At 37.2% G+C, this 115,343-nt stretch carries 104 protein-coding genes, 2 tRNA genes, 3 rRNA genes and 1 other RNA gene (2 of these 110 only partly in view); 88 read left to right on the forward strand and 22 right to left on the reverse strand.

The features are described from left to right. The 7 genes from ACVWM0_RS02580 to ACVWM0_RS02610 form a co-directional block, all read left to right on the forward strand. Positions 1 to 2,308, forward strand: the 3' portion of a protein-coding gene (locus tag ACVWM0_RS02580) for a sigma-54-dependent transcriptional regulator (RefSeq protein ID WP_476473091.1). It extends 527 nt beyond the left edge of the window; the window shows 2,308 of its 2,835 coding nt (coding positions 528-2,835); its start codon lies beyond the left edge, outside the window; it ends in the stop codon at positions 2,306 to 2,308. Between the two features lie 154 nt (positions 2,309 to 2,462). Then, positions 2,463 to 2,957, forward strand: coding sequence for a PTS sugar transporter subunit IIB (locus ACVWM0_RS02585; RefSeq protein ID WP_476473092.1), 495 nt, complete (start codon positions 2,463 to 2,465; stop codon positions 2,955 to 2,957). 35 nt (positions 2,958 to 2,992) lie between these two features. Next, positions 2,993 to 3,952, forward strand: a complete 960-nt coding sequence (locus ACVWM0_RS02590) for a mannose/fructose/sorbose PTS transporter subunit IIA (RefSeq protein ID WP_476473093.1) — start codon at positions 2,993 to 2,995, stop codon at positions 3,950 to 3,952. A gap of 22 nt (positions 3,953 to 3,974) precedes the next feature. Further along, entirely contained in the window at positions 3,975 to 4,772 is a 798-nt protein-coding gene (locus ACVWM0_RS02595) for a PTS mannose/fructose/sorbose transporter subunit IIC (protein ID WP_476473094.1), read from the forward strand. Positions 4,773 to 4,791: 19 nt separating this feature from the next. Continuing rightward, positions 4,792 to 5,739, forward strand: a complete 948-nt coding sequence (locus ACVWM0_RS02600; RefSeq protein ID WP_476473095.1) for a PTS system mannose/fructose/sorbose family transporter subunit IID — start codon at positions 4,792 to 4,794, stop codon at positions 5,737 to 5,739. A 58-nt stretch (positions 5,740 to 5,797) separates the two neighbouring features. Continuing rightward, positions 5,798 to 6,157, forward strand: coding sequence for a DUF956 family protein (locus ACVWM0_RS02605; RefSeq protein ID WP_476473096.1), 360 nt, complete (start codon positions 5,798 to 5,800; stop codon positions 6,155 to 6,157). 183 nt (positions 6,158 to 6,340) lie between these two features. Then, a complete protein-coding gene (locus tag ACVWM0_RS02610; protein ID WP_476473097.1) occupies positions 6,341 to 8,011 on the forward strand; it encodes a peptide ABC transporter substrate-binding protein in 1,671 nt (556 codons plus the stop codon). Positions 8,012 to 8,128: 117 nt separating this feature from the next. On the opposite strand, the gene ACVWM0_RS02615 is transcribed toward ACVWM0_RS02610, so the two are convergent. Then, positions 8,129 to 8,476 carry a DUF3899 domain-containing protein gene (locus ACVWM0_RS02615; protein ID WP_476473098.1) on the reverse strand — a complete coding sequence of 116 codons (348 nt, stop codon included), beginning with the start codon at positions 8,474 to 8,476 and terminating at the stop codon, positions 8,129 to 8,131. 87 nt (positions 8,477 to 8,563) lie between these two features. Between ACVWM0_RS02615 and opp3b the strand changes: the two genes are divergently transcribed. The 4 genes from opp3b to ACVWM0_RS02635 are packed head-to-tail and all read left to right on the forward strand — an operon-like array spanning position 8,564 to position 12,552. Continuing rightward, on the forward strand, positions 8,564 to 9,505 hold the full coding sequence (opp3b, locus tag ACVWM0_RS02620) for an oligopeptide ABC transporter permease (RefSeq protein WP_476473099.1): 942 nt from the start codon (positions 8,564 to 8,566) through the stop codon (positions 9,503 to 9,505). Between the two features lie 2 nt (positions 9,506 to 9,507). Beyond that, positions 9,508 to 10,536 (forward strand): oligopeptide ABC transporter permease, encoded by a 1,029-nt coding sequence (gene opp3C / locus ACVWM0_RS02625; RefSeq protein WP_476473100.1) that lies wholly within the window; start codon positions 9,508 to 9,510, stop codon positions 10,534 to 10,536. 14 nt (positions 10,537 to 10,550) lie between these two features. After that, a complete protein-coding gene (locus ACVWM0_RS02630) occupies positions 10,551 to 11,588 on the forward strand; it encodes an ABC transporter ATP-binding protein (RefSeq protein WP_476473101.1) in 1,038 nt (345 codons plus the stop codon). A 19-nt stretch (positions 11,589 to 11,607) separates the two neighbouring features. Further along, entirely contained in the window at positions 11,608 to 12,552 is a 945-nt protein-coding gene (locus ACVWM0_RS02635) for an ABC transporter ATP-binding protein (protein ID WP_476473102.1), read from the forward strand. A gap of 70 nt (positions 12,553 to 12,622) precedes the next feature. Here the strand turns inward: ACVWM0_RS02635 and ACVWM0_RS02640 are convergent, their stop codons facing one another. From ACVWM0_RS02640 to ACVWM0_RS02650, 3 genes are read right to left on the reverse strand one after another with little or no spacing between them, the layout of a single operon-like run. After that, entirely contained in the window at positions 12,623 to 13,576 is a 954-nt protein-coding gene (locus ACVWM0_RS02640; RefSeq protein ID WP_476473103.1) for a glycosylasparaginase, read from the reverse strand. Between the two features lie 34 nt (positions 13,577 to 13,610). Continuing rightward, on the reverse strand, positions 13,611 to 14,324 hold the full coding sequence (locus ACVWM0_RS02645; RefSeq protein ID WP_476473104.1) for a GntR family transcriptional regulator, LSA1692 subfamily: 714 nt from the start codon (positions 14,322 to 14,324) through the stop codon (positions 13,611 to 13,613). 39 nt (positions 14,325 to 14,363) lie between these two features. Further along, on the reverse strand, positions 14,364 to 15,677 hold the full coding sequence (locus ACVWM0_RS02650) for a Sapep family Mn(2+)-dependent dipeptidase (RefSeq protein ID WP_476473105.1): 1,314 nt from the start codon (positions 15,675 to 15,677) through the stop codon (positions 14,364 to 14,366). 309 nt (positions 15,678 to 15,986) lie between these two features. Here ACVWM0_RS02650 and ACVWM0_RS02655 point away from each other — a divergent pair, with 309 nt between their 5' ends. Then, the gene (locus tag ACVWM0_RS02655; protein WP_476473106.1) at positions 15,987 to 16,547 is read left to right on the forward strand and encodes a recombinase family protein; all 561 of its coding nucleotides are present in this window, start codon (positions 15,987 to 15,989) and stop codon (positions 16,545 to 16,547) included. Positions 16,548 to 16,640: 93 nt separating this feature from the next. Here the strand turns inward: ACVWM0_RS02655 and ACVWM0_RS02660 are convergent, their stop codons facing one another. Together ACVWM0_RS02660 and ACVWM0_RS02665 are read right to left on the reverse strand one after the other, a co-directional pair. Continuing rightward, complete coding sequence (locus ACVWM0_RS02660) at positions 16,641 to 17,399, reverse strand: ABC transporter permease (RefSeq protein WP_476473107.1); 759 nt, start codon at positions 17,397 to 17,399, stop codon at positions 16,641 to 16,643. Continuing rightward, positions 17,392 to 18,051, reverse strand: coding sequence for an ABC transporter ATP-binding protein (locus tag ACVWM0_RS02665; RefSeq protein ID WP_476473108.1), 660 nt, complete (start codon positions 18,049 to 18,051; stop codon positions 17,392 to 17,394). Before ACVWM0_RS02665 ends, ACVWM0_RS02660 begins: the two co-directional genes overlap by 8 nt. Before the next feature lie 192 nt (positions 18,052 to 18,243). Here ACVWM0_RS02665 and udk point away from each other — a divergent pair, with 192 nt between their 5' ends. From udk to ACVWM0_RS02710, 9 genes are all read left to right on the forward strand, one after another. Next, entirely contained in the window at positions 18,244 to 18,879 is a 636-nt protein-coding gene (udk, locus tag ACVWM0_RS02670) for a uridine kinase (protein ID WP_476473109.1), read from the forward strand. Between the two features lie 10 nt (positions 18,880 to 18,889). After that, positions 18,890 to 19,474, forward strand: coding sequence for a peptidylprolyl isomerase (locus tag ACVWM0_RS02675; RefSeq protein ID WP_476473644.1), 585 nt, complete (start codon positions 18,890 to 18,892; stop codon positions 19,472 to 19,474). 94 nt (positions 19,475 to 19,568) lie between these two features. Continuing rightward, the gene (locus tag ACVWM0_RS02680; RefSeq protein WP_476473110.1) at positions 19,569 to 19,940 is read left to right on the forward strand and encodes a CvfD/Ygs/GSP13 family RNA-binding post-transcriptional regulator; all 372 of its coding nucleotides are present in this window, start codon (positions 19,569 to 19,571) and stop codon (positions 19,938 to 19,940) included. A 72-nt stretch (positions 19,941 to 20,012) separates the two neighbouring features. Then, a complete protein-coding gene (locus tag ACVWM0_RS02685) occupies positions 20,013 to 20,378 on the forward strand; it encodes a hypothetical protein (RefSeq protein ID WP_476473111.1) in 366 nt (121 codons plus the stop codon). A 347-nt stretch (positions 20,379 to 20,725) separates the two neighbouring features. Next, positions 20,726 to 22,283: ribosomal RNA gene (locus tag ACVWM0_RS02690) — 16S ribosomal RNA — on the forward strand. Positions 22,284 to 22,364: 81 nt separating this feature from the next. Continuing rightward, positions 22,365 to 22,437, forward strand: a tRNA-Ala gene (locus tag ACVWM0_RS02695). A 197-nt stretch (positions 22,438 to 22,634) separates the two neighbouring features. Next, positions 22,635 to 25,547, forward strand: a 23S ribosomal RNA gene (locus tag ACVWM0_RS02700). An 80-nt stretch (positions 25,548 to 25,627) separates the two neighbouring features. Further along, positions 25,628 to 25,743: ribosomal RNA gene (gene rrf, locus ACVWM0_RS02705) — 5S ribosomal RNA — on the forward strand. The 16S, 23S and 5S rRNA genes sit together here with 2 tRNA genes alongside, the layout of an rRNA operon. A gap of 14 nt (positions 25,744 to 25,757) precedes the next feature. Further along, a tRNA-Asn gene (locus ACVWM0_RS02710) sits at positions 25,758 to 25,831 on the forward strand. 105 nt (positions 25,832 to 25,936) lie between these two features. Here the strand turns inward: ACVWM0_RS02710 and gloA are convergent. Continuing rightward, positions 25,937 to 26,311 (reverse strand): lactoylglutathione lyase, encoded by a 375-nt coding sequence (gene gloA / locus ACVWM0_RS02715; RefSeq protein ID WP_476473112.1) that lies wholly within the window; start codon positions 26,309 to 26,311, stop codon positions 25,937 to 25,939. 125 nt (positions 26,312 to 26,436) lie between these two features. On the opposite strand from gloA, the gene ACVWM0_RS02720 reads away from it, so the two are divergent. Beyond that, entirely contained in the window at positions 26,437 to 26,901 is a 465-nt protein-coding gene (locus ACVWM0_RS02720; protein WP_476473645.1) for a GtrA family protein, read from the forward strand. Positions 26,902 to 26,918: 17 nt separating this feature from the next. On the opposite strand, the gene ACVWM0_RS02725 is transcribed toward ACVWM0_RS02720, so the two are convergent. Continuing rightward, positions 26,919 to 27,830 (reverse strand): hypothetical protein, encoded by a 912-nt coding sequence (locus ACVWM0_RS02725; RefSeq protein ID WP_476473113.1) that lies wholly within the window; start codon positions 27,828 to 27,830, stop codon positions 26,919 to 26,921. Positions 27,831 to 27,992: 162 nt separating this feature from the next. Here ACVWM0_RS02725 and ACVWM0_RS02730 point away from each other — a divergent pair, with 162 nt between their 5' ends. From ACVWM0_RS02730 to copZ, 5 genes are all read left to right on the forward strand, one after another. Continuing rightward, positions 27,993 to 30,767 carry a helicase C-terminal domain-containing protein gene (locus ACVWM0_RS02730; RefSeq protein ID WP_476473114.1) on the forward strand — a complete coding sequence of 925 codons (2,775 nt, stop codon included), beginning with the start codon at positions 27,993 to 27,995 and terminating at the stop codon, positions 30,765 to 30,767. A 48-nt stretch (positions 30,768 to 30,815) separates the two neighbouring features. Then, a complete protein-coding gene (locus ACVWM0_RS02735) occupies positions 30,816 to 31,292 on the forward strand; it encodes a cell wall elongation regulator TseB-like domain-containing protein (RefSeq protein WP_476473115.1) in 477 nt (158 codons plus the stop codon). Between the two features lie 14 nt (positions 31,293 to 31,306). Continuing rightward, positions 31,307 to 32,497, forward strand: a complete 1,191-nt coding sequence (locus tag ACVWM0_RS02740; protein WP_476473116.1) for a pyridoxal phosphate-dependent aminotransferase — start codon at positions 31,307 to 31,309, stop codon at positions 32,495 to 32,497. 22 nt (positions 32,498 to 32,519) lie between these two features. Beyond that, positions 32,520 to 33,818, forward strand: coding sequence for an asparagine--tRNA ligase (gene asnS / locus ACVWM0_RS02745; protein WP_476473117.1), 1,299 nt, complete (start codon positions 32,520 to 32,522; stop codon positions 33,816 to 33,818). 115 nt (positions 33,819 to 33,933) lie between these two features. After that, the gene (gene copZ, locus ACVWM0_RS02750) at positions 33,934 to 34,140 is read left to right on the forward strand and encodes a copper chaperone CopZ (RefSeq protein WP_476473118.1); all 207 of its coding nucleotides are present in this window, start codon (positions 33,934 to 33,936) and stop codon (positions 34,138 to 34,140) included. 37 nt (positions 34,141 to 34,177) lie between these two features. On the opposite strand, the gene feoB is transcribed toward copZ, so the two are convergent. Both feoB and ACVWM0_RS02760 read right to left on the reverse strand, forming a co-directional pair. After that, positions 34,178 to 36,082 carry a ferrous iron transport protein B gene (gene feoB, locus ACVWM0_RS02755; RefSeq protein WP_476473119.1) on the reverse strand — a complete coding sequence of 635 codons (1,905 nt, stop codon included), beginning with the start codon at positions 36,080 to 36,082 and terminating at the stop codon, positions 34,178 to 34,180. Then, positions 36,072 to 36,311: a FeoA family protein gene (locus tag ACVWM0_RS02760; protein WP_476473120.1), complete on the reverse strand. Its 240-nt coding sequence runs from the start codon at positions 36,309 to 36,311 to the stop codon at positions 36,072 to 36,074. The genes feoB and ACVWM0_RS02760 overlap by 11 nt, the downstream gene beginning before the upstream one ends. Before the next feature lie 148 nt (positions 36,312 to 36,459). On the opposite strand from ACVWM0_RS02760, the gene ACVWM0_RS02765 reads away from it, so the two are divergent. The 7 genes from ACVWM0_RS02765 (at position 36,460) to ACVWM0_RS02795 (ending at position 47,935) form a co-directional block, all read left to right on the forward strand. Then, positions 36,460 to 37,644 (forward strand): MalY/PatB family protein, encoded by a 1,185-nt coding sequence (locus tag ACVWM0_RS02765; RefSeq protein ID WP_476473121.1) that lies wholly within the window; start codon positions 36,460 to 36,462, stop codon positions 37,642 to 37,644. A gap of 104 nt (positions 37,645 to 37,748) precedes the next feature. Continuing rightward, positions 37,749 to 38,699, forward strand: coding sequence for an LCP family glycopolymer transferase (locus tag ACVWM0_RS02770; RefSeq protein ID WP_476473122.1), 951 nt, complete (start codon positions 37,749 to 37,751; stop codon positions 38,697 to 38,699). 117 nt (positions 38,700 to 38,816) lie between these two features. Then, positions 38,817 to 41,423, forward strand: coding sequence for a serine hydrolase (locus ACVWM0_RS02775; RefSeq protein ID WP_476473123.1), 2,607 nt, complete (start codon positions 38,817 to 38,819; stop codon positions 41,421 to 41,423). 78 nt (positions 41,424 to 41,501) lie between these two features. Further along, a complete protein-coding gene (locus ACVWM0_RS02780; RefSeq protein ID WP_476473124.1) occupies positions 41,502 to 43,022 on the forward strand; it encodes a helix-turn-helix domain-containing protein in 1,521 nt (506 codons plus the stop codon). Between the two features lie 100 nt (positions 43,023 to 43,122). Continuing rightward, on the forward strand, positions 43,123 to 43,845 hold the full coding sequence (locus ACVWM0_RS02785) for an aspartate/glutamate racemase family protein (RefSeq protein WP_476473125.1): 723 nt from the start codon (positions 43,123 to 43,125) through the stop codon (positions 43,843 to 43,845). 240 nt (positions 43,846 to 44,085) lie between these two features. Continuing rightward, entirely contained in the window at positions 44,086 to 45,567 is a 1,482-nt protein-coding gene (locus tag ACVWM0_RS02790; RefSeq protein WP_476473126.1) for a GH25 family lysozyme, read from the forward strand. A gap of 112 nt (positions 45,568 to 45,679) precedes the next feature. Then, positions 45,680 to 47,935 carry an NlpC/P60 family protein gene (locus ACVWM0_RS02795; protein WP_476473127.1) on the forward strand — a complete coding sequence of 752 codons (2,256 nt, stop codon included), beginning with the start codon at positions 45,680 to 45,682 and terminating at the stop codon, positions 47,933 to 47,935. 45 nt (positions 47,936 to 47,980) lie between these two features. Here the strand turns inward: ACVWM0_RS02795 and ACVWM0_RS02800 are convergent, their stop codons facing one another. Next, positions 47,981 to 49,009: a lactonase family protein gene (locus ACVWM0_RS02800; RefSeq protein ID WP_476473128.1), complete on the reverse strand. Its 1,029-nt coding sequence runs from the start codon at positions 49,007 to 49,009 to the stop codon at positions 47,981 to 47,983. Between the two features lie 159 nt (positions 49,010 to 49,168). Here ACVWM0_RS02800 and ACVWM0_RS02805 point away from each other — a divergent pair, with 159 nt between their 5' ends. Next, positions 49,169 to 49,522: a PTS glucitol/sorbitol transporter subunit IIA gene (locus ACVWM0_RS02805; protein ID WP_476473129.1), complete on the forward strand. Its 354-nt coding sequence runs from the start codon at positions 49,169 to 49,171 to the stop codon at positions 49,520 to 49,522. 30 nt (positions 49,523 to 49,552) lie between these two features. Next, positions 49,553 to 50,734, forward strand: a complete 1,182-nt coding sequence (locus ACVWM0_RS02810; RefSeq protein WP_476473130.1) for an AI-2E family transporter — start codon at positions 49,553 to 49,555, stop codon at positions 50,732 to 50,734. A 14-nt stretch (positions 50,735 to 50,748) separates the two neighbouring features. Here the strand turns inward: ACVWM0_RS02810 and ACVWM0_RS02815 are convergent, their stop codons facing one another. Next, positions 50,749 to 51,360, reverse strand: a complete 612-nt coding sequence (locus tag ACVWM0_RS02815) for an FMN-dependent NADH-azoreductase (RefSeq protein WP_476473131.1) — start codon at positions 51,358 to 51,360, stop codon at positions 50,749 to 50,751. Positions 51,361 to 51,574: 214 nt separating this feature from the next. On the opposite strand from ACVWM0_RS02815, the gene ACVWM0_RS02820 reads away from it, so the two are divergent. The 8 genes from ACVWM0_RS02820 to nth all read left to right on the forward strand — a co-directional run bounded on the left by ACVWM0_RS02820 (position 51,575) and on the right by nth (position 58,659). Then, positions 51,575 to 52,144 (forward strand): thymidine kinase, encoded by a 570-nt coding sequence (locus tag ACVWM0_RS02820; RefSeq protein ID WP_476473132.1) that lies wholly within the window; start codon positions 51,575 to 51,577, stop codon positions 52,142 to 52,144. A gap of 63 nt (positions 52,145 to 52,207) precedes the next feature. Continuing rightward, complete coding sequence (gene prfA, locus ACVWM0_RS02825; RefSeq protein WP_476473133.1) at positions 52,208 to 53,278, forward strand: peptide chain release factor 1; 1,071 nt, start codon at positions 52,208 to 52,210, stop codon at positions 53,276 to 53,278. After that, positions 53,271 to 54,122, forward strand: a complete 852-nt coding sequence (gene prmC, locus ACVWM0_RS02830; RefSeq protein WP_476473134.1) for a peptide chain release factor N(5)-glutamine methyltransferase — start codon at positions 53,271 to 53,273, stop codon at positions 54,120 to 54,122. Before prfA ends, prmC begins: the two co-directional genes overlap by 8 nt. A 20-nt stretch (positions 54,123 to 54,142) precedes the next feature. Continuing rightward, complete coding sequence (locus ACVWM0_RS02835) at positions 54,143 to 55,171, forward strand: L-threonylcarbamoyladenylate synthase (RefSeq protein ID WP_476473135.1); 1,029 nt, start codon at positions 54,143 to 54,145, stop codon at positions 55,169 to 55,171. Between the two features lie 46 nt (positions 55,172 to 55,217). Next, a complete protein-coding gene (glyA, locus tag ACVWM0_RS02840) occupies positions 55,218 to 56,456 on the forward strand; it encodes a serine hydroxymethyltransferase (RefSeq protein WP_476473136.1) in 1,239 nt (412 codons plus the stop codon). A gap of 82 nt (positions 56,457 to 56,538) precedes the next feature. Next, positions 56,539 to 57,168: a uracil phosphoribosyltransferase gene (gene upp, locus ACVWM0_RS02845; protein WP_476473137.1), complete on the forward strand. Its 630-nt coding sequence runs from the start codon at positions 56,539 to 56,541 to the stop codon at positions 57,166 to 57,168. A 110-nt stretch (positions 57,169 to 57,278) separates the two neighbouring features. Further along, positions 57,279 to 57,983: a DnaD domain protein gene (locus ACVWM0_RS02850; protein ID WP_476473646.1), complete on the forward strand. Its 705-nt coding sequence runs from the start codon at positions 57,279 to 57,281 to the stop codon at positions 57,981 to 57,983. A 16-nt stretch (positions 57,984 to 57,999) separates the two neighbouring features. Continuing rightward, positions 58,000 to 58,659, forward strand: a complete 660-nt coding sequence (gene nth, locus ACVWM0_RS02855; RefSeq protein ID WP_476473138.1) for an endonuclease III — start codon at positions 58,000 to 58,002, stop codon at positions 58,657 to 58,659. A gap of 16 nt (positions 58,660 to 58,675) precedes the next feature. Here nth and ACVWM0_RS02860 read toward each other — a convergent pair whose 3' ends face one another. Continuing rightward, a complete protein-coding gene (locus ACVWM0_RS02860; protein ID WP_476473139.1) occupies positions 58,676 to 59,185 on the reverse strand; it encodes a thioredoxin domain-containing protein in 510 nt (169 codons plus the stop codon). A gap of 13 nt (positions 59,186 to 59,198) precedes the next feature. Further along, complete coding sequence (gene clpP / locus ACVWM0_RS02865; protein ID WP_476473140.1) at positions 59,199 to 59,792, reverse strand: ATP-dependent Clp endopeptidase proteolytic subunit ClpP; 594 nt, start codon at positions 59,790 to 59,792, stop codon at positions 59,199 to 59,201. Positions 59,793 to 60,093: 301 nt separating this feature from the next. Here clpP and ACVWM0_RS02870 point away from each other — a divergent pair, with 301 nt between their 5' ends. From ACVWM0_RS02870 to ACVWM0_RS02940, 15 genes are all read left to right on the forward strand, one after another. Then, the gene (locus ACVWM0_RS02870) at positions 60,094 to 60,663 is read left to right on the forward strand and encodes a LemA family protein (protein ID WP_476473141.1); all 570 of its coding nucleotides are present in this window, start codon (positions 60,094 to 60,096) and stop codon (positions 60,661 to 60,663) included. A gap of 33 nt (positions 60,664 to 60,696) precedes the next feature. Next, positions 60,697 to 62,196 carry a TPM domain-containing protein gene (locus ACVWM0_RS02875; protein WP_476473142.1) on the forward strand — a complete coding sequence of 500 codons (1,500 nt, stop codon included), beginning with the start codon at positions 60,697 to 60,699 and terminating at the stop codon, positions 62,194 to 62,196. A gap of 149 nt (positions 62,197 to 62,345) precedes the next feature. Beyond that, positions 62,346 to 63,746, forward strand: a complete 1,401-nt coding sequence (locus ACVWM0_RS02880; protein WP_476473143.1) for a PTS mannitol transporter subunit IIBC — start codon at positions 62,346 to 62,348, stop codon at positions 63,744 to 63,746. A gap of 27 nt (positions 63,747 to 63,773) precedes the next feature. Beyond that, positions 63,774 to 65,819, forward strand: a complete 2,046-nt coding sequence (locus ACVWM0_RS02885; protein WP_476473144.1) for a BglG family transcription antiterminator — start codon at positions 63,774 to 63,776, stop codon at positions 65,817 to 65,819. Between the two features lie 3 nt (positions 65,820 to 65,822). Beyond that, complete coding sequence (locus ACVWM0_RS02890; RefSeq protein ID WP_476473145.1) at positions 65,823 to 66,257, forward strand: PTS mannitol transporter subunit IIA; 435 nt, start codon at positions 65,823 to 65,825, stop codon at positions 66,255 to 66,257. A 1-nt stretch (position 66,258) separates the two neighbouring features. Beyond that, positions 66,259 to 67,392, forward strand: coding sequence for a mannitol-1-phosphate 5-dehydrogenase (locus tag ACVWM0_RS02895; RefSeq protein WP_476473146.1), 1,134 nt, complete (start codon positions 66,259 to 66,261; stop codon positions 67,390 to 67,392). Positions 67,393 to 67,615: 223 nt separating this feature from the next. Further along, positions 67,616 to 68,416, forward strand: a complete 801-nt coding sequence (locus ACVWM0_RS02900) for an SDR family oxidoreductase (RefSeq protein WP_476473147.1) — start codon at positions 67,616 to 67,618, stop codon at positions 68,414 to 68,416. A 17-nt stretch (positions 68,417 to 68,433) separates the two neighbouring features. Further along, on the forward strand, positions 68,434 to 70,284 hold the full coding sequence (locus ACVWM0_RS02905; RefSeq protein ID WP_476473148.1) for a BglG family transcription antiterminator: 1,851 nt from the start codon (positions 68,434 to 68,436) through the stop codon (positions 70,282 to 70,284). Further along, positions 70,285 to 70,770, forward strand: a complete 486-nt coding sequence (locus ACVWM0_RS02910; RefSeq protein ID WP_476473149.1) for a transcriptional regulator GutM — start codon at positions 70,285 to 70,287, stop codon at positions 70,768 to 70,770. It abuts the gene before it with no gap. Continuing rightward, positions 70,770 to 71,321: a PTS glucitol/sorbitol transporter subunit IIC gene (srlA, locus tag ACVWM0_RS02915; protein WP_476473150.1), complete on the forward strand. Its 552-nt coding sequence runs from the start codon at positions 70,770 to 70,772 to the stop codon at positions 71,319 to 71,321. Before ACVWM0_RS02910 ends, srlA begins: the two co-directional genes overlap by 1 nt. Before the next feature lie 17 nt (positions 71,322 to 71,338). Further along, entirely contained in the window at positions 71,339 to 72,343 is a 1,005-nt protein-coding gene (gene srlE / locus ACVWM0_RS02920) for a PTS glucitol/sorbitol transporter subunit IIB (protein ID WP_476473151.1), read from the forward strand. Positions 72,344 to 72,378: 35 nt separating this feature from the next. Continuing rightward, complete coding sequence (locus ACVWM0_RS02925; protein ID WP_476473152.1) at positions 72,379 to 72,732, forward strand: PTS glucitol/sorbitol transporter subunit IIA; 354 nt, start codon at positions 72,379 to 72,381, stop codon at positions 72,730 to 72,732. A gap of 15 nt (positions 72,733 to 72,747) precedes the next feature. Further along, positions 72,748 to 73,416 (forward strand): fructose-6-phosphate aldolase, encoded by a 669-nt coding sequence (locus tag ACVWM0_RS02930; protein ID WP_476473153.1) that lies wholly within the window; start codon positions 72,748 to 72,750, stop codon positions 73,414 to 73,416. Between the two features lie 22 nt (positions 73,417 to 73,438). Beyond that, positions 73,439 to 74,110 (forward strand): HAD family hydrolase, encoded by a 672-nt coding sequence (locus ACVWM0_RS02935; protein WP_476473154.1) that lies wholly within the window; start codon positions 73,439 to 73,441, stop codon positions 74,108 to 74,110. A gap of 158 nt (positions 74,111 to 74,268) precedes the next feature. After that, a complete protein-coding gene (locus ACVWM0_RS02940; protein WP_476473155.1) occupies positions 74,269 to 76,401 on the forward strand; it encodes a leucine-rich repeat protein in 2,133 nt (710 codons plus the stop codon). Positions 76,402 to 76,494: 93 nt separating this feature from the next. On the opposite strand, the gene ACVWM0_RS02945 is transcribed toward ACVWM0_RS02940, so the two are convergent. After that, positions 76,495 to 77,829 carry a C1 family peptidase gene (locus tag ACVWM0_RS02945; protein ID WP_476473156.1) on the reverse strand — a complete coding sequence of 445 codons (1,335 nt, stop codon included), beginning with the start codon at positions 77,827 to 77,829 and terminating at the stop codon, positions 76,495 to 76,497. Positions 77,830 to 78,018: 189 nt separating this feature from the next. Here ACVWM0_RS02945 and uvrB point away from each other — a divergent pair, with 189 nt between their 5' ends. The 5 genes from uvrB to whiA all read left to right on the forward strand — a co-directional run bounded on the left by uvrB (position 78,019) and on the right by whiA (position 85,792). Continuing rightward, entirely contained in the window at positions 78,019 to 80,016 is a 1,998-nt protein-coding gene (uvrB, locus tag ACVWM0_RS02950) for an excinuclease ABC subunit UvrB (RefSeq protein ID WP_476473157.1), read from the forward strand. 9 nt (positions 80,017 to 80,025) lie between these two features. Further along, a complete protein-coding gene (gene uvrA / locus ACVWM0_RS02955; RefSeq protein WP_476473158.1) occupies positions 80,026 to 82,869 on the forward strand; it encodes an excinuclease ABC subunit UvrA in 2,844 nt (947 codons plus the stop codon). 78 nt (positions 82,870 to 82,947) lie between these two features. After that, positions 82,948 to 83,844 carry an RNase adapter RapZ gene (gene rapZ / locus ACVWM0_RS02960; protein ID WP_476473159.1) on the forward strand — a complete coding sequence of 299 codons (897 nt, stop codon included), beginning with the start codon at positions 82,948 to 82,950 and terminating at the stop codon, positions 83,842 to 83,844. Positions 83,845 to 83,849: 5 nt separating this feature from the next. Next, positions 83,850 to 84,842: a gluconeogenesis factor YvcK family protein gene (locus tag ACVWM0_RS02965; RefSeq protein WP_476473647.1), complete on the forward strand. Its 993-nt coding sequence runs from the start codon at positions 83,850 to 83,852 to the stop codon at positions 84,840 to 84,842. A gap of 23 nt (positions 84,843 to 84,865) precedes the next feature. Beyond that, on the forward strand, positions 84,866 to 85,792 hold the full coding sequence (gene whiA, locus ACVWM0_RS02970; RefSeq protein ID WP_476473160.1) for a DNA-binding protein WhiA: 927 nt from the start codon (positions 84,866 to 84,868) through the stop codon (positions 85,790 to 85,792). 35 nt (positions 85,793 to 85,827) lie between these two features. Here whiA and ACVWM0_RS02975 read toward each other — a convergent pair whose 3' ends face one another. Then, complete coding sequence (locus ACVWM0_RS02975) at positions 85,828 to 88,020, reverse strand: PBP1A family penicillin-binding protein (protein ID WP_476473161.1); 2,193 nt, start codon at positions 88,018 to 88,020, stop codon at positions 85,828 to 85,830. Further along, positions 88,017 to 88,646: a Holliday junction resolvase RecU gene (gene recU / locus ACVWM0_RS02980; protein WP_476473648.1), complete on the reverse strand. Its 630-nt coding sequence runs from the start codon at positions 88,644 to 88,646 to the stop codon at positions 88,017 to 88,019. The genes ACVWM0_RS02975 and recU overlap by 4 nt, the downstream gene beginning before the upstream one ends. A 209-nt stretch (positions 88,647 to 88,855) precedes the next feature. Between recU and gpsB the strand changes: the two genes are divergently transcribed. The 14 genes from gpsB to ACVWM0_RS03050 all read left to right on the forward strand — a co-directional run bounded on the left by gpsB (position 88,856) and on the right by ACVWM0_RS03050 (position 100,987). Further along, positions 88,856 to 89,278, forward strand: a complete 423-nt coding sequence (gene gpsB, locus ACVWM0_RS02985; RefSeq protein ID WP_476473162.1) for a cell division regulator GpsB — start codon at positions 88,856 to 88,858, stop codon at positions 89,276 to 89,278. A gap of 18 nt (positions 89,279 to 89,296) precedes the next feature. Beyond that, an RNA gene (gene rnpB, locus ACVWM0_RS02990) (RNase P RNA component class B) lies at positions 89,297 to 89,666 on the forward strand. A 96-nt stretch (positions 89,667 to 89,762) separates the two neighbouring features. Continuing rightward, the gene (locus ACVWM0_RS02995; protein ID WP_476473163.1) at positions 89,763 to 90,914 is read left to right on the forward strand and encodes a THUMP domain-containing class I SAM-dependent RNA methyltransferase; all 1,152 of its coding nucleotides are present in this window, start codon (positions 89,763 to 89,765) and stop codon (positions 90,912 to 90,914) included. A 9-nt stretch (positions 90,915 to 90,923) separates the two neighbouring features. Further along, positions 90,924 to 92,429, forward strand: coding sequence for a carboxypeptidase M32 (locus ACVWM0_RS03000; protein WP_476473164.1), 1,506 nt, complete (start codon positions 90,924 to 90,926; stop codon positions 92,427 to 92,429). Between the two features lie 114 nt (positions 92,430 to 92,543). Further along, positions 92,544 to 93,413, forward strand: a complete 870-nt coding sequence (locus ACVWM0_RS03005) for an ROK family protein (RefSeq protein WP_476473165.1) — start codon at positions 92,544 to 92,546, stop codon at positions 93,411 to 93,413. 112 nt (positions 93,414 to 93,525) lie between these two features. Then, positions 93,526 to 94,875 (forward strand): TrkH family potassium uptake protein, encoded by a 1,350-nt coding sequence (locus ACVWM0_RS03010; protein WP_476473166.1) that lies wholly within the window; start codon positions 93,526 to 93,528, stop codon positions 94,873 to 94,875. A gap of 81 nt (positions 94,876 to 94,956) precedes the next feature. Further along, positions 94,957 to 95,847: a fructose bisphosphate aldolase gene (locus ACVWM0_RS03015; RefSeq protein ID WP_476473167.1), complete on the forward strand. Its 891-nt coding sequence runs from the start codon at positions 94,957 to 94,959 to the stop codon at positions 95,845 to 95,847. 120 nt (positions 95,848 to 95,967) lie between these two features. After that, positions 95,968 to 96,894 carry an aldo/keto reductase gene (locus tag ACVWM0_RS03020; RefSeq protein WP_476473168.1) on the forward strand — a complete coding sequence of 309 codons (927 nt, stop codon included), beginning with the start codon at positions 95,968 to 95,970 and terminating at the stop codon, positions 96,892 to 96,894. Positions 96,895 to 96,903: 9 nt separating this feature from the next. Then, positions 96,904 to 97,560, forward strand: coding sequence for an NAD(P)H-dependent oxidoreductase (locus ACVWM0_RS03025; RefSeq protein ID WP_476473169.1), 657 nt, complete (start codon positions 96,904 to 96,906; stop codon positions 97,558 to 97,560). Further along, positions 97,560 to 97,739, forward strand: coding sequence for a hypothetical protein (locus ACVWM0_RS03030; protein WP_476473170.1), 180 nt, complete (start codon positions 97,560 to 97,562; stop codon positions 97,737 to 97,739). Before ACVWM0_RS03025 ends, ACVWM0_RS03030 begins: the two co-directional genes overlap by 1 nt. Before the next feature lie 77 nt (positions 97,740 to 97,816). Then, complete coding sequence (locus tag ACVWM0_RS03035; RefSeq protein ID WP_476473171.1) at positions 97,817 to 98,404, forward strand: hypothetical protein; 588 nt, start codon at positions 97,817 to 97,819, stop codon at positions 98,402 to 98,404. Positions 98,405 to 98,531: 127 nt separating this feature from the next. Beyond that, a complete protein-coding gene (locus ACVWM0_RS03040; RefSeq protein WP_476473172.1) occupies positions 98,532 to 99,425 on the forward strand; it encodes an ATP-binding cassette domain-containing protein in 894 nt (297 codons plus the stop codon). After that, complete coding sequence (locus ACVWM0_RS03045) at positions 99,403 to 100,149, forward strand: hypothetical protein (protein ID WP_476473173.1); 747 nt, start codon at positions 99,403 to 99,405, stop codon at positions 100,147 to 100,149. The genes ACVWM0_RS03040 and ACVWM0_RS03045 overlap by 23 nt, the downstream gene beginning before the upstream one ends. An 88-nt stretch (positions 100,150 to 100,237) precedes the next feature. Continuing rightward, positions 100,238 to 100,987 carry a tyrosine-protein phosphatase gene (locus ACVWM0_RS03050; RefSeq protein ID WP_476473174.1) on the forward strand — a complete coding sequence of 250 codons (750 nt, stop codon included), beginning with the start codon at positions 100,238 to 100,240 and terminating at the stop codon, positions 100,985 to 100,987. 14 nt (positions 100,988 to 101,001) lie between these two features. Here ACVWM0_RS03050 and ACVWM0_RS03055 read toward each other — a convergent pair whose 3' ends face one another. Then, positions 101,002 to 101,493: a methylated-DNA--[protein]-cysteine S-methyltransferase gene (locus ACVWM0_RS03055; protein WP_476473175.1), complete on the reverse strand. Its 492-nt coding sequence runs from the start codon at positions 101,491 to 101,493 to the stop codon at positions 101,002 to 101,004. A gap of 88 nt (positions 101,494 to 101,581) precedes the next feature. Between ACVWM0_RS03055 and ACVWM0_RS03060 the strand changes: the two genes are divergently transcribed. From ACVWM0_RS03060 to ACVWM0_RS03075, 4 genes are read left to right on the forward strand one after another with little or no spacing between them, the layout of a single operon-like run. Next, on the forward strand, positions 101,582 to 102,949 hold the full coding sequence (locus ACVWM0_RS03060; protein WP_476473176.1) for a bifunctional metallophosphatase/5'-nucleotidase: 1,368 nt from the start codon (positions 101,582 to 101,584) through the stop codon (positions 102,947 to 102,949). Between the two features lie 21 nt (positions 102,950 to 102,970). Further along, on the forward strand, positions 102,971 to 103,636 hold the full coding sequence (locus tag ACVWM0_RS03065; RefSeq protein ID WP_476473177.1) for a YutD family protein: 666 nt from the start codon (positions 102,971 to 102,973) through the stop codon (positions 103,634 to 103,636). A 9-nt stretch (positions 103,637 to 103,645) separates the two neighbouring features. Then, complete coding sequence (locus ACVWM0_RS03070) at positions 103,646 to 104,413, forward strand: TIGR01457 family HAD-type hydrolase (protein WP_476473178.1); 768 nt, start codon at positions 103,646 to 103,648, stop codon at positions 104,411 to 104,413. Continuing rightward, positions 104,413 to 105,060: a TIGR01906 family membrane protein gene (locus tag ACVWM0_RS03075; RefSeq protein WP_476473179.1), complete on the forward strand. Its 648-nt coding sequence runs from the start codon at positions 104,413 to 104,415 to the stop codon at positions 105,058 to 105,060. The genes ACVWM0_RS03070 and ACVWM0_RS03075 overlap by 1 nt, the downstream gene beginning before the upstream one ends. 20 nt (positions 105,061 to 105,080) lie before the next feature. Here ACVWM0_RS03075 and ACVWM0_RS03080 read toward each other — a convergent pair whose 3' ends face one another. After that, on the reverse strand, positions 105,081 to 105,569 hold the full coding sequence (locus ACVWM0_RS03080; RefSeq protein WP_476473180.1) for a phosphatidylglycerophosphatase A family protein: 489 nt from the start codon (positions 105,567 to 105,569) through the stop codon (positions 105,081 to 105,083). A 59-nt stretch (positions 105,570 to 105,628) separates the two neighbouring features. Then, positions 105,629 to 106,615 carry an NAD(P)/FAD-dependent oxidoreductase gene (locus tag ACVWM0_RS03085; RefSeq protein WP_476473181.1) on the reverse strand — a complete coding sequence of 329 codons (987 nt, stop codon included), beginning with the start codon at positions 106,613 to 106,615 and terminating at the stop codon, positions 105,629 to 105,631. A gap of 156 nt (positions 106,616 to 106,771) precedes the next feature. Between ACVWM0_RS03085 and ACVWM0_RS03090 the strand changes: the two genes are divergently transcribed. From ACVWM0_RS03090 to manA, 6 genes are all read left to right on the forward strand, one after another. Continuing rightward, positions 106,772 to 107,464 (forward strand): TetR/AcrR family transcriptional regulator, encoded by a 693-nt coding sequence (locus ACVWM0_RS03090; protein ID WP_476473182.1) that lies wholly within the window; start codon positions 106,772 to 106,774, stop codon positions 107,462 to 107,464. After that, positions 107,448 to 109,166, forward strand: coding sequence for an ABC transporter ATP-binding protein (locus ACVWM0_RS03095; protein ID WP_476473183.1), 1,719 nt, complete (start codon positions 107,448 to 107,450; stop codon positions 109,164 to 109,166). The genes ACVWM0_RS03090 and ACVWM0_RS03095 overlap by 17 nt, the downstream gene beginning before the upstream one ends. Beyond that, positions 109,163 to 111,001 carry an ABC transporter ATP-binding protein gene (locus tag ACVWM0_RS03100; protein ID WP_476473184.1) on the forward strand — a complete coding sequence of 613 codons (1,839 nt, stop codon included), beginning with the start codon at positions 109,163 to 109,165 and terminating at the stop codon, positions 110,999 to 111,001. The genes ACVWM0_RS03095 and ACVWM0_RS03100 overlap by 4 nt, the downstream gene beginning before the upstream one ends. A 124-nt stretch (positions 111,002 to 111,125) precedes the next feature. Beyond that, positions 111,126 to 111,992, forward strand: coding sequence for a VOC family protein (locus ACVWM0_RS03105; RefSeq protein ID WP_476473185.1), 867 nt, complete (start codon positions 111,126 to 111,128; stop codon positions 111,990 to 111,992). 64 nt (positions 111,993 to 112,056) lie between these two features. After that, complete coding sequence (locus tag ACVWM0_RS03110; protein ID WP_476473186.1) at positions 112,057 to 113,070, forward strand: serine hydrolase domain-containing protein; 1,014 nt, start codon at positions 112,057 to 112,059, stop codon at positions 113,068 to 113,070. 50 nt (positions 113,071 to 113,120) lie between these two features. Further along, positions 113,121 to 114,089, forward strand: a complete 969-nt coding sequence (gene manA / locus ACVWM0_RS03115; RefSeq protein ID WP_476473187.1) for a mannose-6-phosphate isomerase, class I — start codon at positions 113,121 to 113,123, stop codon at positions 114,087 to 114,089. Between the two features lie 27 nt (positions 114,090 to 114,116). On the opposite strand, the gene ald is transcribed toward manA, so the two are convergent. Both ald and ACVWM0_RS03125 read right to left on the reverse strand, forming a co-directional pair. Beyond that, positions 114,117 to 115,229: an alanine dehydrogenase gene (ald, locus tag ACVWM0_RS03120; protein ID WP_476473188.1), complete on the reverse strand. Its 1,113-nt coding sequence runs from the start codon at positions 115,227 to 115,229 to the stop codon at positions 114,117 to 114,119. A 112-nt stretch (positions 115,230 to 115,341) separates the two neighbouring features. Next, positions 115,342 to 115,343, reverse strand: a 2-nt sliver of a protein-coding gene (locus ACVWM0_RS03125) for a type 1 glutamine amidotransferase (protein ID WP_476473189.1). It continues 685 nt past the right edge of the window; just 2 of its 687 coding nucleotides fall inside the window; its start codon lies off the right edge, out of view; only part of the stop codon is in view: it crosses the right edge, with 2 bases visible at positions 115,342 to 115,343.

The raw sequence follows: 115,343 nt of genomic DNA on the forward strand, positions 1-115,343 counted from the left end.
GATGATTGTCTTTAACTGTGCAGATTATGCCAGCAACCCGGAACTGTTGATGAGCCATTTGTTTGGGCATGCTAAGGGGGCTTTTACAGGAGCTGACGAAGAAAAAGAAGGATTAATCAGCTTAGCAAATGATAGTTTTTTATTCTTAGATGAGGTTCATCGGTTGCCACCAGAAGGTCAAGAGATGGTGTTTTACTTTATGGATAACGGCACGTATGCAAAACTTGGCGAGACAACTAAGAGTCATAAAGCCAATGTCCGGATTATTTGTGCCACCACAGAGGATACCTCCTCTAGTTTGCTTAACACTTTTATGCGCCGTATTCCTATTACGATTCAATTGCCTAATTTTGAAACCCGGACAGCGAAGGAAAAAATAGATTTGCTACGTCTAATGATGACCATGGAATCCAAACGCATTCAACGAAAAATCATCTTATCTGAAGATGTTGTCAAAGCGTTGATAGGTAGTGTGTCTTATGGAAATGTTGGGCAACTTAAATCCAACGTTCAACTAGTGACGGCACAGTCCTTTTTGAATTTTATGGACCAAGAAGAATTACATATTGGTTTAGAAGATCTAAATCCTTCTATTAAAGAAGGGCTAATCCATTTGGCTAATAATCGGGACGTGTTAACGGAGTTGTCCCAACAACTCTCTCCGCAAATGGTGATTTCACCGAATGATACCTTTGTAACCTTTGAACAAGATTCCTATGAGTTACCCTATAATTTATATGAAATTATTGGGGATAAGGCGGCTGTGCTAAAAGAAGATGGGTTGAGTCAAGAAGCGATTAATCACTTCATATTGACAGATATCAACGTTCATTTGAAATCTTTTTATCGTAATCATGGCTTTACATTTGATACGGAAAGTAAGTTGTCAGAAATTATTGACAGTCACACACTAGCCACGACACGGTTAATGTATGATCAAGCCAAAGAATTATTGGGGTATGAGTTTCAGTCTAATTTCTTGTATGCGATTGGGTTACATTTAAGCTCTTTTTTATCTCGTGTGGCTGAAGGGAAATTAACGTATCAAGATGACAATGATAATATTAAACGCATGGTAGAGCATTACGGGGCAGAGCTCAGAGTAGCAGAATCCTTTAAGGCTTTGATAGAAGAGCGACATAGCATTCAAGTGCCGGAAGAAGAAGTGCATTATCTAGCAGTCTTATTGATATCTCTCCGAGAAAATAAAGCGGAGGGACGGATAGGTATAGTGGTTGCCGCTCATGGTAATAGTACGGCCACAAGTATGGTGCAAGTGGCCACCCATTTACTTCAAGTAGACAACATAAAAGCAGTAGATATGCCTTTAGATATGGAGCCTAAAGAGGCGTTTAAATTGATTCAAGACGAGGTTGTATCCGTTAATGAAGGTAGTGGGGTGATGCTTTTAGTCGATATGGGCTCTCTTGGCACGGTAGCAGATGATATTGAGAAAAACACGCGAATCCCTATTAAAGTACTGGATATGGTTACCACTGCCACGGTATTAGAAGCAGCTAGAAAATCCAGCTCTTTAGAAGCGAACCTAACGGATTTATACGAATCCATGATGAGTTTTAGAGGGTATACATTTGTTAAGGAAACGCCTAAGGAAGTCCTACCTTCTAACCATCTACCTAAGGCTATTGTGGCTATTTGTGCCTCAGGAAAAGGAACAGCACAACGAATGAAAGAGTTGATAGATCAGTATTTAAGTCTTCATTTTGAAACAGATATTACGGTATTTCCTGTATCGATTATTGAATTATCTAAAGACATTAAAGCGATCCAAGAGCAGTATTCTTTAATTGCTACAACGGGAATTAAAGACCCGGAGTTAGAGGTGCCTTTTATTCCGATGGATGTCTTGTTTTCTAATGACGGGGACCGAGTAATTGAGCAGCTAATTACCCATCAATACGAAGCGTCTTCTAAAGAGTTTACGATGGATAATGGCCGAGAGATGTGTCAAAAGTATATGACGGATAGTTTTACCTTTATTAATCCTCACAAAGTCTTAGCGCCTTTATGGTTGTTTGCTGAAAAAGTAACAAGACACTTTAAGCTAGAGACCAATCCGTTGTTTTTTGTGAACCTTACCATGCATATGGCAGGTGCTATTGAACGGGAATTAAAGGGAGATAGCTTAGACGTTATAGCATCCGAATTAAAAGAAAAACAAGGAACACAGGCGTTTATAGAATTAGAAGAGTTAGTGAATCAATTGAATCAAACCTTGCAATTATGCTTATCTTCGAATGAAGTATTTTACATACTGAGTATCATAGAAAATGAGAAATTAAAATAATACAGTAAGTTGTCCAAAAAGATACACTAAATGAGTGTATCTTTTTTTGCTTATAAAGCGTAGTATTACAAGCTTTATAAAAGTTGGCACGGTAATTGCTTATAATAAAGTGTTGCTATGTCGGTGGATTCGTTATGAGAGGAGGAACGCCAATATGGACATTCGCCTAGTTCGAATAGATGATCGATTAATTCATGGTCAAGTAGCCACTGTTTGGACGAAGCATGCAAAAATTAATCGTATCTTAGTTGTCAGTGATGAGGTAGCCAAAGATGAGATGAGAAAATTATTACTCACACAAGCAGCCCCACCAGAGGTTAAAGTGAATGTTATCCCAGTGTCAAAGATGATTGCTATTTTACAAGACCCACGGTTTACGGATGATTTTAGAACCATGCTATTATTTACTAATCCAAAAGACGTAAAACGCGTGGTAATGAGTGGAATGAAGATTCCTTCTATTAATGTAGGTAGTATGAGTTATTGCATGGGTAAAAAAATGATAACCAATGCAGTCGCTGTGAATGAAGAGGATATTTGTGATTTTGTCTTTTTACATCAACAAGGCATCGATATTGAGATCAGGAAAGTCATTGCTGATACTCCCGTTGACTTGATGCAACTGTTAAAAAAAGAGCGACTAATTTAAAAAATTAGTTACGGAAGATATAGGAGGAAAACAAAATGGTAGGTATTGTACTAGCTAGCCATGGCCAATTCGCTGAAGGAATTCTTCAGTCAGGAGCCATGATTTTTGGCGAACAAGAAAATGTCGCTGCAGTAACATTAATGCCGAGCGAAGGCCCGGATGATGTGAAACGAAAATTAGAAGAGGCTGTTCAATCATTTGAAGGAACAGAAGAAGTGCTATTTTTAGTTGATTTGTGGGGAGGAACACCTTTCAATCAAGCGAACACATTATTTGAAGCAAACAAAGATAAATGGGCCATTGTCAGTGGTTTAAATTTACCTATGTTGATTGAAGCATATGCTGCTCGTTTATCAGTGGAGTCATCTCATAAAATTGCAGAACAAATTCTAACAACGGGTCGTGATGGAATCAAGGTTCGTCCTGAAGCGTTAGAGCCTGTGGTATCTGTAGCAAAACAAGAAACAAAAGAAGAGTTACCATTAACAGGAGACGGTCGTATTTCTGTTGTCCTAGCTCGTGTGGATTCACGTTTATTACACGGACAAGTGGCGACGGCTTGGACTAAATCAACATCACCTAACAGAATCATTGTGGTCAGTGATGGTGTGGCGAATGATGATTTGCGTAAAACATTAATCACACAAGCCGCTCCTCCAGGAGTAAAAGCCAATGTTATCCCAGTTCAAAAATTAATTGATATTTGGGAAGACCCAAGATTTGGAAAAACCAAAGCCCTACTATTATTTGAAAACCCACAAGATGTTGTGAGAGCAATCGAAGGTGGCGTAGAATTACCTGAAGTGAACGTTGGTTCAATGGCTCACTCAGAAGGTAAAATAATGGTAAACAATGTATTATCTGTGAATGAAGCCGACGTTCGTGCTTTTGAAGCATTAAGAGATGCGGGAGTAACATTTGATGTCCGCAAAGTGCCAAGTGATTCTTCTAAGAATTTATGGGAATTATTGGCAAAAACAAACATGACAAAATAATGAGATAAAAGGAGGAAGAATCATGTCAGTTCTTTCATTAGTTTTAATAGTAATTGTAGCCTTTATTGCGGGTATGGAAGGTGTGTTGGATCAATTCCAATTCCACCAACCGATTATCGCGTGTACATTGATTGGTTTAGTAACAGGTAACGTCACAGAAGGTATTATTTTAGGTGGTAGTTTACAAATGATCGCCCTAGGTTGGATGAACATTGGGGCAGCAGTGGCACCTGATGCGGCATTAGCATCTGTTGCAGCGGCTATTTTAGTAACCGTTAACGGTGCAAGCATTGAAGAAGGTATTGCTTTAGCGATTCCTTTAGCAGTAGCTGGACAAGTGTTAACCATTTTCGTTCGTTCTTTAACAGTTGGTTTGGCACATGGTGCTGACAAAAAAGCGGAAGAAGGCTCTTTCCGTGGCGTTGAAATGTATCATTTAATTGCGTTATCATTACAAGGTTTACGTATAGCGATTCCTGCAGCACTTATTTTATCTGTACCAACAGAAGTTGTAACAAACTCTTTAAACAGTATTCCAGACTGGATTACAGGTGGTTTATCAGTAGCGGGTGGCTTTATCGTAGCAGTAGGTTATGCTATGGTTATTAACATGATGGCTACACCAAAATTATGGCCATTCTTCTTCTTAGGTTTTGCTTTAGCAGCCGTTTCTGAATTAAACTTAATCGCAATGGGTATTATTGGTACCGTCTTAGCATTAGTTTACATTCAATTAGCTCCTGAATTTAATGCAGGTTCAGGCAATGGTGGCGGTACATCAGGTGGCGACCCATTAGACGATATTTTGAATGACTATTAATTGAGGAGGACATAAGACAATGGAAAATCAAACAAAAGATATGGTTAAATTAACCAAAAAAGATAGAACAGCAGTATTTATGAGAAGTCAATTACTTCAAGCGTCATGGAACTATGAGAGAATGCAAAACGTTGGTTGGGCATATTCAATGATTCCTGCTTTGAAAAAATTATATAAAACAGAAGAAGACCGTTCTCAAGCATTGAAACGTCACTTAGAATTCTTCAATACACATCCTTATGTAGCAGCACCTATTTTAGGGGTTACTTTATCTCTAGAAGAAGAAAAAGCTGCAGGAGCTGATATCGATAATGCCGCGATTCAAGGGGTTAAGATTGGTATGATGGGTCCTTTAGCTGGTGTGGGTGATCCGATTTTCTGGGGAACATTACGTCCAGTATTAGGAGCCTTTGCTGCTTCTCTTGCTTTAAGCGGAAGCATGATGGGGCCGTTATTCTTCTTTATCGTATGGAACGCGATTCGTATGATCTTCTTATGGAGAACACAAGAATTGGGTTACCGTCAAGGATCAAACATTACACAAGATTTATCAGGCGGTATTATGCAAAAAATTACCCAAGGAGCGTCTATTTTAGGGATGTTCATTATGGGGGTACTTGTGCCACGTTGGACAACCATGAATTTCCCAATGGTGTTATCTAAAGTGGATGTGGATCCTAAGAGCTTAGTTGATTTTAGTACAATCGTAGAATCTGCTAATAATGGTGGGATGAATGAAAATCAAATTCGCGATGTTATTAATCAAATTGCAAGTGGTAGCAACGTGAACCCAGAGCAAGTGACAACACTGGGTGATGTGTTCAACCAATTGATTCCAGGTTTAATGCCTTTAGCGTTAACATTCCTTTGTATCTGGTTATTACGTAAAAAAGTTAGCCCAATTACCATTATCTTCGGATTATTTGTTGTTGGTATCTTAGGCTATGTTATCGGCATTTTTGGTTAAATATGAGATGATTAGGGTGGATAAAACCACCCTATCTTTTTATTAGGAGGACATAGAAATGGTTGAATCATTGAATAAAGAAGTCGATGTGGCAATAAAAGTAAATTCATTTTTAAACCCAATGTCACCAAAACCAGGTGTCTTAGCTGTAGGAGAGGTCGGTATTGAGTATCGCGCCAGCAGTGGAGTAGGCTTTATTCAAATCCCTTGGGAAAACGTCACATTGGTTAAAGCGGATGTTTACCTCAAAGGTAAGTACATTAGAGGCTTTGATATTATCACAACAGAGAACCAAGAGCTTAGCTTTGTTACCTCAAATGCGATAGAAGCATTAAAAGCGATGAGAAAGCATTTAACTAAGGAACAAATGGTTCAATCTCCAAGTAATTTTAGACGCTTATTTAAACGAAAAAAGTAACCTTACTCATGGAAGTAGGGTTACTTTTTTTGTTTTAAATGAGAAGAATGTTCGTGTTTGTTAAGTTTGTGCAACTGTTTACTCATTCTTTTTTAATAATTCTCTTGCTTTATTCTTACTTTTCGTATATTATATTCTTTATAATCAAATTCTAATTGATATCTAATTTTAGGGGGATGCTTTATGAAGACAAAAAAATGGTTGTATGTTGGTTTGCTATCCACAGTAGCATTGACAGTTGCAGCATGTGGCAACAATGACAAAGCTGACAAGGATGCCGGTAAAGATGGCGGAGATTCTGGTGCGGTTGAGCAAGTATTTAATGTAAGTGTGAAGCAAGAGATGCCTTCTGCAGATTTATCGCTGAATACAGATGTGATTGGTTCTGTTGCACTGAACAATGTGTATGAGGGAATCTATCGTCTAGGTGAAAGCCAAGAGCCAGAGCCTGCAGGAGCCACTGAAAAAGCAGAAATTAGTGAAGATGGTCTAGTATACAAAGTAAAATTACGTGAAGATGCCAAATGGTCAGATGGAGAACCTGTAACAGCTAAAGATTATGTTTACGGTTGGCAACGTACGGTGGACCCAGAAACAGCTTCTGAGTATGCCTACCTACATGAACCAGTAAAAAATGCAGCTGAAATTACAGCGGGGGATAAAAAAGTAGAAGAGTTAGGAATTAAAGCAATCAGTGATTATGAGCTAGAGATTACGCTAGAAAAACCAACCCCTTACTTTGACTACTTATTATCATTTACAACTTTTATGCCACAAAGACAAGACATTGTTGAAAAATACGGCAAAGAGTACACAACGGCAAGTGATAAAGCCGTTTATAATGGTCCTTTCGTTTTAGCAGACTTTGATGGACCAGGAACAGATACTGAATGGGCGTACGTTAAGAATGATGAGTACTGGGACAAAGAGACTGTTCAGTTAGAACGTATTAACGTGAGTGTTGTTAAAGAAGATTCTACAGCTCTTAACCTGTACGAAGATGGGAAGTTAGAAGACGTTCAATTAACAGGAGAGTTAGCACAACAAAAAGCGGATGATCCAGAGTTCATTGTTGAGAAAAAAGCATCGTCTCGTTACTTAGAGTTGAATCAATTCGACGAAGATTCACCATTCAAAAACGAAGACATCCGTCAAGCGATTTCTTATGCTATTGATCGTGATTCTTTAGTGAATCAAATTCTTGCAGATGGTTCTCTTGCATCAGGTGGGTTAGTTCCGGCTGATATGAACAAAGGACCAGCAAGCGGTAAAGACTTCTCTGAAGAAGCAGGAAATGATGTTTCTTATGACAGTAAAAAAGCCAAAGAACATTGGGAAAAAGGTAAAAAAGCCTTAGGTAAAGATAAAATTGAACTTGATATTTTAGCGTCAGATAATGATGATACGAAAAAAATGATTGAGTATTTACAAGGGTCATTAGAAGAAGAGTTGGATGGATTAAAAGTTAACTTAAGTCCTGTACCATTCTCTGTGCGTCTAGAACGTTCTAATAAAGGAGATTTCAGTACAGTATTAAGCGGATGGATTGCGGATTATCCAGATCCAAGTTCATTCATTGATTTGTTCGAAACAGGAAACTCTTATAACCGAGGACAATACTCTAATCCTGAATACGATAAAAATGCCAAAGCAGCAAGAACAGAAAATTCTAACGATCCAGAAAAACGTTGGGATAACATGATTGCCGCTGAGAAAATTATCATTGAAGAAAAAGGGATTATCCCATTGATTCAATCGACAGAAGCTCATTTAAGAACGGCTGATATTGAAGGCGTGGTAACACATGCTGCAGGAGCACAATACGATTACAAGTGGGCTTACAAAGTTAAATAGTTAAACAAGTTGGAAGAGAGATTAAAACAACCTTGTATTTGAAACAGAAGGTTTTTAATCTCTTCTTTAAAAGAAGGGTATGAAAAAACCTATAACAAACGTTATAGGTTTTTTATATCAGGGAATGAAAGAAGTAATAAAGCTAATGATAACAAGGGTAATCCCAACAATAAACCAGTAAGTTGGATGCTTTTGGAATACTTGTGATAGTGGTATAAAGTCTCTAGGTTCATTGTTTCTTCTTAATCGAATTAATTTTTTCATGTTCTTTTGAAATAAATCAAAGAAGCCTGAGGATAAGACCAAAATGGTCGTTCCTATGATTAAAAAAAGTAACCCGATTAAGAAAGAATGATCAGATAGTAAGGTCCATGACACCTGTTTTGTTGAGATGAGTTGGCCTAAGCTTGAAAAGCCAAGGGCTACTAGTACTGTTGCAGCGGAGTATGTTAGTTGTTTTTTCATTATTCAAACGTTCCAATCTTTATTTGATGTCATAACTGTAAAACAAATAAACAAAGAAGTCAAAACTATTTAAAAGGGGGAAAGAAAATGAGTAATTTTTTGAAATACTTTATTAAACGTGTTGGATTTATGCTCATTACTTTGTGGTTGATTTCAACAATTACTTTTTTCTTAATGAAATTGTTACCAGGTTCGCCATATGCTAACCAAGAGAAATTATCACCAGAACAAATTGAGATTTTAAACAAGCAAGCAGGATTAGACAAGCCAGTAATTCAACAATATGGTATCTACATTGGTAATTTAGCTAAAGGGGATTTTGGAACATCTTTCCAATTTAAAAATCAACCTGTTTCTAAATTATTGAAAGACCGTATTGGACCATCTGTCCAGTTAGGGGTTCAAGCGATTATCTTTGGTACATTGGTAGGTATTGTGCTTGGAGCTATTGCAGCAATGAAACAAAATACATGGGTGGACACAGTGGCCACACTCGTCGCGATTCTCGGTAGGTCCATACCTAACTTCGTTTTCGCTGTATTGTTACAATACATCTTTGCGATTAAATTAGGTGTCTTACCGATAGCAAAATGGGATCAAGGGTTTATTTCTACCATTCTTCCAACCTTGGCTTTGGCCATGTCGCCTTTAGCTGACTCTGCTCGTTTCATTCGAACAGAGATGGTAGAAGTATTAAGTAGTGACTACATCGAACTCGCTCGCTCTAAAGGATTGAGCCGATTACAAGTTGTGTTCCGTCATGGGTTAAGAAACAGTTTAATCCCATTAGTCACACTTTTAGGGCCTTTAGCTGTTGCTTTGATGACAGGGTCATTGGTTGTAGAAAACATTTTTGCTATTCCTGGTATTGGGGAGCAGTTTGTTAAGTCTATTATGACGAATGATTACCCAACTATCATGGCAGTAACCATTATGTTCTCAACCATGTTAGTTGTGGTTATCTTAGTCGTTGACTTATTATACGGATTAATTGATCCACGTATTCGCGTTTCAGGAGGTGGCAAATAATTATGGAACAATTAGATATTAATAACATACCTAAAGAAAGTTTTGAACCTATTTCGATCGATAGTAATTTAGATCGTGAAAAAATTAGTGCCCCGTCACTGAACTTTATGCAAGATTCATGGCGTCGATTGAAAAAGAATAAGGGAGCCGTTATTTCTCTTGTTTTATTAATTTTGATTACTTTAGTGGCTTTTGGTTCTATTTGGATCACACCACATGATCCAACGAAACAAAATCCTAAATACATTAACTTACCGCCACGTATTCCTGGTGTTAGTCTGAACGGCTTTAACGGGACAGCAATGGTAGGTGGGACACGTATTGATAAGTATGAACAAGCCAAAGTACCAGAAGATGTCAATTATTTTCTTGGGACAGACGGTTTAGGTCGTGATGAATTGTCTCGGTTATTAATGGGAACAAGAATGTCTCTTATCATTGCCTTTGTAGCAGCCTTTTTAGATTTAACCTTCGGGGTAATCTACGGTATGATATCGGGAATGAAAGGTGGACGAGTCGACAACGTCATGCAGCGGATTTTGGAAGTTCTTTCTGGAATCCCGAACTTAGTTGTGATGATTTTAATGTTAATGATTTTCAAACCAGGGATGTTATCAATTATCTTAGCGATGATTATAACCGGTTGGATTACCATGGCACGTATCGTCCGAGCGCAGACTTTAAAAATTAAAGACCAAGAGTATGTGCTAGCCGCGACAACTTTAGGAGAATCACAAAGTAAAATTGCTATGAAACACGTCTTACCTAATATTTCAGGTGTCATCATTGTTCAAATGATGTTTAGTATTCCATCAGCTATTTTCTTTGAGGCATTTTTAAGCTTTATCGGGTTAGGCTTAACGCCACCAACAGCCTCTCTTGGAACGTTACTAAACGAAGGATACAAAACATTCCGTTTCTTACCTCATCTAATGTGGGCACCGGCGATAACATTATCTGTTATCATGGTGTGTTTCAACTTATTAGCTGACGGATTACGTGATGCCTTTGATCCGAAAATGAATGATTAGGATGGTGTGAAAAAATGGAAAAAGTATTAGAAGTAAAAGACCTAAATATCTCGTTTGATACTTTTGCGGGAAAAGTTCACGCCATTCGTGGTGTTAACTTTGACTTACATAAAGGTGAAACCTTAGCAATTGTAGGAGAGTCGGGTTCAGGTAAATCTGTAACGACCCGTGCAATTATGCAGTTACTAGCAAACAATGCCAATGTAGACAGTGGTGAGATCTTATTTAAAGGTGAAGATTTAAATAAGAAAACAGAGAAAGAGATGCAATCGATTCGAGGAAAAGACATTGCGATGATTTTCCAAGATCCGATGACGTCCCTTGATCCAACCATGAATATTGGGAATCAAGTAGCAGAATCTCTTAGAAAACATCGTAAGATATCTAAGAAGGATGCCCTTGATAGAGCGCTGGATTTACTTAATCTTGTAGGGATACCTGATGCAGAGAAACGTTTGAAAAATTACCCTCACCAGTTTTCTGGAGGACAGCGACAACGGATTGTTATTGCGATTGCTTTAATCTGTTACCCAGAAGTCTTGATTGCTGATGAGCCAACAACCGCTCTTGATGTAACCATTCAAGCGCAAATCATTGATTTAATGAAAGACATTCAAAAGAAAATTCATACATCGATTATTTTTATTACCCATGATTTAGGTGTGGTAGCTAACGTAGCTGATAGAGTAGCTGTTATGTATGGTGGACGAATTGTAGAAGTGGGAACGGCGGATGAAATCTTTTATAACCCTCAACATCCTTATACTTGGGGCTTATTAAGTTCAATGCCAACGCTTGAAACTGGGGAAGAAAAATTATACGCAATTCCAGGTTCGCCACCGGATTTATTAGACCCACCAACAGGGGATGCTTTTTATCCTCGGAATGAATTTGCGATGAAAATTGATACAGAACATGTACCTCCGTACTTTGATGTATCACCTACACATAAAGCGGCGACATGGTTATTAGCACCAGGCGCGCCAGAAGTGGTACCACCTTATGAAATTGTTCGTCGACGTGAACAACACAAAGAAAGATTTGCTAATTAAGAAAGGAGTTGTGTCACTTATGGAAACAGTTACGAAAGAAAAATTACTGGAAGTGAACCATTTAAAACAACATTTTAATGTTGGACGACCAGATGAAGTGAAGGCTGTAGATGACATCAGCTTCCATATTTACGAAGGTGAAACCTTTGGCTTAGTTGGTGAATCAGGATGTGGTAAATCAACAACGGGACGAAGTATTATTCGCTTATATAATCCAACAAGTGGAGAAATTAAATTCAGAGGGGAAGACGTAGCTAAGATCAAGGGTCGTGTGAACATGAGTCAATTTAGACGTGATGTTCAAATGATTTATCAAGATCCTTATGCGTCACTTAACCCAAGAATGAAAGTCAAAGATATTATCGCTGAAGGCATTGATGTTCATGGCTTGGCTAAAAACGAAGAAGAGCGTACAAACCGCGTGAATGATTTACTTAAAACAGTAGGATTAGATCCTTCTCACGGGACGCGTTATCCTCATGAATTTTCAGGTGGACAACGTCAACGTATCGGTATTGCTAGAGCATTAGCAGTAGAGCCTAAATTCATTATTTGTGATGAACCTATTTCGGCTTTGGATGTGTCTATCCAGGCCCAAGTGGTTAACTTATTGCAAGAATTACAAGAAACACAGAACTTAACGTATCTGTTTATCGCCCATGATTTATCAATGGTTAAATACATTAGCGATCGTATCGGTGTAATGTATTTTGGTAAATTAGTAGAAATTGGAACGGCGGAGGAAATTTATAAGTATGGGTTACATCCTTATACAGAAAGTTTACTTTCTGCCATTCCGTTACCTGATCCAGATTATGAACGTAGTCGTCAACGGATTGTTTATGAGCCTCAAAAAGATGGAAAAGTCCGTGAATTACGTCAAATTTCAGGTGATCATTATGTGCATTGTAGCGAAGATGAGCTAGAAATGTACCGCAACAAACTAAAGGAGAAAAAACAGTAGATATCCCCCTTCTACTGTTTTAATAAATACAAAAAAGCGAACTGACTTGTCAGTTCGTTTTTTTGATGTCTCAGTTAATAGGCGCTTTGATTCGTTTTTCGTAAGCTTCTAGCCACTCTTGTGTAATAGGGGTAATCGTAGTGGTATCGTTGTCTGCCATAGTAGCAATGAAGATACTTGGTTTTAATGTATCTGTTGTAACAGAGAATGTAAATTCTACAGTCGTCGCCACTCCCCAATTGCCTTGGTTATCCATGGCCACAAGGGACATAGCCCCGCACTTACCGTATCGTTGTGTTAACTTATGATGAAAGGCATAAACGGTTGCATCACAGGCCTCTTGCGGGGATAACCCTTCTTCCATTTTACGGACAATTTCATAAGAGAGTATTCCTTTCATCAAGTCTTCTCCAAGACCCGTTGCAGCTGCGCCTCCAATGGCACTATCCACATAAAAACCTGATCCAGATAGGGGAGAATCTCCTACTCGTCCTGGTTGTTTCATAAAAAGCCCAGAACTCGATGTACCAGCGGCCATACTTCCTTGATTGTCTAAAGCAACGACACCGATTGTATCATGACCATCGTAAGGATTGAGGTGGTATTTTTCGATGTCGGCTAATCGGTTTTGCCAAATTTTTTTAGCTCGAGGCGTTAACATCTTTTTAACTTGAAACCCTTCTTTTACTGCAAACTCTGTGGCACCTTGTCCAACTAAAAAGCTGTTAAATTTGTGTTGACTTAAATGCTTTGCCACAGAAATAGGGTGCGCAATATCAACAATTCCAGCGACAGCCCCTATTTGCAAGGTATCTCCATTCATAAAGGCTGCATCCATTTCTAGTAACCCCTTATAATTTGGAAGTCCCCCGTATCCGACTGATTTATAGTAAGGGTATGCTTCAACTTTTTTTATGATTTCTTCTACAGTGGTGTTGGCAGAGGCATTGTTAGCTAAGTGTTCTTTAGCTAGAACAATACCGTCGTGAGCCATTCGCCATGTTGCAATGGATCCATAGGTCATACTGTTTATTCCTTTCTGAGTGCCATCTGTCACATTAATGTCTGATTAAAGTGTTGTTAAAGGTATACTTATCAGCTCGGTAATAAGATAAATCAAATAGAATTGGTAGACCTGAAGGGGAATAGGTAATCGTGTGAACCAGTAAAACAGGATCTCCAACAGCTCCTTCTAAAAGGGTTGCTAATTCTTCAGTCATCACAATAGCTTCGATTTCTTGGTGGGAATAAGAAATGTCGATGGTTTGTTCAATTTTTTCAAAAAGAGAGGCTTCTAAATCTTCTTTTGATAAATTAGGAAGCAGTGCTTCTTTAATATAGATTTCCTCCACTGTCATTGGGTCATTATCGAATGAGCGAAGCCGCTTAATATGATAGGTTGTTTCAGTGGACTGATCGAGTGCTTGAGAAATATTTTTAGGTAATTGAGACATCACTTCAAATGAAATGACTTGAGTATTGGGGTGTTTACCATGTAATTTGGCACTTTCTGTAAAGCCAACTAACCCAGAACGCCCACTTTGAATTTTATTGTGTGGTGTCATGACATACGTGCCACGACGTTTTTCTTTAATCAAGATGTTTTGTTTGATAAGTAAGTCAATTGCTTTTCTTACGGTTAATCGGCTGACATTAAAATCATCTGCCAGCTCATATTCTGAGGGTAATTTAGTACCTGTTGGGTAGTGGTTGTTGTTGATATTTTCTAGAATGAATTGGGCGACTTCTTCGTATCGTTTATTGGTAGTCATGGTACGCTCCTTTATTTTTTGATAGAATGACATCCTTAATCATAGTGTTTGAAGTTCAGCTAAAAGGCAGGTGTAAATCTCTAGGTTTTTAATTAAATCGTTTTTATCCATGTATTCATTTTTGTTATGGGCAATTCCTTTTTGACCTGGGAAAGACGGGCCAAAAGCAAGAATGTTTGGCATGACCCTTGCATAAGTAGCCCCTGTTGTTGTAACGGGTGTTCCGTCTAATCCCGTAGCAGATTCATACACACGAGTCATGGCCTCAATCATAGGATGATGGGTGTCAAAACAAGTGGAGGGCATGCTTCTTGTGATATTTAAAACGGTTTGTTTGGGTAGTTGCTTGGTTAATAGTGCTACCAACTCTTCTTCTTTGATTGAGATAGGATAACGAATGCTTAGAGAAAGGGTACTACTTTTCTCTTTTTGATGAAAGGTTAGTGTGTGTGGCGTGAGGGATAAAGTACCTGAAGCATCATCTTTTAACGCCATGTTTAACCCTTCTCCGTGATGTTGTTCATGGAAGGCTTGATAGACCCAATGAAGGTAATCATCTAACTCTCCGTGACAGTTTTTTTGTGTTGTGGCATGTTGGGCAAATAAAGTAATCACATTGTCCCCTAATTCGGGAGCATTACTAGGAGAACGTTCCCCTTTTATTTGAAACGACATGCCTTCTACCCCGTAAGTTAGGGAGTCGGGTACCCAACTCTTATCAAAATTTCCTTTGAAAAAGTGTAGGTCTGCTAGAGAATCATCAGTAAAGTAGGTAGTCATATCCACGCCTAATATGCCCCGTTCTCCATAAACTGCTGGATACTTACAGTCAGGTGTATAACCAAACAGAGGAGGTTTTTCGTGTTTTAAATACATAGGAATATCTTTTGAACCGGATTCTTCATCTGTTCCAAAAATAATTCGGATGGGATATTTAAGAGGAATGTTGCTTTTTTTTAAGGCATAGAGCGCATAAAGGTTCGCAATGATTGGCCCTTTATTATCGAGAACGCCTCGACCATAAAAAACGTTGTCATCTAACGTTAAGTCAAAAGGTGGGTAATCCCAACCATCACCCGCAGGGACAACATCTAAATGACCAATGACCCCGATATATTCCTCTCCTTCACCTAATTGGGCATAGCCAATGGCCGAATTAACTAAATGAGTGTGAAAACCTAAGTCTTTGGCTAACGCGAGCGTTGCTAAGAGAGCTTTTTTAGGCCCTGGACCAAAAGGGGCTGTAGGTTCTGGTTCCGACTTAACACTATTAATCTGCATGATTGTTCGTAGTCCGTGAAAAAATTCTTCTTGAATCCCTTTTATTTCTTGTAAAAGAGCACTATTTATCATAAATCCTCCTTATTTTTCTCTTTTTCACTAGTATATACTAAAATAATAGAGAAATAAATTAAGAAATACGCAAAAGTTCATTTATGTTCATTTTGATTATTAGATTGTTTCTATATATATTTATCGTACTTTTATTAACTAAAGGTTTTATACAAAAATGAGGATTTAATTAAATATCCCTATATTATCAAATGTTACGTAACGTTATGAAAAGTTTGATAAGGTAAGGTTTTTCAAATAAAGGTATAGTATGAACATAACCAATCATAATAAATGGGTGTTTAAATAAACAAACAATAGGGAGGAAATATGATGAAACAAATCGGTTATGTCTACGCATCAAGCGAAGATAACTACATGAAAGAACAAATTGACGGTTTGAACGAAGCAAGTGTGAAAACAGTCTCTGTAGAGAAAGAAAAAAGTGGGGAAGTTGTACAAAATGATACAACGCTAACAAGTGTGGTAGAAACACTTGAATCTGGAGACGAGTTAGTCGTATATGAACTACGTTGCCTAGGAAAATCAATCATTCAATTAGCCGAATTTTTGACTGAATTAAAAGGTAAAGGTGTTCAATTAGTCGTATTAAAAAAAGGATCTGCTTACAGTGCCATCGATGATTCTGCCTATGTAGAAATGGTATTAAGAATTGCTGAAATGGAAAAATCAATTATTCGTGAAAGAACAACTAAAGGACTACAAGAAGCTCGACGCAAAGGTCGTGTGGGTGGACGTCCAAAAATTTCACAAGAAACAATTGATCAAATTAGATTCTTATATAACAATAATAGATATACACTTCGCCAAATTGCTGAAGAATGTAACATTTCTTTAGGAACGGCTTATAAATACGTACAAGAAAAATAAGCATGAAAAAAGCGCCTGACCTCATTTCCATGAGGCGGGCGCTTTTTTTTCTTCTATTATATGTTGCATTATTTAGCATTCAGATAAGACGAATTAAAGGAGTTGATCTTGTTTATTGAAATAAGTCTTATAGGTCATATAGCTGGCAATCATTGTTGAAAAACCAGTCGTAGCGATAAGCATGAACATAACGACGATTTGATATTTAATCGCTGTAGAAGGATCAATTCCTGCAAACATTAAACCAGACATCATACCAGGTAAACTAACTAGGCCAACTGTTTTAGCACGGTCGACACTTGGTGCCATAGCAGATTTGATGCTTTCTCTAATAATAGGGAGAGAGGCTTGTTTAACCGTGGCACCTAGAGCTAACTTTTCTTGAATTTGTTGACGTTGGTCTTTGTATTTTGAATCCATGACTCGGTAGCCAACACCTACAGCTGTCATGGCATTACTAGCAATCATTCCTGTAATAGGAACAATTTGAGACGGCGTCCAAGTCAACGCCCCTGAAACAAATAACACTAAAAGGGAAACAATGGAACCAAAGCCAATAGATATTAATGAGATGTTAAACCCATTTGGGATATGTTTGGCTCTTTTGCCCGCATTATAGGCAGCATTAAAAATAATAAAGGCAACCATAGCAAGTGTGACAAAGAGATTATCCAATTTAAAAATGGAACTTAATACGTAACCAATAATAAATAATTGCACAACGGTTCTAAAGGCAGCGATAAAAATATCTTTACCCAAGCCTAGTTTTTCTTTGTAATCAATTATTAAAGCAATAAGGATAAGACTGCTTGTTAAGAGAAGAGATGCGTTTGATATATCTAAATTAGTCATTGTGAGCCTCCTGAATGCGTCCTTCGTTTATATAAAGGCGTTTGTTAGAAGAAAGATATTCTTCTTGGTTATGGGTAACCCATAAAATAGTACAGTGATGTGTTGTGTTTAAATCATTTATCAAGGTATGAATAATTTCGCGATTGTCATCATCTAAAGCACTAGTAATTTCATCGAGTAATAGAATATTTGGTAGGTACATAAGGTTTCTGATAAATGCGATACGCTGTTTTTCACCACCAGATAAGCTATGAATGTCCTTCGTCAAATAATCCTTAGAGAGTTTAACTTCTGATAGTAATTCCGTTGCTCTGTTCTCATCGAAGGTCTCTTCTCTAATTTCGGAAGGGAAGGCTAGATTATCTTTTACAGTTTCACCAAATAAGACAGGACTTTGAAAGAAGTAGGAAACGTCTTTTCGGTACTGTGTTGTTGGATAATCTGTAATGTTTTTTCCTTTATAAGTGATAGCTCCAGAGGTTTGAGAAACCATACCACTAATAATTTTAAGCAAAGTACTTTTACCACTACCAGAGGGGCCAGAGATGGTAATTAAATCACCTTTAGTTATGTCTAAAGTAATACCTGAAAGAATCTCTTGTTGGTTAACAGAGAAACCAAGATCTTTCATTTCTAGAATTGTTTGTGTCATTATTCAATCTCCTTTTTATTATCTTACCACTAGCATAGCATAGGAATAATGTTACAGATAATAATAAGTATTAAGTGAGAACGTTTATCAGTTATAAAGATAGGGTTAATTTGATAGATAATTTGTTGCAAGTAGGGCTTGAATAGAGTAGGATATCAAAGAAGGATAAAAAGAGATAAGCGAGGGATCTAAATGGCGAAAGAAAAAGACAGACCTGTTGTGATTGGGGTTACCGGTGGATCAGGCAGTGGTAAAACAAGTGTAAGCCGAGCTATTTTAAACGCATTGCCGACACATTCGATTTTATTATTTGAGCAAGACTCATATTACAAAGATCAAAGTCATCTATCTTTTGAAGAGAGACTATCAACCAACTATGACCATCCATTTGCGTTTGATACTGATTTGTTGATCGAACAACTTGAGCAATTAATTAGATATGAAGCGATTGATATGCCAATATATGATTATGAAGCCCATACGAGAAGCCAAGATGTTTTTCATATGGAACCAAAAGAAGTCATTATTATTGAAGGTATTTTAATCTTAGAGGATGAACGTCTAAGAGACTTAATGGATATTAAAGTCTATGTTGACACAGAAGATGATATTCGCATTATCAGAAGAATCAAACGCGACATGGAAACAAGAGGTCGTTCATTAGATTCAGTGATTGGTCAATATTTAAGTGTGGTTAAACCCATGCATCAACAATTTATTGAGCCTACTAAGAGACATGCGGATATCATTGTTCCAGAAGGTGGTAAAAATCAAGTTGCCATTGATCTATTAACAACTAAAATTAGATCTATTTTAGAAGACAATTAGGAGGAGTATTATTATGACATTTCCACAATTAGCATTATCAGAACAAACAACGTTTGCAACAATTAACACGAACAGAGGAAGCATTAAAATTGCTTTATTTACAGAGCAAGCACCTAAAACAGTTAAAAACTTTATTGAGTTATCTAAAAAAGGGTATTACGATGGCGTTATTTTTCACCGTGTTATTCCTGATTTTATGATTCAAGGTGGCGATCCAACAGGTACTGGAATGGGCGGCGAAAGTATTTATGGCGCTAAATTTGAAGATGAGTTTTCAGAAGAAGTCTTTAACTTAAGAGGCGCATTATCAATGGCTAACGCTGGACCTAATACTAACGGAAGCCAATTCTTTATCGTTCAAAACAAAAACGTACCAGCTAACATGGTTAGTCAATTAGAAGGGGCAGGGTTCCCTAAAGAAATCATCGAAGCTTACAAACAAGGTGGAACACCATGGTTAGACTTCCGTCATACTGTCTTTGGGCATGTGGTAGAAGGAATGGATGTTGTAGATGATATCGGTGCTGTAAAAAGAGATAGTCAAGACCGTCCACTATATGATGTAACAATCGATAGTGTTTCTATAGAAGAATAAAAAAATAAAAGAAAAAGGTAGCAACGTTAACGTTGCTACCTTTTTTTTATGTTAGAATATAAGATGAGTAAAAAAGTGAGAGAAGGTGAATCAATTGTCATACAAAATAGGAACCATCTTAACAGGAAAAATTACAGGTATACAACCCTATGGGGCGTTTGTTTCATTAGATGATAAGCATCAGGGCTTGATACATGTATCGGAAGTTAAGCACGGCTTTATTAAAAACATAGAAGACGAACTAGAGGTAGATCAATTAGTGACCGTCCAAATTATTGACATCGACGAGTACACTCAGAAGATAAGTTTGTCACTGAGAGTCTTGCAACAAAGTTTACAACCAACAACTTTTACAAGAAAAAGATATTTTACAAATAAATACAAAAAAATTGGTTTTAAAACGATTGATGATCAATTAGATGATTGGATAGACGATGCTTTAGAAGATGCAATGAAAAATAACTGATTTATTTCAGAAAATATGCTATACTTGTTACCATGTTGAAATTCTTATAAAAATAGTAAGAGGTGGAGCATATTGCAACAAACTAAAGTAGCTGGAACAGTAATATTGAATATGGAAGACGGACACAAGAAATTTCTTGTGGAGCATAGTGATGAGACTATTAGATTTGTAAAGACTGATATTAATGATCAGTTTACAAGCTTAGCTTGTATCTTGAAAGAACTAAAAGAAACAGTTCATTTGAATACTAATGAGTTAGAACTTGTTGAGTTGACAAATGTTCAAGTTGAAGATTATAAGATGCCATTATTTGTTTTTAGTATAGATGAATCCCAAAGTGTTAACTTAACAGATACTAAATTTGTATGGGAAGAGCCTGCTATTTTGAGAGAAGTGTTGCAAGGAATCCAGTTTGAAGGGGTTCCGTATCTTTGCTAGCATAGTGTTTTGAAAAAAATCAAAAAAAATTAAAGTTCTAGGTTAAAACCTATTGACTTAGAACTTTAATGTGATATAATTTTTTATGTTGCTGATTACGAGATGTAAACATCAAACGAAAAACTTTTAAAAAATATTTTAAAAAAGGGTTGACGAAACGTTGATTACTTGTTATGATATAAAAGTTGTTACGGCAACGAATTAGATCTTTGAAAACTGAACAAAGTAAGACGAACCAAATGTGTAGGTGTTTTTACGAAAGTAAAAATAACCAGAATTATTATAGTGAAGAAATATCGCTAGCAAGTTTTAAAATGAGCTAAACATCTTCGGATGTTATCATAACTTTTATTGAGAGTTTGATCCTGGCTCAGGACGAACGCTGGCGGCGTGCCTAATACATGCAAGTCGAACGCAACTATTTTCACCGGAGCTTGCTCCACCGAAAATAGTTGAGTGGCGGACGGGTGAGTAACACGTGGGCAACCTGCCCATCAGAGGGGGATAACACTTGGAAACAGGTGCTAATACCGCATAATTCGTTTTCTCGCATGAGAAGATGATAAAAGACGCTTCGGTGTCACTGATGGATGGGCCCGCGCTGCATTAGTTAGTTGGTGGGGTAATGGCCTACCAAGACCGTGATGCATAGCCGACCTGAGAGGGTGATCGGCCACACTGGGACTGAGACACGGCCCAGACTCCTACGGGAGGCAGCAGTAGGGAATCTTCGGCAATGGACGAAAGTCTGACCGAGCAACGCCGCGTGAGTGAAGAAGGTTTTCGGATCGTAAAACTCTGTTGTTAGAGAAGAACAAGTGGGAGAGTAACTGTTCCCACCTTGACGGTATCTAACCAGAAAGCCACGGCTAACTACGTGCCAGCAGCCGCGGTAATACGTAGGTGGCAAGCGTTGTCCGGATTTATTGGGCGTAAAGCGAGCGCAGGCGGTCTTTTAAGTCTGATGTGAAAGCCCTCGGCTCAACCGAGGAAGGTCATTGGAAACTGGGAGACTTGAGTGCAGAAGAGGAGAGTGGAATTCCATGTGTAGCGGTGAAATGCGTAGATATATGGAGGAACACCAGTGGCGAAGGCGACTCTCTGGTCTGTAACTGACGCTGAGGCTCGAAAGCGTGGGGAGCAAACAGGATTAGATACCCTGGTAGTCCACGCCGTAAACGATGAGTGCTAAGTGTTGGAGGGTTTCCGCCCTTCAGTGCTGCAGTTAACGCATTAAGCACTCCGCCTGGGGAGTACGACCGCAAGGTTGAAACTCAAAGGAATTGACGGGGGCCCGCACAAGCGGTGGAGCATGTGGTTTAATTCGAAGCAACGCGAAGAACCTTACCAGGTCTTGACATCCTTTGACCACTCTAGAGATAGAGCTTTCCCTTCGGGGACAAAGTGACAGGTGGTGCATGGTTGTCGTCAGCTCGTGTCGTGAGATGTTGGGTTAAGTCCCGCAACGAGCGCAACCCTTATTGTTAGTTGCCATCATTTAGTTGGGCACTCTAGCGAGACTGCCGGTGATAAACCGGAGGAAGGTGGGGATGACGTCAAATCATCATGCCCCTTATGACCTGGGCTACACACGTGCTACAATGGACAGTACAATGAGTTGCGAGACCGCGAGGTTTAGCTAATCTCTTAAAGCTGTTCTCAGTTCGGATTGTAGGCTGCAACTCGCCTACATGAAGCCGGAATCGCTAGTAATCGTGGATCAGCATGCCACGGTGAATACGTTCCCGGGCCTTGTACACACCGCCCGTCACACCACGAGAGTTTGTAACACCCAAAGTCGGTGAGGTAACCTTCGGGAGCCAGCCGCCTAAGGTGGGATAGATGATTGGGGTGAAGTCGTAACAAGGTAGCCGTATCGGAAGGTGCGGCTGGATCACCTCCTTTCTAAGGAATATTACGGAAACACATTGGCCGTTACTTACTTTGTTCAGTTTTGAGAGGTCTACTCTCATTATTATTCATCCCGGGGCCTTAGCTCAGCTGGGAGAGCGCCTGCCTTGCACGCAGGAGGTCAGCGGTTCGATCCCGCTAGGCTCCATTGATGATTTTTTTGTGTCATCAATTTGATTTGTTCATTGAAAACTGGATAGTTGAAGTTAGACATCAACATAAACCGAGAACACCGCGTTGAACAGTTGTTTTTTAAAAACTACTGTGAAATGTGTCGATAGATTAGATATCGCTATCTAACTATTGATAAAAATTAGTAATACAATCTAACCGTAGGTTAGAAAAGGTTAAGTGAATAAGGGCGCACGGTGGATGCCTTGGCACTAGAAGCCGATGAAGGACGGGACTAACACCGATATGCTTTGGGGAGCTGTAAGTAAGCTATGATCCAGAGATTTCCGAATGGGGGAACCCAGCATCTTTAATAGGATGTTACTTTCAAGTGAATACATAGCTTGTTAGAGGTAGACGCAGAGAACTGAAACATCTAAGTACCTGCAGGAAGAGAAAGAAAAATCGATTTCCTTAGTAGCGGCGAGCGAAACGGAAACAGCCCAAACCAACAAGCTTGCTTGTTGGGGTTGTAGGACTCAGCTGTGGTAGCTGTTGTGAATAGTCGAATCGACCTGGAAAGGTCAGCCGAAGAGGGTAAAAGCCCTGTAGACGAAATTGACAACACACCTATGAGTATCCTGAGTACGGCGGAACACGAGAAATTCCGTCGGAATCCGGGAGGACCATCTCCCAAGGCTAAATACTCTCTAGTGACCGATAGTGAACCAGTACCGTGAGGGAAAGGTGAAAAGCACCCCGGAAGGGGAGTGAAATAGAACCTGAAACCGTGTGCCTACAAGAAGTCAAAGCCCGTTAATGGGTGATGGCGTGCCTTTTGCAGAATGAACCGGCGAGTTACGATTGCATGCGAGGTTAAGCTGAAGAAGCGGAGCCGTAGCGAAAGCGAGTCTGAATAGGGCGAATTAGTATGTAGTCGTAGACCCGAAACCATGTGACCTACCCATGTCCAGGTTGAAGGTGTGGTAAAACACACTGGAGGACCGAACCCACGTACGTTGAAAAGTGCGGGGATGAGGTGTGGGTAGCGGAGAAATTCCAAACGAACTTGGAGATAGCTGGTTCTCTCCGAAATAGCTTTAGGGCTAGCCTCGGAATTAAGAATGATGGAGGTAGAGCACTGTTTGGACTAGGGGCCCATCTAGGGTTACCGAATTCAGATAAACTCCGAATGCCATTCATTTATATCCGGGAGTCAGACAGTGAGTGATAAGATCCATTGTCGAAAGGGAAACAGCCCAGACCACCAGCTAAGGTCCCAAAATATATGTTAAGTGGAAAAGGATGTGAGGGTGCACAAACAACTAGGATGTTGGCTCAGAAGCAGCCACCATTTAAAGAGTGCGTAATAGCTCACTAGTCGAGTGCCCTTGCGCCGAAAATGTACCGGGGCTAAACATATTACCGAAGCTGTGGATAGAACCATTAGGTTCTATGGTAGGAGAGCGTTCTAAGGGCGTTGAAGCCAGATCGTGAGGACTGGTGGAGCGCTTAGAAGTGAGAATGCCGGTATGAGTAGCGAAAGACAGGTGAGAATCCTGTCCACCGAATGACTAAGGTTTCCTGGGGAAGGCTCGTCCTCCCAGGGTTAGTCGGGACCTAAGCTGAGGCCGACAGGCGTAGGCGATGGACAACAGGTTGAGATTCCTGTACCCGTTTGATTTGTTTGAACAATGGAGGGACGCAGGAGGTTAAAGGATCGCACTGTTGGATATGTGCGTTCAAGCAACAAGTCTTAGTAAGAGTCAAATGCTTTTACTTTTAAGGACAAGTTGTGATGAGTAGGGAAATATAGTACCGAAGTCCTGATATCACACTGCCAAGAAAATCTTCTAGTTAGAATTAAACGGCCCGTACCGCAAACCGACACAGGTAGTCGAGGAGAGAATCCTAAGGTGAGCGAGAGAACTCTCGTTAAGGAACTCGGCAAAATGACCCCGTAACTTCGGGAGAAGGGGTGCTAAACGCAAGTTTAGCCGCAGTGAATAGGCCCAAGCGACTGTTTATCAAAAACACAGGTCTCTGCAAAATCGAAAGATGACGTATAGGGGCTGACGCCTGCCCGGTGCTGGAAGGTTAAGAGGATGGGTTAGCAATAGCGAAGCTCAGAATTGAAGCCCCAGTAAACGGCGGCCGTAACTATAACGGTCCTAAGGTAGCGAAATTCCTTGTCGGGTAAGTTCCGACCCGCACGAAAGGCGTAACGATTTGGGCACTGTCTCAACGAGAGACTCGGTGAAATTTTAGTACCTGTGAAGATGCAGGTTACCCGCGACAGGACGGAAAGACCCCATGGAGCTTTACTGTAGTTTGATATTGAATGTTTGTGACACATGTACAGGATAGGTAGGAGCCGTAGAGCTCGGAACGCTAGTTTCGAAGGAGGCAATGGTGGGATACTACCCTTGTGTTATGACCATTCTAACCCGCGCCACTTATCGTGGCGGGAGACAGTGTCAGATGGACAGTTTGACTGGGGCGGTCGCCTCCTAAAGAGTAACGGAGGCGCCCAAAGGTTCCCTCAGAATGGTTGGAAATCATTCGTAGAGTGCAAAGGCAGAAGGGAGCTTGACTGCGAGAGCTACAACTCGAGCAGGGACGAAAGTCGGGCTTAGTGATCCGGTGGTTCCGCATGGAAGGGCCATCGCTCAACGGATAAAAGCTACCCTGGGGATAACAGGCTTATCTCCCCCAAGAGTTCACATCGACGGGGAGGTTTGGCACCTCGATGTCGGCTCGTCGCATCCTGGGGCTGTAGTCGGTCCCAAGGGTTGGGCTGTTCGCCCATTAAAGCGGCACGCGAGCTGGGTTCAGAACGTCGTGAGACAGTTCGGTCCCTATCCGTCGCGGGCGTTGGAAATTTGAGAGGAGCTGTCCTTAGTACGAGAGGACCGGGATGGACACACCTCTGGTGTACCAGTTGTTCTGCCAAGGGCATTGCTGGGTAGCTATGTGTGGAAGGGATAAACGCTGAAAGCATCTAAGCGTGAAGCCCCCCTCAAGATGAGATTTCCCATTTCTTTAAGAAAGTAAGACCCCTGAGAGATGATCAGGTAGATAGGCTAGAAGTGGAAGTGCAGTGATGTACGGAGCGGACTAGTACTAATCGGTCGAGGACTTAACCAAGATTTAAGCGGTGGACAATTATGTTGAAAGATAACTTCAAATCCAGTTTTGAGTGAATAATCACTCAGTTATAAAATAAGTGTGGTGTCGATGGCAAGAAGGACACACCTGTAACCATGTCGAACACAGAAGTTAAGCTTCTTAGCGCCGAGGGTAGTGAAGGGTTTCCCTTTGTGAGAGTAGGACGACGCCATGCATATTTTATAATTATCCGGCATAGCTCAGTTGGTAGTAGCGCATGACTGTTAATCATGATGTCGTAGGTTCGAGTCCTACTGCCGGAGTAACTTACTCAAGTCTAATGACTTGAGTTTTTTTATTTGCATAGACAAACAATGCCTTGTTATAAAGAAAAAACCAATAGAATGAGTCTATTGGTTTTTTATCATTTATTTTTCGCGAATGACTTCAATTTTGTAGCCATCTGGATCGATGATAAAGTAGTAAGAAGGTGGAACACCAGGTAAGTGTTTTAAGTCAGTCACATTAAAACCCGCCTCAGAGTGTTTCTTATGTAGACCTTCAAGATCATCTGTTGCTATAGCAATATGACCATAACCATTCCCTAAATCATACCCTTCTGAATCATAATTATAAGTTAATTCCAATTCGTAAGGATCGTTTGGTAAAGTTAAATAAACTAGTGTAAATTTGTTATCTGGAAAATCACGACGACGACTTTCTTTAAAATCAAAGGCTTTCGTGTAGAATTCCAATGAAGCATTTAAATCTTTTACTCTCACACAAGTATGTGCCATTTTCATAGATAAAACATCCTCTCTAATGATATACTTAATACTAACATTTAAAAGTAGGATACTCTAGTTTTTTTGCTTGTTATGAATCGAACATAGGAAAGGATAATAGAATGAAGCATAAAGAAATAATGATGTATGGTATTGTTGGTCTACTCACGACTTTAGTTTACTTTATTGTGAGATTTAGCATACTTCATGTAATAGGTAGTTCGCTGATAGCTGTTATACTAGCACAAATAAGTTCGATTATGTTTGCCTTTTTAGGAAATAAAATTCTCGTTTTTCTGGATGGAAATTGGGAGATGAAGCGGGTTATCACGCAATTTTTTCTCTTTTTTTTGGCTAGACTTGCGGTATTCTTTTTAGATATTAGTATCACTTATCTTGCGATTGATAAGTACGGGGATTACTTTATTTCATTACTAGGGTTTGATCAGATTAACTATAATCAAGGCTTGTTCCATTCACCTTTATTAGTTGGGTTTATAGGTTCTGCTCCTGTATTAAATGAATTTTTCTTTGTTATTATTATTCAATTACTGGCAGTATTATTGAACTATATTATGTCAAAAAAATGGGTATTTAAAAAGAGCTAACACATTGTTAGCTCTTTTTAGTTATTATAAAAGGCAAGAGAAATGGTTAAATCATAATTGATGAAATCTTTAATTATTTTAATAGAACCTTCCTCATTTTTGTACACTCTTTTATAGGTCCCACCTAGTATGGTTGGGAAGACTTGAATGTTATTATATTTATTCAGTAATAATTCCGCTTTGTAACTGTCTCTAATATCAATAAAACCAAGCATATTTTCCGTAAGATTGTTCTCTTCAGCATCCTCTATCACGGGTTGTTTGCCTAAAAAAATACCAATCCTATTACTAACAGATTCAGGATCATACAGCACTTTAGCAAAAGTATTAGGAATTGTATTGTCATACAATTCAAAAATATTTCGTTCTTGATACTCAGAAAAATGAGTAATTAAATCCTCATTTGTCACCCCGGCATAATAACTGGTAAAAAAATCTTGTTCTTTTAACTGTTGAATGGTGTTAAAAAGAAGTTCTTGTTGATCACCGTTGTAAAGCAAAGGGATTTTTGTGTGTAAATATTCTTTGTTACGAATAGAAGAGGCTTTATGTAATGATTTATTAGAAGCATATTGCTGATTGGTTTTCTTACGTTCTCTACTACCAGTTTCCATCAAAGCATATTTTTTCTTCCGTTTCCTTTTTCTTTTTTGACGCGTTCTTTCGATGGTTATATCATCGTAGTCTTCATCGTCCTGATAGGAAATAGTTTGTTTGGGTTCTGATTTAAGCGTGTGTTGTTTGGAAAAAGTATTAGTATAGAGCTGTTTCACTTCCGAATGATACAATAAAATACCCGCAAGAAAAAAAGCTGAGGCAGATATTATTAAGTAAGCGTACCAATACCAAGTGTTGTTGTAGGTAAGGATTATAGCAATTAGCCAAAATACTAATATAACCCATCCTGCCATTTTAAGTTTTTTTATCATTCTTTTTTTCCACCTATTAAAATATAGTATAAATCTATTTAACCATAGTTTGTTTATTAAAACAATCTATCTTAAACAAGTGAAGAAAAAAAGAGAGAGAATAGTGAAAAAAGATGAAATAACTTGTATAATGATGGGAGGCAGTTGAGAGGAGAATGGACTATGAAAAGAACATCTACGTTTGCAGTGGTAGATTTAGAAACGACAGGGGCGGATTTAGAAAAGGATAAAATAATCCAGTTTGCCTGTGTGTTCATTGAAAACGGGGAAGTTGTACATTCTTTTTCAACAGATATTAATCCAGGAAAAAAAATATCAAAACACATAGAAAATCTAACAAGCATATCAAACAAGCAGGTCAGCAAAGCACCTTATTTTGAAGAAGTAGGTTTCATTATTAAGCAAATGTTAGAAACCTGTGTCTTTGTTGCTCATAATGTTTATTTTGATTATTCTTTTTTAAATAGTGAATTAGAGAGGATGGGCTTACCAGGTTTAACTATTGAAGCAGTAGATACAGTTGAACTAGCCCAAATTGTGTATCCAAAGTCTCCAGGTTTTAGAGTAGGGGACTTAGCAGATTATTTACAGTTATCTCATAATAATCCTCATCAAGCATACAGTGACGCACTTGTAACGTCTCAAATGTTTGTAGCGATTGTAGATAAATTATCTTCTTTACCTATTATGACTTTAGAGCGATTAGCCGAACTATCATCAGAATTAGGGGTTAACAATCAGGAGCTGATTCAGATGATTTTATCGGAACAAGTAAATCATCGAAAGGATGACAGATTAGATCCTATGTATAAGGGCATCAATCAAGTAGTGATACGGAAGAAAGATACAGATTATTTACCGGTTGAATCAGATATCTTAACTACCCCTTATCTTGAAATGAATAAGAAAGAGTTATTCGCTAGAGGATTGCTTCATAGAAAAGAACAAGTTGATATGATGGATGCTATTTATGCGTTTCATCAGCAAAAGGACCTTAAAAACTTTTTTATACAAGGTGATACAGGTATTGGTAAAACATTAGGCTATTTGCTGCCTATGTCATTTATTAGTGATGCTTACCATCCTACGGTGATATCTACGTCAACCATGATTCTTCAAGAACAATTGATCGATAAAGAAATCAATAAGTTAAGTCAAATATTGGGCCATCCTGTAAGAAGTATCTTGCTGAAGAGTAGTCGACATTACTTACATTTAGAGGCTTTTTACAAAACATTAGAATCACCGGTGAAACAAAAACAATATGCGATTTATCAAATGGCTGTTTTGGTTTGGCTATTAGAAACTAAGACAGGTGACTTGGATGAATTGACAATGAATAAACAGCATTTATTTTATGATCATGTCAGCCATATTGGGATCAAATATCTCAATCCTTCTTCTCCTTTTTATGACGACGATTTTTTAGTTTATCAACAGGAGCAAAAGAAGTATGCCACCTTTATTATTACGAACCATGCCTATCTTATAGAAGAGAATAAGCGGGATGAATCAGCGTTACCAAAGCATTATTCATTGGTTATTGATGAGGCGCATAAATTAGTTGAGACAATGGAGCAAAAACAGACCATTCATATCTCCTTTAATCAGTCTGTTTATTTAATGAAGCAATTGAATGATTTATCTAAACTACATGAAACGCTTATTAATGAGGGTGTTCATCCTCAATTAATTAAGATTAGTGCATTACTTCTTGCGTTGTTTGGAGAAATTGAGCATAACTTAAAAGAAATGGAGCAATTTATTCTGAGCGCCTACCGTTTAAAAAAGAAGGAGCAAGACCTTGCTTTTTCAGAACATGATTTTATGCATAAATGGCCGACTCAAACGAAAAAAACCTTAAAGCAATTAAGAGTATTGTTCCGAGAGACAACGATTTTATGTGCGGAATTGGATGCGTACTTAATTGCACATCTTGATGAGTTACTAAGCAAAGACATCTTAAAATTAAAGGAATTTATTTTTTCTATTAGAAAATTAAATGACTGGGGTACTGAGTTCAATGCTTATTTTTCAAATTTTGATGAGGAACGCCAAATTAAATGGTTCAATTATAGCAAGCAACGCTTAACTCTAAATGCTTCAAGGTTTGTTCCTATTCATGTTACAGAAGACCAATGGTACACGCAGTCAGATAAAATAATTTACACTACTGGAACATTACAAACCAATAATCCGTCGTATTTGGAAGATGAGTTGGGCATTCCTAGTAAAGAGAGTAAGCACTGGAAGATGGCATCAGTGTATGATTATAAGAAACAAACAAGGTTCTACACGCCTTTTTCAGATGAACCTATTGCTGACCTACCAGTCAGTAAACAGAGCAGGTACATTGCAAATGTGGTGAAAAAAATTCATGGGCAAGAAAAGAAATCAATGTTGGTATTATTTACTTCTCATGATTTATTGTCAGTAACATATGAGAAGCTAACAGAATATTGTAGCGACAATGGGGTTGATTTATTGGCCCAAAATATTTCTGGTTCAAGAGACAAGATCATGCGACGATTCAATAAAAGTGATCAAAGCATTATATTAGGTGCGACGAGTTTTTGGGAGGGGGTTGACTTTCCTGGAGACAAATTGGAGATTGTTATCATGACTAAGTTACCTTTTGACCCACCACATCGTCCCATGATTCGCGCTAAATATGATTACATTCAGAGTCAAGGGAAAAACCCATTCTACGCAGATGCAGTCCCAAAAGCTGGGATGAGATTGAGACAGGGCTTAGGTCGATTATTGCGTTCTGAAACGGATAGAGGGATTGTTGTCATGCTGGACGATCGTTTTATCACAGCGAGTTATGGCGGACAGATTCAAAGCTATCTACCAGAAGAGTTAGAATTCAAACAATTAACATTAAATGACATGTTGCAGGATATTAATTCTTTTTTTCATGAAAAAGGTGACTAATCTTGTTATAATGAATTATTATAGAAAAAGTAATGAGGTGATAAATAAATGAGACGTGGAAATGGTATTAAAGTATTAGCCATAGGATTAATGTTAGCACTCATCTTTATAACAACAGTCTTAGTTCAATCAATATCACCTGTAACAAAAGCTAAAAAACAGGCCAAAGAAGTGGCTAACAGCATTGCTGGAGTTGAGCGAGTGGATGATTTTTATTGGTTCATTCGTGAAAAAACATATTTCACGATTGTAGGACGCACTGCAGACAATGAGAGCAAAATTGTACTGATACCTGAGGATGGTAGTGAAGCCGTAGTGATGGCTAATAATGAAGGAATCAATGAAAAAGAAGCCATTGCTAAGGTGATTGAAACGAAAGAAGTAAAACGAATTAAAAAGATAAATTTAGGCATGGTCAAGGGTCAACCTGTGTGGGAAGTGACGGCTGTTGGAAAATCTGACCCGTTAAGTTATTATTTAGTTGACTTTGCATCAGGTGATATAATAGAAACCATTCATTATTAATGAGGAGGATACAAATGAACCTATCAAAACGCGTATTAGAATTGAACGATTCCCCGACACTTGCGGCAGCGAATAAAGCTAAGGCTTTAAAAGCAGAAGGCAAAGATGTGTTAAGTTTAACCTTAGGCGAACCAGATTTTGTGACACCTGAACATGTGCAAAAAGCTGGGATAGCTTCTATTGCATCAGGTAAAGCTAGTTTTTATACGGCTGTATCCGGTCTACCAGAACTAAAAGCAGCGATTCAAGAAAGAACCAAATCTGACTATGGCATAACCTATGAGCCTTCAGAAATTATTGTAGGAACTGGGGCTAAATTTTTATTATATGCAGTGTTTCAAGCAGTTCTAGACAAAGGGGATGAAGTGATTATTCCCACACCTTATTGGGTAAGCTATGAGGAACAAGTGAAGCTTGCTGAAGGTGTATCGGTTTTTGTTATGGGAGATAAGAACAATCAGTATAAAATGACAGTATCAGACTTAGAAGCGGTGAGAACAGATAAAACAAAAGTATTGATGATTAACTCCCCTTCTAATCCAACAGGAGCCGTGTATACTAGAGAAGAATTGACAGCCATTGGTGAGTGGGCCGTGAGTCACGATATTTTGATCATTGCCGATGATATTTATGGTAAACTAGTATATAATGGTAATGTCTTTACATCTATTGCTACAATATCTGATGACATAAGAAAACAAACCATAGTAATTAATGGGGTATCAAAAGCGTATTCTATGACCGGTTGGCGTATTGGTTATGCCATGGGAGAAGCAAGCATTATTTCTCAAATGACCAAAATTGCGTCACAAGTCACAAGTAACCCATCAGCGGTGAGTCAATATGCTGCTATTGAGGCTTTAATAGGGGATCAAGCACCTGTAGAAGCCATGAGGGTTGCATTTGAGGAACGGTTGAACGCTATCTATCCTAAGCTGATAGCCATACCGGGTATGCGTTTAGATAAGCCGAATGGGGCGTTTTATTTTTACCCAGATATTTCTGAGACATTATCATTATGTGGGTACGACAAGGTATCTGATTTTGTTAATGATTTGTTGGAAGAATCCCTTGTAGCAGTTATTTCTGGAGAAGGCTTTGGTACGGAACATCATATCCGTTTAAGCTATGCATCAGATTTAGATACACTTAATCAGGCTATGGAAAGAATGACTGATTTTGTTAATAAAAAAATGACGAACTAATTTAATTGGACGGAGCGGTAAAATGAAAAGAATACATATTATTGATTCAAAAAATCATGTTGGAGAAACAGTACAAATTGGCGCTTGGGTAGCTAACAAACGTTCAAGCGGAAAAATCGCTTTCTTACAACTAAGAGATGGTACAGCCTTTTTCCAAGGTGTGGTTGTAAAAAGTGAAGTAGGGGACGAGTTATTTGATATAGCTAAAGGCCTAAATCAAGAAACATCAGTGATTATTACTGGTGAAATTAGAGAAGATTCTCGCTCTAAATTTGGTTATGAAATTGGTGTAAGTAATGTGGAAGTTGTTGGTGAAAGTCATGATTACCCAATTACACCAAAAGAGCACGGCACAGATTTCTTGATGGACCACCGTCATTTATGGTTACGTTCATCAAAACAACATGCTGTTATGCAAGTACGTAATGAACTGATTCGTGCAACGTATGAGTTCTTTAATGATCGTGGTTTCATTAAAATTGATCCACCAATCTTAACAAGTAGTGCACCTGAAGGCACAACTGAGTTGTTTGAAACAGATTACTTTGGTGATCCTGCTTATCTATCACAAACAGGTCAATTATACTTAGAAGCTGCAGCAATGGCTTTTGGTAAAGTATTCTCATTTGGCCCAACGTTTAGAGCTGAAAAATCTAAAACACGTCGTCACTTAACAGAATTCTGGATGATGGAACCTGAGATGGCGTTTGTTTCTCAAGAAGAAAGTTTAGAGATTCAAGAGCAATACGTTGCTTTCATGATTGAAAAAGTATTAGAAAATTGTGATTATGCCTTAGACGTTCTTGAACGTGACACAGAATTACTTAAAAAATACACACAATTACCATTCCCTCGTATTTCATACGATGAAGCGGTAGAATTGTTACAAAAAAATGGTTTCGAAGATATTACTTGGGGAGATGACTTTGGTTCTCCACATGAAACATTTATCGCGAACCATTATGAAAAACCAGTCTTTATCTTGAACTATCCAAAATCAATGAGTCCGTTCTATATGAAACCACATCCAACAAGAGATGATGTTGTGATTCGTGCCGATTTAATCGCTCCAGAAGGTTATGGAGAAATTATTGGAGGTAGTGAGCGTGCGATTGGCTTTGACTACTTGTTAGAACAAATTGAAAAAGATGGTCTAGATCGTAAGGACTATGAATGGTACTTAGATTTACAAAAATATGGGGCAGTTCCTCATTCTGGCTTTGGATTAGGTCTAGAAAGAACGGTTACATGGATTTCAGGGATTGATCACGTTCGTGAAGCAAGCCCATTCCCACGTTTATTACACCGTATTTACCCATAAAGATTTTAGAAGACACCTGTTAAAGGTGTCTTTTTTTAGTTGTTTGACAAATAAAGGGTTAAGATTTACACTGATTGTTATAGATGACAAATGTAGATTGAAAGAAGGAGACAACATGAAACAAAAGATTAGCATTACGGGAATGAATTGTGAGCACTGTGTGAAAAGGATAGAAGAAGGTTTGGATGAAGTGGAAGGCATTGAGAAAGTGAAAGTTAAATTGAAAAAAGGAGAAGCAAAGGTAGTTTTTGATGAAAGTAAGTTAACCCCTGAAGAGATTGTTTCTCATATTAAAGAGATTGGTTTTGAAGCAAATCTATAAAAAAAGAATGAGCATAAAGGCTCATTCTTTTTTTGTTTTAAACTAAGTGAAAGAGATGGGCAATAAAGGTTGTTAGCATACAAACTATAATTCCCATTAATGTGGGAACAATAAACGAGATGAAGGTCCATTTCTTACTTTTAGTTTCTTTATAGATTGTTAATAAAGTAGTTGAACAAGGCCAGTGGTATAAAGTGAATAATAACACATTCATCGCTGTTAACCACGTCCAACCGTTGCTAATTAAAAGCTGTCTAAATTCAACTAAGGAACTAAAATCAGTTAATGTACTAGTTGCCATATAGCCCATAATCATAATAGGAATTACAATTTCATTAGCAGGTAACCCTAAAATAAAAGCCATTAAAATCGTACCATCTAATCCCATTAATTGGGCAAAAGGATCAATAAAGCCTGTTGTGGCTTGTAGAACAGATTGATCCCCTAAAGGTATCGTTGCCATGGCCCAAATGACTAAACCAGCAGGAGCAGCCACAACAATGGCACGCCATAAAACAAATAGTGTTCGGTCAAAGATAGAGCGCACAATGACTTGACCAACTTGAGGCTGTCTATAAGGAGGGAGTTCTAAGGTAAAGGAAGAGGGTAACCCTTTTAAGACAGTCTTAGAAAGGAGGCGTGAAATCCATACAGTACTAATGACACCTAATAAAATAATCCCTGTTAGAAAGGCAGCAGAAGTAAGAGAACCAGTGAGTCCTGCGGCTGTTCCTGTAAAGAACATAGTAATGACCGCAATCAGAATTGGAAACCGGCCGTTACATGGTACGAAGTTATTGGTTATAATAGCTATTAAACGCTCTCTAGGAGAATCAATGATACGAGTTCCAACGACACCAGCCGCATTACAACCAAATCCCATACACATGGTTAAGGCTTGTTTACCACAAGCACCAGCTTTTTGGAAATATTTATCTAAGTTAAATGCCACTCGGGGCAAATAGCCGAAGTCTTCTAATAACGTAAAAATAGGAAAGAAGATTGCCATAGGAGGTAACATGACAGCCACAACGGTTGATAATACTTTATAAATACCATTAATTAACATGTCCTGTAATAAAGGTGGCATGTTATAGTGAGTGGCAACTTGAGTGAGCCAGTTCCCAAACTGATTAAATTGATCGGCTAAAAAGTCAGAAGGATAATCTGCTCCCACAATGGTAAACCAAAAGACAGCCATTAAGAGGAGGATCATAATGGGGATCCCTGTGCTTTTTTGAGTCAATATTTTATCTAATTTTCTATCAAAGGCATCAAAATTCTCATTTTCGTAGGTAATAACTTGACTGGCAATGACTGTTGCTCTATCAAGAATGGCTAATATTTCTTGATCAGGCTCGTCTTCTAAAGAATGCAAGGCATCAATCATAAAGGGATTGGCTTCTTTGTTCCCCGATGCGACTTCTTCTACTTGCTTCATTAAGTCATCTAACCCTTGTTTTTTGACTGCAGAGGTACCAACAACAGGGACACCAAGGAGTTCTTGTAGTTTAGGTAGATTAATGTTAATTTTTTTCTTTTTGGCTTCGTCTAGTAGATTGACACAGACAATCACTTTTGGTGTTATTTGCATGATTTGTAGAACGAGATTTAAATTACGCTCTAAACTCGTCGCATCGCATACCACTATTGTTGCTTCAGCATCTTTTGATTCAATAAAATCTCTAGCGACTTCTTCTTCTGTGGAATGTGCTTTTAGTGAATAAGTTCCTGGTAAATCTACCAAAATATAATCTTTGTTTTTGTAGCGAGTGGTACCCTGAGCAAGATCAACGGTTTTCCCAGGCCAATTGCCTGTATGTTGACGCATCCCTGTCAACTCATTGAAGACAGAACTTTTCCCCACATTGGGATTACCAGCTAAGGCAATGACTCGATCTGATGGTGTTTTTTTGTTAATAATAAAAGTCTCAGTTTCCATTTGATTTTTTCACCTCTACGTATTTGGCGTCGTTGTTTCGTAAGGCAATCGTGGTGCCTCGTATTCTATATGCAATGGGATCTCCTTTAGGACTAGTTAGTATTTTTTTCACAAGTGTGTCTTGATAAAACCCAAGGTCAAGTAAACGTCGCCTCATTTCTTCGTCAGGATGATGAATGTGTTGGATAACGCCTTCTTCATTGTCTTCTAAATGTAATAATGATATCATGATTAACCCTCTCTTTTAGGTTTGCCTAATTTTAATTTTATAATACACCTAATCTAAATATCTTTCAATAGTTTTTAAAGGATTAATTCAAAGCTACTAAAGAGAAGATACTTAACATATAATAGAATAATATAAAGGAGGTTATTGTATGACGAATGTAGAGACATTTTTTCAGACGTATTATGAAGAGCGTATCAACACAGATTCAGTGAAGTGGGACGGTATGTTAGAGCCTTTTGGAGAGACTGATTTACTTCCATTGTGGGTAGCGGATATGGATTTTAGGTTACCTGATGAGGTATTGACACGATTACAAGACAGAGTGAGTCATGGTATTTTTGGTTATTCACAGCCATCTTCTACTTATTATGATGCCTTCACACAGTGGCAAAAAAGGAGACATAATCTAGAGATAAAAAAAGAATGGGTACGATTTACAACAGGAGTGGTAGCTAGTTTTAATTATTTAATACAAGCCTTTACAAAGGAACAGGAGTCAGTCATGATTTTAGCTCCAGTTTATTATCCTTTTTATGATGCGATTAAAGCGAACAATAGACACTTAGTGGCTCCATTACTAAACAAAGAAAATAAGACGTATACTATTGATTTTGCTGACTTTGAAGCGCAATTAGTGGCGCAGAATGTCAAATTATTTTTACATTGTTCTCCCCATAATCCTGTGGGTAGAGTATGGTCTAGGGAAGAAACTGAACAATTAATGGAAATATGTTATAGAAATGATATACTAGTAATATCTGATGAAATTCATCAAGACTTTATTCGTAAAGACAAAGTATTTACGAGTATGCTCCATTTAGATAAGAAGTATCATAGTCATTTATTCGTCGTCACGGCTGCCTCAAAAACGTTTAATATTGCAGGATTACTCCATTCTCATATCATCATTCCAGATGAAAAGAATAGAAAATATTATGATACCTTTGCAGAATATGGTGTCAATAACGTCCCTAGTTTAATGGGAATGGTAACAACAGAAGCGTGTTACACGTACGGTGAAGAATGGTTTGAAAGTTTACTTGAGGTTATTGATTATAATTATAATGAAGCAAAGAAACAATTCAATCAAGAACTACCTCATGCTCGCGTGATGGAAAAGGAAGGGACGTATTTGATGTGGGTTGATTTAAGTGCCTATTTAAATAACGAAGAGATGGTCGGAATTATTCAGAAAAGAGCAAAGGTTGCAGTGGATTATGGTAAGTGGTTTGGTGAAGATTCTAGTAGTTATATAAGGATTAACTTAGCAACAACTTTTGAAAATATTCGCACAGCGATCGATAGAATGAGTCAAGAAATACATAATAAATAACAGAAGTCATAGTTGTTGAGAAAAGTTTAAGGAATTTAAAATGAATAGTGTTTTTAATTTTTCTATGCTAGAATGAAAAAAACCGTTGTTATAGGAGATGTCATATGAAACGATCTAAGAGAAAAAAATCAACTAGTACTTTAAAGAAAATTGTTTTAACTTTAGTAGGAATATTAGCTGTTATTTTAATAGGGAGTGCCGCATTTTTAGGTAAAACTTATTACGATGTGAAAAACGTTGCAAATAAAGTAAGTCAACCATTACCAGAAGGATTACCAGATGATACTAATATTATGGATGGTGAACCTTTCTCAGTTTTATTATTAGGACTGGATACAGGTGAATTTGGCCGTAGCGATTTAGGTAGATCTGATACGATGATGGTAGCAACTGTCAATCCAAAAGAAAAGAAAACAACCTTGGTGAGTATCCCTCGTGATACAAGAACTGAGATTGTTGGAAATGATAGTGTCGAAAAAATAGCCCATGCTTACGCTTATGGTCAAGAAAAAATGGCCATTGAGACGACTCAAAAATTATTAGATATTCCTATTAACCATTATGTATGGATTAATATGGAAGGCTTCGAAGATTTAGTTAATGCGGTAGATGGTGTTGAAATAGACAATGATTTTGAATTTGAGCAAGATGGTTATACGTTTAAACCAGGTAAACAACATTTAAATGGTAAAGAATCACTCGCTTACACACGTATGAGATACGAAGATCCAAAGGGAGACTATGGTCGACAAGATCGCCAACGTGAAGTAGTAGAAGCGATTGTAGACAAAGGCTTAACATTTACTGGTTTTACACGTTACCAAAAAATATTAAAAGCAATAGAAGAAAACATGAGAACCGATTTAGAATGGAAAGAAATGAAAGCTATTCTTATGGGATATAGAGAATGTTTCTATAACATTGAAGAAGAGACTTTACAAGGGTACGGTGAAATGATTGATGATGGAGACGGTAATGGTCCTATCTCATACCAAATCATTCCAGACGATGAATTAGAACGCGTTCAAAAAATGTTACAAGACCAATTAAAATAAGAGCAAAGCGAGCTATCTGCCAAGGTAGCTCGCTTTTTTATTCTAATAATTGCTTCCTTTAAAGAGTCCTTTACGTGGTATAATAATAAATGAAAATGAACAAGGGGGAGCGTTTGTATGAAAAAAATATGGAGCATTATGTTGGTTAGTTTATCACTCTTGGTTGGCGTGACTGTTTATGGAGAACCGTCACAAGATAGCAGCAGTCCAATGGAAACTCATTCAGAAGAAATGATAGAGGATACATCGAGTGAGCCACCCTTAGAAGATGTGTTAATAGAAGAGGTACCGTCATCTCGTGACATCACTTCCCACAACAAAATTAGTGACAAGATAGATAAGGTAGCTGACACAAAGGCTTACCTTGTTTTACCACGTGAGATAGAGACTCTTTGGAATGAGGACTTAACGGACATGGTAGCTGTGCCAGATATGGTTAACACGAGAATTGTCATGACAAAGGATAAGGTAGTAAAGGAAGAGAAACGTTATCTTTCTATCTATACTTTGGAAGATGTTTTTATAGGTTATCTGTTAGATGATGGCATAAAGACCTCTCAAGAAATAGTAGAAAAAAGAGAAGTCATTGCAACTATTATGAGTATTACAGATGCTAAGCCACAGCTTTATAAGGACCTCCTGACTGATATTAGGGAAGACTCTTCAACTTTTGTGGATAAAACGATGAGAGGTACCAGTAAAATACAATTAATTGATGGAAGCAGCTACTATCAACTAGCTGATGGCAAGGGTGTTTTTCAAGGCTATATAAGCGTTGATGCTGTTGCGATTGTACCGAATGAACAAGGTAAATACCGCGGGTTAGGTGATTATGTGACGGTTAGCAGTCAAAAGGGTAATCTTTGGCAAAATTTTCAATGGAAGAAAAAGAAAGCCACTAAGGATGTTTATAGCCAAACGTTTATAGCCAAGGGTAAGTATGAACATCTTAACGGCTCGACTTACTATAGTTTATATAATAGTCAAGACGTATGGCAAGGGTATATTAATGCGTCTTCTGTCACAACTTCTAAAGGAAAGAAAGGGGTCCCATCACGTTACAATCAGTATGTGACAATAAAAAAAGATACATATCAGATTTATGAAAACTTTAATTGGGTGCGAATAGGAACATCTAAAAATCAGTTAAATAAAACTTTTTTAGGAACAGAAAGATACCAACATTTTAACGGTCAAAGCTATATTGGATTAAATGATAACGAAGGTCATTTCCAAGGTTATGTGAATCAAAAGGCTGTTAGTGAAGCGTCAGGACCGCAAGGGAAGTATCAAAGTTTTGGTAAGTATGTAACGGTGAGAGGTAAAAAAACTGTTACTACAAGTGATTTTAAGGGCACCCTGAAAGAAAAGAATAACAAAATTATTAATAAAACGTTCTTAGCTAAAGGAAAATATCAGCACGTAGATGGTACGATTTATTATAGTTTGTATAACCATAAAAATCAGTGGCAAGGCTATGTTAAGAGCACAGAAGTGAGTCTAGCTAAGGGGGCAGAAGGGACTTACCGAACATATAATAAGTACGTTACTTTAACTGACAGCAAAGGCAGTTTGTGGACTAATTTTAGATGGAGCAATAAGCGGAACATGGCTTCTTATAAAGAGAAAACCTATCTAGCAAAGGGTGTTTATAATCATTATAACGGTTCGACCTATTTGTCACTTTATGATCAAAAAAACAATTGGATTGGTTATATCAATCAATCGTTTCTGACAGTAGCAGAAGGTGCGCAAGGGAAGTATCTAAGTTACGGGAAAGACGTCATTGTCTCGAGTAAAAATTATTTAATTTGGAATAATTTCAATTGGGAGGAGCGTGGGCCAGGCAGTCAGTACGTTAATAAAACGTTCAAAGCACGAGGAAAATACAATCATTTTAATGGAAACAGCTATTATAGTTTGTATGATAACAAAGGGAAATGGCAAGGGTATATTAATGCAAAAGGGACAAAATTAGCCAGTACGCACCCTGAAAAAATGAAAAAAGTACAACAACTATTGAATAGAAAATACAATTCACCTAACTATGGTATTTATGTGACGAGTTTAGTTGATTCTAAGTCAACCGCATCAATGAATGGCAATAGACGTATGACCGCGGCTAGTACAGGGAAATTACCTGCGATGTACTATACTCAAAAAATGATTAACGAGAAGAAAATGAAACCTACGGACAAGTTTCTTTATACTGATGCTATTAATCAGATGCCAATGTACTCTTATATGCGAGGAGGGGCTGGTATTTTGCAAGGGCGTCCTTACGGAGGTTACTATAGTATTGATCAGATATTAAATTGGACGGCGAAGTATTCAGATAATCAGGGGGCTAACTTCTTAGGATACTACGGGGCCAATCGTTACAGCCCTGCAATGAGAAGTGACGTGTCTTCTGTTATCGGTCGAACGTGGGACTCGCCATTTTCTATTTCACCAAAAGAAAATGCTTTATTGATAAGTGCCATGTATCATCAAGGGGGAGCTGTTCTTGGGTATATGTCTAATACGATCTTTGATGATCAGCGTATCCCTAAATATCTTCCTGTCAGAGTCGCTCATAAAATTGGCGATGTCTTTAGTTACCAACATGATATTGCGATTATCTATACGAAAGAGCCTTACGTTTTGTCAATTATGACGCAAAATGGTGTGGGTTACGAAACGATTTCTCGAATGTCCAAAGATATTTATGATATTATGAAGTAACCTATAGAAGGATTATTAAGTAGATAATGACTTAATAATCCTTTTGTCACAATGAAAAGTAAAGGTGTGGTGATAGTATTGGAAGAGGATGTTTTAAATTTACTTGATAATCAGAACCGGTTGATACTAGACATGGTAAGTCTCATTTCTAAGAACAAGCGGTGGTACACCGTATCAGAAATCAGTGCCTCCCTAAACGTTGTAGAACGGACGGTTCAGCGTTATATTCACCAATTAGAAGATACGATTGCACAGTTTAATGCGTCCCAACGGATTCAAAATCAAACCATTGATATTACCTATGAAAAATACAAAGGCGTCTACTTGACGCTTAATAAAGGCAGTAATTATGCAGAATTTAAAGATTTTGTTCTAGAGAATGATTTAACTTTAACTATTTTGAAACAGGTGATGTTTGAAGAATTTAAGTCAATTAAAAAATACGCTATTGATTATTATGTGAGTGAATCAGCTATCCGAAAAAGCCTGAAAAAAATTGAGCGATTTTTGGATTTGTATCAATTGAGCCTCTCTAAAAAAGAATTTCAAGTATTAGGTGAAGAAAAACGAATACGTCTAGTGATGTATATTTTGGGCTGGACTATTTACCGCGGTAAATCTTGGCCATTCCATATGATTGATGAAAATAAAATACTTACGACAGTCGATAATTTTTCTGAGCAAGTTGGTTTAAGTTATTCTGTTATCCAACGAAAACAATTTGCTAACTTTTTAGGAGTGATTGTTTTTAGGGTTCGTAAAAAACACTACGTCACATATGAAGAGAACTGGAAAGATTATGTGGATTTAGATGTCTTACGCTCTGAATTAACCATTGTGGATCATTTTATGAAAGAGTACAATATCCCTATGGAAGCGGAGATTTATTATATGGTCTTACTACTTCAGACAAAATTAAAAACCTACGAATCTCAAAGTGTCTCGGAAAAAATAATTGCTCGTCATAAAACGAATCATTCTGATGTGTACCAAGCGACACAAAGCTTCATAAAAGAATTTGAGGAATGCTTTATTTCGATACCTGAAGAGCTTGAGGAACGATTTTTTATCACAAGTTTTTGTGCGCATCTTTATGGCCGATTATTTCCAAACATGTATGTCGATGTTGATGGTTATCAAGTATTAGGTGAGCGCAATGCTTATTATCCCACGTTACAACATAAAATGATTGATTTTTTGGACAAGCTCTATGAACAGACACAGTTTGATTTATTTTTAGAAGATGGTTTTTTATTGCCAAAATACATGTTACTTTTTTCTTCTATTGTGCCTGTTACTTATTATGAGCCTACTATCCGAATGTGTTTGGATTCAGACTTACCTTATTTGGTGAAACGTAATATGAAAGAACGTATTAGAGATCGTTATAAGTATGATTTTAATTTGCAATTTGTTGAGTTGTCAGAAGCAGTGACTGCTGATATTGTGTTGACGAACATACCTAACACGATGGAAGAGGAATTAAGAGATACTCATAAGGTTCATCTCTTTGATTTTCCGATTAAACTAAGAGATTTTACAGAAATTGAACGAAAGCTAATGAGTATTTCTAAAGAAATGACAGAGGCCCCTATCTAAATTGATTTTGACCTTTAATTTATGTCTTTTTTACAGTATACTTGTAAATTGAGATATGCGAAGAAACGAAAGTGTTACACACTACATTGGAGGTCATTAAATGGAACATTTTTTCACGATTATTGGTGGTATGGGAACCATAGCAACAGAGCTCTATATCAGAATGATCAATAGAAAAACCCATGCGTCGCGAGACCAAGATTATTTAAATTATATACTGATTAATTATGCGACCATTCCAGATAGAAGTTCTTATATTATGGATAAGGAACACAATGATAACCCATTGCCGTATCTATTAGATATTATCGAAAAACAAAATAAACTAGAACCTGATTTTTTCACCTTAACATGTAATACAGCTCATTATTTTTATAAAGACTTAGTCAAAGCCACAGATAAACCTATTTTACATATGCCCCAACTAGCAGTAGATGAGGTAAGTCATAATTATTCAGCAGGAGCAAGGGTTGGAATCATAGGCACAGAAGGAACGATTAAGAATAAAATATACGATCCCTTTATTGAAGAGGCTGGTTTTGAAGTGGTTCATCCGACAAAAGAAATTCAAGAGATGGTTAGTTATTTGATTTTTACAAAAGTCAAAGAACAAAATGAGATGGATACCGTATTGTATGATCGGATATTAGATAAAATGCTTCATCAACTAGGTTGCGATGTTGTGATGCTAGGGTGTACAGAATTATCCTTGTTAGAAGATGCTGAAGGGTTTAAAAACAAAAAAGTGGTAGACCCACAAAATATTTTAGCAGAAAAAACAGTAGAATTAGCACTATCTTATAGAGAAAAGGACTTAAAATAATTATTTTAAGTTCTTTTTTTGTCTAAAAATAACGAGATACATGATGAAAAATCCATTTTTTATAAAAAATAAATAGCTAAGAAGATATTTTTTTAGATGCTTGGCTAGCATCTACTTGATACCTTAAAAGTGTGATAAGGGAGATAATTAGGAGGAATTAGAATAAAAAACTAATGTATTGATTAAAAAAAGAGTGAATTGTGGTAGAATACATATAATTACTAAAAAGGGGGAATAAAGATGAAAATAAAAAAACATCGAGGCTATCTTTCGATGTGTGTGTTGGTATCAAGCGTTGTATTGTTTGGTATGAGTCAAACAAACTATGCAGCAGATGATGAACAGATCATATTGCAAGAATCAATGTCGGAACCACTATCAGAACCACTGAATGACAAAGACAGAGAAGATATGTCTATTGAATTAGAGGATGCTTTTGACGAAGAATTTATGTATCCTAATGGAAAATCTGATTTAGAGCCCGTACGTTTTGCTACTCGTGATATGGATAGAGCAACAGGGGTTTCAATCACAGATAAGAATAGACCGACTTCTAATTTTATCGACGTGTCTTCTCATAATGGTTTGTTAACGGTTGAACATTATCGTACTATGAAGAGTTACGGGGTAACAGGGGTTGTTGTTAAATTAACAGAGGGGTTAAGTTATCGTAATCCATACGCTGCGTCACAAATCAAAAATGCACAGGCGGCTGGGCTAATAGTATCTGCATACCATTACACATGGTTTACATCAGAAGAACAAGCAGGGCAAGAAGCGAATTATTTTGTCAGGTTTGCGAACGAATTAGGTTTACCAAAATCAACCTTAATGGTCAATGATATTGAAGACCCAAAAATTAAATATGAAAAAGTCGATCATACCGCTAATTCATTAGCTTTCCAAACGAAATTAAACCAATCAGGATATAACAATGTGAATCATTATATTGGGTTACATTGGATGAATGAAGGTCGAATTGACGTTAATAAGTTAGGCAAACAAAGTGTGTGGGTTGCAGCATATCCGTATAACCCAACGGCAGTACAATTGCATACGGATTTAGGGGCTTGGCAATGGACCTCTAGTATGACTTTTCCTAAAGTACCAGGAGTCTTTGATGTGTCCAACGACTATCAAGGACGTTACTCACTGCCATCTGAAGGCTCACCTGGAAACTATATTCCTGGTGATCGTTATATGACGATTAATCAGAAGGGCTATGATATTTATTCAAACTTTAAATGGAAGAAAAAGGACAGTACGGACAGATTATACGGAAAAACCTACTTGGCTAAAGGGCATTACGACCATAGCAATGGATTAACTTATTATTCACTGTACGATAGCAAAGATAATTGGATAGGATACTTTTATGATGGAGCAACCAAGGTGTCTTCTAAAGAAGGCGGCTATATTGCAGATGGAAGGTATGCTTTTATCAATAAAAAAGGCTACACCACTTGGCAAAATTTCAATTGGAGGCAAAAAGGAAAAACAACAGACTGGTATCAAAATACTTATAAGGTGAAAGGGAGATATCACCATTTTAACGGATTAACGTATCTTTCTTTTTATGATGGTAAAGATAATTGGCAAGGTTATATCGAAGAAACAGCAACGAAACGCACTACGTCTCGTCGAGGTAGTTTTATAAAGGCTGGGCGTTATGTGACGATTATTAAAAGAGGATATAGTACTTGGTCAAATATTTATTGCTAAAGGAGAGTATCATCACTACAATGGTTCTATTTATTACTCATTATATGACAATAAAGGAAATTGGTATGGATATGTTAATAAAAAGGCAACTAAATAAAAAGGTGGAGAGTAAATGAAAAAATCAAAATGGTTATTAACTATTTTATTGTTAATTATGTTTAGTAGCAAAGTAGCAGCTGAAGATTTAAAAGGTTTTCAATCTGAAATGGAGGGAGCTAGTTCTGAATTAGTTGTTGATGAGAACTTGTTAAAAGAAGAATTGATAGACGACACAACGATATCGTCTGTTATTGATGAAGATAATACTGAAGAGACAATAGAGATAAAAGACAAAGATACAACAGATTCAAATGTTATTGAGAAACCTCTTATTGATAAAGAAACGGAGGGATTTCAGCTAAAAGAACAGATTGTCACTGAAAAGATAACAGGCTACGTGACACTTGTAAATACTAAGCTAGAAGTGATATCAGATTTAGATGAAGAAGGAGTTGTATTAGAGTCTTCTCAGTTTTTAAACCAAACATTTGCATCGAAAGAAAAATACTATTTAACTGATGGTTTAGTTTACTATTCATTATATGATAATGGTAATAAGTTATTAGGTTATGTGGAAGAAAAATTTGTTAGATATGATAGAAAACCACAAGGTACTTGGCAAAAATATGAAAAATATATCCAAGTAAATGAGAAGTCAGCTGTTTTTTATCGGGATTTTGATTGGAATAAAAAAAATAATAAAGGGAATACTTACCAACAAACATATAAAACAAAGGGGATTTATTATCATGTGAACGGTAAAAAATATTATTCTGTTTACAATAATAAAGATAATTGGTTAGGATATTTAGACTCCACTAAGGGAAATGAAGTCACTTCAACTGAAGGAGAAGCTATTCCTGGTAATGGTTATGCCACATTTACTAGTCCTAATTATGCTATTTGGTCAGATTTGTCATGGACAAAAGATGGAGTAAGTAAACAATATTTAGGTAAAACCTATCGTATTGGAGATTATTATAATCATTATAATGGTTCAGTGTACTATTCACTATATGACAATGAAAATAAAAGGATAGGTTATGTAAATGCTAAAGCAACACAAAAAAATGAGGGAGCCCAAGGTAAATTTTTTAAAGGGAGTGGTTATGCAACCCTTACAAAACCATCATACGCGGTGTGGAAGAATTTCGATTGGTCCAAGAAAAATAACAGTAAGCAGTTGTTAAATAAAACGTACCGTATTGCTGGTTACTATAATCATCGTAATGGAGCTACTTATTACTCTTTATATGATAATAAAGGTAACTGGCAAGGGTATATTAATGCGAAGGGAGTGACAAACAGTTCTAATAAACAGGGGGCTTTTATTAAAGATAATAGCTACATGACTGTATCGAAATCTGGTTATAATGTATTTCAGAATTTTGATTGGAAACAAAAATCAACAAGCCGTACTCATTTGAATAAAACATATAAAATCAAAGGTCGCTACTACCACTATAATGGTTCAACATATTATTCATTTTATAATAATAAAGATAATTGGCAAGGTTATATTAATAAGAATGCTGTAATCCTAACAAAGGGAGCAGAAGGTAAATGGCAAAAATATACTAAAGATGTTGTTGTTGTTAAAAGTAACTACAAAGTATTTAAAAATTTCCAATGGGAAGAAAAAAATCATTCAAATAAGATGTTAAATAAATCTTATAAAGCCAATGGTCAATACAAACATTTTAATGGCTCTACATATTATTCCCTTTATAACAATAAAGGTGGCTGGGAAGGCTATATCAATGCTAAAGCTGTGAATAGTAGTCGAACAGTTGGGACGTACCTTGGTACGACTCGCGAAGATATATTAGCCAACCTACAGCGTCATCAAAATGATAACTATTACTTAGGTACTCCTTTTAGAGGGTTAGGTGCTGGAACATACGAGGACCGAGTGTTAAGTCCAAATGGTCGACCAAATCACTTCGGACCTGGTATGAACTGTGCCGGATTTGTTGCTGTAGCTTACAGAGATGCAGGTGCTAACATTTACCGATTGAAACAAGATTCTAATTTATATGGTGGTGTTGGTAATGCTTATAACTGGAAAACAGCATTTGTTCGTCAGAACTTAGAGCATTATAAATTTAACTCAGTTCAAGAATTACTAAACAGTAACAAAGCTAAAAAAGGTGATATTTTCTATTTTGAACCAGATTTTAGTAAACCTGGTTATGACTCTCACATTGGTATTTTCTGGGGAAATAATGGCATGCACAATTTAGGATGGCATTCGACATACAACAACAATATGTCACGTATTGCTTCAGGCGCACCATTCACTCAAGTTTATTTATTCCCAGTAGATTAAAAATAAAAAGTTAACAAAGAGTTGTCTTTGTTAACTTTTTTTTGTTTATTTAAAGGTCACACACACAATTTCAGGTGCGTAGATGTCTTTTTGTGCTAAGGTTAATATTCCCGTTTCCATGTTTCTACTGAAAAGGGTCAGGTTATCTGTGTTTTGGTTGGCAACAATTAACCAATGACCGTCAGGGGTTATATCAAAGTCACGAGGAAAATCACCTTCAACAGAAATCAGTTGAATCAGCTCAAGATGAGTGCCATCCATAGAGGTTTTGTAAACAGCAATGGAGTTGTGTCCTCTATTAGAGACATAGAGAAAATCACCGTCTTGGGACAAACGAATAGCAGCTCCACCATTAAAATCTGTATACTCAACAGGTAATGTAGAAATCACCTGTTTTTCAGTGAAGCTACCAGAAGCAGCGTCATAACTTAAAACAACCACGTCACTTGATAGCTCACCAAAGAGATAAGCAGTAGAGTTGTTTGGATGAAAGACTAAGTGTCTTGGTCCTGTTCCGGGTTGTGCTTTAAAGGTGGCAACTTCCCTTAAGTACCCTTCTTCTGATACATCATAAGTATAAACCGTATCTGTGCCTAAATCGCAAGCGACTAGACGATTATCTGGTGTTAGATCAGCATAATGTGCATGAGGGACTGTTTGGTTGTCATGAGGCCCACTTCCGTTATGTTGTACAGTATCAACAAGGGACAAAGAACCGTCAGCCTGTATCCTATAAGTTGAAATGGTACCTTTATGGTAATTAGCATCGAACACTAGTTGACGTTTATTATCTACTGCGACATAACAAGGAGGGGCTCCTTCTGAGGTGACTCTATTAATGAGTTGATAAGTCCCATCACCCATTAATTTGTAGCTAGCCAGTCCACCTTTTCCTTCTTCTTTTGTGACGCTGTATAAGGTCTCTTTTTCTGAATGAGCCAAGTAGGTAGGATTGTCTTCTTTAATTAATTCTTCTAGAGTAGAAAAGGAACCTTCGGCTGAATCAAATAAAATACGATAAATTCCTTTGCTATCTTTTTTTGTATATGAACCCAGTATTAATGTGTCTGTCACTGTATACACTCCTTCATATCATAATAATAAAAGTATAACACAGAAGGTTTATAAAAAAGAAGGGAGACTCTACTGGATTGAGATTCAAGGAAAACGTCTGTATTTTATGCTATAATTAGTAGGTATAAGTAACAAAATAAATGACAAGGTAGTGAGAGTATGAACGTAGCAAGCGTAAAAGAAATAGGACAAAAAGCACTTCATCCAGATGATAAGTTAATTATTTTGTTTGGTGAAGAAGCCACCAAGGAATTGAAACAATTTTCAGTGATTCAAAAAGTAATCAAAGAAAAAGACTTTGATTTAAAAGAAGGGGATACGATTCTTTTTGATGATGCTTCATATACGATCAAAAAAGTAGGACCTCATGCTAACAAACATCTTAATGAAATGAGTCATGTGAGCCTAGTATTTAGTGAAGTAGAAGAGGATCATAACATGGCTAATGCTCTTTATTTAGAGCCATATCACTTACCAAATATCCAAGTAGATACAGTTATTAAGTACCAATAAAACATAGAAAAAGGCAAAGGAGGAGTGAAAATGCCGGGAGAAAATCGAGAAAAATCAACGTGGTTTAACCAACGATTTTTAAATAATCAAATGGTGACGAGTCTATTGGTTGTGTTACTTTGTTTACTCATTATTTTAATCTTTACAAAGGTATCACATCTATTTGCTCCTATTGCACAATTCATGGGAATTGTTGGATTGCCCATTGTTATATCTGGGTTACTATTTTATATCTTCAATCCAATCGTCAATTTCTTCGAAAAAAAAGGAATGACACGAAATTTAGCGATCACCTTATTATTTATTATCATCTTTGGTTTAATCGCTTGGGGAATCGTCATTTTAATTCCAAAAATTGAAATGCAAACAAAAAGTTTAATCAATGAATGGCCGAGTTACTGGGCAGCTATCGAAGAAAAGGTGACTGAATTTTTTAACATTCCATTGTTTGATAAGATTCAAGAACCTCTTGAAAAATCAGTCACCGAATTTTTTAATTCCATCTCAACAATTGCTAAATCTATATCAACCAATGCCTTTAAAGGAATTGGTAATGTTGTAGGGGCAGTGGCGAGTATTGTGGTATCTGTGGTGATGGTGCCATTTTTCTTATTTTATTTATTGAAGGATGGGCACAAATTAGCGCCAAATATTTTAAAAGTGTTACCAACAAAAGCAAGAAAACCGACGATGAATGTGTTAACAGACATCAACAAACAGTTGTCTTCTTATGTTAGAGGACAAGTCACAGTAGCTGTTACGGTAGCTATCATGTTTATGACGGGCTTTTCAATCGTTGGTTTAAACTACAGTGTCACGTTAGGTGTCTTAGCAGGATTTTTAAATTTGATTCCTTACATAGGTTCAGCTATGGCAACAATACCGGCGATTCTTTTAGCTATGGCAGCAGGACCTAAGATGCTGATTGCTGTTATTTTGGTTTTTGTTATAGAGCAATTAATTGAAGGGAAATTTGTTTCTCCTCTGGTATTAGGAAGTCAAATGAAGATTCATCCTTTAACCATTATTATTGTGTTATTAACAGCAGGAAAACTATTTGGTGTACTAGGTGTTATTTTAGGAATACCAGGTTATGCCGTGATTAAAGTAATTTTTACGCATCTTTTTTCTTGGTACAAAGAAGTATCTGGCTTATATACCTCAGATATAAAGACAATAAACTTAATAGAAAAAGAAAAAACATCGGAATAATATCCGATGTTTTTTTAGAATGATTGAGCGATGTCTGTCGCTTGTTGAGCCAATGATTCCATGATCTCTTCTGATTTAGAAGGGTCATGATCAATACCTTCAATGTAAATTCCAGCGTGATCTGATACGCCCACAAAAGCTAAAGCTGTTTTTACAAAGGTTGAAGCAAAATCTTCCCCATTGTAAATACCGCCGCTTGATTGAATATGTAATACTTTTTTATCTTCTGTTAAACCAACAGGTCCTGTGGCTGTATATTTAAAAGTAGTACCTGATACCATAATTGTATCAACCCAAGCTTTCAAACGTGTGGGAACATTTAAGTTCCATAATGGGTTAGCAATGACAATTTTGTCTGTTGCTAAAAATTGTTCGGTTAGTTCTTTAAAACGGCTAACTTTCTTTTGTTGCGCTTCTGTCAGCTCTAATCCACTAGCTGCGTTTGTCCAACCTTGTAACATCTCTTCGTCGATTTCTGGAATAAAACTGTTGTACAAATCTAACACAGTGACTTCATCTGTCGGATTTTCTTTTGTATACGCGTCTAAAAACGTATCTAGAATAGTCACTGTACGAGAGCCTTCTGCGTTTGATGGATGGGATTTGATTACTAAAACATTTGACATTTTTCTTCACCTTTTTTCTACATAATCTACTTATAAATGATAAGTAGATATCTAATATATCTTAAAGATTCAATAAAAGTAAAGGGGTAAAACGTAAAAAGAAGAATATTCCTAGTGAACACTGAAAAAAATTACCTATAACTGGTTGTTCTGGATGATTTTTTTGTCGGTTTACAGTATACTATCATAGGACAATTAAAGGAGAGATTCAGACATGGCACAATTATTTTTTAAGTACGGGGCAATGAATAGCGGGAAAACCATTGAAATATTAAAAGTCGCTCATAATTATGAAGAGCAAGATAAACCAGTGGTACTGATGACCAGTGGCTTAGACACAAGAGATGAAGTGGGGACAGTTTCAAGTCGCATCGGATTAAAGCGTCCAGCTATTCCTATCTATTCTGACACAGATGTCTACCAAACCATACAAGCTATTAGACCGAAGCCTTACTGTGTGTTAATTGATGAGTCTCAATTCTTAGAAAAGCATCATGTCATTGCGTTAGCTAAAGTGGTGGATGAACTGGACGTTCCTGTGATGGCTTTTGGCTTAAAAAATGATTTTAAGAATGATTTATTTGAAGGATCTAAATATTTGCTACTTTATGCAGATAAGCTAGAGGAACTTAAAACCATTTGTTGGTTTTGTCATAAAAAAGCGACCATGAATTTAAGAGTATCTGATAATGAGCCTATCTACACAGGGGAACAAATTCAAATAGGCGGAAATGAAGCTTACTTTCCAGTTTGTCGAAAACATTATGTCAATCCACCTTTATAAAAAAGAAAAAGCAATAATTAGAAAAACATGCTAAAATATATGAGATGAGAAAGGATGAAGAACATGTTTGATCAACTACAATCCATAGAAGATCGTTACGAAGAGTTGGGAGAACTTTTAAGTGATCCAGAAGTCGTAAATGATACGAAGCGTTTTATGGAATTATCAAAAGAAGAAGCTAGTACCCGAGAAACTGTTGCGGTGTACCGTAGATATAAAGAAGTCTTAGAAGGTATTAAAGAAACCGAAGAATTACTAGGTGAAAAATTAGACGATGAGATGCAAGAATTAGCCAAAGAAGAATTATCTGAATTAAAAAATGAAAAAGAAGAATTAGAAGAACAAATCAAGATTCTTTTATTACCAAAAGATCCAAATGATGATAAAAACATTATTATGGAGATTCGTGGTGCTGCTGGTGGGGATGAAGCGGCATTATTTGCAGGAAGCCTCTTTGAAATGTATCAAAGTTATGCTACGTCTCAAGGTTGGAAGTTTGAAGTAATGGAAGCCAATATCACTGATATCGGTGGTTACAAAGAAGTAACTATCATGATTACAGGAGATAGTGTGTTCTCTAAACTTAAATACGAGAGTGGGGCTCACCGTGTTCAACGTGTGCCATCGACTGAATCACAAGGTCGTGTTCATACATCAACTGCTACAGTAGTCGTATTACCAGAAGCGGAAGAGGTTGAATTAGAGTTAAATGACAATGATATCCGTGTGGACATTTATCATGCCAGTGGAGCTGGTGGACAACATGTTAATAAGACAGCTTCTGCGGTTCGTTTGACCCATATACCAACAGGCGTTGTTGTTGCGATGCAAGATCAGCGTTCACAACTTCAAAACCGTGAAAAAGCGATGAAGATTCTTCGTGCCCGTGTGTATGATCAATTACAAACAGCTAACCAAAGCGAATACGATGCTAACCGTAAATCCGCAGTAGGAACAGGAGATCGTTCTGAACGAATTAGAACGTACAACTTCCCTCAAAACCGCGTAACGGATCACCGTATTGGTTTGACTATCCAAAAATTAGACCAAATTTTGTCAGGAAAATTAGATGAAATTGTGGATGCGTTGATTATTTATGATCAAACCGCTGAATTGGAAAAATTAAATGGATAATTTAAATACCTATTTTGAAGTCCTTAACTGGGCTTCTTCTTTTTTAGAGAAGGCAGGAAAAGAAGCTAGTATTGCGGAATATTTATTGATGGAGAGACAACAGTTTAGTCGAACAGACCTATTGCTTCATTTAAGAAAGCCGATTCCTAGTGAGGTTAAGCAGCAATTACAAGCAGATTTAGAGTTAATATTGGCAGATATACCACCTCAATATATTATTGGTTTTTGTGATTTTTATGAGCACCGTTTTAAAGTGAGCACCGCTACTTTAATCCCTAGACCTGAAACAGAAGAGTTGGTGGCACTCTGTCTATCTGATAATCTAGAGGTAAGGGAATCGTTAAAGGTCATAGATGTTGGCACAGGAACCGGGGCAATAGGCTTGTCATTAAAGAGTGCGAGACCGAATTGGGAGGTCATCATCACAGATATTTCTCATGAGGCACTGCTTATTGCAAAGGAGAATGCTGAACAGTTACAAGCTAGAGTGAGAGTGGAACAAGGTAGCACCCTAGAACCTTTAATAGAGAAGAAGGAGTGGGTGGATATCATTGTGTCTAATCCTCCCTACATTGATTTAGATGAATGGGATGTTATGGATGACTCTGTTCGCAAACATGAGCCTAAAACAGCACTGTTTGCTGATAATAAGGGGTTAGCCATCTATGAAAAAATAGCACAAGAAGCCCCTCTTGTTTTAAAAGAGGATGGACGTATGTATTTAGAGATTGGGTACCGTCAAGGAACAGCCGTTCAAGCATTATTTCAAGAGGCATTCCCAAACAAACAAGTACATATTATAAAAGACCTTTCTGGTTTAGATAGAATAGTTAAAGTCAGCTAAGTTAAGGGAAGTGTAAATAAATGGAGACAAAGAGACTAACAACGACTGAAATAGACGAAGCAGCAAAATTACTTCAAGAGGGAGAGCTTGTCGCTTTTCCAACTGAAACAGTATACGGTTTAGGTGCCGATGCTAGGCAAAGTGAAGCGGTTGGCAAGGTTTACGCCGCTAAAGGACGCCCAAGCGATAACCCATTAATTATTCATGTGTCAGACCCAACACAAATTGAAGAATTTGTAACGGAGATTAGTGACACAGCACAACAATTAATGACTCGTTTTTGGCCAGGACCGTTGACGATTATTTTAACATTAAAAGAAGAAAGTGGTTTACCTAGTAATGTAACAGGTGGTTTAGGGACAGCGGCTTTTCGTATGCCAAACAATGCGGCTACTTTGGCTCTCATTAATGCATCTGGTACAGTACTTGTTGGACCCAGTGCGAACACATCAGGCAAACCAAGCCCAACAACAGCTGAGCATGTCTACCATGATTTACATGGCCGCATATCTGGTATATTAGATGATGGTGCGTGTGAAGTAGGCATTGAATCTACGGTGATTGACTTGTCTGATAAGGATAAAACGCCACTTATTTTACGACCAGGAGCTGTGACACAGGAGGAATTGGCTGATGAGATTGGGGAAGTATCTGTGGATCAACACATCTTATCTGAATCCGAAGCACCTAAGGCACCAGGCATGAAGTACAAACACTATTCTCCTGAAACGCCTGTTGAGATGGTGGATTATCATTTGAACAATTGGGAATTAGCCATCCAACATCCTGAGCGACAAAAAATTGGTATTTTAGCCAATGATAGTATCATAACAGCGTTTGGTGAGGGACTAAGTTGTTACTCGTTAACAAAAAATAATGTAGTAGAAGAAGCCATGACGCATCTCTTCTCAGGTTTGCGTTATCTTGATACGTTAGACTTGGATGTCATTCTTGTACAAACCTTTCCAGAAGAAGACAGAGGGATAGCTTATATGAACCGCTTAAAAAAAGCAGCCAATCAAACCTATGTGGACGTCGATTTTAAATAAACTATGGTACAATGAATAAAAAGAAGAATATGAGGTGTTTTTTTATATGGGATATAAACAAGAAGATGCAGTATTATGGGATGCGATTGAGAATGAAAAGAAACGTCAAGAAAATAATATTGAATTAATTGCCTCAGAGAATTTTGTTTCAGAAGCAGTAATGGCAGCACAAGGCAGTGTGTTAACCAATAAATACGCAGAAGGTTACCCAGGTCGTCGTTACTACGGTGGGTGTGAATTTGTGGATGTGGTAGAAAATTTAGCGATTGATCGTGCGAAGGATTTATTTGGTGCAGGATTTGCTAACGTACAGGCCCATTCTGGTTCACAAGCTAATACTGCGGCTTATTTGGCTTTAGTAGAACCTGGTGACACAATTATGGGGATGGATTTATCAGCTGGTGGCCATTTAACACATGGTTCTCCTGTTAACTTTAGTGGCAAGACCTATCATTTTGTATCGTATGGTGTGGACCCTATTACAGAAGTGATTGATTATGACGTGGTTAAAATTTTAGCTCGTAAGCATCAACCCCAACTAATTGTTGCTGGAGCGAGTGCTTACTCTCGTGAGATTGATTTTGCTAAATTTAAAGAGATTGCTGATAGTGTTGGCGCAAAATTAATGGTAGATATGGCTCATATTGCGGGACTCGTAGCGACGGGATTACACCCAAGCCCAATGCCTTACGCTGATATTGTAACTTCTACAACGCATAAAACATTAAGAGGACCTCGTGGTGGATTGATTTTAACGAATGATGCTACCTTAGCTAAAAAAGTAAATAGCAACATTTTCCCAGGTATTCAAGGTGGCCCATTAGAGCACGTTATCGCGGCAAAAGCGGCAGCGTTTAGAGAAGCTTTATTACCAGAATTCAAAGAGTATTCTGAACAAGTGATAAAAAATGCGAAAGCTATGGCTCGTGTTATCAATCAAACACCAGGTATTCGGTTAATTAGTGGTGATACTGATAACCATTTATTATTGATAGATGTAAGTGATCTAGGTGTTACAGGTAAACAAGCAGAAGCTATTCTTGATACTGTTAATATTACAGTGAACAAGAATTCGATTCCGTTTGAAAGTTTAAGTCCATTTGAAACAAGTGGTATTCGTATTGGTACACCAGCGATTACAAGTCGTGGTTTCAAAGAAGAAGACTCTGTCAAAGTAGCTGAGTTGATTATTAATTCTATTATAAATCGTGACAATGATGAACAATTAGAAGCAATAAGAGGCGAAGTAGCGACATTAATAGAAAAACATCCTCTTTATAAATAATAATTTAGGCGATTGACTAGTCAATCGTCTCTTTTTCCGTTACAATAGATTGGAAATAAAATTAATAAAGGAGAATCACGATATGGGAAAATTTCAAGTAATTGATCATCCATTGATCCAACACAAGCTTACTATTATCCGCGACAAAAATTGTGGAACAAAAGTATTCCGTGAAGTTGTTGATGAGATCGCAATGTTAATGGCGTATGAGGTATCAAGAGATATGCCGTTGGAGGACGTTGAAATAGAAACACCAATGGGTAAATCTATTCAAAAATCACTTACTGGTAAAAAAGTAGCGATTGTTCCAATTTTAAGAGCAGGAATTGGTATGGTTGACGGAATGTTAGAATTAATTCCAGCTGCAAAAGTAGGACATGTCGGTTTATATCGTGATGAAACCACGTTAGAACCTGTGGAGTATTTCGTTAAGTTACCAGCGGATATCGCTGAACGTCAATTGTTAGTGGTTGACCCAATGTTAGCAACGGGTGGATCGGCTATTATGGCTATCGACTTATTGAAAAAACGTGGCGCAACAAACATTAAATTTGTTTGTTTAGTTGCTGCACCTGAAGGAATTAAAGCTTTACAGGACGCTCATCCAGACATTGATATCTACACAGCAGGTCTAGATGAAAAATTAAATGAAGAAGGATACATCGTACCAGGTCTTGGAGATGCTGGAGATCGTTTATTCGGAACAAAATAATTTTAAAGTATCTTAGTAGGTTCGCTTACTAAGAGCTTTTTTTATTGTCTCAAAGATTAGTCTTTGAGAGAGAAAGTTTGTTATACTAGTTAGGAAAGTGAGTGAACGGTATGATAGGATTCAAAACATTACTAAACCATCAATTTACAACAATTTCCAATTTATTATTGGACTATTACCATAAAATAGACATGAATGAGAGAGAAATTTTATTTTATTTTCAATTATTGAAATACGAGCAACGAGGCATTGATTTCCCTAATATGGAAGATATTTCAAAAGAAATGGGTTTACCTTTAGATGTCTTGTATGGTTTGCTTGAGCAATTAATAAAAAAAGGCTGTATCCAGATTGAAACCATCAAGAATGGAAAAGGTCAGACAGAAGATCGCTATGACTTAACTCCTGTGTACGATAAAATTAATTGGTGCATTGAAAGTGAAGAGAAGCAAGAGGTAGTAAAAAAAGAAGTGAATCAAATTGGTGAATTGTATCAACGTTTTGAGAGAGAATTTGGTAGACCGTTGTCACCTATGGAAATAGAAAATATTCAACTTTGGGTTAGTCAAGATAACTACGCTGTTGACATCATTGAGTTAGCTTTAAGAGAAGCGGTATTAAATCAAGCTTATAGTTTTAAATACATTGATCGTATCTTACTTAGTTGGGAGCGTAAAAATTTACGTTCTAAAGCCGCGATTCAAGCGAGTCAGAAGAAACGGGCAGAAGAAGTAGGTCGACAAGTAACACAAGAGAATGAAGAAGAAGAGTTACCACATATTCCTCTATACAATTGGTTAGAGAACGATCATTAAAGAAAGGTAGAATGTGATGCTGTCAAAAAAAAGAACAATAGAAGCCATTGACCGAATGAAAGAGATGTATCCAGATGCCCAGGGAGAGCTGGATCACGAGACACCTTTTCAGTATCTTATAGCGGTTATGTTAAGTGCTCAAGCAACAGATGTTTCAGTAAATAAGGCAACCCCTCGATTATTCGAAGCTTATCCAACGGCCGAGTTACTAGCGAAAGCGCCTCTAGAAGATGTATCAGACCGGATTAGAACGATTGGTTTATATAAGACCAAAGCAAAGAATATTATTAAAACCTCTCAGATTTTGGCGACACATAATAATGGACAAGTACCAGAAACGATTAAGGATTTGGTAAAATTACCTGGGGTTGGTATTAAGACAGCCAATGTCGTAGCAGGGGATATGTTTGGTGTGCCGGCCATTGCTGTGGACACGCACGTGGAAAGAGTCTCAAAACGATTACGTATTTGTAAACAGTCTGCTTCAGTTGGGGAAGTAGAAGACATGCTAATGAAAAAAATTCCTGAAGAAAGATGGGTAGACACTCACCACACGATGATTTTATTCGGTAGGTATCATTGTGTCGCAAGAAGTCCTAAATGTGAAGGGTGCCCCTTACTTGACTTATGCCAGGAAGGACAAAAAATAATGAAAAAGAAAGAGCTGGAAGCTTAATTCCAACTCTTTCTTTTTATTTTTCGATTAAAGCGATTAGCGCGTCATCGGTAATTTTTTGATCGAACACAGTATCGTTAATAATCATGGTTGGGATGAAGAACACATTAGATTCTTTTGTTTCCTCAACAATGGCTTGTAATACTTTAGTATCTGTTTGTAATGTTAGACCTAATTCTTCTTGAGCAAACCGAGCAATGTCTTCATCAGAAGCCATATTTCCCCAGATATCCTGAGTCTCGAAAATCGCAGAAATCGCGTCAATCGCAGTGTCGTCATTGGGAACATGATGATGCATAATATTCCCTTTAGCGAGTGCTGGACTTTCTTTATCAAATAATTTAATGGTGTGTTTGATTCGACCAGAAGTGACATAGTCATTCAGTAAACCATGACGTTCATCCCACCATTGTTTACAGAAAGGGCAACGTAGATTAGTGAATTCAACGACCGTAATAGGTGCGTCTTCGTTTCCTAGGGTAATGCCTAAATCTGTCTTAATTTTACTTGTATCGATAGCTTCCATAAAGTAACCCTCTTTATTTTAGATTTGAACTGTTTGTCATAACTTCATCAATTAAGCCATATTCTTTAGCTTGTTCAGCTGACATAAAGTTATCTCTATCTGTATCTTTTTCGATAACTTCAATAGGTTGACCTGTATTTTCAGATAAAATACGGTTTAAGCGTTCACGGGTATTTAAGATGTGACGTGCAGCAATCTCAATTTCAGTTGCTTGACCTTGAGCGCCTCCTAGAGGTTGGTGGATCATGATTTCTGCATTAGGTAAAGCAAAACGTTTCCCTTTTGCTCCAGCCGTTAATAAGAAACTTCCCATAGAAGCTGCCATACCTAAAACGATGGTTTGAACGTCTGCTTTGACGAAGTTCATTGTGTCGTAAATAGCCAAACCAGCTGAAACACTACCTCCTGGTGAGTTGATATATAAGAAAATATCTTTCTCAGGGTCCTGTGCATCTAAGAATAGTAATTGTGCAATCACTGCATTGGATACATTATCGTCAATGGGACCACTTAGCATAATAATGCGGTCTTTCAAAAGTCTAGAATAGATATCGTAAGCACGTTCTCCACGAGACGATTGCTCGATAACTGTAGGTATTAAATTCATATAAAGTTCCTCCTAAATTAATCATTCGCATCCTTATTTTAACATACTTCAAAAGGGTGACCTAGATAAAAGTTTAATACAAAGGTCAATAAAGGTCAAAGGATTCATCTTTCTACATATATTATGATTAAAAATAAAGGAAATTAATTGTATAATAAGTCGTATTTTTATATAGTATAATAAATAGAACAAGGGACATCTCTAGGTCTTAGGTCTGATGTGAGGTCAAATATGATAGACTATACTTGTCATATAAAAGATTTAATTGTCATTGTTTTGTAACAATAAGGAGGTCATAGGAATGAACAAAGGAAATAAAACAGGATTAATTATTGGTGGGATTGTGGTACTAATTATTGGCTGGGGTATTATGTCTTACAATAGTTTGGTATCACGTGAAGCAGAAGTAGACAGTCAGTGGGCTAATGTTGAATCTAAGTTACAACGACGTTATGATTTAGTCCCTAATTTAGTGAACTCTGTTAAAGGTAGTATGAAACAAGAACAAGAAGTATTTGGTAACATTGCAGATGCTCGAGCTAAAATGTCAGGTGCTAAATCAGTAAAAGAAGTGTCTGAAGCAAGTGGTGAAATGGAATCAGCCTTGTCTCGGTTATTGGTAGTCATGGAAAATTATCCAGAACTTAAATCAAACGAGAATGTTAATACATTGATGACACAACTGGAAGGAACAGAAAATCGTATTTCTGTTGAGCGTGATCGCTACAACAAATCGGTTAAAAGCTACAATGTTTCGATTAAACGATTCCCGAAATCAATCATCGCTAACATGTCAGGATTTGACCAAAAAGAGTACTTTGAAGCAGAAAAAGGTGCTGAAAAAGCTCCCACTGTTGATTTTGATGAGTAAAAAGTGAGTCTCTTTATATAAGGAGGTGGATGTATGCGTCACATAGAACGTGTTAAAAAAAGCATGATGAGTGGTCTTTTAATCGTCCTCTTTTTCTTTGGCTGGATGACAGGTGTTTCTGCAGATAGTATTTTTGTGGAAGATAAAGCAGGTATTTTAACAACAGAAGATAAACGTTATATAGAAGAAATAAATGAAGTGAGATTTAAAGAGTTATCAGGAAGTCCACAATTGGTCGTTGTCACATTACCAAGTCTAGATGGGGATTCGATTGAAAATTATGCAGAACAGAAATTCAAAGCCTTAGGTATCGGTGATCAAAAGCTAGACAATGGTTTTCTTTTTGTCATCTCAATTGAGGATAGAGCGTATCGTTTGGAAACAGGGTATGGGGTAGAAGATGTTATCACAGATGGTATGAAAAATGATGTGGTGACGGAGGATATCACAGAATTACTACAAGATGAAAACTATGAAGCGGCAACAATGGCAATTACGAAAAACATTGAGTCCTTAGTATTGGCAAGATATGGTGATTACGAAGCGTCTAAAGAAGCGATTATTGCTAAACAAGAGAGAGAAGATAAAATAGGTCACATGATTCTAATGGTTATCTTTGGTATATTAGCATTGGTTTTATTAGCGGTAATATGGTATTTCTTAAAACTTAATCGTTTAAAACGTCACATTCATCGAGATTACATTGATTCTAAAGTAAGAGCATTTGTCTATGATGAAGGAAACATTGGTTTAGTCAGTCATTCACCTGTGTTAGAGGAGGTAGCATTAGGGGCATTTTTAGCGAAACGCTTAATGTTTTTACCTAGTAAAAAATCCCTCTTGAATGATAAGGAAAGAATGACGGATTGGATTGAGTCTTATTTATTGAAAGACAGTGTGATTCAGTACTGGCAACATTCTAAAAAGTTGAATCCGTATTCTCTAGATATTTACTTGGATACTAAATACCGTAAGGAACTTCTAGAAACGCAGCAACAATGGCGCGATGTTCCTCGATATCCTTTAATGTCTAATCCTTATTTAACCAAGGATAAAATGGCAGATATCGGTTATTATTTGTCAGGTATTACTGAAGACCACAGACAAGCTTTGGCTGTAACAGAAAAGAATAAAGCAGTGATGTCAGAATTATGTAATGCTTATCTTGTTAAGAGAGGAGTTTCCTTTAGAAGCAACATCGACCATAATTTAGTGGTTGCTCTAATGGGATATTACTTCTTTAAAGGCAAAGACTTATCAAGAACAGATGTGTTAAATAATCTATTATTAGATGATCAAAACATGAACAGTGCGTATCGTTTTGCTGAAAAACAACGCCGTCAAATTGACCGCAATAAACGCCAACAAGCGTTGAATGATTTAACGAATATGACATTAGGTAGTTATTATATGCAAACACTCATTTGGTCTAGTTACCGTAGCAATCAAAGCGGCGGTGGCGGAGGCTTTGGAGGAGGATCAAGCTTTGGAGGAGGCTCATCTGGTGGTGGTGGGTTCTCTGGAGGTTGGTAAGAAAGAGTAAGGAGCTAACGCTTCTTGCTTTTTTTTATGCAAAGAAAGACATGGCACAACTTTGTGACAAACTCGACTCTGACTAATCTTGTAAGCGAAACCAATAGGAGATATGCTTAAGATACAATAAAAATTAAGGAGTGATTTTAATGGGGACAACATCACAAGGTTCTAAAGCGAAGGTCCAAAAATTTGGTAGTTTCCTAAGTGGAATGGTAATGCCAAATATTGCTGCATTTATTGCATGGGGGCTATTAACGGCATTATTTATTGAGACGGGTTGGTTGCCAAATGAACAGTTAGCAGAGATTGTAGGACCAATGATTACCTACTTATTACCAATCTTGATAGCCATTTCCGGTGGTAAACAAGTCTATGGTGATCGTGGAGGCGTTATTGCTGCAATAGCAACCATTGGTGTTATTGTAGGTTCTGATGTTACGATGTTTATAGGAGCAATGGCAATGGGGCCATTTGCAGCATGGGTATTGAAAAAATTCGATAGTCTATTTCAAGACAAAGTTAAATCAGGTTTTGAAATGTTATACAACAATTTTTCAAGTGGAATTATTGGCTTCTTATTAGGTATCTTAGGCTTCTTTATCGTCGGACCTTTTGTTAGTATGTTTACAGATTTAATGGGAAATGGGGTTCAATGGATTTTAGATAATGGTTTATTACCGTTCTCAAATATCTTGATTGAACCTGCCAAAATTTTATTCTTAAATAATGCTATTAATCATGGAATCTTGACACCATTAGGAACCGAGCAAGCCATTGAAGGTGGTAAGTCTATTCTATTCTTACTAGAAGCTAACCCTGGACCAGGTCTAGGTATCTTACTGGCTTACGTTATGTTTGGTAAAGGTAGTGCAAAATCATCTGCCATTGGTGCTTCTGTGATTCATTTCTTAGGTGGGATTCATGAAATTTACTTCCCTTATGTATTAATGAACCCATTATTATTCTTAGCAGTTATTGGTGGTGGGGTTGCAGGAACCTTCGTTAACTCTATTTTAGGATCTGGACTAGTTGCAGCTGCGTCACCAGGATCTATCTTTGCCATCCTAGCAATGGCACCAAAAGGTGGAATGTTATCGGTTATTTTAGGGGTATTAGCAGGAGCGGTTGTTTCATTCTTAATTGCTGCGGTTATTTTAAAGGCTTCTAAAAATGAAGAAGATACATTTGAAGAAAAAGTATCTGAAGTAAAACAAAGCAAAGCTGAAGCAAAAGGCCAACAAGTTGAAGCAGTAACACCAGTTCAAAACGACACAGTTAACAGAGTTATCTTTGCTTGTGATGCTGGAATGGGATCAAGTGCTATGGGTGCCTCTCTTCTTAGAAAGAAATTTAAAGAAGCGGGTATAGAGATTGATGTGACAAATAGTGCTATCAACAATTTACAAGAAGAACCTAACTTATTAGTGATTACTCAAATGGAATTAGCCGAACGAGCACGCGTCAAAGTGCCAAATGCTGAAATTATTCCAGTGGAAAATTTCTTGAATAGTCCAAAGTATGAAGAATTAATTCAACGATTAAAATAGTAGATAAAAAAGAATGGAGGTGTCGATATGTACTTATCCCCTAGAGAAAAAGAATTACTGACATTATTAATTAATAAGTCTGTTGGTCTGACCTTAGAGGAGTTAAGTGAAGCGTTAGGTGTTAGTAGCCGAACGTTGTATCGTACCATCCATTCTTTGAATTCTACCTTGAAGAAAATGGCTGTTATGGTTGAAAAAAACCAATCTGGACTGTGGCACGTTACAGGTACAGTATCTCAGTTACAAATATTAGAAGATTATTTATTGGAGAGTCATTCAGGATTATCTAATCAAGAACGGGAAAAATTGGTGACGGTGGCCTTATTATCCGAAGAGGATTATGTTCCAAAAGATTACTTTATGGCGAAGTTTAAAATAAGTCGAACGGTGTTAGAACAAGATTTAAAAACGATTGAGATTACGTATCGTGAATTTGGTTTGATCTTAGAGGCGCAAAAAGGCTTAGGATTAAAAGTAGTCATTGATGAACTAGAGCGGCGTATACTCATTTCTCATTTACTGTCTAATGGTATTAATGATTTTGAGTTTTTTTCCATTGTTAATGAAACGGCAACGAGTGAGAACCCCTTTTTTGATTATGTTTCAATAGAGACCTTGACTCAGTTATATCAAATGATGTTAGAAAAAGAGTTACTTCAAGAACTCAATAGTAGTGACGAACGGATTAAAGAATTTTTGATTTACATGACGGTATCATTAGATAGGATGGAGCAGCACGGCTTAAAGGAAGAGGATATTACTAGTGGGAGCTATACGGAATCCTTGTCTTTTGATTTGAAAGAATTGCTTTATCCTTTTATGCCATTGCATGTTTCACAAGAAAGTCGGTGTCTGGAATTAAAAGTAGTTCAACGTAAATTTGAAGGGATTAGGAACAAAGAAGTTATGTCTAGTATGGACTTAATTGAAACCTCTTTAGGTTTTAATATTCGTGAACTTATTTCAGGAGTATCAAAACGAATGACGATTAATTACTTTTTAGATAATACTTTATACGAAGATTTGTATAAGCATATGAGAAGTGCTTTATGGCGTATTAAAGGCAAAAAGTATGATGACATACCAGATAGTTACTATTCCCTAAAAAAAAGATACGAAGAGTTATTTGAAGCAGTGACGGAAGAATTACAACTCGTATTTGCGGGATTAGAATTCAACGATGTAGAGATCATGTATATCGTTCTTCATTTTGCTTCAGTGGGTGAGCAGTTATCTGAAACCATTTCAGCGAGAGTATTATTAGTGTGTTCTTCTGGCATGGGGACGTCAAAGATGTTAAAAAATAGAATTCAAAAATTTTTCCCTAAAATTTCTGAGCTCCGCACAACAAACGTTAGTGGGCTACAAGAAATAGAGGCACAGACATATGATTTGATTCTATCTACTTCTTATCTCAAAGGATTTAGTCATCCGTACAAAGTGGTGAGTACTTTATTGGTGCAAGAAGAGATTGATGTTATACGAGAATCATTAATGGCATTGAATCAGAACGCGCATCAGCCGGTATCTGAGATACAAGTAAAATCAATGGTGGAGGCCTTACCTCCGGTTGATTTTAGTTTATTTACCAAGAAAGTGAACGTGGCAAATCAGATTTTAAATCAATTTAAACTAGAGTTTTTCGAGAATGAGCACTTAACCTTAGATGATGTTTTATTTATCATTTCTAATAATTTTTTGCAAGACGATGACAAGAGTCATTATCTCACCAAAAAGTTAATGGACCGGGCTCAAGAATCGCCGGTTGGTTTCCCGAATACGCAGATGGGATTTTTTCACGCTACTTCAGAGGTTGTGGACACGCCAAGACTACAAATTATTGATTTAGATAAGGGCTATCCAATCCAGGATTTCAATCATGAAACGATTGAGATGAAGCGCATGCTATTTATGGTGGCCAATACGAATAAGATAGAAACAGAAGTCAATGTAATGGGATGGTTTTCTGAGATTATTGTGGAATATTTGGATGAATTTGCCACATCAGATAATGATACCTTACTTAACATTCTACAAATAAATTTAATGAATAAAGTAAAGGAAGAGGTATAAGAGATGGACTTACAAAATAAAGCAATTAAATTAAACCAAGTAGTAACAACAAAAGAGGAAGCGATTAAATTAGCCGGTCAAACCTTAGTTGATGCAGGATTTGTTCAACCTGACTACATCAATAGTATGCTAAAAAGAGAAGACGTCTTAAGTACCTATATGGGAAACTTTATTGCTATTCCTCATGGGGTAGATGGCTCACAAGATCAAATCATTGAATCAGGTATCTCTATTATCCAATTAAGCCAAAGTGTTAATTTTGGTGAACCGGGTAGTGACAAAGATGTATTAATCGTTTTTGGTATTGCCGGAAAAGGCAATGAGCACTTGGATTTGTTATCAGAAATCGCTGTGTTCTGTTCAGAAATTGAAAATGTTCAAAAGTTAGCGGAAGCAAGTACAGTAGAAGACGTTAAAGCACTCTTAGGAGGAAACTAACATGAAAGCTATTCATTTTGGAGCAGGGAATATTGGTCGTGGTTTTATTGGACAAGTCTATTCCGATAATGGTTTTGATGTGACTTTTGTGGATGTGAATGAAACGATTATCAATGCGTTGAACGACAAAAAACAATATGATATTAAGATTGTTGACACGAATGACTTAGTCAGAATTGATAAAGTTCAGGGAATCAACAGTAAGGAGCATCCTGAAGAAGTCATAAAAGCTATCACAGAGGCAGACATGATAACAACCGCTATTGGACCAAACATATTGCCTTTTATAGCCCCACTTCTAGCGGAAGGATTAATGGCTCGTCTTGAAGCAGGAAAAGAAGGGATTGACGTTATTGCATGTGAAAACATGATAGGTGGCTCATCCTTCTTAAAGGCAGAAGTTATGAAGCACGTACCAGAAGAGAAACAAGTTCAACTGGAAGAGCTCGTTGGTTTTCCAAATGCAGCCGTAGACCGTATTGTGCCACAACAACAGCACGAAGATCCTTTATTTGTTGAAGTAGAAGCTTATAAAGAATGGGTTATTGATCAAAGTGGTGTAAAAAATACTCAGATTAAATTACAAGGAGTGGATTATGCTGCATCCTTAGAACCTTTTATTGAGCGTAAATTATTTACGGTAAACACAGGACACGCAACGGTTGCGTATGAAGGGGCTAAAAAAGGCTATACAACCATTCTCGAAGCAATATCTGATAAAGATATTGAAGAGCATTTGAGACATGTTTTAAGTGAAACAGGGGAACTAATGGTAACAAAATGGGGCTTTGATGCACAAGAGCATCAACAATACATTGACAAAATCATTGGTCGTTTTAAGAACCCTAAAATTGATGATGATATTAAACGTGTGGCTCGTACACCAATCAGAAAATTAGGAAACCAAGAACGGTTTATCAAACCAACGTTAGAATTAGCCGAAAAAGAATTAAATAATCGCGCGTTAGTATCCACCATTGCGACAGTTCTTGCTTACACAGAACCCACGGATGAAGAAGCCGTTAAGTTGCAAGAAAAAATAGCAAACGAGCCTTTAAACACAGTGATAGAAGAAATAACTGGTCTGACAAATCAACCCATTATTGAGCAAATCATTCGTGATTATCAGGCTTAACCAATAAAAAACCATTCTTTCTAGTAATGATTGCTAGAAGGAATGGTTTTTTTATTATTGTAATTGTGAAATCAATGAGTAGGCGTTATAATCAAAACAAATTCAGAAACGTTGATGCAACAGTTAGTAACACTTTTTTTTCGCTATCAAAAAAATGATGATATTAATTATCTTCACATTCCGTAGCATAATGAAGACATCAAATGATGTAGGAGTGAAGAGAATGACAGATTGGTTAGGGATTAAAAACAAAGTTGCGATTGTAACAGGTGGCTCTTCAGGTATTGGAGCAAGTATCGTCGAAGAATTATTAGCAGAAGGCGTTAAGGTAGCTAACTTTGACTTAAGTGAAGGTCAATTGACACATGATAATTTATTATTTGCATCAGTAGATGTGTCAAATAGAGAGAGCGTTGAAGCAGGTTTAGCTAAAGTATTAGAAACATTTGGAACAGTGGATGCGTTAGTCAACAATGCTGGTATTAATATTCCACGATTATTAGTGGATAGCAAAGAAGCAAAAAGTGAGTTTGAATTATCAGACGCTATTTTTGACAAAATGATTGCTGTGAATCAAAAAGGTGTGTATTTAATGAGTCAAGCCGTGGGAAGAGTGTTAGCCGAAAAACAGTCTGGTGTGATCATTAATATGTCATCTGAAAGTGGTCTCGAAGGTTCTGAAGGACAAAGTTGTTACGCTGCGACGAAAGCGGCAGTTAATAGTTTCACTCGTTCTTGGGCTAAAGAATTAGGCAAACAAGGGGTTCGCGTTGTGGGAATCGCACCTGGAATCATGGAAGAGACAGGATTAAGAACCATTCAATATGAAACAGCCTTAGCCTATACTCGTAACATTACAGTGGAAGAATTGAGAGCTGGATATAGTAAAACAAGTACAATTCCATTGGGAAGAAGTGGAAAATTATCAGAAGTTGCCGACTTGGTATGCTACTTCATGTCGGACCGTGCAAGCTATATCACAGGCGTGACAACCAACGTTGCAGGAGGCAAAACAAGGGGATAAAGAAGTGAGGGATTTCATTGTCACAAATTGATAAGTGGTATGACATATTAAAGGTGTTTGTTGCATATGGCAAAATTGAAGAGACGGAACTAAAAGACATTGTTCAGATTAGTACGCCGACGTTAAGAAAAAATATTAATCAATTGAATGAACAGTTAGTTGACATTGCTTGGATTCATAAAGAAGGAGCGGTTTATACTCTAGATATTCAAGACTTTGATTCATTTTCTATTATTTTAGATGGGCAATTAAAGCAAGCGGTAGACTTTAATTCCTCTACCAAGCGTACTGCTTATATATTAAAGGAATTAATAGAGACAAATGACTATTTATTAATTGATGACTTAGCAGAAGAGCTAGGAGTGAGTCGGGGAACCGCTTCTAGAGATTTAAAGGAAGTCAAAGAAATTGTCGAGACGTTTGGTGTCGGAATGATAGGAACACCAAATAAGGGGATGAAAATTGAAGGAGAAGAATTTGAACTTAGGTTGATTTATTTATACTACGTGCATGATTATTTTCCAACAACCTTTTACATCGGTGATATTAATCCTTACATTGAAGCCTATGCTTTAGAAAAAAACATTCCTGAAGGCAGTGTGAATACGTGGAAAAAAGTATTAGAGATCACGTTAAAACGTATTTTATCTAAACGTCATCTATTAAAAGCCATTCCGCATTATACCAATTATCAACTAGATGACGATAAATTTGATCAACTGATTTATGAAATAGAATCTCTGTATCATATTACATTAAGTCAGTATGACATTGATTTTATTAGTTTTCCTTTAAACATAAGTAACACAGGAGCAGTAGAAAAAATGTATATGAATGAAGCATTTGTTAGAGATATCTTTGATAGGATGCTTCATCATATTTACCAAGTGACAAGTGTTGAATTTGACGGAGATGAGTTATACGACGAGATGCGGTTTCATCTGTTGTATTTACTGAATCGACTCATTTTTCGGATGGAGAATTATGATTATTTTTACGGAGAAATTGAGAATAAATACCCTTTAGCTTATGAAATTGCTAAAGTGGGTATTGATGAAATTGAGCGACTAGTCGGTCGAACATCATCGGAAGCCGAAATTAGTTATTTAGCCGTTTATTTTGAATTAATGATGAAGAAAAAAGACAAAACGTCTCGTGAAATTGCGATTGTGTGTAACACAGGAAAAGGAACAGCAGCATTGATCAAGCAACAGATCAAGCAAGTGCTAGGAGATAATATTAGGTTAGCAACCTATACAGAAGATGAGTATCATGAAACAGACTTATCTGATTATTTTGCCGTGTTTACCACTATTCCGTTGGAAAATGTAAACGCTAAAACACCTCTCATTCGTATTACTAATTTATTTAACGATGAGTGGTTGCACTCTGAATGGCAGCGGGTCAAAAAAGTGAATGAGCTTAATTTCCATCATGTGGATTTTCACTTCAGTAAAGTTGTTCCAGATGTCTCCTATAAATCTCAATTGACACGTATGATTGAGCCGATGGTTGACAAGCAAGTTGTTGATGGTGATTTTTTAAAACGCATTTTTAATAGAGAAGAGCAACAAACCACTGTTTTTAGTAATGGGATAGCTTTTCCTCATGCGATTAATTTACAAAGTCACCGAATCATTTTCCATTTAGGTGTGTTAGAAGATGTGATTTCATTAAATCAATCAGATATTACCTACATTTTTATGGTAGGGATTCCTCAAAATATGAACGATGTCGTTGAAGCTGAGTTATTGCAATTGTATGATTATATGTTAAAAATTTTATCAGATGATACTAAGAAACAGGAGTTGAGTCGACTGACTGACTCAGAGCAATTTTATCAATGGTTATGGAAAGAGGTGTTTTAAATGAGTTTTATGGTTGTATTGGGAATCTTTGCAGTGAGTGCGTATTTATTACAAATCTTATTTGGGATGAAACAAATTAAGCATTTCAATCAAACGTATCAACGGTTAAGACGACAAGGTAAGGTAGCAATTGGTCGTAGAGCAGGTAAATTCAAAGCTGGAACCATAGTGATGTTTGCCGTTGATGGGAAAGGAAATGTCTTAGAATCAGTGAAAATGCAAGGGGTTACGGTTATGGCACAATTTAAAGACTTACCTCATTTCAAAGGACATAACATTCATGATTTCACGTTAGAAAATGATTTGGTTCAACAAGAAAATAAACTAATGAGACAAGCCATTGTCAATGGTCGCGAGATCTATATGCGTGTAGAGGCAGGTAATTATGTAGAAGAGACGCCGATGTCTCCATACATGAATGCTAAAGTGCATGCAGGTTTATTAAAAGATTCAGTTCAAAATAAATTTAGAAGAGGTGTTGAATAATGCAACATATAACAAATTTTGCAGAAGGATTTATGGGATTATTTCAGACAGGGGCAGAGACATTCATTAGTTGGATGACAGGAATTGTTCCCGTTGTTTTGATGTTAATGGTATTAATGAATACATTGATTGCCTTTTTAGGGGAAGAAAGAGTAGAACGTGTTGCTAAAGTATCAGCTAAAAACCCAGTCACTCGTTATTTAGTGCTACCATTCTTATCTGCTTTTATGCTAGGTAACCCTATGTCATTTACAATGGCTCGTTTTTTACCTGAGTATTACAAACCAAGTTACTATGCAGCACAAGCACAATTTTGTCACACTAGTAATGGGGTATTTCCACATATCAACCCAGGTGAGTTGTTTGTATGGTTAGGTATTGCTTCAGGAATTGAGCAATTAGGGTTAAACACAATGGATTTAGCGATTCGTTACATGTTAGTTGGTATGTTGATGAACTTTATCGGAGGTTGGGTAACAGATTATACAACCGCTTTTGTGTGTAAACAACAAGGCATTACATTAAGTAAAACAGTAGACGTAGCTAACTAAAAAGGAGAGAGAAACTCATGACTTATAGAAGCATAAAAGTAGTTAAAGGAAATGGTGGTTACGGTGGGCCGTTAATCATTACACCAACAGAAGCCAAACATAAATTTATTTACATTACTGGTGGGGGAGAAAAACCTGCTATCGTTGATAAAATTGCTGATTTAACAGGAATGGAGCCGGTAAATGGTTTCAAAACATCGATTCCAGATGAAGAGATTGCCTTAGCGATTATTGACTGTGGTGGTACATTACGTTGTGGGATTTATCCTAAAAAAGATATCCCGACGATTAACATTGTACCAACAGGTAAGAGTGGTCCTTTAGCACAATATATTAATGAAACGATTTATGTATCAGCCGTTGGCGTGAAACAAATTGAGTTGTTAGAAGAATCAGAAGCAGGAGCAACAGTATCTATTTCAGAAGAAGCAGCACCTGAAAAACAATACAAATACAGTACTGACAAAAAAATCACAGAGCAACGTGCGGAACAACAAAGTTTTATCGCGAAAATTGGAATGGGTGCAGGAAAAGTTGTCGCTACCTTCAATCAATCAGCTCGTGAAGGCGTACAAACCATGATTAACACGGTTATTCCGTTCATGGCATTTGTTTCGTTATTAATTGGTATTATTCAAGGGTCAGGTATTGGTGATTGGTTCGCTAAGATCATGTCTCCCTTAGCAGGAAATGTCATTGGGTTAATGGTCATCGGATTTATTTGTTCTTTACCGTTCTTATCACCATTATTAGGGCCTGGGGCTGTTATCAGTCAAGTAATTGGTACCTTAATCGGGGTAGAAATTGGTCGTGGTAATATTCCACCACAACTAGCATTACCTGCATTATTTGCCATCAATACGCAAAACGCGTGTGACTTTATCCCAGTTGGATTAGGTCTTGAAGAAGCAGAAGCTGAAACGGTTGAAGTTGGGGTTCCTTCTGTGTTGTATTCTCGTTTCTTAAACGGAGTACCACGTGTCGTTGTTGCTTGGTTAGCAAGTTTTGGTTTATATCAATAAAATAAAGAAAGTATCACATTAGGGGAGAGAGACACATGACTATTTTTAATACAACAATAACAAACATCGGAGCAGAGGCCGAAATGTTCCAGGCTGAAAATATGATCATTCTTTTTGGGGAAAACGCACCCGAAAGTTTAGCTGATTATTGCTATAACATTCAATTAAATAAAGCAAGTGAAGACATTACAACAGATATGACAATAACAATTGCTGATACAGCTTACCGCATTACAGCAGTAGGTGCTGTTGTTACAAAAAACTTGAATGAGTTAGGACATATCACGATTAAATTTGATGGCAGTACAGAAGCTGAATTACCGGGTACATTATATGTAGAAGCAAAAGAGATGCCAAAAATGACAGTAGGAAGTACGATTACCATATAAAAGGAGATAAGCCAAATGGAGTTAATGTTAGACACTGTTAATATTGAAAGAATTCGTCACTATAACGAGCATTTAAATATTCAAGGGGTGACAAGCAATCCTTCTATTATAAAAAAAGAAGGACACATTGACTTTATTAAGCATATGAAAGAGATTCGTCACCTCATAGGAGATGACAAGAGTCTGCATATTCAAGTAATTGGTGACACCTATGAGGCCATGATGCAAGATGCGGAAAGCATTTTGCATCATATAGATGATAAGGTTTATATCAAGGTCCCAACAACAGATGCAGGACTTCGGGTGATGAAAGAATTAAAAGCACGTGGTATCAATGTCACAGCTACTGCGATTTATTCTGTGTTGCAAGGCTTATTAGCGATTAATGTTGGGGCAGATTATATCGCACCATACTATAACCGAATGGCTGATATTGGACTGGATGCTAATGATGTGATTAGTCATCTAGCTCAACGAATAGAACAAACCGGTTCATCAACTAAAATACTAGCAGCTAGCTTTAAAAATAGCTATCAAATGGTAGATGCGCTTGCTTTTGGTGCTCAAAGTGTTACCATTGGCCCAGATATTTTAGAAGCTAATCTTGATACTGTAGCGGTTCAAAAAGCAGTCAATGATTTTAAATCAGATTGGGAAAGTGTGTACCAAAAGGATCATATTTAAGGATAAGACAAAGAGGTGTAGCATGTCAGAATTAAAGTTAGTTATATTTGATATGGACGGTGTTTTAATCGATTCAGAAAATTTCTATATGAGATCAGAGCAACAAGTGGTCAATGACTGTGGAAAAGAGGCTGAATTGTCCTATTTCAGAAAATATTGTGGGACGACACAAGATTATATTTGGTCACACATCAAAGAGGATTTCGAATTATCTGCTTCTGTGGATGAACTAAAAAAACGAGGAAAAGAAGCATTAGACTCATTATTTCGTAAGGAGCAAGTACAGTTGATTTCTCACGTGAACGAGTTATTTTCTCCTTTAAAAGACGCAGGATTCAAAATAGCTGTTGCCTCATCCACAGGGAAAGAACTCATTATCGAACATTTGACTGAGTTAGGTATCTATTCTTATTTTGATTTAGTGAAGTCTGGGGAAGAAGTGGCTCAGTCTAAACCGAATCCAGATGTTTTCTTAGCTGCGGCAAAAGAATTAGGTATTCCAAAAGAGAATTGTTTAGTGGTGGAAGACTCCACCAATGGCATATTAGCAGCTAAGAGGGCAGGGATGGTTTGTATAGGTTACAATAATTTAGATTATCCACCTGTTAATCAAGAAGAAGCAAATTGGATAATTACGGATATGTCTGAATTAACCCCTTATTTTGTTAAAAAAGTCTATCAATTGAATCGTTAGTGACAAGCAATCATTTTAAATAAATGATTGCTTTTTTTCGTTTTAAAAGGGATCTATTAGTTGAACAAATGAAAAGGATGGATTGACACTTCTTTTATTTCTTATATAATTAGGATTACTTTAATAAATATTTAGGTTAACCTAAAAGGAGAGAGAAGATGAAAAAATTAGCATTTGTTTGTGGTGCGGTTTTAGTAACCATGGCACCGACTTTTTATGAGGTACAAGCTGAAGAGCTTTATTCAATAGATTATTCAGAAGTAGAAGTAGCAAAGGAAGAGGGAGCTATTTTTAAAGACGCACAAGGAGTGGTGTATAAAATTATCATGAACCAAGAGGGACAACGGGAAGTCCAAATTGGTGACGGAGAAAAACCTATTCCAGGATTAGGTGTGGATATTGTGATACCAGAAGAAGTGGAACATGAAGGGAATCAGTACAAGGTAACAAAGGTGGCTAGCTTTGCCTTTACAACTTACGAAGATGAGGCAGGTAACATTGCAGAAGGTGGATCGAATGTAGAGGACATTCAGTTACCTAAAACGATACGCTCTATTGACGACAAAGCCTTTTACAGTTCGATTTATTTAAGAAACGTTCGCATTGAACCTGGTAGCGAGTTGTCATACATTGGTGACCATGCGTTTGCGTTTTCTAGTTTGACCGGTTTTTCTTTACCGGATAGGGTAGAAACAATTGGTAAAAGTGCTTTTACGTTTAACAATCAACTGGTTTATTTTGATATTAGTGACACTTCTCAACTAAAAACCATTGGGGAGGGAGCCTTTAGAACGAATCCTAAGTTGAAGAAACTTTATCTACCTAAGGAAGTAACAGATATTGGTGATTATCCATTTTCTGGGGCGATTGGTTTAAGAGAACTTCAAGTATCTGAGGAGAATGGAACCTATTCTTCTTTAAATGGAGTTCTATTTAACAAAGACCAAAGCACTTTGATTGCTTACCCTGCTGATAAAGATGGCGGAAGTTATGTGTTTCCAGATACTGTAAAAGTGATTGGAAAGAATGCCTTTGAGTACAATGTCAATTTAAGAGACATTGTTTTGAATGATGGTGTTGTCGAAATTGGTGATTTGGTTTTCAAAAACATGCTACGGGCAGAAAAGATTACACTGGGTAGTCAGATTGAGAGTATTGGGCGCCTTGCTTTTTATAACATCGAAAACTTAGAAGAATTGGTTGTACCAGATTCTGTTCATAGCTATGGTAAAAATCCATTTTATGAGTTAAACGGGTTAAAGAAAATCAGTCTAGGTGCCAAAACAACAGACATAAAATATGGTTTTCTAGGAGGATCGTTTGGTAGCATACAAGAAATTGAATTTAAAAATAAAGAGGTCGTCATTGGAGAGTCTGCTTTCATGTTCTTCTCAAACACCAACACGGAAAAAATTACTTATCTTGTTGCCTCAGAAGCAGCGAAAGTACAACTTATAAATGAATTAGGTGTGAGTGAAGAGATGATCCATCTAGTGGACGAACCCGTAGTGGATGAGCCAGTGGTAGACGAACCTGTAGTGGACGAGCCCGTAATAGACGAGCCAGTGGTAGATGAACCCGTAGTGGATGAGCCAGTAATAGACGAGCCAGTGGTAGACGAACCTGTAGTGGATGAGCCAGTGGTAGACGAACCCGTAGTGGATGAGCCAGTGGTAGACGAACCTGTAGTGGACGAGCCCGTAATAGACGAGCCAGTGGTAGACGAACCTGTAGTGGACGAGCCCGTAATAGACGAGCCCGTAGTGGATGAGCCCGTAATAGACGAGCCGGTGGTAGACGAACCCGTAGTAGACGAACCTGTAGTGGATGAGCCAGTGGTAGACGAACCTGTAGTGGATGAGCCCGTGGTAGACGAACCCGTAGTAGACGAACCTGTAGTGGATGAGCCAGTAGTAGAGGAACCTGTAGTAGACGAGCCCGTAATAGACGAGCCGGTGGTAGATGAGCCAGTGGTAGACGAACCTGTAGTGGATGAGCCGGTAGTAGATGAACCTGTAGTAGATGCCCCCGTAGTAGACGAGCTTGAGGTGGAGAATACAGAAGATACTCAAGTAACAGACAAAGAGGAGACAGATAAGGTGACGAAAAATGATGCAAAAGATAGTCAACCATCCGTATCTCTAGTAAGTAAAAAGGGAAGTAAAGACGGGATAGTAGAGAATACTTCCGCTAAACTTCCTCAAACAAATGATAAGAAACGCCCTCTATTATCTTACCTAGGAGGCATTGTTTTATCTGGGACTTACTTGGTTTTTAGACGTAAAAGGTAAGTAAGTATTCTCCTAATTCCCCCTGAAATAGGAAAAATATAAATAAAAAAGAAGCCAAACTCATCGATTAACATTGAGTTTGGCTTCTTTTTATTATGCTAAGGCACCCATTGGATCCCAAGGTGCTAACGTTGTGACGTTATCAGCTGCTACAATTTGTCTTAGCTCATCAGATAGGTATTTTTTATCCACCACGATTTGGTAAGTATATTCTTCTAACCACTCATCGCTCATGACAAAATAACCTTTTGAACCGACTTTGTTTCCCCAGCTGTTTTCAACCTTCCATTTAGTAGGTTTGTCATCAACTAAGTCAACGCCAGTTAATACCATAGCATGGGTCATTAAGCTCTCACCATAGTCTAGACGCTCCGCTTTACTCATAGAATAGTCAATATCCAATGTATCAGCGACGCTATAAATATCTGTGGCCATAATACCAGTATCTCGAGTAGAAGATTGACCCACATCACAGCCATACCATACGGCTTCACCGTGTTTAAGTTGGTCAATAGCTAGCTCTTTGAAGGTATCAATGTCAACGTTTAAATGGCGAACTTCTTTTCCTCCAACGACACTTCCTAACATCTCCACTGTATATAATTGGTTATATGGTTTGTCTTTTGTAGGTGCGTTAATCACACTAACATAATCAGACAAGTCACGCCCAATAAATTGATCATAGAAGCTTTGAGGTGTTAGGTCACGAACCAAATGATACGCTTCTTCTTTATCGTAATAAGAAAAATCGAATGTTGTGGGAGGTGTTCCTAAACTTGTACATAATAGAGTGTAAATTTCTTGTAGCATGCTTTCTTTTTCTAAGGTAATGGTTTCTTCTGTAGCGCCTTCTGCGACTAAGTTTCTTAATACCATGGCGTCACGGCGTAGTTTTTTATTCAAATAAGTATTTAACTCACTACTTTTAGAACTGCTGTATGATTCTGGCATGACACTTTTCGGTACGATACCATATTTTTGAATGATGGCAACTAGCATGTCCCATTGGCCGCCATCTTGTTGTGGTGTTTGAAGTAAAAAGCTTACTTTACGGCTTGTTAACTCTTCTTCAGATGTTGCTAAAATATTTTCATAGAAATAGTTAGCTTTTTCAAATTTATCCCAGAAAAAAGTATAACTTTGAGATAATTCGAATTGCTTAATATTAAACGCATCTTGGATGTGATGACGGAATGTATTGAGTGCGGCGAACATCCAGCATCGTCCACTTTGTTTTTGGTTGGTTACATTACCAGTATCTAAGTCGATTGAAAAAATGGGTGTGTTTAACACAGCCGAAGACTGATTTTCAGATGAAGCTAGGATCCCATTTTTCACTACCGCACGCTGACTCATTAAGTGTTTATCGTCCTTTAAATAGTTGGCATTAAATTGTTCAATGTGAGAAAAAGAAATTTCTTTAGACATTGTATCATCCTTCCATATTTATGATTAATAACTTACTCTATATTGTACTCTTCTTTCGAATATATACAAATAGAAAAGACTACTAATGACAAAATAGTTCTTCCATCTAAGAGGAGTTCCCGTATTGGCGAAAATATGTTCGCTATGGTAAAATATGAAGGTCAGATTAAGTCTAAAGGAGTAGGTAAAATGATAGATAGAGACACGTCGAGAACCTTTGATTTAGTATCTAAATACGAGCCAGCAGGAGATCAACCAGCGGCAATTAAAGAAATTGTTACTAATATAAATAATAAAGAAAAAGAACAAATTTTGTTAGGTGTTACAGGGTCTGGTAAGACATTTACCATGTCTAATGTCATTAAAGAAGTGAATAAACCAACCCTTATTATTGCGCATAATAAAACATTGGCTGGACAGTTATACAGTGAATTCAAGGAATTCTTTCCAAACAATGCTGTGGAATATTTTGTGAGTTACTATGATTATTATCAACCAGAAGCCTATGTCCCATCTAGTGATACTTTCATTGAAAAGGATGCTAGTATCAATGATGAAATTGATAAGTTACGACATTCAGCAACCAGTGCCTTACTTGAGCGCAATGATGTGATTGTGGTGGCATCAGTGTCGTGTATTTATGGTTTGGGTGACCCAAACGAATACAGCAAACAAGTCCTCTCTTTAAGAGAAGGAATGGAAATGGACCGTAATGAATTGTTACGTCAACTTGTGGATATTCAATTTGATCGTAATGACATCGATTTTCAACGTGGCCGATTTAGAGTTCGTGGAGACGTGGTTGAAATTTTTCCGGCATCACGAGACGAGCATGCGCTTCGTGTGGAATTTTTTGGCGATGAGATCGAGCGAATTAGAGAATTTGATGCTTTAACAGGTGAGATACTCATAGACCGGGAACATGTGGCTATTTTCCCTGCGACGCACTTTGTGACCGATGAGAATCATATGGAACAAGCCATTCTTCAGATTCAAGAAGAGTTAGAAGATAGATTAAAGGAACTCCGAAGGGATGATAAGTTATTAGAGGCACAACGACTAGAGCAACGGACCAATTACGATATCGAAATGATGCGAGAAATGGGTTATTGTTCAGGCATTGAAAACTATTCCCGTCACATGGATGGCCGTAATGAAGGGGATGCTCCTTATACATTAATTGATTTTTTTCCTGAAGATTCCTTAATTATGGTTGATGAATCTCACGTGACAATGCCTCAGATTAGAGGGATGTATAACGGAGATAGGGCGCGTAAGCAAATGCTTGTGGATTATGGGTTTAGACTTCCTAGTGCGCTAGACAATCGCCCTATGAAGCTAGAAGAATTTGAAGAACATGTTAACCAAATTCTATATGTTTCGGCGACACCAGGACCATATGAGTTAGATAGGACACAGCTTGTGACAGAACAAATCATTCGTCCAACAGGATTACTCGATCCAATCATTGAAGTGCGTCCAATTATGGGACAAATTGATGACTTGGTGGGAGAAATAAATGAACGCATAGAGAAAAATGAGCGGGTGTTTATTACCACCTTAACCAAAAAAATGTCAGAAGATTTAACGGATTACTTCAAAGAGCTAGGACTCAAAGTCAAATACTTGCATAGTGACATTAAAACACTTGAACGAACGGAAATCATTAGAGATTTACGTTTGGGTGTGTTTGATGTTCTGATAGGTATCAACTTACTGAGGGAAGGAATTGATGTACCAGAAGTATCACTCGTGGCTATTTTGGACGCGGATAAAGAAGGCTTCCTTAGAAGTGAACGTTCTCTTGTTCAGACAGTTGGTAGAGCGGCACGTAACTCTGAAGGGAAAGTCATCATGTACGCGGATAAAATGACAGACTCTATGACCAAAGCCATTGATGAAACGGCTCGAAGAAGAGGTATTCAGGAAGCATATAATACAGAACACGGCATCACTCCAACCACAATCATTAAAGAAGTTCGTAATTTAATCAGTATTACAAAAGAAGCAGAAGAAGAAAATACAGGTCATTCGGTACTAGAAGAATACAGAAGTTTAGACCGAAAAGAAAAAGAAAATGTCTTGTTAGACATAGAATTACAAATGAAAGAAGCGGCCAAAGCATTAGACTTTGAACGTGCCGCGACATTGAGAGATACTTTGTTGGAACTAAAAGCTGAGAAATAGGAGAAGACGATGGCGAACGATAAAATAGTAATAAAAGGAGCGAGAGCTCATAATTTAAAAAACATAGACGTTACGATACCTAGAGATAAAATGGTTGTTGTGACTGGTTTATCGGGCTCAGGCAAGAGCTCTCTTGCTTTTGATACCCTTTATGCTGAAGGTCAAAGACGATATGTGGAGAGTCTATCCGCATACGCTCGTCAATTTTTAGGTCAAATGGACAAACCTGATGTGGATAGTATTGATGGATTGAGTCCGGCCATTTCTATTGATCAAAAGACAACGAGTAAGAACCCACGGTCTACTGTGGGAACTGTAACAGAAATCAACGATTATTTGCGCTTGCTTTATGCTCGCGTGGGTCATCCCATTTGTCCAAATGATGGCACTGAGATAAGTAGTCAATCCCCAGAAGAGATGACAGATAAGGTGTTAGAACTAGAGGAGCGCACACGCATTCAGATTCTTGCACCTATTGTGAGAGGGAAAAAAGGCCAACATAAAAAAGTGTTTGAACAAATCAAAAAAGAAGGATTTGTGAGGGTACGTGTAGACGGTGAATTATTTGATTTAGAAGAAGTACCAGAATTATCTAAAACAAAAAAACATGATATTGAAGTTGTGGTTGACCGAATAGTAGTTAAAGAAGGCATTCGGTCACGTCTGTTTGACTCCTTTGAAGTGGCTCTTAGATTATCTGAAGGATACGCTATTGTAGATATTATTGGTGGGGAGGATTTAGTGTTCAGTGAACATCACTCTTGTCCTTACTGTGGGTTTACTGTGGGGGACATTGAACCCCGACTCTTTTCTTTTAACACACCCTTTGGGGCTTGTCCTGAATGTGATGGGTTAAGCGTTAAGTTAGAAGTGGATGCTGATTTAGTAGTGCCAGATAAAACGAAAACCTTAAGAGAAGGAGCGATTACACCGTGGAACCCTATTAGTTCTAATTATTATCCTCAAATGTTAGAACAAGCATGTCTGGCTTTTGATATTGATTTTGACGTGCCTTTTGATTCATTAACAACAGAGCAGCAAGAGATATTACTGAGAGGATCCGATGGGAAAGAATTCCATTTTCATTATGAAAATGAATTTGGTGGTGTCAGAGATGTTGACATGCCTTTTGAAGGGATATTGACTAATATTAAGCGTCGTTATCACGAGACTAACAGTGATTATACGAGAGAACAAATGAAGTTATATATGACAGAGCTTACGTGTGAAGCATGTCACGGTTACCGATTAAATAGAGAGGCTTTATCTGTTAAGGTGAAAGGGAAACACATTGGTGAAATTAGTCAATTGTCTGTAGTGGATTCTGTTAATTACTTCAAAGAGTTGTCTTTTGGTGAACAGGAGCAGACCATTGCAAGTCCCATTCTTAAAGAAATTCATGATCGATTGAGTTTTCTGAACAATGTGGGATTAAGTTATTTAACTTTAAGTCGATCATCGGGTACTTTATCAGGTGGAGAGGCACAACGGATTCGTTTAGCGACTCAAATTGGTTCTAATTTGTCAGGTGTTTTATATATCTTAGATGAGCCTTCAATAGGTCTTCATCAACGAGATAATAATCGGTTGATTGACTCTTTAAAGAAAATGAGAGATTTAGGAAATACTTTGGTAGTCGTGGAACACGATGAAGACACGATGCGTGCCGCAGACTATTTAATCGATATAGGTCCTGGAGCTGGTGAATTAGGTGGTAATATTGTATCGGCTGGAACCCCTGAAGAGGTGGAGAACGATCCGAACTCATTAACAGGGCAGTACTTGTCTGGAAAAAAACAGATTCCTGTGCCAACAACACGTCGCAAAGGAAACGGCCAAAAAATTACGATTAAAGGTGCCACAGAAAATAATCTTAAGAATATAGATGTCACAATACCTTTAGGGAAGTTTGTTGCTGTAACAGGCGTCTCAGGTTCGGGGAAAAGCACATTGGTGAACAATATTTTGAAGAAAGCATTGGCTCAAAAAATCAATCGCAATTCTGAGAAACCGGGTAAACATCGTTCATTGACTGGCTATGAAGGACTAGAGAAAATTGTTGATATTGACCAAAGTCCAATTGGTAGAACCCCACGAAGTAACCCAGCAACTTATACAAGTGTGTTTGATGACATTAGAGATTTGTTTGCTAAAACGAATGAAGCGAAAATTCGTGGCTATAAAAAGGGGCGTTTTAGTTTTAATGTGAAGGGTGGTCGTTGTGAAACCTGTCGAGGAGATGGCATCTTAAAAATCGAGATGCATTTCTTACCTGATGTGTATGTTCCTTGTGAGACATGTGGTGGCAAACGATACAATTCAGAAACATTAGAAGTTAAATATAAAGGCAAAAACATTGCTGAGATACTGGAAATGAGGGTGGAGGAAGCGGTTCTCTTTTTCCAAGCCATTCCTAAGATTCACAGAAAACTTCAAACCATCGTTGATGTAGGTTTAGGCTATGTTCAGTTAGGACAGTCTGCGACAACGTTGTCTGGTGGAGAGGCTCAAAGAATGAAATTAGCTAGCGAGCTCCATAAACGGTCCACAGGTAAAAATATTTATATCTTAGATGAACCGACAACAGGTTTACATGCGGATGATATTAGTCGATTGCTTGTGGTATTAAATCGGTTAGTGGATGCAGGTAATACGGTTCTTGTGATTGAACATAATTTAGACGTCATTAAAACATCTGATCATATCATTGATTTAGGACCAGAAGGTGGCGATGGTGGTGGTACGATTGTAACAACTGGAACCCCTGAAGAAGTGTGTGAGGTAGTGGAAAGTTACACAGGACAATACTTAAAAGAAGTTATGGAACGATTTAACCAAAACGAGTCACTTTAAAGTGACTCGTTTTTTTCTCTAACAAAGACACGCCCGGGTGTGTTATAATGGTGAAACTGAGTAGAAGGAGTGATAAATATGGAAGAAAAACAAATAGATAGCCTACAATTAGTCGTGATTACAGGAATGAGCGGTGCTGGTAAAACAGTTGCCATACAAAGTTTTGAAGACATGGGCTTTTTCTGTGTAGATAATTTACCTCCAAGTTTAATCCCTAAGTTTTGGGAATTAATTAAAGAATCTGGAAAAATATCAAAAATTGCTTTAGTGATTGACTTACGTTCACGTGCTTTTTTCCAAGAAATTCAAAGCATGTTAGTGGAATTAGAAAATACAAAATTAGTCGACACAACGATTATGTTCTTAGATGCATCGGATAAAGAGTTGGTGTCCCGTTATAAAGAAACAAGAAGAACTCACCCCTTAGCCATGGACGGATTAGTAACAGAAGGCATTGCTAAAGAGCGTGGCTTGTTAGAAGAATTAAAGGCGGAAGCCCAGTTAGTGATTGATACAACAACATTAGCACCTCGTGAATTACGTGAAAAAATCATTGGTCATTTTAAAACACAAGACACCTCAACGTTTAGAGTAGAGATGGTATCTTTTGGTTTTAAATATGGTTTACCGATTGATGCAGATGTGGTGATGGATGTCCGCTTCTTACCTAATCCACATTATATTGATGAGCTAAGACCTAATACAGGTCTAGATCAAGCCGTATATGACTATGTTATGGCCTCTGAAATGACGGAAGATTTTTATACAAAATACGAAGACTTGATGTTAACCATTTTACCAGGTTATAAAAAGGAAGGTAAAATGAGTGTCACAATTGCGATTGGCTGTACTGGCGGTCAACATCGTTCTGTTGCATTGACAGAGCGATTGGGCAAACGATTGGCACAAGATTACAATACTAATATTACCCATCGCGATATTAACAAACGAAAAGAAACGGTTAATCGCTCATGAGCACCATGAAAACCTACCGAATTCGGCGACCTAAAATTGTTATTATTGGCGGTGGGACAGGTCTACCCGTTATCTTAAAAGGATTACGTGACCAAAGTGCTGATATAACAGCGATTGTAACAGTGGCTGATGATGGTGGGAGTAGTGGTGTTTTAAGAAGCAGTTCGCACATGAGTCCTCCAGGGGATTTAAGAAATGTCTTGGTAGCTTTATCAGACATGCCAGAGGATTATTCTGATGTGTTTCAATATCGGTTTGGGAAAGAACATGATTTATTAGCGAATCACACCATTGGGAATATTGTGATTGCAGCTATTTCAGAGATGAAGGAAAGCACGTACGAAGCAGTACAGATGCTGAGTCATTTCATGCATGTAGATGGAAGAATCTATCCTGCGTCTGAAAAAGCGTTGACCCTACATGCTGTATATGAGGATGGGACAAAAGCGGTGGGCGAGTCTCATATAGTGAAGGAACGTAAACCGATTGATTATGTTTATGTTCGTGAAACTGAAACGGACAGAGAAGCAAAACCCGCAAGAAATGTTATTCAGGCTATTGAAGAAGCTGATATGATTGTTTTAGGACCAGGAAGTATGTATACTAGCATTCTGCCTAATTTGATGATTTCAGAAGTAGGACAAGCGATTGCTAAATCTAAAGGTGAGGTTGTTTATATTTGTAATATCATGACGCAAAAAGGTGAGACCGAAAACTTTACGGATGCGGATCATGTCAGAGTATTACACCACCATTTAAAAGAAAAATTTGTGGACACGGTATTAGTGAATACTGAGATCATTCCAGATGATTATATGGATGAAGAAACGTATGATGAGTATTTGGTTCAAGTCAGACACGATTTTCAAGGGTTAAGAGATGAAGAGTGTCGTGTCATTTCTGCCGATTTTTTAGAATTAAGAGATGGTGGCGTCTTCCATGACGGTAATAAGGTAGTAGAAGAGTTATTTCGTTTAGTATTCGGAGCGAAATATTAGAAGAAAGATAGGAGTGAGTCAGTATGTCATATGCTTCAGATGTCAAAAAAGAATTGACTACATTAGAAGTTCATAGAGAACATGCAAAAGCTGAGTTGGCTGCTCTGATCAGAATGAATGGGGCGGTAACGTTGGTTAATAAGCAGTTCGTACTGAATGTACAAACTGAAAATGCCGCCATTGCCCGTCGGATTTATACATTGTTAAAAGATCACTATGAAGTGAATAGTGAGCTATTAGTGAGACGAAAAATGAAACTAAAAAAGAACAATGTTTACATTGTTAGATTGAAACAAGAAACACAAATGGTACTAACAGACTTAGAAATTATGGATGATTTAATGTTTAATACAAGAGTATCCAAAACAATCATGGGTAACGAGCAAAAAATGCGTTCTTACCTAAGAGGAGCTTTCCTAGCAGGAGGTTCAGTTAATAATCCAGAAACAAGTCGGTATCATTTAGAGATTTATTCAATGTATGAAGATCAATGTTATGACATTTGCGAAATGATGTCGTATTATCATTTGAATGGACGAGTATTAGAGCGTCGAAACGGTTACATTGCTTACTTAAAAGGGGCAGAGGAAATAGCGGACTTTTTAGTATTAATAGGTGCAACCAATGCCATGTTAAAATTTGAAGATGTTAGGATTGTCAGGGATCTTAGAAACTCTGTGAATCGCCTGATGAACTGTGAGAATGCTAATATGAATAAAACCGCTGATGCAGCCAAACGTCAAATTGAGAATATCCGTTTGATTGATGATATGGTAGGATTAGATAAGTTGCCTGATAAGTTGAAAGAGGTAGCAGAAATGCGAGTAGAATACCCAGAGATAAGTTTGAAAGAACTTGGGGAAGTTTTGCCTTCTGGAGCTATTAGTAAGTCAGGAATTAACCACCGTATTCGAAAACTAAATGAATATGCAGACAAACTAAGAGGATAAAAAAAGCGTAACAACTAAATGTTGTTACGCTTTTTTTATTCTGTTTTACTCTTCGGCTTTTCTGGTGTGGATTGTGAATTCGTTGTGGGTTGTTCTTCTGGTGTTTCAGTAGGTTGCTCTTCTGTTTTTTCTTCCTCTACTTCTTCTTCAGTCACTTCAACGTCTTCTTTAGGTTGTTCTTCTTTTTTGTCTTTAGATTCTTTCGGACTGCTTTCTTCGACATACTCATAAGTATATTGGGTTTGCTTAGCAGGTTGTGTGTTGTAATACTTATAGGTAGGATTTTGAATCCCGATAAAATCATTTAAATAAATATCTGTTCCGATACGAGTGACGCCATCAGGTTGTTTCCAATCTGTTGGTTCTAATCCTTGGTAAAGATAGGTCATATAGTTACGATAGATATCAATAGCTAACCCTTGATTATATAATGGGATAGCACGGAAATAATCTTTATATCCTGTCCAAACGGCTAAAGAATATTTAGGTGTATAACCAACGAAAGAGATATCAGGGCTTCCTTCACCAATAACTTTATCTAGAGCATCATCTGAATAGTTAGATGTTCCTGTTTTACCAGCTTGAATTAAGCCAGGAATTTGAGCATTGACAGCAGTCCCGCGGTTGATAACGTCTTTCAACATATCAGTGATGATATAGGCGGTTGTATCTTTCATCGCTCTTGTTCCATCTGGTTCAAAGACTTCTTCTGTACCATCAGGATAGATCACTTTACTGATATAGGTAGGCTTGTAATAAACACCACCGTTGGCAAAAGCGGCATAAGCAGACGCCAATTGTAAGGTAGACGCGTCCATTGTAATCGCACTCGATTGATGAACCGTGTTATCAAAACCTAAGGTATGAATGAACTCTTGAGAAGTTTCATTCCCAACTTGTTCTAAAGCTTTTAAAGCAGGAACATTACGAGAGTCTACAAGAGATTCTCTCATAGTTAACGTCCCGCGATAAGAATTATCATAGTTATAAACTTGTGTACCGTCAGGGTATCTGTATGGCTCATCCACAAATAGTTCACCTGTTCCGTAATTTAAGTTTTCAATGGCAGGAGCATAGGCTACTAAAGGTTTAATCGTTGACCCAATGTCCCGTTTACTTTGAGTCGCTAAGTTCATGTTACCTTGTGTATCTTCTCCCACTTTACGACCACCAACTTGGGCTTTTACTTGACCTGTTTTAACGTCCATCAAGGTTGCGGCAGCTTGGAAATCATCATCTGGGAAGTTTATAGATGAGTTGTCATCATTTAGTAAATTGTATAAATATTCTTGTGCTTCTAAATCAATGTTAGTGTAGACGGTTAACCCATCTGTTAATGGGTCTTTTTTGGTTAATCGTTGTGTTTCTTTTATAACCTCAGTGACATAGTTATCCGTAATTGCTTTCATACGGTCGTCTTCTTTTAACGGTTGTAAACCTTCATCAATAGGCGTTGCGATAGCTTCATTGTATTCTTTTTCAGTGATTGCATTGTCTTTTTTCATTTCACCAAGAACTAAATCACGTCGTTGTTTAGCTGCATCCTTATTAACGTAAGGGTCATAGTTTGTTGGTGCTTGTGGAATACCAGCTAACAGTGCATATTGAGCAAGACTTAAGTCTTCTAATTCTAATCCATAATAAGCTAATGCCGCTGTTTTCATCCCGTAGACACCGTTAGACATGTACACACGATTGATGTAGTAGGTTAGAATCTCATCCTTGGATTTCTTTTTCTCTAACTCTACCGATAACCAAGCTTCTTGGGCTTTTCGTTTGATGGTTTGGTCTTCTTGTTTCGTTGAAAAATAAGATAGCTTGATAAGTTGTTGGGTTAGAGTACTACCACCTTGTTTACTGTTACCTTTAAAATTCGATACAGCCGCACCGGCAATACGAATAGGATCAACACCCACATGTTCTTCAAAACGTTTATCTTCAATAGAGATAATCGCTTGTTTTAAGCTTGGTGGGATTTCGTTTGGTTTAATAATTTCTCTTTTTTTCTCACCGTATTCAGAATAGACTTTACCGTGAGGGTCTAATAATTTAGAAGACATGGTGTCTTCTAATTGTTTGTAACTTAATTCTGGGGCATCTTTTACGTAGTAAAAAAATAGTCCCGTCCCTGCTACAAGAGGGATACAGATTAATGATAACAGAACGATTAAAGTGATTAATATCGCTTTTGATCGATTCTGTTTGGGTTTATTCTTTTTGTTGGTCATTTTAAATGATCTCCTTCTAAAATGTACTGATCTAAAGCGTCAAGATAAGGAATGCTTGGAGCAAACCCTAAAGGAACATCAAAACCATCTTGTCGAATGCAATTGATAGGAATTGATTTACGGTTCGTTTCTTTTTGTTTCCAATAATCAATAAGAGGTTTTGCTGGAAATAGATAGCACTCTTTCAATGTGGAAAACCAGATGAGAACGAAAATAATCCCACCCTGCTCTAAGCAATGTTCCATGTGATCGATTTGATGTTGATGAAAATTGGCTAAGGGAAAAGAGGTCTTATTCTTAGTCGCTTTTGCTTCAAAATCAATGTAAAATCCGTTGTAGATACCATTATAATCCGTCGTTGAAGCCTCTTTGAAATACGCTTCTTTTATGACCGCAGCACTTCTTTTAGGATAGTGGACATCAACAATTTGAATGGGCGTAGGCTTTTTGTGAATCACAGCTCGGCCTTTGGTTAAATAATAGTGGTTACTTTTGTTGATTTCTTCTTCAAAGGACATCCCACGATTAGCAAATGTTCCTTTACTATTTAAGGAAATCGGTGTCTGAGGCTGTCGATTATTAGGCCTTTGAAATGATGGTTGCCCGTTAGGATAATTTATTTTCAGATGAATCACGCTCCTAGACCGTATTATAACAAATCTTGAATTACAATGAAAAGAAAATAAATGGAATATCGCTTAAATAAGTATTTTGTAATATTTATTTAAAAAAAGGGAGCTCAGATTTGATTTATGTGCGATAATTAGATACAATGAAAATTATTATGAAATGATTATGTATACGCGTGTATAGCAAATTAAAAGAGGTGTAATAATTGACGAAATTAGTTTATTCCGCAAGAGACATTTTACAAAAAGAATTTAAAACTAAAGTAAGAGGCTATGACCCGATTGAAGTGGATGAGTTTTTAGATAATATTATTAAAGATTACGAAGCTTACAATCAAGAATTATTAACATTAAAAGAAGAAAACAAACGCTTAGTTAACAAGGTAGATCAATTATCTCAAAATCAAGCGACGCTTTCAAGAATGAAACAAGAAGCACCTAAGACAGCCACAACCACTAACTTTGATATCCTTAAACGATTATCTAACTTGGAAAAAGCTGTATTTGGTGGTAAAGTAGAGGATGTTCTAACAAATGATGCGAGTGAAACAGTTCGTAACACGTTGAACAATGCTGCTCAAAAAGTATTAAACCCAAACGATGATTTGGAAGCAACAAAACGTTTTTAAATAGACAAGAATATTGCAATTTTCGGATAATCGCAGTTTAGACAACTAAATTGAGGAAAGTCCATGCTCGCACAGACTGAGACGTCTGTAGTGTTCGTGCTTAATGAAACAATAAGTTAAGGTACTCTTTTAGAGTAACGGCAGGCAAAACAGCTAAAGCCTTTTAGGTCATGCTGGAGTAACCTTGAAAGTGCCACAGTGACGAAGTAATTTTAGAAATAAAATTAGTGGAACGGGTAAACCCCTCGAGCGAGCAACCCAAACATATGGTAGGGGCACCTTTCTCAAGGAAATGAACTTAGAGAAGGGACAGATAGTTTCTGTAGACAGATGATTATCGTCAACATTCAGACCTGACGAATGTTGATACAGAACATGGCTTACAGAAAATTGCAAGTATCAGGCTAGCCTTCCAATTTGTTTGGAAGGCTTTTTTTTAAAAAGAGATCCGTTAAAAAATAAAGAAATTAAAAGGAAGAATTAAATGACTCAATATAAATTAGTAGCAACAGCAGCTAGTGGGATAGAAGCACTAGTTGGTAAAGAATTAAAAGATATGGGCATTGAGTGTCAAGTTGAGAACGGTAAAGCGATTTTCCACGGTGACCAAAAAACAATTGCCGAGGCCAATTTATGGCTACGTACAGCAGACCGTGTCAAAATTGTGGTAGGGGAATTTACAGCCACAACTTTTGAAGATTTATTCCAACAAGTTAAGGCTATTCCATGGGAAGATTTTTTACCAATGGATGCAGAATTTCCTGTAGCAGGAAAATCAATTAAATCAACACTATTTAGTGTGTCAGATTGCCAAGCCATTACAAAAAAAGCCATTGTTAACCGTTTAAGTGACTACTATTCACGTTATGGTCGTTTGCCAGAAACCGGGGCTAAATTCCCGATTGAAGTGGCTTTGTTAAAAGATAAAGTAACAATCACACTAGACACAACGGGACCAAGTTTGTTCAAGCGTGGTTACCGTTTAGAAAAAGGTGGGGCACCGCTTAAAGAAAATATGGCAGCAGCGATTGTTAGTCTAACAACGTGGAGAAAAGATCGTCCTTTCTATGATCCTGTTTGTGGTTCTGGAACATTTTGTATTGAAGCAGCTTTAATCGGCCGTAATATGGCACCAGGTCTTAATCGTGAGTTTTTATTTGAAGCTTGGCCGTGGTATGACAATAAAGTGTTAGAAGAAGCGAAAGCTGAAGCAAAAGCACAAATTGATTATGAGACAGAACTAGATATTCTAGGAACAGACATAGATCCTAAAATGATTGAGATTGCTAAACGTAACGCAGCAGAGATTGGCTTAGGAGATTCTATCTCATTTAAACAAATGAATTTAAAAGATTTTACAACAGATAAAGAGTATGGTGTCATTGTAGCGAATCCTCCTTATGGTGAACGTTTAGGAGAAGAAGAAGCTGTACGTCAACTATACAAAGTCATGGGAGACGTGTACCGTCCAATGACAACATGGAGTAAATACGTTTTAACAAGTGATTTAACTTTTGAGTCATATTATGGAGATAAAGCAACGAAAAAACGTAAATTATATAATGGTGCATTGAGAACCGATCTATTCCAATATTGGGGAACACGCCCACCAAGAAAACCAAGAACAGAAGGGTAGGAAACAAGGATGTCAAAAGAACAAGAGTTTTTAGATTATTTAAAAGAAATTTCTTTGTTAAATGAAGCTGTCGGCTTAGCAGAATGGGACAGCCAAACAGGGATGCCAGATGAAGGTGCGACGTACCGTGCTGAAATGTCGAGTTATTTATCAGGACTTGCTTTTGATAAATCTACCAACCAAACGATGGTGGACTATTTGACATATTTTGAAGAACATCCAGAAGAGTTATCAGAATTTGGCCGGGAAGTTTATGATAAAGCCAAAGAAAACTACGAATTGAATAATAAGATACCTGTGGCTCGTTTCCAAGAGTTCATGAAGCAAACATCTAATGCTCATAGCATTTGGGCTAAATCACGTGAGGCTAAAGATTATGGTGTGTTTAAAGACTCTTTAGAAACGATTATTAACATGACGAAAGAATTTATACCCTTATGGAAAAAAGAAGAAGCAACAGACTATGATGTGTTGTTAAATCAATACGAACCAGGCATGACAACCGCCATATTGGATCAAGTATTTGATCAAGTTAAAGAGGGCATTATGTCTATCCGCGAAACCTTAGAAAAAGAAGGGACTGCTCCAGACACTTCTTTTATTAATCGTGTGGTTCCTAAAGAAGTACAAGCTGAATTTGTAACCAAAGTGATTGAACAGTTAGGTTATGATTTTAATAAAGGTAGACTGGATGACACGATTCATCCATTTATGTTGAATCTGAACCGAAACGATGCTCGTATTACAACACGATGGGTTGAAGATGAGTTTGTGACCGCTGTATTTGGTACAATTCATGAAGCAGGTCATGGGATGTATGAGCAAAATGTGGATGCTAAATATGATTACACTCCTCTAGCGAGTGGTACCTCTATGGGGATTCATGAGTCACAATCGTTGTTTAATGAAATTATTGTGGGTGGTAGCCGTGCTTTTTGGAGCAAACAATACCCATTACTACAAGAACTTACAGGAGAGACATTCTCTGATATTTCATTTGACACGTTCTATGACGGATTGAAAGAAACGAAATCAAGTTTAGTTAGAATTGAAGCAGATTCGTTAACCTATCCATTACATATCATTATTCGTTATGAAATTGAAAAAATGATATTCAATGACAACATTGCTTTAGAAGATTTACCAACCATTTGGAACGATAAATACGAAGAGTACCTTGGTATTCGTCCAGAGAATGACTTAGAAGGTATTTTACAAGATGTTCACTGGTCAGGTGGAAGTTTTGGTTACTTCCCGTCATACGCCTTAGGATACATGTATGCGGCACAGTTGGCTCATGCTATGAATAAAGAATTCGATATGGAAGCAGTTCTTGCTTCAGATGATTATTCACCTATTCTAAATTGGTCAACGGAACACATCCACCAATACGGAAAATCAAGAAAACCAAATCAGTTGATTATGGATGCGACAGGGGAAGCCTTGAATCCAGCATACTTAATTGATTACATGCGTGACTTGTATTTTGATGTGTATAAAGTAACAACAAAATAATATAAAAAACCCTCCAATAAAAAATGGAGGGTTTTTTATTGTTTAAGATAGTTTATTTTATAAAACTGTGATAGAATTTAGGGTGAAAATGTGATGGATAAGGAGACAAGTGGAATGAAGATTGGTGCAATTGAAGCAGGCGGAACAAAATTTGTCTGTGCGGTCAGTGACTTAGAATTAAATATTGAGGAACGCATAAGTATTCCTACGAGAACACCAGAAGAAACCATGACAGAAGTGTTTGCCTTTTTCGACAAGCATGAGGTATCAGCTATTGGTATCGGTTCTTTTGGTCCTATAGATGTGAATAAAAAATCCGATACTTATGGCTATGTTACATCCACACCAAAAGTTGGATGGCAAGACTATCCTTTTCTTCCAGAAATGAAGAAACGTTATCCAGTACCAATGGCGTGGACAACAGATGTGAATGCAGCAGCCTTTGGAGAGTTGAAGAACGGTGCCGCTAAAGGGAAAGATAGTTGTATCTACATCACAGTCGGTACAGGTATTGGTGCAGGTATTGTCATTAATCAACAAGTCATTCATGGGTTTGGACATCCTGAAGCTGGCCATGTGAGAGTCTTGAGACATGAAGAGGATGAATTTAAGGGCACGTGTCCTTATCATGCTGATTGTTTGGAAGGTATGGCTGCAGGGCCAGCAATTGGTCAGCGTTTTAATACCAAAGCACAAAATCTTGATAGCACACATAAAGCTTGGGAAATCGAGGCCTATTACCTAGCACAAGCTTTGGTTGATTACACCTTAACAGTTTCCCCCGAAATGATTATTTTCGGTGGAGGAGTGATGAAACAGCAACAATTGTACCCACTTATCTACAAAGAATTTGAAACATGGATGAACGGATATGTTGCAGTTCCGAAATTAGAGGAGTATATTGTACCTTGTGCCTTAGGAGACAATGCTGGAATCACAGGGTGTTTATTATTAGCTAAGGAAGAGTTAATGAACGAAGAATAAAGTTGCAGATTTTCTGTGGCTTTTTTTATTTTCATTATATCTTGTGAAAAAAGTTTTTAACTTGTACAATGTATCATAGTGAAAATTAAAGAGATAAAAGGAGACCATCAGCATGGTTAGAAGAAGGAAAGACTGGAAACGAAATAAGATATCAACCGTCCAAATGATATCTGTGATGTTTTTAAGTATTATTATGATAGGATCGGTATTATTGTGGTTACCCTTTACTCAAGCGGCAAATCACCAAATTAGCTATATAGACGCGTTGTTTGTTGCGACCTCTTCTGTTTGTGTGACAGGACTGACACCGGTTGTCGTTGCAGATGTATTTAATCCAGTAGGTCATGCTATTATGTTACTATTGATTGAACTTGGTGGATTAGGTTTTATGTCAGTGGTGTTGCTAATTTCTTTAATGTTAAAACGAAGATTATCGTTACAATCTAGGTTAATTATTAAGGATATGTTGAATTTAGATAGCCATGGTGGTGTGGTTAAATTATTGAAGTTTGTGCTGAGATTCTCGGTGTTGGTTCAACTATTAGGTGCGTTGTTATTAAGCATTCAATTTGTGCCGGACTATGGCATGAAAAAAGGAATCTTTTATAGTGTGTTTCATTCCGTTTCTGCTTTTTGTAATGCCGGTTTTGACTTATTTGGGGACAGTTTAATGGGCTACCAAGATAATGGTTACGTGTTATTAATTATTTCTCTGCTCATCATCTCTGGTGGGTTTGGTTTCATTGTTTGGTACGACTTGATTCATTTTAAAAGGGAAGCTAGAATGTCCATTCATACGAAACTGGCTTTGATTGTGACAGGAACCTTATTACTTTTAGGAACCGTCGTCTTTTATTTAACAGAACCAACTGTAGATGAGAGTTTTCTAGCTAATTTATCGCATAGTTTCTTTTTAAGCGTGACACCAAGAACGGCAGGGTTTGCTTCAATTGATTATGGAACGATGACTTATGCCGGGATTATCTTAACGATTGTCCTCATGTTCATTGGGGGGACCTCAGGCTCGACAGCAGGGGGAGTTAAGACGACAACCATTGGAGTGTTAACCATCCAATTGATTAGTTTATTAAAGGGAAGAGAAGAAGCGGAAGTATTCGAGAGAACCATTCCTTTAAAAACCGTATTAAAATCATTTATGTTGGTTTTCTTTGCGAGTTTGATTTGTTTGGTGAGTTCGTTAATATTAGCTGTCACAGAGTACATACCAGAAAATTCTGGGATAGAGTATGTTTTATTCGAAGTGGTATCAGCTTTTGCGACGGTTGGATTAACCATGGGCTTAACGCCAGATCTAACCGTATTTGGTAAGTTTTTAATCATGTCGCTTATGTATATTGGGAGAGTTGGATTATACACAGTCGTCTTTTCGTTAGTGAAAAAAGAGCTTGTTTCACAAAGTAGTAAGTACATGTACCCTAAAGAAAATATTTTAATTGGATAAAATATTGAATTAAGGCTTTCATTTTTGAGATTATTTGTTAAAATAGGACAAGCATTTAAGTTTATATAAGGAGAGGATAGCATGTTAGAACAAGACAAATTGGCCCATTTAGAAAGAAGAAAGGGGTTCATTGCTGCCTTAGATCAAAGTGGGGGAAGTACACCAAGTGCTTTGCGTGCTTATGGGATTCCTGACAATACTTATCAGACAAAAGAAGAGATGTTTAATCTAGTGCATGACTTAAGAATGAGGATTGTCATGAATGATTACTTTGACGGTGATTATGTATTAGCAGCTATAATATTCAAAGACACGATGGAACGAAAAATTGCTGGGATGTATACAGCTGAGTATTTATGGGAAAAGAAACAAATACCAACGATTTTAAAAGTGGATGCAGGATTACAACATGAAACAGATGGCGTCCATTTGATGAAAGATATTGAGGATTTAGAAGAGTTATTAGAAAAAGCAAAAGAACACCATGTGTGTGGTGCTAAAGCACGTTCGACTATTTCTAAAGCCAATGAAAAAGGGATTAAAGCAGTGGTTGATCAACAATTCGCCTTAGCAGAAACCATTATAAAAAATGAACTCGTTCCTGTTATTACACCAGAAGTTGATGTTCACAGCCCTGAAAAAGCAGCAGCAGAAAAAATATTAAAAGCGTATCTTTTAGAAAAGTTAGACGCTTTAGAAACAAACATCAAAGTTATTCTAAAATTAAGCTTACCATCTGAAGATAATTTTTATGAAGAATTAATTAACCATCCTAAAGTTATGCATGTTTCGGCGCTTTCTGGAGGCTACAAACAAGCAGAAGCAGATCGTAAACTAGCGGCTAACCACGGTATGATTGCTAGTTTTTCAAGAGCTTTAGCAGAAGGATTGTCTTACCAAGAAACAGACATGGAGTTTGATATGGCTCTAAAAGAATCAGTAAGCTCTATTTATAACGCATCCATTCAATAAAAATAAAGTCTCTCTAGAGGCTTTATTTTTTTTGATAAAAGAGTGTCAAGATGTGGGATTGTTTGTTACACTCCTAGTATAGTAGCGGTTAGGTATAAGTAATAGAAAGGACGTGTTGGGATGAATAAAAAAAGATTAGGAACGAGCGATGTTTTTATAACACCCATTGGGTTAGGAACAAACGCTGTTGGTGGTCATAATTTGTACCCTCATTTAGATGAAGCTGAAGGGAAAGAATTGGTGAGAACAGCCATTAATGAAGGCGTTACTTTTTTAGACACTGCCTATATATATGGGGAGGGGCGATCAGAGGAATTAGTTGGCCAGGTTATGGGTGAGTTCAATCGATTAGACATTACCCTTGCCACCAAAGCAGCTCATGTTCCAGGAACCAGACTGAAAAGTAATCGCCCAGACTTTATCATTCAATCAGTAGAGGAAGCCTTAACTCGTTTACAGACAGATTATATCGACTTGTTTTACCTTCATTATCCTGATGAAACGACTCCTAAATACGAAGCGGTAGGAACGTTAGAACGATTAAGAGAAAAGGGATGGATTAGAAGTATAGGGCTATCTAATTTTAATGAGGCACAATTGTTAGAAGCCAATCAAGATGGTTATGTAGACGTTGTGCAAGATGAATATAACTTACTTCATAGAGGAAACGAGGAAACAAAGATGTCTTATTGTCAGAAGAACACTCTCTCCTTTATCCCTTATTATCCTTTGGCTTCTGGCTTATTAACGGGAAAATACACAAAAGAGCAACTATTTTTAGAAACAGATTTACGTTCTAAGAATCCAGATTTTAAAGGAGAACGGTTTGAGGCTGTGTGCAACAAAATCACACAATTACAACCCCTGAGTGACAAATATGAAACGGATATTACGAACTTAGTATTAGCTTGGTATCTTCACAGAGAAGACGTGACAGCCATCATCCCAGGGGCAAAAAATAGAGAGCAGGTAACACACAATATCAGGTGTCTAGACATAGCTATGACGCCAAGTGATTATCAAGCAATAAACGAATTATTTAGATAAGGAGATAAAATGAAAACATTAATTATAGTATCACATCCAGAATATTGGCATTCTGGAGGACAGCAATTCTTTAGAGAAAGTATCACAACCCTACCTGATGTGACCTTACATCATTTAGAAGGGCTTGACTCAGGTTATGAGATTCAGCAGGAGCAAGAATTATTAAAGTCTCATGACCGCATTATTTTACAATTTCCAATGTACTGGTATAGTTGCCCATATGCACTGAAAAAATGGCTAGATGACGTATTGACGAGTAGTCTTTACAAACAGGCTCTAAGAGGAAAAGAGTTAGGAATAGTAGTCACGTTAGGGGTAGCAGAAGCTAACTTTCAAGCAGGAGGCTCTGAACACTACACACTATCAGAGCTGTTGCGTCCATTTGAAGCCATTGCTAATAAATGTGGTATGACTTATTTACCTATTTTCTCAGTCTCTCAATTTTCATATCTGTCAGATAAGAAAAAAGAGGAACTTCTTGTAGCATATCAACGTTATATTACTCAAGGGAGTCAGGCTTCTTTTGTTGAGAGAGAAGAGTGGTTAGTAAAGAGGTTAGAAGCCCTAAAGGGGAGAGAAAAATACCCTATGATTTTAGAGAGTATTCAACAAAATCGAGAGTATCTAGATGATTTAAAACTCGCTTTAGAGGAGATGGATGTCTGATGAAGGTAGAAAAAGAATGGTTACTATCAGAAATAGTAAAAAAAATAGAAGCGTCTAAAACATACGAAGAGAAAGCTCTATTAAAAGAAGCTTTGGTTCTGGTTCAGGAGCAATACCAGCGTATTGAACAATCAGAAGGGCAATTAGATGGTAGTTTATGGAGCCCTAAAGATTGGTAGGAGGATTAACAAAGGTGTTTTTTAACTAGAATTATAGTATACTAATGACTAATACTTGATAATAAAAGGTGATGAATATGAAGAAAAAATACGTCCTTCTGTTAGTTGTGACAAGCTTATCCTTTCTCTTAATAAGCTGTGGAAAAACAACAACACCGCCAGCGAATCACACCGAGGAAACGTCGGTTGAAGGTATGGTAATTAAAGATACTGTAGAAAATAGAAAAGATATTATTAATAACATGATTATTGGTGAAAGTAAAATTAGTTTCAATAATGACCCTTTTGTCTTGTTGTCAGATGGTCAATTTACTCAAAGCTCTCTTTGGGGAACGTTTACAAGCCCAGAGCATAAACACTTGGTCTTACAAATGAATGCCTTTGATAAAGAACAAGAGATGTACGGGGAGATTGCCGGCTATGAATTAGAAGGCGAAGAGTGGGAAGAGAATGATTACGTTCAGTATCTAGGTGTGATGGAAGAAGCTATCCAAACATCTAAAGGAAACAAAGCAATCATGTATAAGGCACGTACAGGAGATGTTTTATTCTCTGTTGCTCTATTTAGTGATGATAAGTTAACTGATGCAGATATCATTTTATTAAAAACCCTCGCACAACAAATAACGATTGAGTACATAGGAGATCAAGTAACAAGCAATTAGACAGAATGAGCCTAATTGCTTGTTTTGTTTTCATATTGTTACTTTTTGTTACCTGATTGAGATACAGTAGTAATATTAGTAGAATATGATAAACGTGTGGAATTTTGTGGAGAAAGGAATTAGTTATATGGGGATTGCAATAAAAGGGGTATCAAAATCAGTCGATGGACTCTTAGTATTGAATGATATCGATTTACATTTTAAAGGCAAGACAATTTATGGATTATTAGGACAAAATGATTCTGGCAAAACAACATTAATGAGATTAATGACACAATTAAGATACCCATCAGAAGGATTTATTGAGATTGATGGTGTGGATATTTTTGACAACCCAAAAGTGTTAGAACAATTGTACTATCAAAGCAAGGACCCAATTTATGGGAAAAGAACGAAACTTGACAGTATTGTTAAGTGGATGTCAGAAGCATACGCAACATTTCAGCTAGAAGTGTGCCAACAATTAATGGGAAAATACCATTTAAGTGGTACTGACCGTTTTGGCCAATTATCATTGAAGAAACAAATGCTATTTAGAAGCTGTTTGGCTTTTAGTGTGGATGTGGATTATTTGTTATTAGATGAGCCTGTATACACGTTGGATGCGTATCATAGAAATGAATTGTATGAGGATTTACAAGCAAGTTACAACCGTTATCCGAAGACTATTATTTTATCCACACATGTGATTGATGAAATTGAAGACATGATCGAAAAAGTAGTCATGCTTGAAGATGGTCAAGTTCTAGTGGAAGGTTCGGTTAAGAAATTAGTATCCACCGCTTTTTCTGTGGAAGGACCAGAGAAAGATGTGAGAGAGTTTCTTCAAGGTAAACACATGTTGGGGCAAGAATACTTCGATGGAAAAATCAAAGCGTATTTCTTAGAAAGCGAACCGCTTGTGACGGATGGTTTAGAAATAGACATTGAATCCTTGAATTTACAAAACATGTTCATCCAATTAACCAAAGATATTTATCGTAAAAAGGAGATATCAAATGAGTCAAAAATTATTGATTAGCTCTCTTCTAAAAAAATACATGAAATGGGTGCTTTACTTTATTATCGGCTATTTTATTTGGTCGGTTGGTTTTATTACCTTATCTCACTTTTCTGTCATTGAAGGAAAAATGAGCGGGGTGAGTTATTATTTCAGCTTAGTAATGTTTGCTGTGACGTGGGTAACGGTTCAAAGAGGGTTAACTTATTTTAGTTATCACTCTTATTCAAGAAAACAAATTATGTCGATGTTATTAGTAGTACAAGTGATATTGAGTGTGATAGGTGGTTTATTGCTAATCGGTCATCAGTTGTTAGTTAAACACACCATCATCTCTCGTTGGTTTGATTACGAAGATACGATAACTAATGTCTATGTCAAACCGTTAATTCAACATGACCTATTAGAAATGCTCGTAACCTTTATTTTATTATCGGTTTTACTTTTCTTTGTTTTACAAATAGCCAATACATTAGCTCTTGTAACGTATGGTATATCGGTCAATAAATGTGTTCTTAGTATTGGTATCACTACCTTAGTCGTATTGGGCCTTGTTTTTAGTTTGAAATACTGGCCAGCGTCATTGGTGAGTTATAGTATTGGAACCATTAGTTTTATTTTAGGAAATAATGCTTGGGCATTACCAAATATTGTAATTCCTTATACATTAATGGCTCTTTTATCAGTCATGATGATAGTGTTGAACTACAAAAAAATAGTAACCAAAGAAATTAATTTATTATAGTTATGTGAAAGAAGAGGCTTGGGCCTCTTTTTTTATGTGTGCTATAATAAGACAATATTAAGTTAGATGGATGAAGGGCGTGTACAGAATGAAGACAGTAGTTAATTTTCGCGATATTGGTAACTTAGAGACCAAGAACCATACTAAAGTTAAGAGCCAACATTTTTTCCGAAGTGGTGAAATTGTTAACGTGCATCAATCAGATGTGGACCGGTTATTAACGGATTATAAATTAAAAACAATCGTCGATTTTAGGGGCGAAGCAGAAACAAAGGAACGCCCAGATGATAGCATTGAAGGCATAAAATATGTTAACATTGATATCTTAAAAGATGCTAAAGAACAAGGAGCTAGTATGGAAGAGCTCGTTAATAGCAAACATACTGCTGATGTTGGAATGATGCGTCTTTATGAAGAACTGATATTAACACCAGGGGCAAAAAAAGGGTATCAAGAGTTTTTAGAGTTAGTTATTTCAGAGCCTGATAATCCAATGTTGTTTCATTGTTTTGCTGGAAAAGATCGAACAGGAATGGGGGCTGCATTGATTCTAAGTGCGCTAGATGTACCCAAAGAAGCGATTCTGAAAGATTACTTAATAACAAACGTGTCTCGTAGGGCAGCCAATGATTTGATCATAGAAGATTTGAGACAAAAAGGATTAACTGAGGCGCAGCTAAAAGAAGTAGATATTTTAATGAGCGTTGATGAACGTTATTTAGAACACTCCCTTACTTTGATGAAAGAAGAGTATGGTGGGATAAATGAGTACATCACGGATGCTTTAAATATGCCAAAGAGCTTCTTCAATGACATGAAATCAGCTTTTACCGCTTAAAAAAACGCGAAGGATTAAGAGGAAACCTCTTCATTTTTCGCGTTTTTTTCTAATGATAGTAGGTATTCTTTAATCATTAAGCCTTCTGATGAGTGTCCCATATAGCCAGTAAGTTTACCATTTTTTCCAATGACCCTGTGACAAGGAATCAGTATTGGTAACGGATTTTTTTTATTGGCTTGCCCGATTGCTTGGCAGGCTTTGGGTTGACTAATAGCGTCACCAATGTCTTGGTATGTCACTATTTGGCCATAAGGAATGTGTCGCAAAGCTTGCCAAACTGTGCACTGAAAAGGCGTTCCAGTGATATCTAAGGGAACAGTGAAGGTTGTCAGCTGTTGAGAAAAGTATAAGTCTAATTCTTGTTTTAATTGATTGAGGTACTGGGTTTGTTTAATAGAGTGCTCTTGTTGTAAACAGACTGTGTCAGGATTGAAAGAAATGGACCGGATACCTTGGTCAGTCGCTATCACGCCTAACTGAAACAAGGGATGTGAATAGATCATAAATACCGCCTCCTTATAAACAACATCATATCCGAAAAGAATAAATTATGATAGTATAAAATGGAAGAAACAGGAGAGGTAGTTACCCATGACAGAAACAATACATATCATTCATACCAATGACCTTCATTCACACTTTGAACATTGGCCTAAAATAAGACGTTATATCACGCATCGCCAGGCAGAGTTAAGAGAGGAAAATAGCCCTTATTTGACTTTGGATTTGGGGGATTTTATGGATAGAGTGCATCCCTTTACAGAAGCGACAGATGGGCGAGGGAATGTCGAATTATTAAATCATATTTCCTATGATTTGGTGACACTTGGGAACAACGAGGGCATCACAAACAGTAAAGAAGAATTGGATAATTTATTTAATGAAGCAACCTTTGAGGTATTGTTAAGTAATTTAGAGAACCCAGATGGCAGTTATCCTCAATGGCTAATCCCTGAGAAAATAATAGTGACACCTGAAGGAACAAAAATTGGTGTATTAGCACTAACAGCTTACATGCCCTTATCTTATGTTCCTTTTGGTTGGAATATTAGAGAACCCTTATCTGTGTTAGAAGAACGTGTTCCTCATCTTAGAAAAAAGGTAGATGTGCTGCTATTAATGTCTCACTTAGGTATGCCAGATGACAAAGAAATAGCCATGCTCTACCCTGAAATAGATGTGATCATCCAATCCCATACGCATCATCTCTTAAAAGAAGGGCTGACTGTGAATCGCAGTTTGCTTGCCGCAGCAGGGCGCTTTGGAGAATATGTAGGGGAAGTAACGTTAACCATTGAAAAGGGGCAGATACTAGAAAAAAAGGCGGGAGTTCAACAGGTTTCGCTACTGGAAGAGAGTCCTTCTGATGCTTTGGAGATTGATACCTATTTAGTTAAAGGCAACACCTTATTAGAAGGAGAGGTAGTGACAACCTTGCCCGTCCCATTATTAAAACAAAACACATTGATTGAAACCACGCTAGAAGCAATGAAAGATCAGTCAGGGTGTGACGTGGCCTTGGTTAATTCTGGGTTGTTTTTAACAGATTTAGAGACGGGGCCAGTGTCTAAAAAAACACTACACGATTGCCTACCTCATCCAATGAATTTAATCAAAGTCCGTTTAAAAGGAAAAGATGTGATTCGATTGGTGAAAGAAATTGAAAAAAACAGAGATTTTTTACGTTTTTTTAAAGTAGTTGGCATGAAATTTAGAGGGAATATTTTTGGTGAAATATGGTATGATGGAATCACTTATGAAAAACATACTGGTAAAATATTATGGCGTGAACAAGAGATTGAAAGCGAAGAGATGTATGAACTTGTAACCGTGGATCATTTAGCGTTTCTTCCTTTCTTTCCAACCATAGAAATTGCCGGAGAGATTACATTATTAGGCCCTGACTTTTTAAGAACAGTCTTAGGGATATATTTGAATAAAAAATACAAAAGAGAGTAAAGAACTGATGGTGGTGAAAACATGTCTGATAAAAGAAATAGACGTACAAAGAAGCAAAAAGAGGAAGTAGTAGAAACAACAGAAGAAGCGGTTGTAGAAGAAGTGGTTGTAGATCAAGCGTTGCTTGATTTGTTAGCAAGTTATGATCCAAAAGGGTTTAAATTAGGTAATGGAGAGTATCGTTTAGTCAAGGAGTACCGTGAGGGATTTGATTACGAGGCGTTGATCAAACGCTACACGGATATCTTAGAAAAATACGATTATATTGTAGGAGATTGGGGATATGACCAACTTCGTTTAAAAGGTTTTTTTAAAGATGATTTTAAAAGTGCCCCTATTGATGCAAAAATTAGTACATTAGAGGATTACTTGTATGAATATTGTAACTTTGGTTGTGCGTATTTTGTTATAGAGCAAACAGGAGAGTTCAAGCGTCGTGGGCGTTCCAACTCATCTAATGCTAAGAAGAAACCACACACACCAAACAATAAAGGGAAAAATCCAGCTCATGTATCAGAAAAACGATACGACACAAATAAACCAAAACGTAAACCCAAATATAACCAGCAGGCTTCTAAGTCTAAAAAACAAGGGCCAGCCAAAAAAGAAACCCCAAAAGAGACGTCACACAAAAAAACAAGCAACCAAAATCGTCATTTTACGATTAAACAAAAAGATAACAGTTAGGAGCATATTATGACATACAAAGGTTATTTAATTGATTTAGATGGGACGATTTATTTAGGCAATCAACCAATACCAGCAGGTAAGCGATTTGTTGAACGTTTACAAGAAAAAGGGCTTCCTTTTTTATTTTTGACAAATAATACAACCAAAACACCAGAAGCGGTGATGAGCCGTTTGAGTTCTGATTTTGATATTCATGTAGGCGTAGAGACAATCTACACAGCTACTCTTGCAACGGTGGATTATATGAATGATAGAAACAAGGGGAATAAAGTTTATATCATTGGAGAATCTGGGTTGAAGGAAGGCATTTTGTCAGCTGGGTATGAAGTAGATGACGTAAATCCCGACTATGTAGTTGTAGGACTGGACACAAATCTAACATATGAGATGTTAGCAGTAGCCACATTAGCAATAAAAAAAGGAGCTCATTTTATTGGAACAAACCCAGATAAAAACATTCCAACGGATAGAGGATTAATGCCTGGAGCGGGTAGTTTAATCAGCTTAATTGAGACTTCAACGCAGACAAAAGCAGTGATAATTGGCAAACCTGAAGCGATTATTATGTCTTCTGGCTTAAAGCGTTTGGGATTGGATAAGAGAGACGTTGCTATGGTGGGGGATAATTACGAGACAGATATTCAAGCAGGCATTAAAAACGGTGTAGACACAGTGCTTGTTTTGACAGGATTTACAAGAGCAGACCAGGTGGCTACATTGCCTGTGGCACCGACTCATGTAGTGAATCAGTTAGATGATTGGTTGATAGGTTAATGGGACTAAAGAGAAATCTATTAACCGTTGTGTTGGTTTTATTTATTGTGACAGTAGCGATTACCTTCACAATTAATGCCAGGTGGCTTTATCAATGGGACATTAATTACCTTAACATTTTAAATAATGTGGACGTGAATCGCCGAGAGTTGTTGCTAAATTATGATGAGCTGATGCGTTACTTGAATTTATTTTGGGTGAATCCCTTAGTAATGCCTGATTTTCCAACCTCAGATATGGGAGCTTTTCATTTTTTTGAAGTGAAAAAACTCTTCCAGTTAAATTATCTTGTATTGGCTATGACGAGTATTCCTAGTGTGTGGTTTATTCTAACAATGATAAAAGAAAAAACCATGTGGTTACTCATACGCCCCTTTACTTATATTTTAACAGGGATTGGGGTTATCTTATTTGGTATGTTAGTCGCTTTTGATGCCTTTTTTGTGTTATTCCATTCGGTCTTTTTCAATAACGACGCTTGGATATTTGATCCATACACAGACCCTATAATCTTAGCATTACCCCAAGATTATTTTTTACACTGCTTTATATTATTCTTTGTCTTACTTGTAACTTTGTTGTTAATAGGTATATTAGTAGGAAAAGGACAACTGAAACAACAAAAAAACAATCAAAACCTGGTTTAATCTAGGTTTTGATTGTTTTTTTAGTTAGGCATTGAATGGGCTAAGCGGCTAGCTGCAGCAGCTGCGATAGCACCAACAATATCATCAAGGAAAGTATGAACGCGGCCATTATCATGGTCGTTTAATTCTTTTAAGATACCAGGTTTTACTTTATCGATGTAACCATAGTTCGTAAAGCCGATAGAACCATACACATTCACGATAGATAAAGCCATAATCTCGTCAATACCATATAAACTCTCGTCTGTTTCAACGATTTCTTGTAAGGGTTGAATCATTTTACCTTCTTCAGCCAGAATATCTAATTGTATCCCAGTTAAGATGGCGTTTTGAACTTCTCGTTTTTCGAGAACAGCTTCTATCATGTCCTCACAGGTTGATAGTTGCAAGTCTTCTACGTATTTTTCTTGTAGAAAATAGACAAGTTCAGCCATGTCTTTTAATGTAACGCCTCGTTCTTCAAGTAATTTTCGAGCACTTTGATTAACGTTTTCTTTTTTGATTGTCATATGTTTAATCCACCTTTATTTAATAGTCCTAGTATACCTAATTTGAAAAAGAGATGCAATTATTGGTATAAGCTTGTACTATGCATAGGTTGCACACGCTCTTTGGGGTTAATAAAATGCATGGCGTTGTTCACAGCGGTTGGCGCTTCACCAAACCCTGTGGCAATTAATTTAACTTTCCCGTCATAAGTCGAGATATCCCCAATAGCAAAGACTCCTGGAATACTCGTTGAGGTATTAGATTGTGTCAAGATTGAGCTTCCTTTAAAGTCTAAGGGCCATTTTTTGATGGGTCCAAGAGAAGAAGAAAAGCCATAATTCACAATTAAGTCATCAATAACTAGTTTTTCTTCAATGTCTTCTTTCGGGTTCAAGAGTGTTAATGATTCTAAACCTTTGTCAGATTGGTTTAATTGATCAATGACAAAAGGTGTTTTTAATTGAACAGAAGAACGCATTAATTGTGTCACACTGTGTTCGTGAGCTCGGAAAGTAGGACGACGGTGAATTAAGGTCACAGAACGAGCTATGTCTTCAAGCATTAGGGCCCAGTCAACAGCTGAGTCACCGCCACCACAGATAGCAATGTCCTTATCTTGGAAGACGGTCATATCTTGAATATAGTAATGCAATTGTTTTCCTTCAAGTTGTTCGTGCCCTTCAACAGCGAGTCTCCTAGGTTGAAAAGAGCCGTTTCCGGCCGCAATAATGACGGTCTTTGAAAGATGACGTCCTTTTGTCGTTGTCAGCTCAATCACGCCTTCTTTTTCGACGATATCTAAAACTTCCTCATTGAGGAAAAGGTCTTGCTGAAAAGGTTCTATTTGTTTGATGAGTGAATCCACAAGATCCTGTGCTTTTACTTTTGGGTATCCAGCAATATCGAAAATATATTTTTCTGGATAAAGCAGAGAAAGCTGTCCTCCAAGAGAAGGCAACACCTCGATTACTTTTGTTTTGGCTTGTCTCATTCCTGCATAAAAGGCTGCGAATAATCCTGCAGGACCACCGCCTATAATGGTAATATCATAAATTTCTTCAGTCATTGTTTGTACTCCTTTAAGGTCATTCCTTCGTAAGTATAAGATAAATAGAAATAAAATGGTATTTTTTTGTCTATCTAAGTCCTTTTTTATTGCAATATGACAGGTTGTCACATATAATGACACTGTGTCATAAAAGTGGAAAAAGGAGGGAATAACATGCCAAAACCAACTTTCTTCCGATTAGAGGAAGAAAAACAAGAAAAGATACTAAACGCAGCGAAAAAAGAATTTTCAACGGTTCCGATTCACGAAGTATCCATTGCTAATATTATTAAAACAGCTGATATTCCTAGAGGCAGTTTTTATCAATATTTCGATGGGAAAGATGATGTGTTTTTCTATTTATTTGACTTGTTGTTGGACGAACCAGAACGCTATTTACTAGAAGTATTTGAACAAACACAAGGGGACTTATTAGCAAGTTTTAATGCTTTTTTTGATTACTTTTCTGAGGTTGTCTTATTTGGTGAAGATGCTTTGTTTTATAAGAATATCTTTTTACATATGGATTACAGAGGAAGTAACCGCATGATTCATTCAGATGAAGAGGTCAAAGCTCATACGGAACATATTCATAAGCACAGAAAAGACCAGACAATGACTATGAATCGTTTATACGAAGGACTTAATAAGAAACAATTGAAAATAGAGAGTGAGCATGACTTTAAGTTATTATTTAAATTGATCTTATCTATTATGTTTTCATCCATTAACGAGGGGTACCGGATGCAGTTACGAGAAGGGGACATAAAAATAGAAGAAATAAAAGAAGCCTTTCATCTAAAGCTATCATGGCTTAAGTATGGGGTTCATCAAATGAAGGAGGAAGACGATGAAAAAGATAATTAAAAAAATGTCAATCACAGCCATCATAGCAGCGATTGGTTTTATGGTTGTTCAAATTTTATGTGATTTATACTTACCAACACTGACATCTAATATTATTGATAAAGGTGTCACACAAGGAGATATTCCTTATATTTGGCGAGTGGGAATGGTGATGTTAGGCGTGTCACTTATTGGTATTATCGCGTCTATCATTAATACCCTCATAGCAACAAGAGAGTCTCAAAAACTAGGAAAAAAATTACGTCATGAGATTTATGAAAAAGTAGAATATTCTTCTGATGAAGGGTTTGATAAAGTCGGGACAGCTTCTTTGATAACAAGGACAACGAACGATGTGAATCAAATTCAAATGGTAAGTCAAATGTTTTTGAGGTTAATGATTAATGCGCCTATTACCTTAGTAGGTGCTAGTTTCCTTGCTTTTCAGAGAGATAGAGAATTAACGAAAATATTCTTAGTGATTATTCCTTTATTACTATTAGTAGTTGGTGGCACGATGGCTGTCGCAACGCCTCTGTTTAAAAGTCTACAAGGTAAGACTGACCGATTAAACTTAGTTTTTCGTGAAGGTTTAACAGGGGTCAGAGTTATCAGAGCTTTTAATCAATCGGAATTTGAAGAAGAGCGATTTGATAAAGCCAACAAAGATTACACACAAACTGCTGTGAAAGTAAATATTATTATGAGCTTTTTAATGCCAGTTATTACATTAATTATCAGTTTAACGAATGTGTCGATCATTTGGTTTGGTGGTCATAATATCGCTAATGGGACTCTTGAAGTGGGGAACATGATGGCCTTTATGACTTATGCCATGCAAATTTTAATGAGCTTTATGATGATGGCGATGATTTTTATCTTTGTACCAAGAGCTCAAGCCTCAGCTGTTAGGATTAATGAAATATTGGATATGCCTAATACGATTACAGATAAAGAGACGACTCAAGATGTACCAGAAGAAGCCAGTCTTACTTTTGATCAAGTTGATTTTAGATATACTGGTGCAGAAAACTTAGCCTTAGAAGGCGTTGATTTTCATGCTAAACCAGGTGATACAGTAGCGATTATTGGGGGGACAGGTTCAGGTAAAACCTCTCTAGTTAACTTGATTCCAAGGTTTTACGATGTGGAATCAGGGGCTGTAACAATAGGGGGTACGCCTGTCACAGAGATGGCTCAAAAAGAATTACGAGACGTTGTTGGTTTTGTTCCTCAAAAAGCGATGCTCTTTTCAGGTACTATTAGAAGTAATTTACTTTATGGTAAAAAAGATGCGACAGAAGAAGAGATGTGGGAAGCTTTACGCATTGCTCAAGCAGCCTCTTTTGTAGAAGGGTTAGAAGATGGTTTAGATAGTATCGTTGAACAGGGGGGTAATAACTTTTCTGGAGGCCAAAAACAAAGATTGTGTATTGCACGGGCATTAATCAAACCAGCTAAGGTCTATGTTTTTGATGACTCTTTTTCTGCTCTTGACTTTAAAACAGATGCCGCATTAAGAGCGACTTTGAATGAGGAAATCACGAATGTGGTTAAAGTGATTGTGGCACAACGTATTAGTACAGTCGTGGATGCGGACATTATTTTGGTTCTAGACGAAGGGAAAATGGTGGGTAAAGGAACCCATAATGAGTTAAAAGAAACAAACACCATTTATCAAGATATTATTAACTCTCAGTTGAGAGAGGAGGAAATTGCGTGAGACCAGGACCAGGACCAAAAGGAAAAGTAGAGAAACCAAAGAATTTTTGGAAAACAACCAAACGTTTGTTATCCTACATGTCATCAAAAATTTACCTGATTGTATTAGTTTTTGTATTAGCCATAGTCTCTACCGTATTTCAAATAAGAACACCTAAGATATTGGGGCAAGCAACAACAGAAATCTTTAAAGGGTTAATGGAAGCAAGAGCTAGCCGACAACAAGGAATAGTACTCGATACGATTCCCATAGATTTTGATAAAATATTCCAAATATTACTTATTGTATTAGGCATGTATGCTGTTGCGGCAATCTTTAGTTTCTTGCAACAGTTTATTATGACAAAAGTGTCTCAAAGTACTGTTTATACTATTCGTAAAGAGTTAAAAGGAAAAATGACCAATGTGCCTATTTCGTATTATGATACGCACTCAAATGGTGATATTTTATCTCGAGCTATTAACGATATGGATAATATTGCAGGTACCCTACAACAAAGTTTAACCCAATTTGTAACGAGTATTATAATGTTTGTTGGTGTGCTGTGGATGATGCTTTCAATTAGTTGGAAATTAACTCTAGTGGCTCTTGCGACGCTGCCATTGAGTTTACTTGTAACGATGGTTATAGCCCCACGGTCTCAAAAATACTTTTCAACACAACAAAAAACATTGGGGTTATTAAATAATCAAATTGAAGAAAGTTATGGCGCACATACAGTGGTTAAAAGCTTTAATCAAGAAGAAGATAACTTAAAGATGTTTGATGAAAAAAATGAGGAACTGTATAAAGTGGGCTGGAAAGCACAGTTTATTTCAGCTATGATCATGCCGTTAATGAACTTCATTAAAAATATTGGGTATGTCTTTGTTGCAGTCATTGGTGGGATTCAAGTATCTCAAGGAGTGATTCCATTAGGAGATATTCAAGCCTTTATGCAGTACATGAATCAATTCGCTCAACCAATCAGCCAATTGGCTAATCTGTTGAATACCTTACAGGCAACGATTGCTTCAGCTGAACGCGTGTTTGAATTATTAGATGAAGAAGAAATGACACAAGAAAAAGTACCTCATACGACACCAGCTAACCTTTCAGCTAAAGTTGTTTTTGATAACATGGCATTTGGCTATGAAGAAGATAAATTGTTAATGACAGATTTTAATCTTGATGTGTTTGAAGGGCAAAAAGTCGCCATAGTTGGACCAACTGGAGCCGGTAAAACAACGATTATCAATTTATTAGAACGATTTTATGATGTGAATGAAGGTCATATATACTTTGAAGGAAACGACATTAGAAATATGACGCGAGAAGAATTAAGAAGTCATTATTCGATGGTTCTTCAAGAAACATGGTTATTTACAGGTACCATTTATGATAATATTAAATACGGTAATATGAATGCAAGTCATGAAGACGTTATTCGGGCAGCAAAAGCAGCAAGAGCGGATGATTTCATTAGACGATTACCAGATGGATATGATACGATACTAAATGAAGAATCAAGTAACATTTCACAAGGACAACGTCAATTAGTAACGATAGCTAGAGCTTTCTTAGCTAATCCAGAGGTCTTGATTTTAGATGAAGCGACATCTAGCGTGGATACTAGAACAGAAATACTGATTCAACAAGCAATGGATGAATTATTGAAGGGACGCACAAGTTTTGTTGTGGCTCATCGACTTTCAACTATCAGAGATGCTGATAATATTATTGTGATGGACAAAGGACAAATCATTGAAACAGGAAATCATGATGTCTTAATGGAAAAAAATGGATTTTACGCGGACCTATATAATAGCCAATTCAGTAATAATGTAGCAATTTAATTAGAAAAGCGAAAATTAGTTGTTTCTTTTATGTTTTAAACATATATTATTAGTGTTGCAGAAAAAAGTGTCGATAAAAGCACTAAGAGAAGAATAGGTTTATTATTTAGGAGGAAGGAACTTTATGGGAATCTTTTCGTTAGACCCAAACACTGAAGTATCATCAGTCGCCATTAAAGTAAGAGATTTTGAACGCATGGTAGGTTTTTACCGATACATTATTGGCTTAGATGTACTAAGTGAAGAAAATGATATGGCTATAATGGGGATAGGCCAACAAAAACGAAAAATAATAGGATTAATTGCTACGCCAGAGGGAGAAGAAGATTCAAATACTCAGACAGGTTTGTATCATATGGCGTTAGTATTTCCAGAACAAGAACAATTAGCAGCATTTGTCAAACATTTAATGTCTAAAAACTATCCAATCGAAGGTCAAAGTGACCATGGATACTGTAAGTCTATTTACATCAATGATCCAGAAGGCAACCGCTTAGAATTTAGCTGGGACAGACCAAAAGAAACATGGCCAATGCGTGAAGGAAAAATTGACGGAGTCACTAAAGAACTTGATTTACCAAGGATATTAAATAAAATTTCTGGAACATTTGAAAAACTTCCTGTAGAGACAAAAATAGGACATGTTCATCTAAACGTGCTTGATTTAGAAAAAAGTTATGATTTCTATGTCGATTCTTTAGGATTTTGTATCAAGGACGATCACTTCAAAAACAAACATTTCTTAACGGTGGATGATTACCATCATCAAGTGGCACTAGAAGAAAGTATGCCAACGATGGATATGACAGTAAGAGATGATGATTTAGGAGTCGATCATATTACGTTTAAAGTTCAAAGCATTGAAAATTTATTAGAACTTAGAGACAATTTAAACGAAAACAAGCAAACCTTCTATTTTAATAAAGGGAAAAAAATTATTGGTATCAGTGATCCAAGTGGTATCCAACTGTGGTTTAGAGTATTTAAATAAGATGAAAGACAAAATGAAGCCTTCATTTTGTCTTTTTTTAGATAGAATTGAGGGGTTAGAAACAATGTATGAGAAGACAATAGATAGTATTCGTTTATTAATTAAGGACGGCATTATACCTGGTGCTTCGTTTTCTTTTATCAACCAAAATGAGACCATGCGTCATTACATGGGTAATAAGCAAATGGCTCCATATATAGAGCGACTAAAGGAAGAGACCTTATACGATATGGCCTCCCTAACAAAAGTGATAGGTACGAATACTGTCCTGCTAAAAATGAAAGAAGAGGGACTGATTGATTGGGATGACGCCTTGAGTCAGCATTTACCGGAGTGGCAAGATACAACAGTGACATTACGGCATTTATTAACACATACATCGGATATTAACCCCTTTATACCTAGGAGAAATGAATTAAGTAAATCTGAATTAAGACAAGCCGTCTTATCTCTATCCTCAGGGGATAAGAGAGGCTTAGAGGTTGTCTACACAGATATAGGAACTGTGTTGTTGGGTTTTATGATAGAACATAGCTACCAACAACCAGTCCAAAAAGTAATAGAGGAACAAGTATTGATCCCTTTAGGAATGAAAAATAGCACATTTTCTCCTAGTAACCCAAAAGATGTGGCGCCTACTGAATATAGGAAAGATAGAGGCATGATTCAAGGGGAGGTTCATGATCCTAAAGCCTTTATTTTACAAGAAACGTGTGGTAGCGCAGGGCTATTTTCAACCCTTTGTGACACGGAAAAGTTTGTTCAGATGATGCTTCAACAAGGGAAGACAGAGGAGACTTTTTACTTGAAAGCATCTACGATCATGTCTCTATTACAAGATTATACTCCTTTAGGTAACCAAGAGAGAAGTTTAGGTTGGGACATTAAATACAACAATCATAACGGCGTTCCTATGTTATTTCATACAGGTTATACAGGTACCTTCATTTTGATGGATATCGTTAATCGAGAAGCTTTTATCTTCCTATCAAATCGAGTGCATCCCATGGATAACAGAATAGAGTACTTAGAGAAGCGGGATGAGATGATTAGTATTTATTTAAATGAAAAGACGTAGGTTAAAAAAAATGTTATACTGAATGCAAGACTATGTATGAGGTGAAGAGAATGATAGAACCGTTATTTTTACAACCAGTGTTTCAGGAGAAAATTTGGGGAGGTAGCAAGTTAAGTACAGTCTTTGACTACGACTTAACGAGTGACAAAGTAGGCGAGTGTTGGGCGATTAGCGCGCATCCACATGGTGTGTGTGAAGTGTCTAGTGGAGAATTCAAAGGACAATTACTAGATAAATTGTGGCAAGAACAACCAGACTTATTTGGTCATCCTACTGAGCCTGTGTTTCCTTTATTGACGAAAATATTAGACGCTTCTGATGATTTATCGGTTCAAGTCCATCCAGATGATTTATATGGGCAAGAACATGCAGGGGAACTAGGTAAGACGGAATGCTGGTATATCATTGATGCAGAACCGGGCTCAGAAATTATTTATGGGCATCATGCCAAAACAAAAGAAGAACTGGCTGAGATGATTGTGTCCGGTCAATGGGACCATCTTTTACGAAAAATTCAAGTTAAACCTGGCGATTTTTACTTTGTGCCAAGTGGTACGATTCATGCTATTGGAAAAGGGATTATGATTTTAGAAACACAACAAAGCAGCGACACAACTTACCGTGTCTATGATTATGACCGAAAAGATGACAGTGGAAATACCAGAGAACTGCATATTCAACAGTCTCTAGATGTAACAACTGTTCCTCATGTGGATCCGACACTAGCCATTAAGGAAGTATCACAAGGTGGATCAAGTGTGACAACGTATATCACTTCAGATTATTTTAACGTCTATGAGTGGAATGTTTCAGGCATACTTAAACTGAAAGCCCAAGCCCCTTATACTTTAGTGAGTGTGCTGGATGGTTTTGGCTACTTGTATCTAAATGATGAAAAACAAGGGTTTGATTTGCAAAAGGGCACTCATTTTATCTTACCAAATAATATCACAAATTGGCGTTTAGAAGGGGATATGAGAATTATCGCTTCAGAACCAGGCAAAAAAAATAGACACTAGAGGTTATCCTCTGAGTGTCTTTTTTTATTAAATTAATTCTGATAATGGTGTAAATACTTTATCTTGGTCAAGAGCGACTTGTTCATAGGTTAATTGCCCTTTGTAAGTATTCACGCCTAGATACAGCGCCTTATTGTCTTGTACAGATTGGACAAAGCCTTTATTGGCAAGAGTCACAATATAAGGCAAGGTATTATTTGTGAGTGCTAAGGTAGAGGTTCTAGAAACAGCCCCAGGCATGTTTGCTACAGCATAGTGAACCACCCCATGCTTGATGTAAATAGGGTTTTCATGGGTGGTTACCTCATCCGTTGTTTCAAAAATACCGCCTTGGTCAATGGCAATATCGATAATAACTGAACCTGGTTTCATTTGTTTTACCATGTCTTCAGTCACAAGACGTGGGGCTTTTCTACCAGGTATTAAAACAGCCCCAATCACAAGGTCAGCCATTTTGACAGATTGTTCGATATTATAAGGATTAGACATAACTGTTTCAATTGAATTACCAAAGATGTCCTCTAGTTGTGCTAATCGTTGAGAGTTAACATCTAAAATACGTACTTTCGCGCCGAGACCAATCGCCACTTTCGCAGCATTTGCTCCAGCATTACCGCCACCGATAATAACGATGTTCCCTTTAGCGACACCTGGAACAGAAGATAGTAAGATGCCAGAACCCCCGTTTGTTTTTTGTAAGAAAAACGCGCCAGTTTGAGGAGCCATACGTCCAGCAATTTCAGACATAGGAGTTAATAATGGCAAACTTCCATTGTCTAGTTGGACTGATTCATAAGCGATTGATGTAACCTTGTTCTGTAATAAAGCATCTGTCAGGGTAGTATTTGGAGCTAAGTGTAAGTAAGTAAAAAGTATCAAGCCTTCTTTAAAATAAGTAAATTCACTTGGCATAGGTTCTTTTACTTTTAAGACCATGTCAACATCCCAGGCTTCTTTGGCGGTCTGAGTAATGACGGCTCCCATGTCGCTGTAGTGTTCGTCGGTAAAACCAGACCCTTCTCCTGCGCCAGTTTCTACAAAAACGTTGTGCTGATTATTAACTAGCTCTTGTACAAAGGGAGGAGTTAAAGCAACTCGGTTTTCATTGTTTTTGATTTCTTTTGGTATTCCTATTTTCATTAATGGTCACTCCTATAAGTTAAACTAAATTAGTTTCTTATATTAGTATACACTTAATCAAGTATTTGTCCTAATGATATATTAAAAACAAATGAAAAGAACCCGATTGTTTTT

It is taken from the genome of Vagococcus sp. 211 (genome assembly GCF_056322705.1).

What these genes read in the sequence shown, in the direction of transcription:
- ACVWM0_RS02585 (WP_476473092.1), top strand. Translation starts at nt 2,463, where the DNA reads ATGGACATTCGCCTAGTTCGAATAGATGATCGATTAATTCATGGTCAA.
- ACVWM0_RS02590 (WP_476473093.1), top strand. Translation starts at nt 2,993, where the DNA reads ATGGTAGGTATTGTACTAGCTAGCCATGGCCAATTCGCTGAAGGAATT.
- ACVWM0_RS02595 (WP_476473094.1), top strand. Translation starts at nt 3,975, where the DNA reads ATGTCAGTTCTTTCATTAGTTTTAATAGTAATTGTAGCCTTTATTGCG.
- ACVWM0_RS02600 (WP_476473095.1), top strand. Translation starts at nt 4,792, where the DNA reads ATGGAAAATCAAACAAAAGATATGGTTAAATTAACCAAAAAAGATAGA.
- ACVWM0_RS02605 (WP_476473096.1), top strand. Translation starts at nt 5,798, where the DNA reads ATGGTTGAATCATTGAATAAAGAAGTCGATGTGGCAATAAAAGTAAAT.
- ACVWM0_RS02610 (WP_476473097.1), top strand. Translation starts at nt 6,341, where the DNA reads ATGAAGACAAAAAAATGGTTGTATGTTGGTTTGCTATCCACAGTAGCA.
- ACVWM0_RS02615 (WP_476473098.1), bottom strand. Translation starts at nt 8,476, where the DNA reads ATGAAAAAACAACTAACATACTCCGCTGCAACAGTACTAGTAGCCCTT.
- opp3b (WP_476473099.1), top strand. Translation starts at nt 8,564, where the DNA reads ATGAGTAATTTTTTGAAATACTTTATTAAACGTGTTGGATTTATGCTC.
- opp3C (WP_476473100.1), top strand. Translation starts at nt 9,508, where the DNA reads ATGGAACAATTAGATATTAATAACATACCTAAAGAAAGTTTTGAACCT.
- ACVWM0_RS02630 (WP_476473101.1), top strand. Translation starts at nt 10,551, where the DNA reads ATGGAAAAAGTATTAGAAGTAAAAGACCTAAATATCTCGTTTGATACT.
- ACVWM0_RS02635 (WP_476473102.1), top strand. Translation starts at nt 11,608, where the DNA reads ATGGAAACAGTTACGAAAGAAAAATTACTGGAAGTGAACCATTTAAAA.
- ACVWM0_RS02640 (WP_476473103.1), bottom strand. Translation starts at nt 13,576, where the DNA reads ATGACCTATGGATCCATTGCAACATGGCGAATGGCTCACGACGGTATT.
- ACVWM0_RS02645 (WP_476473104.1), bottom strand. Translation starts at nt 14,324, where the DNA reads ATGACTACCAATAAACGATACGAAGAAGTCGCCCAATTCATTCTAGAA.
- ACVWM0_RS02650 (WP_476473105.1), bottom strand. Translation starts at nt 15,677, where the DNA reads ATGATAAATAGTGCTCTTTTACAAGAAATAAAAGGGATTCAAGAAGAA.
- ACVWM0_RS02655 (WP_476473106.1), top strand. Translation starts at nt 15,987, where the DNA reads ATGATGAAACAAATCGGTTATGTCTACGCATCAAGCGAAGATAACTAC.
- ACVWM0_RS02660 (WP_476473107.1), bottom strand. Translation starts at nt 17,399, where the DNA reads ATGACTAATTTAGATATATCAAACGCATCTCTTCTCTTAACAAGCAGT.
- ACVWM0_RS02665 (WP_476473108.1), bottom strand. Translation starts at nt 18,051, where the DNA reads ATGACACAAACAATTCTAGAAATGAAAGATCTTGGTTTCTCTGTTAAC.
- udk (WP_476473109.1), top strand. Translation starts at nt 18,244, where the DNA reads ATGGCGAAAGAAAAAGACAGACCTGTTGTGATTGGGGTTACCGGTGGA.
- gloA (WP_476473112.1), bottom strand. Translation starts at nt 26,311, where the DNA reads ATGAAAATGGCACATACTTGTGTGAGAGTAAAAGATTTAAATGCTTCA.
- ACVWM0_RS02720 (WP_476473645.1), top strand. Translation starts at nt 26,437, where the DNA reads ATGTATGGTATTGTTGGTCTACTCACGACTTTAGTTTACTTTATTGTG.
- ACVWM0_RS02725 (WP_476473113.1), bottom strand. Translation starts at nt 27,830, where the DNA reads ATGATAAAAAAACTTAAAATGGCAGGATGGGTTATATTAGTATTTTGG.
- ACVWM0_RS02730 (WP_476473114.1), top strand. Translation starts at nt 27,993, where the DNA reads ATGAAAAGAACATCTACGTTTGCAGTGGTAGATTTAGAAACGACAGGG.
- ACVWM0_RS02735 (WP_476473115.1), top strand. Translation starts at nt 30,816, where the DNA reads ATGAGACGTGGAAATGGTATTAAAGTATTAGCCATAGGATTAATGTTA.
- ACVWM0_RS02740 (WP_476473116.1), top strand. Translation starts at nt 31,307, where the DNA reads ATGAACCTATCAAAACGCGTATTAGAATTGAACGATTCCCCGACACTT.
- asnS (WP_476473117.1), top strand. Translation starts at nt 32,520, where the DNA reads ATGAAAAGAATACATATTATTGATTCAAAAAATCATGTTGGAGAAACA.
- copZ (WP_476473118.1), top strand. Translation starts at nt 33,934, where the DNA reads ATGAAACAAAAGATTAGCATTACGGGAATGAATTGTGAGCACTGTGTG.
- feoB (WP_476473119.1), bottom strand. Translation starts at nt 36,082, where the DNA reads ATGGAAACTGAGACTTTTATTATTAACAAAAAAACACCATCAGATCGA.
- ACVWM0_RS02760 (WP_476473120.1), bottom strand. Translation starts at nt 36,311, where the DNA reads ATGATATCATTATTACATTTAGAAGACAATGAAGAAGGCGTTATCCAA.
- ACVWM0_RS02765 (WP_476473121.1), top strand. Translation starts at nt 36,460, where the DNA reads ATGACGAATGTAGAGACATTTTTTCAGACGTATTATGAAGAGCGTATC.
- ACVWM0_RS02770 (WP_476473122.1), top strand. Translation starts at nt 37,749, where the DNA reads ATGAAACGATCTAAGAGAAAAAAATCAACTAGTACTTTAAAGAAAATT.
- ACVWM0_RS02775 (WP_476473123.1), top strand. Translation starts at nt 38,817, where the DNA reads ATGAAAAAAATATGGAGCATTATGTTGGTTAGTTTATCACTCTTGGTT.
- ACVWM0_RS02785 (WP_476473125.1), top strand. Translation starts at nt 43,123, where the DNA reads ATGGAACATTTTTTCACGATTATTGGTGGTATGGGAACCATAGCAACA.
- ACVWM0_RS02790 (WP_476473126.1), top strand. Translation starts at nt 44,086, where the DNA reads ATGAAAATAAAAAAACATCGAGGCTATCTTTCGATGTGTGTGTTGGTA.
- ACVWM0_RS02795 (WP_476473127.1), top strand. Translation starts at nt 45,680, where the DNA reads ATGAAAAAATCAAAATGGTTATTAACTATTTTATTGTTAATTATGTTT.
- ACVWM0_RS02805 (WP_476473129.1), top strand. Translation starts at nt 49,169, where the DNA reads ATGAACGTAGCAAGCGTAAAAGAAATAGGACAAAAAGCACTTCATCCA.
- ACVWM0_RS02810 (WP_476473130.1), top strand. Translation starts at nt 49,553, where the DNA reads ATGCCGGGAGAAAATCGAGAAAAATCAACGTGGTTTAACCAACGATTT.
- ACVWM0_RS02815 (WP_476473131.1), bottom strand. Translation starts at nt 51,360, where the DNA reads ATGTCAAATGTTTTAGTAATCAAATCCCATCCATCAAACGCAGAAGGC.
- ACVWM0_RS02820 (WP_476473132.1), top strand. Translation starts at nt 51,575, where the DNA reads ATGGCACAATTATTTTTTAAGTACGGGGCAATGAATAGCGGGAAAACC.
- prfA (WP_476473133.1), top strand. Translation starts at nt 52,208, where the DNA reads ATGTTTGATCAACTACAATCCATAGAAGATCGTTACGAAGAGTTGGGA.
- prmC (WP_476473134.1), top strand. Translation starts at nt 53,271, where the DNA reads ATGGATAATTTAAATACCTATTTTGAAGTCCTTAACTGGGCTTCTTCT.
- ACVWM0_RS02835 (WP_476473135.1), top strand. Translation starts at nt 54,143, where the DNA reads ATGGAGACAAAGAGACTAACAACGACTGAAATAGACGAAGCAGCAAAA.
- glyA (WP_476473136.1), top strand. Translation starts at nt 55,218, where the DNA reads ATGGGATATAAACAAGAAGATGCAGTATTATGGGATGCGATTGAGAAT.
- upp (WP_476473137.1), top strand. Translation starts at nt 56,539, where the DNA reads ATGGGAAAATTTCAAGTAATTGATCATCCATTGATCCAACACAAGCTT.
- ACVWM0_RS02850 (WP_476473646.1), top strand. Translation starts at nt 57,279, where the DNA reads ATGATAGGATTCAAAACATTACTAAACCATCAATTTACAACAATTTCC.
- nth (WP_476473138.1), top strand. Translation starts at nt 58,000, where the DNA reads ATGCTGTCAAAAAAAAGAACAATAGAAGCCATTGACCGAATGAAAGAG.
- ACVWM0_RS02860 (WP_476473139.1), bottom strand. Translation starts at nt 59,185, where the DNA reads ATGGAAGCTATCGATACAAGTAAAATTAAGACAGATTTAGGCATTACC.
- clpP (WP_476473140.1), bottom strand. Translation starts at nt 59,792, where the DNA reads ATGAATTTAATACCTACAGTTATCGAGCAATCGTCTCGTGGAGAACGT.
- ACVWM0_RS02870 (WP_476473141.1), top strand. Translation starts at nt 60,094, where the DNA reads ATGAACAAAGGAAATAAAACAGGATTAATTATTGGTGGGATTGTGGTA.
- ACVWM0_RS02875 (WP_476473142.1), top strand. Translation starts at nt 60,697, where the DNA reads ATGCGTCACATAGAACGTGTTAAAAAAAGCATGATGAGTGGTCTTTTA.
- ACVWM0_RS02880 (WP_476473143.1), top strand. Translation starts at nt 62,346, where the DNA reads ATGGGGACAACATCACAAGGTTCTAAAGCGAAGGTCCAAAAATTTGGT.
- ACVWM0_RS02885 (WP_476473144.1), top strand. Translation starts at nt 63,774, where the DNA reads ATGTACTTATCCCCTAGAGAAAAAGAATTACTGACATTATTAATTAAT.
- ACVWM0_RS02890 (WP_476473145.1), top strand. Translation starts at nt 65,823, where the DNA reads ATGGACTTACAAAATAAAGCAATTAAATTAAACCAAGTAGTAACAACA.
- ACVWM0_RS02895 (WP_476473146.1), top strand. Translation starts at nt 66,259, where the DNA reads ATGAAAGCTATTCATTTTGGAGCAGGGAATATTGGTCGTGGTTTTATT.
- ACVWM0_RS02900 (WP_476473147.1), top strand. Translation starts at nt 67,616, where the DNA reads ATGACAGATTGGTTAGGGATTAAAAACAAAGTTGCGATTGTAACAGGT.
- ACVWM0_RS02910 (WP_476473149.1), top strand. Translation starts at nt 70,285, where the DNA reads ATGAGTTTTATGGTTGTATTGGGAATCTTTGCAGTGAGTGCGTATTTA.
- srlA (WP_476473150.1), top strand. Translation starts at nt 70,770, where the DNA reads ATGCAACATATAACAAATTTTGCAGAAGGATTTATGGGATTATTTCAG.
- srlE (WP_476473151.1), top strand. Translation starts at nt 71,339, where the DNA reads ATGACTTATAGAAGCATAAAAGTAGTTAAAGGAAATGGTGGTTACGGT.
- ACVWM0_RS02925 (WP_476473152.1), top strand. Translation starts at nt 72,379, where the DNA reads ATGACTATTTTTAATACAACAATAACAAACATCGGAGCAGAGGCCGAA.
- ACVWM0_RS02930 (WP_476473153.1), top strand. Translation starts at nt 72,748, where the DNA reads ATGGAGTTAATGTTAGACACTGTTAATATTGAAAGAATTCGTCACTAT.
- ACVWM0_RS02935 (WP_476473154.1), top strand. Translation starts at nt 73,439, where the DNA reads ATGTCAGAATTAAAGTTAGTTATATTTGATATGGACGGTGTTTTAATC.
- ACVWM0_RS02940 (WP_476473155.1), top strand. Translation starts at nt 74,269, where the DNA reads ATGAAAAAATTAGCATTTGTTTGTGGTGCGGTTTTAGTAACCATGGCA.
- ACVWM0_RS02945 (WP_476473156.1), bottom strand. Translation starts at nt 77,829, where the DNA reads ATGTCTAAAGAAATTTCTTTTTCTCACATTGAACAATTTAATGCCAAC.
- uvrB (WP_476473157.1), top strand. Translation starts at nt 78,019, where the DNA reads ATGATAGATAGAGACACGTCGAGAACCTTTGATTTAGTATCTAAATAC.
- uvrA (WP_476473158.1), top strand. Translation starts at nt 80,026, where the DNA reads ATGGCGAACGATAAAATAGTAATAAAAGGAGCGAGAGCTCATAATTTA.
- rapZ (WP_476473159.1), top strand. Translation starts at nt 82,948, where the DNA reads ATGGAAGAAAAACAAATAGATAGCCTACAATTAGTCGTGATTACAGGA.
- ACVWM0_RS02965 (WP_476473647.1), top strand. Translation starts at nt 83,850, where the DNA reads ATGAAAACCTACCGAATTCGGCGACCTAAAATTGTTATTATTGGCGGT.
- whiA (WP_476473160.1), top strand. Translation starts at nt 84,866, where the DNA reads ATGTCATATGCTTCAGATGTCAAAAAAGAATTGACTACATTAGAAGTT.
- ACVWM0_RS02975 (WP_476473161.1), bottom strand. Translation starts at nt 88,020, where the DNA reads ATGACCAACAAAAAGAATAAACCCAAACAGAATCGATCAAAAGCGATA.
- ACVWM0_RS02995 (WP_476473163.1), top strand. Translation starts at nt 89,763, where the DNA reads ATGACTCAATATAAATTAGTAGCAACAGCAGCTAGTGGGATAGAAGCA.
- ACVWM0_RS03000 (WP_476473164.1), top strand. Translation starts at nt 90,924, where the DNA reads ATGTCAAAAGAACAAGAGTTTTTAGATTATTTAAAAGAAATTTCTTTG.
- ACVWM0_RS03005 (WP_476473165.1), top strand. Translation starts at nt 92,544, where the DNA reads ATGAAGATTGGTGCAATTGAAGCAGGCGGAACAAAATTTGTCTGTGCG.
- ACVWM0_RS03010 (WP_476473166.1), top strand. Translation starts at nt 93,526, where the DNA reads ATGGTTAGAAGAAGGAAAGACTGGAAACGAAATAAGATATCAACCGTC.
- ACVWM0_RS03015 (WP_476473167.1), top strand. Translation starts at nt 94,957, where the DNA reads ATGTTAGAACAAGACAAATTGGCCCATTTAGAAAGAAGAAAGGGGTTC.
- ACVWM0_RS03020 (WP_476473168.1), top strand. Translation starts at nt 95,968, where the DNA reads ATGAATAAAAAAAGATTAGGAACGAGCGATGTTTTTATAACACCCATT.
- ACVWM0_RS03025 (WP_476473169.1), top strand. Translation starts at nt 96,904, where the DNA reads ATGAAAACATTAATTATAGTATCACATCCAGAATATTGGCATTCTGGA.
- ACVWM0_RS03030 (WP_476473170.1), top strand. Translation starts at nt 97,560, where the DNA reads ATGAAGGTAGAAAAAGAATGGTTACTATCAGAAATAGTAAAAAAAATA.
- ACVWM0_RS03035 (WP_476473171.1), top strand. Translation starts at nt 97,817, where the DNA reads ATGAAGAAAAAATACGTCCTTCTGTTAGTTGTGACAAGCTTATCCTTT.
- ACVWM0_RS03040 (WP_476473172.1), top strand. Translation starts at nt 98,532, where the DNA reads ATGGGGATTGCAATAAAAGGGGTATCAAAATCAGTCGATGGACTCTTA.
- ACVWM0_RS03045 (WP_476473173.1), top strand. Translation starts at nt 99,403, where the DNA reads ATGAGTCAAAAATTATTGATTAGCTCTCTTCTAAAAAAATACATGAAA.
- ACVWM0_RS03050 (WP_476473174.1), top strand. Translation starts at nt 100,238, where the DNA reads ATGAAGACAGTAGTTAATTTTCGCGATATTGGTAACTTAGAGACCAAG.
- ACVWM0_RS03055 (WP_476473175.1), bottom strand. Translation starts at nt 101,493, where the DNA reads ATGATCTATTCACATCCCTTGTTTCAGTTAGGCGTGATAGCGACTGAC.
- ACVWM0_RS03060 (WP_476473176.1), top strand. Translation starts at nt 101,582, where the DNA reads ATGACAGAAACAATACATATCATTCATACCAATGACCTTCATTCACAC.
- ACVWM0_RS03065 (WP_476473177.1), top strand. Translation starts at nt 102,971, where the DNA reads ATGTCTGATAAAAGAAATAGACGTACAAAGAAGCAAAAAGAGGAAGTA.
- ACVWM0_RS03070 (WP_476473178.1), top strand. Translation starts at nt 103,646, where the DNA reads ATGACATACAAAGGTTATTTAATTGATTTAGATGGGACGATTTATTTA.
- ACVWM0_RS03075 (WP_476473179.1), top strand. Translation starts at nt 104,413, where the DNA reads ATGGGACTAAAGAGAAATCTATTAACCGTTGTGTTGGTTTTATTTATT.
- ACVWM0_RS03080 (WP_476473180.1), bottom strand. Translation starts at nt 105,569, where the DNA reads ATGACAATCAAAAAAGAAAACGTTAATCAAAGTGCTCGAAAATTACTT.
- ACVWM0_RS03085 (WP_476473181.1), bottom strand. Translation starts at nt 106,615, where the DNA reads ATGACTGAAGAAATTTATGATATTACCATTATAGGCGGTGGTCCTGCA.
- ACVWM0_RS03090 (WP_476473182.1), top strand. Translation starts at nt 106,772, where the DNA reads ATGCCAAAACCAACTTTCTTCCGATTAGAGGAAGAAAAACAAGAAAAG.
- ACVWM0_RS03095 (WP_476473183.1), top strand. Translation starts at nt 107,448, where the DNA reads ATGAAAAAGATAATTAAAAAAATGTCAATCACAGCCATCATAGCAGCG.
- ACVWM0_RS03105 (WP_476473185.1), top strand. Translation starts at nt 111,126, where the DNA reads ATGGGAATCTTTTCGTTAGACCCAAACACTGAAGTATCATCAGTCGCC.
- ACVWM0_RS03110 (WP_476473186.1), top strand. Translation starts at nt 112,057, where the DNA reads ATGTATGAGAAGACAATAGATAGTATTCGTTTATTAATTAAGGACGGC.
- manA (WP_476473187.1), top strand. Translation starts at nt 113,121, where the DNA reads ATGATAGAACCGTTATTTTTACAACCAGTGTTTCAGGAGAAAATTTGG.
- ald (WP_476473188.1), bottom strand. Translation starts at nt 115,229, where the DNA reads ATGAAAATAGGAATACCAAAAGAAATCAAAAACAATGAAAACCGAGTT.